We start from the raw sequence: 113,455 nt of genomic DNA, 5'->3' as shown, positions 1-113,455 counted from the left end.
ATTCGCGCGGGACGCGCATGCACCCTTTACAGGACCTTCACCGTCGGCCGTACAACCTTCCACGACTTGCCTTGTCCCTCTGGCGCCGCCCCGACCTGCGGACTTTCAATGGTCGGCACCATGGCTCTGCTGCCCTCGTTCATCCGCCCCCACCGCCGGATGCCCCGACGACCCGCGCGCCCGGCCCACCGGCCACCGGCCGGGGACGAGGCCGTGCTCGACGCGCCCGACGACCGCCTCTCGCCCGCGCTCGTCGCGGCCGGCCGGGGCGAATACGGCACCGCGGCCGGCCTGCTCGCCGACACCCGCGCCACGGCCGACTGGGAGCACCGGGACCGCTACGCCCGGCGCCTGGCCGCCTTCGCCCGCTCCCGCCCGGAGTGGTACGAGGAGTGGCGCGCCGCCGACCCCCACGACGCCGGAGCGCTGCTGGTCGGGGCCCAGCTGGCGGTGGACCGCGCCTGGCCCTCGCCGGCCCGGGCCGAGCTGCTGCGCGAGGTGAGTCCGCTGATCACCGCCGCCGCCCGCGCCGACGACCGAGACCCGGTGCCCTGGCGCATCGCGCTCGACCACGCGCGCGGCACCCGGGCCGGGCACCGCTATTTCGAGGAGCTGTGGGAGGCGGCCGTCCGGCGCGCCCCGCACCACTACGGCTGCCATGTGGCCGCCCTGCGCTATCTGGCAGCCTCCTGGCACGGCTCCCACCGCGAGTGCTTCGACTTCGCCGACCGGGCCGCGCAGGACGCCCCGGCCGACTCGCTGGTCCAGGCGCTGCCCGCCCGGGCGGCCTTCGGCTATCTGACCGACGGCTGCGGCGCGGCGGTGCCCCGGGGCCGGCTGGAGGCGGCGGCGGACCGGGCGATCGCCCTGTCCGCGCGGCTGCCGGCGGCCGACCCGTACCCGGCCGAGGTCCGCAACAAGCTGCTGTACCTGCTGCTGCGGCTGGAGCGCTGGCGGGACGCCCGGGCCCAGTTGCGGCTGATCGGCCCGTACGCCACGTCGTTCCCCTGGGACCGGTTCTCCGAGGACCCGCTCGGCCACTTCCTGAAGCTGCGCGAGCACCTTCAGACGGCGCTCCCCGGGGCCGCCCTGGCCGGGCTGCTCTCGGCGCCGCCGGAGCCCGGAGACGGACACGGCGGCCACGCCCGCCCCGCAGGCCACTAGGCTGGGGCGCCGTGACCACCGTCCGCCTGCCGCTCTTTCCGCTGAACTCGGTGCTGTTCCCGGGTCTCGTGCTGCCGCTGAACGTCTTCGAGGAGCGGTATCGCGCCATGCTGCGCGACCTGCTGAAGACCCCCGAGGACGAGCCGCGCCGGTTCGCCGTCGTCGCCATCCGGGACGGCCACGAGGTCGCGCCGAGCGCCCCCGGCATGCCCGATCCCACCGCGCGGCCCGAGCGGGGGCCGGCCGCCGGCTTCGGTCCGGACCCGCTCCGCGCCTTCCACGGGGTGGGCTGTGTGGCCGACGCGGCGACCATCCGGGAACGGTCCGACGGCACGTTCGAGGTGCTGGCGACCGGGACGACCCGGGTGCGGCTGCTGTCCGTGGACGCGTCGGGCCCGTACCTGACCGCGGAGCTGGAGGAGCTGACGGAGGAGCCCGGGGACGACGCCGGCGCGCTGGCCGAGGACGTCCTGCGCTCCTTCCGCCGCTACCAGAAGCGGCTGGCGGGCGCCAGGGAGCGCTCCCTGTCGTCGGGCGCGGAGCTGCCGGACGACCCGGGCGTGGTGTCGTACCTGGTGGCCGCGGCGGTGGTGCACGACACGCCGACCAAGCAGCGGCTGCTCCAGGCGCCGGACACCGCCTCGCGGCTGCGGGACGAGCTGAGACTGCTGCGCGCGGAGACGTCGATCATCCGCAGCCTGCCGTCGCTGCCCGCGTTCGAGCTGACGCGGACGCCGACGAGCCTGAACTGAGGGACCACGAGGAAACCGAGGATGGCGAAGAAGCAGAAGAAGACCCAGTCCGGGGGCACGCCCGCGACGGTGGCCCTGACGGCGGCGGGCGTGGACTTCACCGTCCACGCCTACGACCACGACCCGTCCCACCCCTCCTACGGCGAGGAGGCGGCCGAGGCGATGGGCGTCTCCCCCGACCGGGTCTTCAAGACCCTGGTGGCCGAGGTGGACGGCTCCCTGGTGGTCGGCGTGGTCCCGGTGGCCGGCTCGCTGGACCTGAAGGCCCTGGCGGCGGCGGTGGGCGGCAAGCGGGCGGCGATGGCCGACCCGGCGCTCGCCGAGCGCACCACGGGCTATGTCCGCGGCGGCATCTCCCCGCTCGGCCAGCGCAAGAAGCTCCCCACGGTCCTCGACGCCTCGGCCGGGGCCCAACCCACGATCTGCGTCTCGGCCGGCCGCCGCGGCCTGGAGGTCGAACTGTCCCCGAAGGACCTGACCGACCTGACGGACGCGGTCCTGGCCCCCATCGGGAAGAGCTGACCGGCTACGGCGTGCCGGGCCCCGTAGGTGAGGGCGTCCCCGGCCCCAGGAAGGGCGATCGGGCGGATCACGGCAGCCCGGCCCGCGCCTCCCGGACTACGGCGTCTCCGGGTCCCGGGGGCCGAACAGGGCCGTCAGACCGAGGTGGGCCAGGAGCGCGGCGAGCGGCCAGGCCAGCAGCGCGCCCTTGGCCGAGAGCTTCAGCGGCGCGGAGAAGACGACGCCCTTGCCCGCGGCCTGGGCGTGCGCGAGCACGTCGGAGTCGGGGCCCAGCCAGATCCCGAGGCGCCAGGCCAGCAGGGACGCGAGCAGGCCGCCGAGCCCGAGCGCGACCACCAGGGGCGCCCCGCCGTGCCGGCGCAGCAGGAAGACGGCGAGCGCGCTGACGGCTCCGAAGCCGAGCCCCAGCAGAGTGAACGTTCCGTCGACCCCGACGGCCTGCTCCCCCTCGCTGTCCTTCAGGTACACGACCCAGCTCTTGTCCAGCACGTCGCCGACCAGCGGCACGCGCGGCGCCAGCCACCACCACAGCAGCCCCAGCAGCACCCCGCCGAGCACCAGCACCACCGTGACCACGGCGGCCTCCCGCAGCTCCGTCCGCAGCCCGGGACCGTCCTGTTCCGGCCCGTGCCCGGCGAGCGCCCCGGCGGGCGGCGCCCCCTGCCAGACCTGGTGCGCGGAGTCGTCGTGCGGTGGTGGAGTCAACGGTGCGGTCACCCTGCCATCGTGCCAGGTCGCGCTGTGCGCCGCGTCACCGGACGGCGGCCCTGCGGTAGGCCCGGGTCGCCACGGCCAGCGAGACGACGCCGACGCCCGCGCACACACCCAGGTCAACGAGGACGAGCGCCCAGTCCGGGTCCGGTCCGAAGGTCCGGGCGTACGCCTCCACGCCGTAGGTGGAGGGCAGCAGATCGCGGGCCAGCCGGATCACCTCCGGCATCCGGCCGGCCGGCAGCACGCCCAGCAGCAGCGCCGCCGACATGCCCAGCTGGCCGAGCAGCGTGGCCAGCTCGGGCCGGGGCGCGAGCAGACCGCACGCGGCGCCGAGCCCGGCGAGCGCGGCCCCGGCGAGCGGGATGACGGCGAGCAGGACCCACAGGTTGGTCAGCGGCAGCCCGAAGAGCACACAGCCGAAGACGGCGGTGACCAGGGTGCCCGGCACGGTGAAGGAGGCGTAGGCCGCCGCCGCGCCCAGCACCACGGCGGCCGGCGGCACCGGCAGGGTGGCGTAGTGGTCGAGCCCGCCGCTGGCCCGCAGCTGCCCGAAGTACTGCGAGAGCAGGTTCAGCGCCACGTAGGCGACGACCAGCACCGAGGAGCCTGCGACCACGGACTGCGCCTCGTCGCCGCCCTCGACCACCCCGCGCATCATCACGGCGATGCCGATGGACTGGAAGGTCGCCACGAACAGCAGCGGGATCCGTGCCACCCGGGCCCGGGACAGCTGCGCCCGGTAGACGGCCACCAGTGACGGCCACAGCCGCGCACGCGGCCCGAGTTCGGCCGGGCCGGACACCGTCTCCGGCACGGCCCGGGAGCCGCCGGGCAGGACCTCGGCGGGTACGACACTCACGACGAGCTGCTCCTCTTCGCTTCGGCGGCGGCACAGACCCTCACGTGCCGCGGGGTCCGCCCGCTCATGCCCTCACCAGTCCCTGCCGGGCCTCGCCGCCCAGCGCCAGATAGACGTCCTCCAGGCTGGGCGTGGCGAGCGTGAAGTCGTCCAGGGCGGCGAAGGCGGCCCCGCCGGTCACCGTGGCGACGACGGCGCGGGCCTCCTCGGGCGCGAGCCGCAGCGTCCAGCGCCGGCCGGAGCGCGCCGCCCGCTCGCGCAGCACCGCCACCTCGGGCACCTCCAGCGGCGCCCGCTCCCGCCACACCAGCTCCACCCGCACCTCGCCGGCCACCCGCGCCTTGAGCCCGGCGGGGGTGTCGCAGGCGATGACCCGGCCCTGGTCGAGCACGGCGACCCGGTCCAGCACCGTCTCGGCCTCGATCACGTTGTGGGTGACCAGCACCACGGTCGTGCCGTGCTCGGCCCGCCGCCGGTCCACGGCCGCCCACACCGCGCGCCGGGCCACCGGGTCCATGCCGGTGGTCGGCTCGTCCAGCACGAGCAGCGGGCGCCGGCCCACCAGCGCGGTGGCGAAGCAGGCGAGCCGCCGCTGCCCGCCGGACAGCTTCTTCAGCGCCCGGCCGGCGATCGGGGTCAGCGCCAGTTCCTCCAGCACCGCGTCCCGTTCGGCCCGGGCCCGCCGTACGTCCAGGCCGCGCAGGCGTCCGGTGGTCTCGACGGCGAGGGAGACGGTCAGCTCGTCCAGGGCGCTGGACTCCTGGCCGAGGTAGGCGAGGATCCGGGCCGCCCGCTCGGGGTGCCGGACGATGTCGTGGCCGAGGATCTCGACGCTGCCCGTGTCCGGCCGCAGCAGCCCGGTGAGCTGGCGCACGAGGGTGGACTTGCCGGCGCCGTTCGGGCCGAGCAGCCCGAACACCTCGCCGCGCCGCACGTCCAGTTCCACTCCGTCGGTGGCCCGCACCTCAGGGGTGCCCGGCGTGCCCCGCCGGCCCCGGATCGCCGGGTAGGTCTTGTTGAGTCCGCGCACGCGTACGACCTCGTCGTAGCCGAGTGCCTGTCCCGCGCGCGTCATCACAAGGGACGAGCCTACGGGGTCGGGGCGCTTTACTCGCCTTTGGGGGCGGCTACGGGGATTCAGTCGGCGGCGGGCGCGTGCGGTTCGGCCGCCGCCGGGATGTCGAACTCCCGCCAGAACCCCGCCCGGATGGCGTAACGGTCGTGCTCGTCGATCTGGTCGTCCTTGTGCGCGAGCAGCCCGAAGCGGGCCGCGTAGCGCAGCAGCTCGCCGTCGATGCGGTGCGGGATGCGCGGGTACATCTGCGACAGCCGCTGCAAGTGGCCCTGGTCGCCGAGCCGGGAGATCCAGCGGCGGGCGAAGACCTGCCCCACCTCGTACGGGTCGCCGCCGACGGTGGTGATGTCCTCCTCCCGGTCGGCCCAGCGCTGTTCGGCGGTGGTCAGCTGGGCCAGCGTCGGCAGGGAGGCGGCCTCGGGGGGCTCGGCGGCCACGCCCGGCCGGTCGACCCAGCCCTTGTCGGAGGACCAGCGCAGGGTCGCGGTGGTGGGGTGCTGCACGGTCTGGGTGCCGGGTGCGCGCAGCGCGGCCAGGTCCTTGGGGGTGGGGACGCCCTTGGCGGCGGGGACCCGCTCGGGCGCGCCGTTCTGCGCCGCCGTGGCGGCCGGGGGGTGCGCGGGCTGTTCGGCGGGCCGTTCGGCCGTGCCGAGCGCGGACTCGGGCAGGGGGGCGGAGAGGATCGCGGCGATCTCGGGGCGGGGCGCGGGCGACGGGGGACAGACGCCGGTCAGCTCCTTGGCGCGGACGGCCTGGGTGATCCAGGCGCGGTCCAGCACCCGCCGCTCGTCGGCCTCGGCGACCAGGTCCTCGGACTGGTTGTAGTCGCCGTCGGCGGCCTGCACGGCCCACAGGTGGACGGCGACGCCGTGCTCCTTGGCGGCCATCATGCCGGGCAGCAGATCGCCGTCGCCGGTGACCAGGACGACGTCGGAACAGGCGCGGTTGCGGGCCAGTTCGGTCAGTTCGGCGTGCATGGCGGCGTCCACGCCCTTCTGGGCCCAGCGTCCGTCGCTGCGGGTCAGGGCGCCCAGCCGGACGGTGACCCGGGGCATCACGCGCAGCCGGCGGTGCTCGGGCTGCGGGACCCGGTCGGGGGCGCCGTCGAACCAGTAGATGCGCAGCAGCGGGCGCTCGGTGTCAGACTCCGCGCGTTCGCGCAGGGCCTGGATCAGCGCGGCGTGGTCGACGGTGATCCGGGACCGCGAGGGCTCACCCGCGAGGAGGCTGGCGGCGGCGCCCAGCAGGTACCCGGCGTCCACCAGGACGATGCACCGGTCCACGCGACTCACCCTCTTCCCGGGAGGCTTTGCTTCGGACTTGCTTCGAGTCTGCCCGACCGCGCGGAGCTTAACGGCCCGAACTCGATCTTCGGCGTGGCGTTTCCGGTTCTGGTCCGCTCAGCTGCCCTGTCACACACGGTAATTATCCGACATGCGCCTGATGTCAGCGTATGTGAATCTGGTCCCGGCCCTGGCCCCTAGATCCCCCACAGGAGGCATCACCATGGCCAAGAACAAGAACCGCAAGCAGGCCGGCCCGAAGAACCGCGCGCAGCAGGGTGAGCACGCGCAACGGCCCCCGGCGGAGGAACACGAGTCGCCGGTGTCCCGCATACAGGGCGGCCCGGCGGAGGGCGCGCCCAAGAAGCAGAAGAGCTTCGGCCACAACTAAAAGGGCAGTTGAAGCCCGGGCACATATGAGGGGCGCACCCGTGCCGGGTGCGCCCCTTTTCCTGCCTCTTCTTCCGCCGCTCGCCCGCCCCTCGTGCGGCGCCGGTCTCAGCCGGCCAGGCAGGACGGGCCGAGCAGCACCTTCAGGTCGCCGAACAGGGCCGGGTCGGGCTTGACCCGGTGCCGGTCCAGGCGCAGCACGGTGGTCTTGCGCGGGCCCTGGAGCTTGATGCGCACCTCGCTGTCGCCCTTGTGGTGGCTGAGGATCTCGCCGAGGCGGCTGACCATGGGCGGGGTGACCCGGGTGGCCGGGATGGTGAGGATCACGGGCGCGTTGGTGCCCGCGTTGGACAGGTCCGGGACCTGGAGCTCCATCGCGACCAGCCGCGGCACGTCCTCCCGCTTGTCGAGCCGGCCCTTGACGAACACCACGGCGTCCTCGACCAGTTGGGTCGACACGAGCTGGTAGGTGGCCGGGAAGAACATGCACTCGATGGAGCCCGCGAGGTCCTCCACGGTGGCGATGGCCCAGGCGTTGCCCTGCTTGGTCATCTTGCGCTGGAGGCCCGAGATGATGCCGCCGATGGTGACCACCGCGCCGTCGGCGTGCTCGCCGCCGGTGAGCTGGGAGATGCCCGCGTCGGCCTTGTCGGCGAGGACGTGCTCCAGGCCGAAGAGGGGGTGGTCGGAGACGTAGAGACCGAGCATCTCCCGCTCCTGGGCGAGGAGATAGGTCTTGTCCCACTCGTCGGTGGAGAACTCCACGTCGAGTCCGAAGCCGGGCTCGCTGCTGGTCTCCTCGCCCATGCCGCCGAAGAGGTCGAACTGGCCCTCGGCCTCCTTGCGCTTGACCGCGACCACGTTGTCGATCATCGGCTCGTACTGGGCCGTGAGCCCCTTGCGGGTGTGGCCCATGGAGTCGAAGGCGCCGGCCTTGATCAGCGATTCGGTGGTGCGCTTGTTGCAGACCACCGCCTCGACCTTGTCCAGGTAGTCGGGGAAGGAGGTGTACTTCCCCTTCGCCTTGCGGCACTTGATGATCGACTCGACCACGTTGGTGCCGACGTTGCGGACGGCGGACAGGCCAAAGAGGATCACGTCGTCGCCCTGGGCCGCGAAGTTCGCCTCCGACTCGTTGACGTTCGGCGGGAGCACCCGGATGCCCATGCGGCGGCACTCGTTCAGATAGACCGCCGACTTGTCCTTGTCGTCCTTGACGGAGGTGAGCAGGGCGGCCATGTACTCGGCGGGGTGGTTCGCCTTCAGGTACGCCGTCCAGTACGACACCAGGCCGTACGCGGCCGAGTGGGCCTTGTTGAACGCGTAGCCGGCGAACGGGACCAGCACGTCCCACAGCGCCTGGATGGCCTCGTCGCTGTAGCCGTTCTTGCGGGCGCCGGCCTGGAAGATGACGAAGTTCTTCTCCAGCTCCTCCGGCTTCTTCTTGCCCATCACACGGCGGAGGATGTCGGCCTCGCCGAGCGAGTAGCCGGCGATGATCTGGGCGGCCTTCTGCACCTGCTCCTGGTAGACGATCAGGCCGTAGGTGACGTCCAGGACCTCCTTGAGCGGCTCCTCCAGCTCCGGGTGGATCGGCGTGATCTCCTGCTGCCCGTTCTTGCGCAGCGCGTAGTTCGTGTGCGAGTTCATGCCCATCGGGCCCGGCCGGTACAGGGCCGAGACGGCGGAGATGTCCTCGAAGTTGTCCGGCTTCATCAGCCGGAGCAGGGACCTCATGGGGCCGCCGTCGAACTGGAAGACGCCGAGGGTGTCGCCGCGCTGGAGCAGCTCGAAGGTCGTGGGGTCGTCCAGCGGCAGGGAGAGCAGGTCGATGTCGAGGCCCTTGTTGGCCTTCACCATCTTGACCGCGTCGTCCATGATCGTGAGGTTGCGCAGGCCCAGGAAGTCCATCTTCAGCAGGCCGAGCGACTCACAGCTCGGGTAGTCCCACTGGGTGATGGTCACGCCGTCGGTGTGCCTCACCCACACCGGGACGTGCTCGGTGATGGTCTCGCTGGACATGATCACGCCGGCGGCGTGCACGCCCATCTGCCGCACCAGGCCCTCCACACCGCGCGCGGTGTCGATGACCTTCTTCACGTCCGGCTCGTTCTCGTACATCGAGCGGACCTCGCCGGCCTCGCTGTAGCGCGGGTGGCTGGGGTCGGTGATGCCGGACAGCGGGATGCCCTTGCCGAGGACGTCGGCGGGCATGGCCTTGGTGATGCGGTCGCCCATCGCGTACGGGTAGCCCAGCACGCGCGCGGAGTCCTTGATCGCGTTCTTGGCCTTGATGGTGCCGTAGGTGCCGATCATGGCGACCTTGTCGGCGCCGTACTTCTCGGTCACGTACCGGATCACCTCGACGCGCCGGCGCTCGTCGAAGTCGATGTCGACATCGGGCATCGAGATGCGCTCGGGGTTGAGGAACCGCTCGAAGATCAGGCCGTGCGGGATCGGGTCGAGGTCGGTGATGCCGAGGGCGTAGGCGACGATCGAGCCCGCCGCGGAGCCTCGGCCGGGGCCGACCGCGATGCCCTGCTTCTTGGCCCACATGATGAAGTCGGCGACCACGAGGAAGTAGCCCGGGAAGCCCATCGAGATGATCGTGTCCATCTCGTACTCGGCCTGCTTCTGGCGGTCCTCGGGGATGCCGCCCGGGAAGCGGCGCTCCATGCCGCGGCGGACCTCCTCCTTGAACCAGGTGACCTCGGTGTAGCCCTCGGGGATGTCGAACTTGGGCATGAGGTCGCGCTTCTCGAACATGCCGGCGGTGTCCACCATCTCGGCGACGAGGAGCGTGTTGGCGCAGCCCTCCTGCCAGGCGTCCGAGGAGTCGATGGCATACATCTCGTCCGTGGACTTCAGGTAGTAGCCGGTGCCGTCGAACTTGAAGCGGTCGGGGTCGGAGAGGTTCTTGCCGGTCTGGATGCACAGCAGGGCGTCGTGGGCCCCGGCCTCGTGCGCGTAGGTGTAGTGCGAGTCGTTGGTGACCAGCGGGGGGATGCCGAGCTTCTTGCCGATCTCCAGCAGGCCGTCGCGGACCCGGCGCTCGATCTCGATGCCGTGGTCCATCAGCTCCAGGAAGTACTTGTCCTTGCCGAAGATGTCCTGGTACTCGGCGGCGGCCTTCAGGGCCTCGTCGAAGTGGCCGAGGCGCAGCCGGGTCTGCACCTCGCCGGAGGGGCAGCCGGTGGAGGCGACGATGCCCTCGGACCACTGGGCGATGGTCTCCTTGTCCATCCGGGGCCACTTCTGCAGCCAGCCCTCGGCGTAGGCGTCGGAGGAGAGCCGGAAGAGGTTGTGCAGGCCGGTCTTGTTCACCGCCCACATCGTCTTGTGGGTGTAACCGCCGGAACCGGAGATGTCGTCCCGCTTCTGGTGCGGCTGGCCCCAGAGGATCTTGCGCTTGTTGCGCCGGGACTCGGGGGCGACATAGGCCTCGATCCCGATGATCGGGGTGATTCCGGCCTTTTTCGCGGAGTGGAAGAAGTCGTACGCGCCGTGCAGGTTGCCGTGGTCGGACATGGCGATGTGCGTCATGCCCATCTCATTGCAGGCGTTGAACATGTCCTTCAGCCGCGCGGCACCGTCCAGCAGCGAGTACTGGGTGTGGACGTGCAGGTGCGTGAAGGGCGGCTTCGACACGGTTGAGCCTCCGGGGAAACACTCGGCGACGGTCTGGCGGACGGTTCTGGGGTCAGCGTCGAAGTCTATGCCTCGCCACCGACAGCGGGTGGCGGGAAGCTGCTCCGTAAGGGGTGACGGTTGTGACATGGGCCGGTGGCGCGAAGTGGCTCCATGGGGGGGTGGCGGTCGGGTGACGGATATGACAAGCACAGTGGCGCGAAGCGCCTCCATGAGGGGTGGCGGTCGGGTGACGGATATGGCAAACACTGTGGCGCGAAGCGCCTCCATGAGGGGTGGCGGTCGGGTGACGGGCGGGCACCTGGGCGTACCTTCGTGCGTTGGAGACGGCAGAAACGCTGTCGCACGCATGCACCAGGAGGCACCCCGCGATGTCGGTCCCCCAGCTCGACGAGGAGCAGCGCGGCGAGGAGATCCTCGCCGTCTTCGACACCGCCTTCGGCCGGCTCCTGGCCGCCGACCCGGCCGCGTTCCGGGTGAAGTTCCGGAAGATGGCGGCCTCGGCCTTCGCGTTCTACCGGGGCACTGCGTGCCTCTTCTACCACGACCTGGACACCGACAGGCGCGGCGGTCCGTACCTGGACGAGCGCACCTCGCGCGTGTGGATCCACGGCGACCTGCACGCGGAGAACTTCGGCACGTACATGGATTCGAACGGCCGGCTGGTCTTCAACGTCAACGACTTCGACGAGGCGTACGTCGGCCCCTTCACCTGGGACCTCAAGCGCTTCGCGGCGTCCGTCGCGCTGATCGGGTACGCGAAGGCGCTCAGCGACGCGCAGATCACCGAGCTGGTGACGGTCTACGCGCACGCGTACCGGGAGCGGATCCACGCCCTGGCCACGGGCGCCAAGCGGGACGAGGTGCCGCCGTTCACGCTGGAGACCGCGCAGGGTCCGCTGCTGGACGCGCTGCGTGACGCCCGTGCGATGACCCGGTTCGGGCTGCTGGAGTCGATGACGGAGATCCGCGACTTCGAGCGCCGCTTCGCCCCGGGCGGCGGCTCCGTCGAGCTGGACGCGGCCACCCGCTACAAGGTCCTGGCGGCCTTCGACGGCTATCTGGAGACCCTGCCGGACTCCTCCCTGGCCCGCCCGGACTCCTACCGGGTGAAGGACGTCGTGGGGCGGCGGGGCATCGGCATCGGCTCGGCGGGCCTGCCGTCGTACAACATCCTGCTGGAGGGCCACAGCGACGCCCTGGAGAACGATGTGGTGATCTACATCAAGCAGGCGCAGACCCCGGCCGTCTCCCGGCACATCACGGATCCGGCCATCGCGGAGTACTTCCTGCACGAGGGCCACCGCACGGTGATCTCCCAGCGTGCCCTCCAGGCGCATGCCGACCCGTGGCTGGGCTGGACCGAGCTGGACGGCGCGGGCCAGCTGGTCGCCGAGATCTCGCCGTACGCGGTGGACCTGGACTGGGGCGACATCGACGACCCGGAGGAGATCGCGGCCGTGGTCGCCGACCTGGGCCGGGCCACCGCGACCATGCACGCGGCGGCGGACGACACCTCCGGCGAGTCCCTGGTGCCGTTCTCCACCGAGCGGGCCATCGACGCGGCGATCGCGGCCGACGAGGAGGGCTTCGCGCCCGTGCTGGTGGACTTCGCGCACGGCTACGGCGCACGCGCGCGTGCCGATCACCAGATCTTCGTGGACCTGTTCCGCAACGGCCGGATTCCGGGGCTGTAACCTTCGCGGATTCACAGGCACCCTTTAGGGGTCCCTTACCCGCGGACGTGACACACTCTCCAATCGCTATGGACATATCCGGGACCCAGCTCAGAGCCGTGCGCGCGGCGCTGTTCACGGCCTTCGTCGTGACCCTCGGCACCGCGTCGCACGTGCTGCTGTCCCGTGCCCCGCTGCCGGGGACGACCGTGGCCGCGGTCGCCGCCGGGGTGTTCGTCACCGCGTACGCGCTGGCGGGCCGCGAGCGCGGCTTCGGTCGGATCGCGGCCCTGCTGGTCCCGCTGGAGCTGGCCGCCGACACGGTGTTCACCACCGGCCAGCACGCCTGCTACGGCCGGGCGGGCGGCCCGGTCGCGGGCCCGCTGCGCGCGGTCGGCCTGGACGTGCTGTGCGAGGGCCGGGTGGGCTCTCCGCTGGCCCGGATGGCCGGCGGCTCCGACCGGGCGGGAGAGCTGTTCGCGCACGCCGGCCCGGCCGCCGCCTGGCTGCTGCTGGCCGCGCACGTCGGGGTGGGCCTGCTGGCCGCGGCCTGGCTGCGCCGGGGCGAGCGGGCGCTGACCCGGCTGGTGCGCGCGGTCGCCGCCACCACCTTCCGGCCGCTGCTGCTGGCGGTCGCCGCGGTCGTCGTACGGCCGCTTCCGGTCCGCGGGCCGCACCGCCCGGCCCCGCGCCGCGCCACCGCCCGGGACCGGCTCCTCGCGCACTCCCTGGGACGGCGGGGACCGCCGTGCTCCCGCACCGGCCGGACCGCCCTCGCCTGAGCCCCGGCTCCCGCGCGGCGGACGGCACCCGAGCACGTCAGTCCCCCCATACCAACCGCGTACGACATGTGCGCGTCCCCCAGGGAGATCACCACCATGAGCAAGCGGAACAGCCAGGCCGCGAAGACGGCGGCCCGGGAGCGGCTGCGCCAGGAGCGCGAGCGGCAGGCCAAGCGCGACAAGGCCAGGCGGCAGCTGATCGTGGCCGGCTCGGTCGTCGCCGTGCTGGCCGCGGCCGGCGGCATCGGCTACGCCGTCGTCCAGGCCAACAAGCCCGCCTACTGGGAGACCGCGAAGGACGCCAAGCTGGTCAAGCCGGCCAACGCCACGGGCACGGACGGCACGACGGTCCTGGTCGGCAAGAGCACCGCCAAGAAGACGCTGGTGATGTACGAGGACCCGCGCTGCCCGGTCTGCGCCTCCTTCGAGCAGGTGGTCGGCCCGACCATCAAGAAGGACCTCGACGCCGGCAAGTACAAGGTCCAGTTCGTCGGCGCCACCTTCCTCGACAACGGCTTCGGCGGCGAGGGCTCGAAGAACGCGCTGAGCGCGCTGGGCGCCGCGCTGAACGTCAGCCCGGAGGCGTTCCTGGAGTACAAGTCCGCGCTCTACGCCAAGAAGTGGCACCCGGAGGAGCGGGACGACAAGTTCAAGGACGACTCCTACCTGATCGAGATCGCCGACACGGTTCCCGCCCTGAAGGGCAACGCCAAGTTCCAGAAGGCCGTCAAGGACGGCACCTTCGACCGGTGGGCGCTGGAGGAGTCCAAGGTCTTCGACAAGGACGGCATCGAGGGCACCCCGACCCTGAAGATGGACGGCAAGGCCCTGACGGACGCCGGCGGCAAGAACGCGCCGATGACCGTCGAGGAGTTCAACACCGCGCTGGAGGCGGCCCTCAAGGGCTGACCCGACGACACGCCGAACTGCGGGCGAACTTTCGGGAGTTCGCCCGCCTTCGCGCATACCGATCAGTAACCTGATCGGTCGTGACCAGTCGATACAGATCAGCCGGGGCCGCACAGGACCCCGGCTCGCTTCCGCCCCGCCGCCGTACGGTCGTCAAGGCCGCGGCGGCGTCCGCCGTGCTGGCCGGCCCGCTGGCCGCCGCGCCGCCGGCCCGCGCCGCCACCGGCGCCCCCGCCTTCCTGCACGGCGTCGCCTCCGGCGACCCGCTGCCCGACGGCGTGCTGCTGTGGACCCGGGTGACCCCCGTCCCCGAGGCCATACCCGGCTCCGGGCTCGGCCCGGACACCGAGGTCGGCTGGGTCGTCGCCCGCGACCGGGCGCTGACGGACGTCGTCGCCCGGGGCTCCGTCACCGCCACGGCCGCCTCCGACCACACCGTCAAGGCCGACGTACGGGGCCTCGCCCCGGCAACGGACTACTGGTTCCGCTTCTCCGCCGGCGGCACCGACTCCCCGGTGGCGCGCACCCGCACCGCGCCGGCGGCGGACGCGGACGTCTCCTCCCTGCGCTTCGGCGTGGTCTCCTGCGCCAACTGGGAGGCCGGGTACTTCGCCGCCTACCGCCATCTCGCGGCCCGGGGCGACCTGGACGCCTGGCTGCACCTCGGCGACTACATCTACGAGTACCAGTCCGGCGAGTACGGCACCCGGGGCAAGGTCGTCCGCCCGCACGCGCCGGCGCACGAGATCCTCACCCTCGCCGACTACCGGACCCGGCACGCGAAGTACAAGACCGACCCCGACCTACAGGCCCTGCACCTGGCGGCACCGGTCGTCGCGATCTGGGACGACCACGAGTTCGCCGACAACGCCTGGCCCGGCGGCGCGACCAACCACACCGAGGGCGCCGAGGGCGGCTGGGCGGCCCGCCAGGCCGCCGCCAAGCAGGCCTACTTCGAGTGGATGCCGGTCCGCCCGGCCCTCGCCGGCACCACCTACCGGCGGCTGCGCTTCGGCAGGCTCGCCGACCTGTCCCTGCTGGACCTGCGTTCCTTCCGCTCGCAGCAGGCGGCCACGGCGAGCGGCTCGGTGGACGACCCGGACCGCACACTCACCGGCCGAGCCCAGCTCGACTGGCTCAAGGCCGGTCTGCGCGCCTCCGACACGAAGTGGCGGCTGGTCGGCAACTCGGTGATGATCTCGCCGTTCGCCGTCGGCTCGCTCTCCGCCGACCTGCTGAAGCCGCTCGCCAAGCTGCTCGGCCTGCCGCAGGAGGGCATCGCCCTCAACACCGACCAGTGGGACGGCTACACCGACGACCGCCGCGAACTCCTGGCCCACCTGCGGTCCAACGCCATCCGGAACACCGTCTTCCTCACCGGTGACATCCACATGGCGTGGGCCAACGACGTGCCGGTGGACGCGGGCACCTACCCGCTCTCGCCGTCGGCGGCCACCGAGTTCGTGGTGACCTCGGTGACCTCCGACAACCTCGACGACATCGTCAAGGTGCCCGAGGGCACGGTCTCCGCGGTCGCCGCCCCGGTCATCAGGGCCGCCAACCGGCACGTCCACTGGGTCGACACGGACCGGCACGGCTACGGCGTGCTGGACATCACCGCCGAGCGGGCGCAGATGGACTACTACGTCCTGTCCGACCGCACCGACCCGGACGCCCGCACCACCTGGGCGCGCTCCTACCGCACCCTGAGCGGCACCCAGAAGGTCGAGCGGACCTACGACCCGGTGTGATCCCTCACCCGAGCGTTCCGAGGAAGCCGAGCGCCACCCGCCAGGTGGCCTCGGCGGCCTCCGCGTCGTAGTCCGGCAGCCCGGGGTCGGTGTAGAGGTGGCCGGCCCCGGCGTACCGGTAGACCTCCACGTCGGCGCCGATGCGGCCCATCCGCAGATACCAGGCGCTCAGCCAGTCGTCCGACTCGAACGGGTCGGGCTCGGCCACGTGCAGCTGCACCGGCAGATCGTCCACCTGCGCGTTCGGCGCGATGTCCGAGGTGCCGTGCAGGAGCAGCAGCCCGCGCGCCTTGTCGTCGCCGAGGGCGAGGGTCTGGGCGACGGAGGCGCCGAGCGAGAACCCGGCGTACACCAGCCCGCGGTCGGAGTACGGCGCCGCCGCCAGCACGGCCCGCTTCAGCAGCTCCTCCTTGCCGATCCCCTCGTTGAACTCCATGCCCGCCTCGACGGTGTCGAACGTGCGGCCCTCGAAGAGGTCCGGCGTCCACACCTCGTGGCCCGCCGCGCGCAGCCGGTCCGCGGCCTCGCGCACCGCGGGCCTGAGCCCGTAGGTCGAGTGAAAGAGCATGATGTTCATGAGGCCATGGTGCCAGCCGGGCATGCCGGGGGCGCAGCGCGGCCCTACCCAGGCGTGTGACGAAGACACATGTTCATGACCTGCCCGAGCCGGTTACGTTCGGAGGCATGGAGACCGTACTCCGCCCCCTGATCGTCGCCGGCGGTGCCGTGCTGCTGACCGTGCTGGTCGGCTGGGCCACGGACCTGCTGCTGCGCAAGGCCGACGAGAGCCGTGGCGACACCCCGCTGTGGGACCTGCTGCGGCGCGCCCGCGTGCCCTATCAACTCGTGTTGTGCGCGGCCCTGCTCAGAGGCTCCTACGACGAGGCCCGGCTGTTCCCGGAGCACCGCACCGGCGTCGGCCGGACGCTGACCCTGGTGCTGATCGGCGCGGCGGCCTGGCTGGTGATCCGGATCGCGGCGGCCATAGTCGAGTCGACGTACACCCGTTACGCGCGCGCCCACCACGACCCGGCCCGGGTCCGCCGGGTGCGCACCCAGGTGACGCTGATCATGCGGGTGGTGTCGGCGATCGTCGGGGTGGTCGCCGTGGCGGCGATGCTGCTGACGTTCCCGGCGATGCGCGCGGCCGGCGCCTCCCTGCTGGCCTCGGCCGGTGTCCTCGGCATCGTGGCCGGTGTCGCCGCCCAGTCCACGCTGTCCAACATGTTCGCCGGGCTGCAGATCGCCTTCGGCGACATGGTCCGGATCGGCGACACGGTCGTGGTGGACGGCGAGTGGGGCACGGTCGAGGAGATCACCCTGACCTTCCTGACGGTCCGGACCTGGGACGAGCGCCGGATCACCATGCCGGTGTCGTACTTCACCTCCCGGCCGTTCGAGAACTGGTCGCGGGGCACCCCGCAGATGACCGGGATCGTCTACTGGCACCTCGACCACAACGCGCCGGTGGAGGCGATGCGCGAGAAGCTGCGGGACATCCTGCGCGCCTGCCCGGCCTGGGACGGCCGCGCCTACGGCCTCCAGGTGACGGACAGCACGCCCAGCACCATCCAGGTGCGGGCCCTGGTGACGGCCAAGGACGCGGACGACATCTGGACGGTCCGGGTCACGGTCCGCGAGCAGATGATCACCTGGCTGGCCGCGGAGCACCCCTACGCGCTGCCCCGGGTGAACACCGCCGACGCGTTCCTCCCGCCGCACCAGGCCCCCTCCCCCGACGGCACGTCCTTCCGCAGGGCCTACGAGTTCCCGCGCTCCGGCCGCGGCTGACCGGGCGTCACCGCAGGCTCCGCACGTCGAGATGGCGCAGCACCCGGTCCACGATCTCCGGGTCCGCGCCGGGCTCGCTCCGCGCGGCCAGCACCTCGTGCCGCGCGGCGCTGAGCATCTCGTTCTGGATGCGCCGCACCCGTTTGATCCGCTTGACCCGCTGGACCTGGGCCTCGCGCCGCTCGTCCTCCCCCATGTCCGGGCTGATCCGGATCCCGATCTCGAAGGCGCGCCGCAGCATCTGCTCGGACAGCTCCTCGGGCAGCTCCTCGACCTGCTCGATCTCCCGCAGCCGGCGCTTGGCGGCCTTCGCCGCCCGCACCGCCAGCTCCTTCTCGAACTCCTTCTCCCGCGCGGCGTCGGCCCGTACCCCGAGCCGCCGCACCAGCCAGGGCAGCGTGAGCCCCTGCACCACCAGCGTGGCGACGATCACCCCGAACGCGATGAAGATGATCTCGTCCCGGTCGGGGAAGGGGGAGCCGTCCTCGGTCCGCAGCGGCACGGCCAGCGCCAGCGCCACCGAGGCCACCCCGCGCATCCCGGCCCACCACATCACGACGGTCTCCCGCCAGCTGACCGGGATCTCCTCGTCGTAGTCCCGGCGGGCGTGCAGCCGTTTGGTCAGCCAGGTCGCCGGCAGCAGCCACAGCAGCCGTACGACGACCACCACGCCCACGACGGCCGCCGCCCAGCCGAGCATCTCGCCCCACCGGCCCTGGGCCGTGTGGATGGCGTTGTGCAGCTCCAGTCCGATGAGCCCGAAGGCGACCCCGGTGACGAGGGTGTCGATGATGTCCCAGAAGGTGTGCCCGGCGAGCCGGGTCAGCACGTCGTCGGCGTCGGTGGCGTACTCGGCGAGGAAGAGGGCGGTGGTGAGCACGGCGAGCACCCCGGAGCCGTGCAGCCTCTCCGCGAGCACGTAGGAGGCGTAGGGCACCAGCAGGGTCATGCCGATCTGGAGCGTCGGGTCGCCCAGCAGGCCCATCAGCTTGTTCGCGCCCCAGCCCAGCGCCAGTCCCACGAGGACCGCGACGACGGCGGACAGCACCAGGTCCAGCCCGGCCTGCCAGGCCGAGAAGGTGCCGCTGACGGCGGCGGCGATCGCCACGTGGTACAGGACGATGGCCGTGACGTCGTTGAACAGCCCCTCGCCCTCCAGGATCGACACCAGCCGGCGCGGCAGCCCGAGCTGTCCGGCGACGCTGGTCGCGGCGACCGGGTCGGGCGGGGCGATCAGGGCGCCGAGCGCGAAGGCGGCGGCGAACGGCAGTCCGGGCACGATCCGGTGGGCGACGAACGCCACGCAGACCATCGTCACGAACACCAGGGCGACGGCCAGCAGAAAGATCGGCCGGACGTTGGCCGCGAACTGCCGCCAGGAGGTGCGGCGGACGGCTGCGTAGAGCAGGGGCGGCAGCAGCCCCGGCAGGATCAGCTCGGGCGGGATGTCCACGTTGGGTACGAAGTCCACCACTGCCAGGACCCCGCCGAACAGGGTCATCAGCACCGGCGCCGGCACCCCCAGCCGGTCCCCGACCGGGACGCTCACCAGGGCCCCGAGCAGCAGTACGAACAACAGAGCCAGCTGGTCCACGGACGGCGCTCCGGGGGTCGACGATCACACGGCCGCGTTCCAGTCTGCCATCGCGACCTGCGGATTCCGCACGACAGTCCGACCGGGCGCGATCCCGTCCCGTTCTCCGGCCGGGTGGGGCCCCGTCACGGCGTCCGGCGCCGGTGCGGTCCCGTCGGCGCCCGGCCGGCCGGGAACCGCCGGCTCCTAGAGAGCCCGGCGCATCGCCCGGTGCGGTATGCCGGCGTCCTGGAACTCCGGGCCGTACGCCGTGTAGCCCAGGCGTTCGTAGAAGCCGAGGGCCTGGGTCTGCGCGTGCAGGTCCACCGCCGTGAGGCCACGCGCGCGTGCCGCCTCCTCGATGGCGCGCACCAGGGCCGCGCCGACGCCGAGCCCGCGCGCCGCCCGCAGGACGGCGAGCCGGCCCAGCGCGCCGACCGAGGCGTCCCCGCCGGTCCGCTCCGCCGCCGCCGCGCCGTACAGCAGCCGCCCGGTGCCCAGCGGCCGGCCGTCCTCGTGGACCGCCAGCACGTGCACCGCCACGGCGTCGTAGGCGTCGTACTCGATGTCCTCCGGGACGCCCTGTTCGGCCACGAAGACCTCCTTGCGGACCGCGAAGCATGCCTCGCGGTCGGCGGGGTCCTCGGCGACCCGGACGGTGGGGCGCGGGCTCACGCCCACGTCTCCTCCCGGACCTGGTCGAGGGCCTGCTGGAGGTCTTCGGGGTAGTCGCTCCCGAACTCGACCCAGCGGCCGTCGCCGGGGTGCTCGAAGCCGAGGCGGACGGCGTGCAGCCACTGGCGGGTCAGGCGCAGCCGCTTGGCGAGGGTGGGGTCGGCGCCGTAGGTGAGGTCGCCGACGCACGGGTGGCGGTGGGCGGCCATGTGGACGCGGATCTGGTGGGTGCGGCCCGTCTCCAGCTTCACGTCCAGCAGGGAGGCGGCGCGGAATGCCTCGATGAGGTCGTAGTGGGTCACCGACGGCTTGCCGTCGGCGGTGACCGCCCACTTGTAGTCGTGGTTCGGGTGGCGGCCGATGGGGGCGTCGATGGTGCCGCTCGTCGGGTCCGGGTGGCCCTGGACCAGCGTGTGGTAGCGCTTGTCGACCGTGCGCTCCTTGAACTGGCGCTTGAGCGACGTGTACGCGTACTCGGACTTGGCGACCACCATCAGGCCCGAGGTGCCCACGTCCAGGCGGTGCACGATGCCCTGGCGCTCGGCGGCGCCGGAGGTGGAGATCCGGTACCCGGCGGCGGCGAGACCGCCGATGACGGTCGGGCCGGACCAGCCCGGCGACGGGTGCGCGGCCACGCCGACCGGCTTGACGATCACCACCACGTCGTCGTCGTCGTGCACGATCTCCATGCCCTCGACCGGCTCCGCGACCACCTGGACCGGCGCGGGCGCCTGCGGCATCTCGACCTCCAGCCAGGCGCCGCCGCGCACCCGCTCGGACTTGCCGACCACCGCGCCGTCGACCTGGACCTTGCCGGCCGCGGCCAGCTCCGCCGCCTTCGTGCGGGAGAAGCCGAACATGCGGGAGATGGCGGCGTCGACGCGCTCGCCCTCCAGGCCGTCGGGCACGGGCAGGGTACGGATCTCGGGAATCGTGCTCACCCGTCGAGTATGCCGGACGGGCCGCGAGCCACCGAACGAGCCTGTGGACAACGCCCCGGCTCCGGCCCCGGCCTCAGTCCTTGTGGACCTTGCCGTCCGGGTCCAGGCCGTAGAAGGACAGCACCACGATCAGGATGCCGCCGCACACGATCGCCGAGTCGGCGAGGTTGAACACCGCGAACCCCTTGGGCGCGATGAAGTCCACCACCGCGCCCTCGAAGACGCCCGGCGACCGGAAGATCCGGTCGGTGAGGTTGCCGAGCGCGCCGCCGAGCAGCAGGCCGAGCGCGACCGCCCAGGGGAAGCTGTACAGCTTGCGGGCCAGCCGGATGATCACCACGATCACGATCGCGGCGATCAGCGAGAAGATCACCGTGAAGGCCGCGCCGAAGCTGAAGGCGGCGCCGGGGTTGCGGATGACGTGCAGTTCCAGCAGGTCCCCGACGACCCGGATCGGCGCGCGGCCCTCCAGCCGGGCGACGACGAGCATCTTGCTGATCAGATCGAGGGCGTACGCGAAGGCGGCCACCGAGAACAGCACGGCGATCCGGCGCCCGCGGCCGGGCTTGTGCGCCCTCTGCCGCCCGGTCGCGCCGTCCGCGCCCGGCTCCCCGGACGCACCGGCGGCCCGGGCGCCGGCGGCCGTACCGGCCGCCGCCGGCTGCTGGTGATCGTCGTCCGGGGTGTCCGGCGTACCGATGATGCGCTCCGCCTCTGCCACGTGAGTCCCTCAGCCTAGGTACCTGACTGGGCACGAGACTACGGCACGGCGGGGCGCCCTCAGGAGCGGCGTTCCTGCTTCTGTTTGCACTCCACGCACAGCGTCGCCCTCGGGAACGCCTGCATCCGGGCCTTGCCGATGGGATTGCCGCAGTTCTCGCACAGGCCGTAGGTGCCCGCGTCCAGCCGCTCCAGGGCGCGCTCGGTCTGGGTGAGCATCTCGCGCGCGTTGGCGGCCAGCGCCAGCTCGTGCTCGCGCGTGATGTTCTTGGTGCCGGTGTCCGCCTGGTCGTCGCCGGCGCCGTCCCCGGAGTCCCGCATGAGGCCGACCAGGGACGCTTCCGAGGAGCTGATCTCCGCCCGCAGCCGTTCCAGCTCGGACTGCAGCTCCGCGCGCGCCTCGTCGGCCTCCTCCGGGCTCCAGGGGTCCTCGCCGGGGCGCACCGCCAGCTCGCCGGGCTCCGCCGCGCCCGCCCGCGCCTTGGGAACGGCGGTCTGTTCCGCCGTGGCCGTGCCAGGAGTCTTCTTCGCAACCACCGTCGTGGCTCCCGTCTGCTTGGCGGCCCGCGCCGCGCCCGCTTTCTTGGCCGTGCTCTCGTGCGCCGCCGCCCGCGCCGCGGCCTCCCCTGCGGCGGCCTCCTCGGGGACGGCGGCCTTCTCCGCGGCGGTCTTCTCCGCGGCGCTCTTCCCGGTGGCGTTCTTCCCGGTGGGGGGCTTCTCCACGACGCTCTTCCCGGTGACGCTCTTCCGGGCGGCCGCCACCGAGACGACCGCCTTCTTCGTGGCCCCCTTCTTCGTCGCCGCGGACTTCTTCCCGACCGCGTCCGCGCCCGCTGTCTTCTTCCCCACCGCCTTCTTCCCAGCCGCCGCCTTCTTGCCAACCGCCGTCTTCTTGGCGATCGCCGTCTTCTTGCCGCCGGGCTTCTCCTTGCCGTTCGGCGTCTCCTCGGTGATCGCCGCCTTCTTGCCGATGGTCGTCTTCTTGGCGACCGCCGCCTTCTTGGTGACGGCCGCCTTCTTGGTGACGGCCGCCTTCTTGGTGACGGCCGCCTTCTTGGTGACGGCCGTCCTCTTGGCGACGGCCGCCTTCGCCCCGGCGGCCGGCTCCTTCGCGTCCTTCGCGGCCTTCCCGGCCGTCTTCGTGGCGGCCGTCCGGTCCGGGGCGGTCCTGTCGGGGGCCGCCTTCCTGGCGGCAGGCCGCGCGCCGGTCCGCCCGGTCGCCGGCTGCTCTACGGCGGTCTTCTTCGCCACCATGGCCGCGACCCCTTCACATATTGTGATCTTGCTCGCGAATCGTGCTGGGACGATAAATCGACTTGAGTCCCGCGGCAACGGGGCACACCGCCCGATTCGCCCGCCCGCACCCCCCGCGCCACGGGCCTGAATCCGTTGTGCCCAGCTCCCCGCCGGGTAATCCGCCCGCCCGGCCGGCCCCGGACCGGCACCGGCACCCCCTCGCCATTCGGGTCACCCGGCCCGTTCACCGGCCCTCCGCCCCGCCCCGGGGAAAACCGGTCCGCCGCTGTCCGCGCGGCGCCGTACACTGGGCGGAGCGAGAAGCGTGGATGGGGACGAGTAGCGGCGTACGCAGCCCAGAGCGACCCGGGGACGGTGGGAGCCCGGGGGCGAGCGCGACGTGAAGATCACCCCGGAGCCGCCGGAAGAAAGCCGCAGCCGCAGGGCCACGGCGAGTAGAACCGGCTTCGCGAGCCCAATGAGGGGGCTCACCGGCGCGTACGGCGTGCCGGGGGCCAAGGAGGGTGGTACCGCGGGAGCGCGCCGCACACGGCGTCCACAGGATCGAAGGCTCTCGTCCCTCCGACGGAAGGCAGCAAGTCCGTTGGAGGATGCTCGCAGATGACAGCGCCGACGTACCGCCAGGTGCCCGCACAGGTCGACCTGCCCGCTCTTGAGCACACCGTGCTCGACTTCTGGCGCGAGCAGAAGATCTTCGCCAAGAGCCTGGAGCAGTCCGAGGGCCGCCCGGAGTGGGTGTTCTTCGAGGGCCCGCCCACCGCCAACGGCATGCCCGGTGCCCATCACATCGAGGCGCGCGTCTTCAAGGACGTCTTCCCCCGCTTCCGCACCATGCGCGGCTACCACGTGGGCCGCAAGGCCGGCTGGGACTGCCACGGCCTGCCCGTGGAGCTGGCCGTCGAGAAGGAGCTGGGCTTCTCCGGCAAGCAGGACATCGAGGCGTACGGCATCGCCGAGTTCAACGCCAAGTGCCGCGAGTCCGTGACCCGGCACACCGACGCGTTCGCCGAGCTGACCACCCGCATGGGCTACTGGGTCGACCTGGACGACGCCTACCGCACGATGGACCCCGAGTACGTGGAGTCCGTGTGGTGGTCGCTGAAGCGGATCTTCGGCAAGGGCCTGCTGGTCCAGGACCACCGCGTCGCCCCCTGGTGCCCGCGCTGCGGCACCGGCCTGTCCGACCACGAGCTGGCGCAGGGCTACGAGACGGTCGTCGACCCGTCCGTGTACGTCCGCTTCCCGCTCACCTCCGGTCCGCTCGCCGGCCAGGCCGCGCTCCTGGTGTGGACGACGACCCCCTGGACGCTGGTGTCCAACACGGCGGTCGCCGCGCACCCGGAGGTCACCTACGTCGTCGCGACCGACGGCGAGGAGAAGCTCGTCGTCGCCGAGCCGCTGCTCGCCAAGGCGCTCGGCGAGGGCTGGGAGAGCACGGGCCAGACCTTCACCGGCGCCGAGATGGAGCGCTGGACGTACCAGCGTCCCTTCGAGCTGGTGGAGTTCCCCGAGCCGGCGCACTTCGTGGTGAACGCCGACTACGTCACCACCGAGGACGGCACGGGTCTGGTCCACCAGTCCCCGGCCTTCGGTGAGGACGACCTCAAGGTCTGCCGCTCCTACGGCCTGCCGGTCGTGAACCCGGTCCGCCCCGACGGCACCTTCGCCGAGGACGTCCCGCTGGTCGGCGGCGTCTTCTTCAAGAAGGCGGACGAAAAGCTCACCGAGGACCTCTCGCAGCGCGGCCTCCTCTTCAAGCACCTGCCGTACGAACACAGCTACCCGCACTGCTGGCGCTGCCACACCGCGCTGCTCTACTACGCGCAGCCCTCCTGGTACATCCGCACGACGGCCATCAAGGACCGGCTCATCCAGGAGAACGAGAAGACCAACTGGTTCCCGGAGACGGTCAAGCACGGCCGGTACGGGGACTGGCTGAACAACAACATCGACTGGGCGCTGTCCCGCAACCGCTACTGGGGCACCCCGCTGCCGATCTGGCGCTGCGCGGAGGACCACCTCACCTGCGTCGGCTCCCGCGCGGAGCTGACCGAGCTGACCGGCACCGACCAGTCGGACCTGGACCCGCACCGCCCGTACATCGACGAGGTCACCTTCACCTGCCCGCATGAGGGCTGCTCCCTCGAAGCGGTGCGCGTGCCCGAGGTGATCGACGCCTGGTACGACTCGGGCTCGATGCCGTTCGCGCAGTGGGGCTACCCGTACAAGAACAAGGAGCTGTTCGAGAGCCGGTACCCGGCGCAGTTCATCTCCGAGGCCATCGACCAGACCCGCGGCTGGTTCTACACGATGATGGCCGTCGGCACCCTCGTCTTCGACAAGTCGTCGTTCGAGAACGTGGTCTGCCTCGGCCACATCCTGGCCGAGGACGGCCGGAAGATGTCCAAGCACCTGGGCAACATCCTCCAGCCGATCCCGCTGATGGAACAGCACGGCGCGGACGCGGTGCGCTGGTTCATGGCGGCCGGCGGCTCCCCGTGGGCCGCGCGCCGGGTCGGCCACGGCACCATCCAGGAGGTCGTCCGCAAGACGCTGCTGACCTACTGGAACACGGTCGCCTTCCAGGCCCTGTACGCGCGCACGTCGGAATGGGCGCCGTCCGCGGCCGACCCGGCGCCGGCCGACCGCCCGGTGCTGGACCGCTGGCTGCTGTCCGAACTGCACGCGCTGACCGACCAGGTGACCCAGGCACTGGAGGCGTACGACACCCAGCGCGCCGGCAAGCTGCTGTCCGCGTTCGTCGACGACCTGTCCAACTGGTACGTCCGCCGCTCCCGCCGCCGCTTCTGGCAGGGCGACAAGGCCGCGCTGCGCACGCTGCACGAGGTGCTGGAGACGGTCACCAAGCTGATGGCGCCGATCACCCCGTTCATCACCGAGCGGGTGTGGCAGGACCTGGTCGTCCCGGTCACCCCGGGCGCGCCGGAGTCCGTGCACCTGGCCGCCTGGCCGGAGGCCGACCTGTCGGCGATCGACCCGGAGCTGTCCCAGCGGATGGCGCTGGTGCGCCGGCTGGTGGAGCTGGGCCGCGCCACCCGCGCGGAGTCGGGCGTCAAGACCCGTCAGCCGCTGTCCCGCGCGCTGATCGCGGCCACCGGGTTCGAGTCCCTGGACCCGGAGCTGCACGCGCAGATCACCGAGGAGCTGAACGTCTCCTCCCTGGCGTCCCTGTCGGAGGTCGGCGGCAGCCTGGTCGACACGACCGCCAAGGCCAACTTCCGGGCGCTGGGCAAGCGGTTCGGCAAGCGGGTGCAGGACGTGGCGAAGGCCATCGCGGCCGCCGACGCCGCCGCGCTGTCCCTCGCGCTGCGGCAGGGCACGGCGTCCGTGGAGGTCGACGGTGAGACCGTCACCCTCGCCCCGGACGAGGTGATCGTCACGGAGACCCCGCGCGAGGGCTGGTCGGTGGCCTCCGACTCCGGTGCCACGGTGGCGCTGGACCTGGAGATCACCGAGGAGCTGCGGCAGGCGGGCCTGGCCCGGGACGCGATCCGGCTGATCCAGGAGGCCCGCAAGAACAGCGGCCTGGACGTCGCCGACCGGATCGCGCTGCGCTGGACCTCCACGGACCCGGCGGTCGTCGCGGCCCTCTCCGAGCACGCCGGCCTGATCGCCGACGAAGTCCTCGCGACCGACTTCGCCCAGGGCGAGGCCGACGGCGGCTACGGTGAGCCGTTCACCGACGAGGGTCTGTCGCTGACGTTCCGCCTGCGCAAGGCGTAGGCACCGGACAGCCCGAAGGCCCGGTCCCCCTCCGGGGGCCGGGCCTTCGGTGTCACGCACGAGCGACCGAGTGCGCCGGGGCGGGCCGGATTCGAACCGGCGTCCTCCTAGATGCCATCGAGGCGCGACGACCAACTGCGCTACGCACCCCGGCGCACGGGCCAGGCTACCCGAAACGATCATCACGGCGTCCACGGCTCGGGGAAGCCCGGTCGGTGCGGCGCGTGCGCCGGGAGCCGGTCGCCGGCTCCCGTCCGCCCGCGCACCCCGAACGGCACCGCGCGCCGGAAGAGCTCCCACGCGCCCCGCGCACGGGATCACGGCCGCGCGGAGAGAGCGCGATCACAGCCGCGGGCACCTCGATCGGCGCCGGGGCGGGTTCCGCGCGAAAGGGCGCGGCCCCGGATCGTAACCCGGGGCCGCGCCCTGAATGCCGCCGACGCTCAAGGCGTCCTACGCACCGTGTCCGGTGCTCAGTTGTCGTCCTCGTCGATCAGGAACCCGCGCATCGGCGAGGGAGCCTGGCCCATCGGGGACGGGCCCTGCGGACGGACCGGGGCCATGGGCTGCGTCATGGCCGGGGTCATCTGCTGCTGGCCGCCGTAGGACGGACCCGACGGGGCCTGCGAACCGCCCATCGACTGGTTGCCGCCGTAGGACGGGGCACCGGCGCCGGCCGGCGCCATGGAGGGCGTCGGGGACGGCGGCAGCGAGGCGGCGGCCGGGGTGCGCGGCGGGGCCAGCGAGTCGTCGGCCTGGGTCTCCAGCTGACGCAGCTGCGACTCCAGGTACGACTTCAGCCGCGTGCGGTACTCGCGCTCGAAGCCGCGCAGGTCCTCGACCTTGCGCTCCAGCGTGGCGCGCGCGGACTCCAGGGAGCCCATGGCGACGCGGTGCTTCTCCTGCGCGTCCCGCTCCAGGGCGTCGGCCTTGGCACGGGCGTCACGCTCCAGACCCTCGGCGCGGCTGCGGGCCTCGCCGACGATCTTGTTGGCCTCGGAGCGGGCCTCGGCGATCGCCTGGTCGGCGGTCTGCTGGGCCAGCGAGAGGACACGGGCGGCGCTGTCGCCGCCGGGGCCCTGACCGGGGCCACCCATCGGACCGCCCATGGGACCACCCATGGGACCGCCCATCGGGCCGCCCATCTGCTGCTGCATGGGCGGCTGGCCGCCCATCGGGCCCTGACCCATCGGACCCTGGCCCATCGGGCCGGGACCCTGCGGGCCGCCCTGACCGCCGGGGCCGGCGGGCAGCTGCGGGGCACCGCTCGGCAGCTGGGGCGGACCACCCATGGGGCCGCCCATCTGCTGCTGCGGCGGACCCGATATCCCGGCGGGCACCGGCTGGCCGGGACCTCGCATGCCCTGCTGCTGCTGGGGATGTTGCTGCTGCGGGTGTTGCTGCTGCTGGTCCTGCTCCGGAGGCTTGCGCGCGTTCTGCTGGTTCTGCGCGGCGGCACGCGTCGCGGCGGCCAGCTTGGCGCGCAGGTCCTCGTTCTCCCGGAGCAGACGGGTCAGTTCGGCTTCGACCTCGTCGAGGAAGGCATCGACCTCGTCCTCGTCATAGCCTTCTCGGAGGCGGACGGTCGTGAACTGCTTGTTCCGCACGTCCTCGGGGGTCAACGGCATCTCTTCACCTCAACGTTGTCATCGGCAGTCGGCAAGACCGGATCGTCCACCCTCATCTCACGAAACCCTGCACGATGGAGATGAGAATGTAGACGATGATCATCAGTACGAAGAAGGACAGGTCGAGCGCCACGCCCCCGAGACGCAGCGGCGGGATGAACCGCCGCAGAAGCTTCAGCGGTGGATCGGTGACAGTGTAGGTGGCCTCCAGAACGACCACCATCGCCTTGCCGGGTTGCCACGAGCGGGCGAACTGGAAGACGTAGTCCATGACCAGCCGGAAGATGAGGATGACGAGGAACACCATCAGCGCGATGTAGATCACCTGCGCGAACACGCTCATGGCCTGTGGTTCCCTCTCCCCTGTCCATGCTTTTCCGTGCTTCGGTCCTGCGTTGCGTCTCAGCTCTGGTTGAAGAACCCGCCCTCTGCGATGCGGGCCTTGTCCTCCGCCGTGACATCGACGTTAGCAGGAGACAACAGGAACACCTTCTGCGTCACCCGTTCGATGCTGCCGTGAAGACCAAACACCAAACCGGCCGCAAAGTCGACAAGTCGCTTCGCGTCTGTGTCATCCATCTCAGTCAGATTCATGATCACCGGGGTGCCCTCACGGAAGTGTTCCCCGATGGTACGGGCCTCGTTGTAGGTCCGCGGGTGAAGCGTGGTGATTCGGTAAGGCTCTCGTTCCGACACAACCTTGGGCATGATCACCGGCGCGTTCTTCTCCAGGGACTGACGTTCTTGTGTGATGGATGCCACGGGCGCGATGCGCGCCGGACGTCCGGATTCCGCGGCGAGCGAAGTCGGACGGGCAACCGGTTCGCGAGGCGCGGGAGGCTGCACGATCCGCACCTCTTCGTCCCTTTGGGGCGAATGCGCACCATGCGGCTGATGTGACGGTTCGTGCCGCCGGTGGTCCCGCTCGGGCTCCGGGTCCAGCTCCGGCTCGAAGTCGTCGTCGGGGTCGAATCCACGGCCGTCGTACCCATCGTCCTCCACGAGGCCGAGGTAGACCGCCATCTTGCGCATCGCGCCGGCCATGCTCTGAGTCCTCCGCTCTGTGGTGGATCGGCTGACGACTGCCAAGTGCCCGCGATCCACGTGGTCGTTGTGCCCAACTTCACGGGCATTGACCATATTTTCTGCTGTGGTCCGACTTCTTGGCGACGTTACCCGAGCCTGGGTCGGACTCCGAGTACCGCGCTGCCAATGCGCACATGTGTCGCCCCGGCGGCCACGGCCTGTTCGAGGTCCGCGCTCATCCCTGCCGAGACCATGGTCGCAGCCGGATGAGCCCGGCGCAGGTCGGTCGACAAATCCATGAGCCGCTCGAACGCCGCCTGTTCGCGTCCCGCGTACTCCCCGGTGAGCGGGGCGACGGTCATCAGTCCGTCGAGCCGCAGCCCGGGCGCGTCGGCGACGAGGTCGGCCAACTCTTCGATTCCGCCGGGGCCCACGCCACCGCGCTCGCCCCGGCCGCTCGCCCCGGCGTCGAGCGCGACCTGGAGCAGACAGCCCACCTCGCGCTCCGCCCGCACCGCCTCCTTCGACAGCGCGGTGACGAGCCGTGAACGGTCGACCGACTGCACGACATCGGCGTAACCGACCACGGAACGCACCTTGTTGGTCTGCAACTGTCCGACAAAGTGCCACTTCAGTGGCAGATCCGCACAGGCGGCGGCCTTCGGGGCCGCCTCCTGGTCGCGGTTCTCGGCGACATGGCGCACACCGAGCTCCGACAGGATCCGCACATCGCTCGCCGGGTGGGTCTTGGTGACCACGATCAGGGTCACCTCCTCCCGCTTGCGCCCCGCCGCCGCACACGCGGCGGTGATGCGCTCCTCCACCTTCGCCAGATTCGCGGCGAGTTCGGTCTTACGGTCCGTCATGCCCCATCAGTCCAGCCAGACATAGCCGGCGAGCCGCCCGGTGGTGCGGTCGCGCCGGTACGAGAAATGATCCTGTGACTCCAGCGTGCACACCGGCGTTCGCGCCCGGTCGCACACCCCGAGCCGGTCGAGCTGCGCGTGCACCCCGGCGTTCACGTCCACCGCCGGCGTGCCCCAGCTCGTCTCGGCGTGCGCCGCCGGCTCGACGGCGGCCACCTCGGCGCGCATCGCCTCCGGCACCTCGTAGCACCGGCCGCACACGGCCGGTCCGGTGCGGGCGATGATCCGGTCCGGCTCGGCGCCGAGCCGGACCATGGTCCGTACGGCGGCGGGGACGACGCCCTTGACCATGCCGGGCCGGCCGGCGTGCGCCGCGGCGACGACCCCGGCGACGGGGTCGACCAGCAGCACCGGCACGCAGTCGGCGGTCAGGACGGCGAGGGCCAGTCCGCGCCGCGTGGTGACGACCGCGTCGGCCTCCGGCACCGGGCCCTCCCCCCACGGCTCGTCCACCACGGCGACGTCGGCGCCGTGCACCTGGTTCATCCACACCACCAGGTCCGGGTCCAGGCCGAGCGACTTCGCCGCCAGTTCGCGGTTGCTCCGCACCGCCTCGGGCGCGTCGCCGACCGCGCCGCCGAGGTTCAGCTCCTCATACGGAGCGGCGCTCACCCCGCCCCACCGGTCGGTGAAGGCGAAGTGCGCGCCGCTCACGCTCTCGCGCTGTCCTATCACTTGAGGAAGTCCGGGACGTCCAGCTCCTCGGCCGCGCTGTCCGAGTAGGTCCGGGGCGCCGGCGGGACCGGCGGGGCGACCGGGATGTCCGGCACCGGCTCGGGCGCCGGCTCCGGCTCCTCCTTGGGCTTGACGCTGCCCAGCGAGCCGAAGGACGGGCGGCTGGGCTCGCTCGGCCGGGCCGCCGGGGCGGGCTCCTCGCGGCGGGCGGGGGCCGAACCGGAGGCCGAGCCCAGGACGTTGTCCCGGCGGGCCGGCGGCTGGCCGCCGTCGAAGCCGGCCGCGATCACGGTGACCCGCACCTCGTCGCCGAGGGCGTCGTCGATGACCGCGCCGAAGATGATGTTGGCCTCGGGGTGGGCGGCCTCGCTGACCAGCTGGGCGGCCTCGTTGATCTCGAACAGGCCGAGGTCGGAGCCGCCGGAGATGGAGAGCAGGACGCCCCGGGCGCCGTCGATGGACGCTTCCAGCAGCGGCGAGGAGATCGCCATCTCGGCCGCGGCCACCGCACGGTCGTCGCCGCGGGCCGAGCCGATGCCCATGAGGGCCGAACCGGCCTCGGACATGACCGACTTCACGTCGGCGAAGTCCAGGTTGATCAGGCCGGGGGTGGTGATGAGGTCGGTGATGCCCTGCACACCGGAGAGCAGGACCTGGTCCGCGGACTTGAAGGCGTCCAGGACCGAGACCTGGCGGTCCGAGATGGACAGCAGCCGGTCGTTCGGGATGACGATGAGGGTGTCGACCTCTTCGCGGAGTTCGGCGATGCCGTCCTCGGCCTGGTTCGCGCGGCGCCGTCCCTCGAAGGTGAACGGGCGCGTGACCACGCCGATGGTCAGGGCGCCGAGCGAGCGCGCGATGTTGGCCACGACGGGCGCCCCGCCGGTGCCGGTGCCGCCGCCTTCACCGGCCGTCACGAAGACCATGTCGGCCCCCTTGAGGACCTCCTCGATCTCCTCGCGGTGGTCCTCGGCGGCCTTGCGGCCGACGGCCGGGTTGGCTCCGGCGCCGAGTCCGCGGGTGAGTTCGCGGCCGACGTCGAGCTTGACGTCGGCGTCGCTCATCAACAGCGCCTGTGCGTCGGTGTTGATGGCGATGAACTCGACGCCCTTGAGACCGACCTCGATCATCCGGTTGATGGCATTGACACCACCGCCGCCGACACCGATGACCTTGATGACTGCGAGGTAGTTCTGCGGTGCTGCCACGTCGAAGGCCTCTCGCCTCGAATTACGTTGTCGCCGCCGTGCGGTGCCCCGCGCCGGGACGACGGATGCCGAATGGGACGGTCCGTAGCGCCGACCCGAACCCTAACCCTGAAGTTTAGGGTTACCAGTGTGTCTGTTCCCTGGAGTCTTCCGAACAGGACACTAAGTCGACAAGTGGCGCCCGTTCAACGAACACGCCGAACCTCCCGTTTTTCTTTTCACCCTATGTGATCAGCCGTAGCCCTGCCCAACCAGGGGGCTGGCCTGCGCTGATGTGCGTCAACTCACCGATGACGCAGGGGCGGTGGGGACGGTGACGTCGAAGTGCCGTGCGCCGGGGGATGCTTTCATGAGAGCCGTGAGGGCCCGTGCCTTGGCGGGGCCCTGCTCGTCACTGCCCCACACCACCGTGCGCCCGTCGCCCAACTCGACCGAGATGGCGTCGTAGGAGCGCACCCGGACGGTCCGGGCGGCGCGCGCCACGGGGGCGGGCAGGTCGCCGGCGACCCCGACGGCCGCGCGCACCAGCCGGCCGGCGCCGAAGCGCCGCAGGCTCGCGGCGCCGGGCCCCTTGCGGGAGGCGGTCAATTCCAGACTCGGAACGCCTTTCGGCGCCTGCGAAACCGTGGCGAAACGGACACCTTCGTCATCGACTTCGACGAAGCCGCCGCCTTTTCGGATCAGCAGAACCGGAGTGCGTTCCCTCACATTCAGGGCGATTCCCCGGGGCCAGGAACGCACCACGTCCACGGTGTCGATCCGGGGCAGTTTCCGGCGGAGCCGGGTCTCGATCGCCGCCGTCTCGACGGACGCCATGGGCGCCCCGACGGGCACGTCCGCCGCCTCGCGGACCTCCGCGGTGGTCAGCACGAGCGTGCCCGACACCGAGACGTGCCGCACCCGCAGCCACTGCGAGCCGTACAACACCCAGGCGCCACCGCCTCCAAGCAGGGCGAGGGCCACGGCCAGGATGACGATCGTACGAAGGCGCCGTCCGGCGCCGGGGGCGGGCGGCGGACCGGACGACCCCTGCTGGCGTTCCCCGCGCTCGGCGGTTGTCGGTCCGGCCACCGTCACTGCCCTTTCGTCATACGGTCCTAACGGCGCGAGGCGATCGCCTCGTACACCATGCCGACGAGCAGTTCGTCGGCGTCCCGGCGGCCGAACTCGCTTGCCGAGCGGGACATCTCGTACAGCCGGTGCGGGTCGGCCAGCACGGGGAGCACGTTCTGCTGCACCCACTCCGGCGTCAGTTCCGCGTCGTCGACGAGGAGTCCGCCGCCGGCCTTGACCACCGGCTGGGCGTTCAGCCGCTGTTCGCCGTTGCCGATGGGCAGCGGGACGTACGCGGCCGGCAGGCCCACGGCGGAGAGTTCGGCGACGGTCATCGCGCCCGCGCGGCAGAGCATCATGTCGGCCGCGGCGTACGCGAGGTCCATCCGGTCCAGGTAACTTACCGGGATATAGGGGGGCATTCCCGGCATCTGCTGTACCTGCGGCAGTTCGTTCTTCGGGCCGACCGCGTGCAGGATCTGGATGCCGGCCTGCTGGAGCCAGGGGGCGACGGTCTGCGTCACCTCGTTCAGCCGCCGGGCGCCCTGCGAGCCGCCGGAGACGAGCAGCGTGGGCAGGTTCGGGTCGAGGCCGAAGCGGTGGCGGGCCTCGGGACGGACGGCGGCGCGGTCCAGCGTGGCGATGGAGCGGCGCAGCGGGATACCGATGTAACGGGCGTCACGCAGCTTGCTGTCCGGGGTGGAGACGGCGACCCGGGCCGCGTAGCGCGAGCCGATCTTGTTGGCCAGGCCGGGGCGGGCGTTGGCCTCGTGGATCACGATGGGCACCCCGAGGCGCTTGGCGGCCAGGTAGCCGGGCAGCGCGACATAGCCGCCGAAGCCGACCACGACGTCCGCCTTGGTGCGCTCCAGGATCTGCTCCGCGGCCTTGATCGTGCCGCGCAGCCGGCCCGGGACGGTGATCAGCTCGGGGGTGGGCTTGCGGGGCAGCGGCACCGCGGGGATCAGCGCCAGCTCATAGCCGCGCTCCGGGACGAGCCGGGTCTCCAGGCCGCGCTCCGTGCCCAGGGCCGTGATCCCCACGGTCGGGTCCTGCCTGCGCAGGGCGTCCGCGAGGGCGAGCGCGGGCTCGATGTGGCCGGCGGTCCCCCCACCGGCGAGTACGACATGCACCGAAATTCACCGCTCTCCGGACGAACGCGCCGCCGAGGCACGCCGTCGCATCGTGTTCCATCTCCGAGGCCCCCGCTCGGCACCGGAGCCTCCCGCCCGCTTTTTACCAAAGCGGGGTTGCCGCATCGCAAGCGCTGCCCGCGCAGCGGGCTCGTCGCGCGCGAAGGCGATCAGCAGCCCGATGGCGAACATGGTCGGCAGCAGGGCGGACCCTCCGTAGGAGAACAGCGGGAGCGGGACACCGGCGATCGGCAGCAGGCCGAGCACCGCACCGATGTTGATCACCGCCTGGGCGGTGATCCAGGTGGTCACGCCTCCCGCGGCGTACCTCACGAAGGGGTCCTCCGTGCGTCCGGCCACGCGGATACCCGCATAGCCTAGAGCCGCGAACAGGGCGAGCACCGACAGCGTCCCCGCCAGGCCCAGTTCCTCACCGGTGACGGCGAAGATGAAGTCGGTGTGGGCTTCGGGGAGTTGGCCCCATTTTTCCACACTCGCACCGAGTCCGGAGCCGAAGAATCCGCCGGAGGCGAGGGCGTAGATGCCGTGCACGGCCTGCCAGCAGTCGGCGACCCCGCTTTTGGGCTCGGTGGCGCCGATGCAGGCGAGCCGGGCCATCCGGTTGTCGCTGGTCTTGATCAGGAGCACCCCGATCAGACCGGCCACCGACAGTACCCCGGCGAACAGCCGGGTCGGCGCGCCCGCGAGCCACAGCAGGCCGAAGAGGATCGCCGTGAGAATGATCGCGGTGCCCATGTCGCCGCCCAGCATGATCAGTCCGAGCAGCAGGAAGGTGACCGGGACCAGCGGCACCAGCATGTGCTTCCACTGGGCCAGCAGCCTTCTCTCCTGCTTGCGGGCGATCAGGTCGGCGCCCCACAGCACCAGGGCGAGCTTGCCGAACTCGCTGGGCTGGATCTGGAAGGAGCCGCCGAGGGAGATCCAGTTCTGGTTGCCGTTGACCGACATCCCTATCCCCGGCACCTGCACCAGGGCCATCAGGAAGACGGCGGCGGCGAGGATCGGGTAGGCCAGCGCCCGGTGCAGTTTCACCGGCATGCGGGAGGCGGCGAACAGCAGTGCGCCGCCGATGAGCGCGGCGAGGAACTGCTTGCGGAAGAAGTACGACCCGGGCAGCGACAGTTGGAGCGCGGTGATCTGGGAGGCCGAGTAGACCATCACCAGGCCCAGCACGGTGATCAGCACGCTGCCGCCGAGGATCAGGTAATAGGCGGTCAGCGGCCGGTCCCAGGCCTTGCGGGCGCGGGTGTAGAACCGCTGTACGGGGTTCTCGCGCGCGATGCGGGGGACGGCGGGACGGCGGGACGCCCGCTGTACGGGCGGCCGGCCGGTACGGCTACCGGGCATCGGTGCCTCCGCTGAACGTCGACCGTCCCACGCGTCCCTCCCAAGATCCGCCCGGCAGGCGGCCGGGTTCAGGCGCCGAGTTCGCGGACCGCCGCCGCGAACGCGTCGCCGCGCTGGTTGTAGTTGGTGAACATGTCCATGGAGGCGCAGGCCGGGGCCAGCAGCACCGTGTCGCCGGGCCGGGCCAGCCGCTTGGCCTCCGTCACCGCCTGGAGCATCGCCCCAGTGTCGGTCCGGTCGAGGTCGACCACGGGTACTTCCGGGGCGTGTCGCGCGAGGGCGTCGCGGATCAGGGCCCGATCGGCACCGATCAGGACCGCGCCGCGCAGCCGCTTCGCCGACTTGGCGACCAGTTCGTCGAAGGTGGCGCCCTTCGCCAGTCCGCCCGCGATCCACACGATCGGCTCGTATGCCGCCAACGACGCTTCGGCGGCATGGGTGTTGGTGGCCTTGGAGTCGTCCACGTACGCGACCCCGTCGAGGTCGGCGACGTGCGCGATGCGGTGGGCGTCCGGGCGGAAGGCCCGCAGGCCGTCGCGTACGGCGGCGGCGGGCACCCCGAAGGCGCGCGCGAGGGCCGCCGCCGCGAGGGCGTTGGCGATGTTGTGCGGGGCCGGCGGGTGGATGTCGGAGACCTCGGCCAGCTCCTGCGCGTTCTTCTGCCGGTTCTCGACGAAGGCGCGGTCGACCAGGATGCCGTCCACGACGCCGAGTTGGGACGGCCCCGGGGCGCCGAGGGTGAACCCGATCGCCCGGCAGCCCTCCTCGACGTCGGCCTCGCGCACCAGGTCCTCGGTGGCCCGGTCGGCGACGTTGTACACGCAGGCGACCTTGTTGCCCTCGTAGATACGGCCCTTGTCGCGCGCGTACGCCTCCATGGAGCCGTGCCAGTCCAGGTGGTCCGGCGCGAGGTTGAGGACGGCGGCCGAGTGGGCGCGCAGCGAGGGCGCCCAGTGCAGCTGGTAGCTGGACAGCTCCACGGCGAGCACGTCGTACTCCTGCTCGCCGAGGACCGCGTCCAGCAGGGAGACGCCGATGTTGCCGACCGCGGCCGTGCGCAGGCCCGCCGCCTTGAGGATGGAGGCGAGCATCTGCACGGTGGTGGTCTTGCCGTTGGTGCCCGTGACGGCCAGCCAGGGGGCCGCGTCCGGGCCGCGCAGCCGCCAGGCCAGTTCCACGTCGCCCCAGACCGGCACGCCGGCCTGCTCGGCGGCGCGGAACAGCGGCTTGTCGGGCTGCCAGCCGGGCGCGGTGACGACCAGCTCGGTGCCCTCCGGCAGGGAGGAGCCGTCACCGAGGCGCACGGTGATGCCGAGCGCCTCCAGTTCCGCGGCCTGTTCCCGCGCGCGTGCGTCGTCGCCGTCGTTGACGACCGTGACGACCGCGCCGCGCGCGTGCAGCGCCTTGGCCGCCGGGACGCCGGAGACACCGAGCCCGGCGACGGTGACGTGCTTGCCCTGGAAGTCGAAGGGCCCCGAGGTGGAGGTCACTTGTCCGCTGCCCATCCCGCGTAGAAGAGGCCCAGTCCGACGATCACGCAGATGCCCTGGATGATCCAGAAGCGGACCACCACCAGGACCTCGGACCAGCCCTTGAGTTCGAAGTGGTGCTGGAGTGGCGCCATCCGGAAGACGCGCTTGCCGGTGAGCCGGAAGGAGCCGACCTGGATGACGACCGACATGGTGATGAGGACGAACAGGCCGCCCATGATGGCCACCAGCAGCTCCGTGCGGGAGAGGATGGCCAGGCCGGTGAGGACACCGCCGAGGGCGAGCGAGCCGGTGTCGCCCATGAAGATCTTCGCCGGCGAGGTGTTCCACCACAGGAAGCCGAGGCAGGCGCCCATCAGCGCGGAGGCGACCACCGCGAGGTCGAGCGGGTCACGCACCTCGTAGCAGGCGCCGGGGTTGGTCAGGGTCTGCGCGTTGGCGCAGGACTCCTGGAACTGCCAGACGCCGATGAACGTGTAGGCGCCGAAGACGAGCACGGAGGCGCCGGTGGCCAGACCGTCCAGACCGTCGGTGAGGTTCACGCCGTTCGACATCGCGAGGATCATGAACAGCGCCCAGACGACGAACAGCACCGGGCCGATCGACCAGCCGAAGTCGGTGATGAACGACAGCTTCGTGGAGGCCGGGGTGTTGCCGCGGGAGTCGGAGAACTGCAGCGACAGCACGGCGAAGGCGATGCCGACGATCAGCTGGCCGGCCATCTTCGCCTTGGCCCGCAGACCCAGCGAACGCCGCTTGACGATCTTGATGTAGTCGTCGAGGAAGCCGACCAGGCCCATGCCGAACATCAGGCCGAGGACCAGCAGACCGGAGTAGGTCGGCGCGTAGCCGGTGATGAGCTTGCTCAGGAAGTACGCGGCGATGGTCGCCAGGATGAAGGCGATACCGCCCATGGTCGGCGTACCGCGCTTGCTGGCGTGCTCGCGCGGACCGTCGTCGCGGATGTACTGGCCGTAGCCCTTGCGGGCCAGCAGCTTGATCAGCAACGGGGTGCCGACCAGCGTCAGGAAGAGGCCAATGACTCCCGAGAACAGGATCTGCTTCATCATCGGGCGGCGACCTCACCCTCGGCACCGGCCTCGACGAGCGCCTGGGCGACGCTCTCCAGCCCCACCGACCGGGACGCCTTCACGAGCACGACGTCCCCCGGGCGCAACTCGCTGCGCAACAGGTCGACCGCCGCCTGTGCGTCGGACACGTGCACCGACTCCTCACCCCACGAACCCTCGTTATATGCGCCCAATTGCAGCCAGGAGGCCTCAATCCCCCCGACGGCGACGAGCTTGCTGACGTTGAGCCGGACGGCGAGCCGTCCGACGGCGTCGTGCTCGGCGAGCGCCTCGTCCCCCAGCTCGGCCATCTTGCCGAGCACGGCCCACGTGCGGCGCCCCTTGCCCATGGCCGCGAGCGCCCTGAGGGCGGCCCGCATGGACTCGGGGTTGGCGTTGTAGGCGTCGTTGACGATGGTCACGCCGTCCGGGCGCTCGGTGACCTCCATGCGCCACCGGGAGAGGGAGCCCGCCTCGGAGAGCGCGAGGGCGATCTCTTCCGCGGACATGCCCAGCTCATGGGCGACGGCGGCCGCGGCGAGCGCGTTCGACACGTGGTGCTCACCGTACAGGCGCATCGTCACATCGCTTGCACCGGAGGGTGTGTGAAGCCTGAAGGAGGGCTGTCCGCTGTCCGTGAGTCGTACGTTCTCGGCGCGTACGTCCGCTTCGGCCGACTCTCCGAAAAGGACCACCTTCGCCGTGGTACGGGAGGCCATGGCCTTCACCAGCGGGTCGTCGGCGTTGAGGATCGCCGCGCCGCCCTCGCTCGCCGGGGGCAGCGCCTCCACCAGCTCGCCCTTGGCCTGGGCGATCTGCTCGCGCCCGCCGAACTCGCCGATGTGCGCGGAGCCGACGTTGAGCACCAGGCCGATCCTCGGCGGGGTGAGCCCGGCGAGGTAGCGGATGTGCCCGATGCCGCGGGCGCCCATCTCCAGCACGAGGAATCGCGTCTCCTCGGTGGCGGACAGGGCGGTCAGCGGCAGCCCGATCTCGTTGTTGAGCGAGCCGGGCGTGAACACGGTCGGCGCCTTGCGCCCGAGCACCTGGGCGATCAGGTCCTTGGTGCTGGTCTTGCCGGCCGAGCCGGTCAGCGCCACGAGGGTCGTGCCGAGCCGGCCCACGACGTGCCGGGCGAGGGCGCCGAGGGCGGTCTGGACGTCGTCCACCACGATGGCGGGGACGCCGACCGGCCGGGCGGCCAGCACGGCGACCGCGCCGGCCTCGACGACCTGCCGGGCGTAGTCGTGGCCGTCCACCCGCTCGCCGACGAAGGCGGCGAACAGGCTGCCGGGCACCACCTCCCGGGAGTCCCGGACGACCGGTCCCGTGACCTGCACGGACGGATCCGGTATGTCGTGCGTCTGCCCGCCGACGACTGCTGCGATCTCGGCGAGGGAGAGGGCGATCACAAGTTCATCCCTGGGTCTTCTGGATAGCTTCGCGAAGCACCTGGCGGTCGTCGAAGGGACGGATCACGCCGGCGATGTCCTGGCCCTGCTCGTGACCCTTGCCCGCGACCAGCACCGTGTCGCCGGCCTGGGCGCGGCCCACGGCGGCGGCGACGGCGGCGGCCCGGTCCTCGAAGAGGAGCACCTCGCCGCGCTCGTGCGCGGGCACCGAGGCGGCGCCCTGGAGCATGGTCGCGAGGATCGCGAGGGGGTCCTCGGAACGGGGGTTGTCGGAGGTCAGTACCGCCGTGTCGGCGAGCCGGGCGGCGGCGGCGCCCATCGGGGCGCGCTTGGTCCGGTCACGGTCGCCGCCGCAGCCGAGGACGACGTGCAGCCGGCCCTTGGTGACCTTGCGCAGCGCCCTGAGCACCGACTCGACCGCGTCCGTCTTGTGGGCGTAGTCGACGACCGCGAGGTAGGGCTGCCCGGCGTCGACGCGCTCCAGGCGGCCCGGCACACCCGGTACGGCGGCGATGCCGTCGGCGGCGGCCTGCGGGTCGAGGCCGGCGGCGGCGAGGGCGACGATGGCGGCGAGGGTGTTCGCCACGTTGAAGGGACCGGCGATCGGCGACCTGGCGTGCACCCGCTCGCCGTCCGGGCCGAGCACGGTGAACGTCGAGTCCATCGGGCCGATCTGCACGTCCTCGGCGCGCCAGTCGGCGTCGGGGTGGCCCTCGGCGGAGTAGGTGACGACCGGGACGGTCGCCTCCTTGGCGAGCCGGCGGCCGTACTCGTCGTCGGCGTTGACCACGCCGAGCCTGCTGCGCTCGGGGGTGAACAGCTGCGCCTTGGCCCGGAAGTAGTCCTCCATGTCGGAGTGGAACTCCATGTGTTCCGGGCTGAGGTTGGTGAAGACGGCGATGTCGAAGACGCAGCCGTCGACCCGGCCGAGGACCAGGGCGTGGCTGGAGACCTCCATGGCGACCGCCTCGACGCCGCGTTCGCGCATGACGGCGAACAGGGCCTGGAGGTCGGTGGCCTCGGGGGTGGTGCGCTCGGACTTGATCCGCTCGTCGCCGATGCGCGTCTCGACGGTGCCGACCAGCCCGGTGGCGCGGGCGGTCCGCAGGCCGCCCTCCACCAGGTAGGCGGTGGTGGTCTTGCCGGAGGTGCCGGTGATGCCGATCTGGAGCAGATCGCGGCCGGGGTGGCCGTAGATCCGGGCCGCCAGCTCGCCCATCCGGCCGCGCGGGTCGGCCACGACCAGGACGGGCAGGCCGGTGGCGGCGGCGCGCTCGGCGCCGTCGGCGTCGGTGAGCACGGCGGCCGCGCCGAGGCCGGCGGCCTGGGTGACGAAGTCGGCGCCGTGCAGGCGGGCGCCCGGCAGGGCGGCGTACAGGTCGCCGGGGCGGACGGCGCGCGAGTCGTGGGTGATGCCCGTGACCTCGGCGGCGGTGTCCGGAGCGGCGGTACCCAGCTGATCGGCCAGTTCCGCGAGGGGGGTGGCGGAGACCTGGACCGGTCGCGGCGGCCCCGGACAGGTCACGGGAGCGCCTTTCTGGGTGGTTTGGGACTGATCAGCGTGTGGCACGGCGGTGAGCGTACCGGGCGTACCGGCTCCGGAGCTAAGTGAGGGGCCGTGGGGCCCTTGGTTCCCGGGATCGGGGGTGATCGTTGTCACGGGTTCGTTCCTGGTGTTTCCGTGCTGACCAGTGGGGGTGCTGATCAGGGCTTGTACTCGACGGGCAGGCTGGCGGGCTTCGCGCCGGTGGGGGGGACCTGGAGGGTCTTCAGGGCGAACTCCATCACCTGCTTGTAAATGGGACCGCAGATCTGGCCGCCGAAATAGCTGCCGGAAGTGGCGTTCTGGATGGCGCAGTAGACGGTGATCCTCGGGTTGTCGGCGGGGGCGAAACCGGCGAACGAAGAGGTGTAGCCGCGATAGCGGCCGGTGGCCGGATCCACTCGGTTGGCCGTACCGGTCTTGCCCGCCACCCGGTACCCGGGGATGCGGGCCTTGATGCCGGTGCCCTGCTCGTCGTCGACCACGGACTCCAGCATCCGGGCGAGGCTCTTGGCGGTCTTGGCGCTGACCACCCTTGTCTTCTCGGGCTGCGGCGCCGGGGTGAACCGTCCGTCGGCGCCCTTGGTGCCGCGCACCAGGGTGGGCTCGACGCGGACGCCGCCGTTGGCGATCGTCGAGTACACGGAGGCGGCCTGCATGGCGTTGATGGAGAAGCCCTGGCCGAAAGGGATCGTGTACTGCTGCGAGGTGGACCACTTCTGCGGCGGCGCGAGGATGCCGGGGGTCTCGCCGGGGAAGCCGAGTCCGGTGTAGCCGCCGATGCCGAACTTGCGCAGATAGGAGTGGAGGACCCTGTTGGCCTCGGACTGGCTCCGGGCGAGTTCGCCGGTGGCCAGGATGGTGCCGATGTTGCTGGACTTGGCGAGCACGCCGTTGAGCGTGAGGTACCAGGTGGGGTGGTCGATGTCGTCCTGGAACAGCCGGTCGCCGCGGTGCAGCCGGTTGGGTACGACGACGTGGGTGAGCGGGGTGGCCGCGTTCCGCTCCAGCACGGCCGCCATCGACATCACCTTGGCGGTGGAGCCGGGCTCGTAGGCGTCCTGGAGGGCCGCGTTGCCCATGGCGTCGCCGTCGGCCTTCGACAGGTCGTTGGGGTCGAAGCCGGGCGAGTTGGCCATGGCCAGGATCTGGCCGGTGCGGGTGTCCTGGACGATGACGTAGCCGCGGTCCGCCTTGGACTTCGCCACCTGCTCGCTGATGGCGTTCTGCGCGGCCCACTGGATGTCCCGGTCGATGGTCAGCTCGACGTCGGCGCCGGGCACGGCGGGCGTCTGCGTCGACCCGACCGTGGGCACCTCGCGGCCGCCGGCCTGGGCGTAGCGGACCTTGCCGTCCTTGCCGGTGAGCTGCTTGTCGAGCTGCTGCTCGATGCCGCCGCCGCCCTTGCCGTCGGCGTTGACCCAGCCCAGTATCCCGGCGGCCAGGTCGCCGTTGGGGTACACGCGCTGGCTGCTGGGGTCCGCGAAGACGCCGGCCAGCACGTTGACGGTGGTGCGGTCGGTGCCGGACTTGTGGGCGAGCGCGGTCTTCAGGTCCTTGATCTGCTTCCAGACCTGCGGGGTCTGCCGGGCGGCGAGGCGGGTGTAGCGGGAGTTCTTGTTCGCGGGCCGCAGCTTCTTGACGAGGGCGGACTGGTCCTGGCCGAGGATCGGGGCGAGCAGCGCGGCGGCCCGCTCCGGCCCGTCGGTGATCTTCAGCTGCTCGACGCCGAACATGGTCGGGTCGGCCGTGATGTCGTACGCGTCCTCGCTGACGGCGAGGGCGACGCCGTTGCGGTCGGTGATCTCGCCGCGCTCGGCGGCCAGGGTGTGCACCACGTACCGGTTCTGCTCGGCCCGCGCCGCGTAGGCGCTCGCGTCGACGGCCTGCACCTGGAGCAGCCGAACGACGAAGACGAGCAGCACCAGCGTCAGGGCGAGGCCGACCAGGCGCAGCCGGGGCCGGGGGCTGCCGAGCCGGAGCGGGGCGGGCGGCATGGGCCGGGCCCCGCCGGGCCGGCGCGCCGGCCGCGCCCCGGGCCCGGGCTGCCGCCGGACGGCCTCCCGGGGCCGCGGCGGCTTGGCGGGCCCGGGCACACGACGACGCGGCGCTTGCCTGTCGGACACTTCCGTCACCTGCCGGGGGTCGGGGTGGACACGGACGGGGGGACGGCGGCCGGGGCCGCGGGGTCGGCCGGCGGGGCGGTGGGGGCCGTCGTGGCGACCGGGGCGGTGGCCGGGGGGCCGGGCGGGAGCGGTGCGCCGGGGGCGGTCTGGCCGGAGAGGACCGTGGTGCCGGGGGCGGTGGCCTGGGCCGGGACCGTCGTGGTGCCGGGGGCGGCTGCCGGGGCGGAGAGGGCCGCCGGTCCGGGGGCGGCGCTGGGGACGCCCTTGACGGTGCCGTCGGGGGCGAGGAAGGCCGGGTCGCCGCCGGGGACCATGCCGAGTTCGCGGGCGCGCCGCTGGAGGGCGTCGGGGGCCGAGTAGGCGTCGATGTCCCGCTGGAGGGCCTGCTCCTCGTCGGTGAGCGTCTTGGTCCGCTTCCGCAGGTCGGCCAGTTCGAACGAGCCTTCGCTGAGCGCGGAGTTCAGCACCAGCAGCCCGATGAGTCCGCCGCCGAGCAGCAGGACGACGAGGAGCACGAACGGGGTGCGGGCCGCCCGCGCGCGGCCGGCCGGGAAGAGCCGGGCCAGCCGCGCGGCCCTCCCCCTCAGCTCGGGTTTCCTGCTCACCGCTCCCCCGGTACGGGGATGCCGCTCCCCCGGTGCGCGAAGGAGACCCTCCGACCCGTCTCGCTCACTCCACGTCCTCCCTGATGCGCTCGGCGCCCCGCAGCCTGGCCGGTGCCGCCCGGCGGTTCTCCGCGATCTCCTCCTCGGTGGGAAGTTCGGCACCACGGGTGAGCAGCTTGAGCCGCGGCTGGTACCGCTCGGGCACGACCGGCAGCCCGGCCGGCGCGGTGGAGGCCGCCCCGGCCGCGAACACCTGCTTGACGAGCCGGTCTTCGAGCGACTGGTACGACAGCACGGCGATGCGCCCGCCGACGTCCAGGGCCTTCACGGCCGCCGGGATCGCCCGCTCCAGCACGGACAGCTCGCCGTTGACCTCGATCCGCAGCGCCTGGAAGGTGCGCTTGGCGGGGTTGCCGCCGGTCCGCTTGGCGGCCTGCGGCAGGGCGTCCCGGATGAGTTCCACGAGCCGCGCGCTGCTGCTGAACGGCTCCTTCTCCCGCTCCCGCACGATCGCGGCGACGATCCGCTTGGCCTGCTTCTCCTCGCCGTACGCGCGCAGGATGCGCACGAGTTCGCCGGCCGGGTAGGTGTTGAGGACCTCGGCGGCGCTGATGCCGGTCGTCTGGTCCATGCGCATGTCCAGCGGCGCGTCCTGCGCGTAGGCGAAGCCGCGGTCGGCCTCGTCGAGCTGCATGGAGGAGACCCCGAGGTCGAACAGCACGCCCTGCGCGCGGGGGATGCCGAGCCGGGCGAGGACGTCGGGCAGCTCGTCGTACACGGCGTGCACCAGGGTGGCGCGCTCGCCGAAGGGTGCCAGCCGTTCGCCGGACAGCCGCAGCGCCTCCTTGTCCCGGTCCAGGCCGATCAGCCGTGCGTCGGGGAACCGGGTCAGCAGCGCCTCGCTGTGCCCGCCGAGGCCGAGGGTGCAGTCGACGACCACGGCTCCGGGGCGCTCCAGGGCGGGCGCCAGCAGGTCCAGGCACCGCTGGAGCATCACCGGGACGTGTCGACTCTGGCTCAAGGGGGCCTCTCAGTTCCGGCGGGCCGTACGCACCGTCGGTCCCCCGAGCCGTACGTACGCGCCGCGCGTGCGGGGAGACGGGTCCGGGCGGCGCCGGGGTCTCCGGGGGTTTCACCAGCGGGGAGAGACTCGTCTCCCGCTTTCGCGTCACTTTAGTCCACGCCGTCCCCGGGTCAATCAACCGGCCTGCGCGTCGCGCACGGCGGCGCCGCGAGCACCCGGACCGGCACCGGTCCACCCGAACGGGGCATCTCCCCCGCCGTGTGGATTCGCTCACACCAAGCCGCGAGGGCGATCTTCGTCCTCTCTCACAGCGGGCCGGACCGCCACGTGACCAGTAACGTCGGGGTATGACGACTTCCGCATCAGCACACACTGGGTCCGAAGGCGCCATAGAGCCCGGCGACAACGTGACCGACCGCCTCCTGGCGGCCAACCGGCGCTACGCCGAGGCCTTCGAGGACCCGGGCATGGACGCCCGCCCCGTCCTGCGTGTCGCCGTCGTCGCCTGCATGGACGCGCGGCTCGACCTGCACGAGGCCCTCGGCCTGGAACTCGGCGACTGTCACACCATCCGCAACGCGGGCGGTGTGGTCACCGACGACGTGATCCGGTCGCTGACCATCAGCCAGCGCAAGCTCGGCACCCGCAGCGTCGTGCTGATCCACCACACCAACTGCGGCCTGGAGTCCCTGACCGAGGACTTCCGTTCCGAGCTGGAGATGGAGGTCGGGCAGCGGCCGGCCTGGGCGGTGGAGTCCTTCCGGGACGTGGACCAGGACGTGCGCCAGTCCATGCAGCGGGTGCGCACCTCGCCCTTCCTCCAGCACACCGACGACGTCCGCGGCTTCGTCTTCGACGTGCGCACCGGTCTGCTGCGCGAGGTCGACCCGGCCTGACCCGGAACGTACCGGCCGACCGCCCCGGGACGTGCCCCGTCCTCCGTGCCGACGACGCCGAGAGCGCCGACAGCACCGACAACGCGGTCGGACAAGTCGTATGAGCGGCATGGCCGGGGGCAGTTGTCCACAGGCGGTGACACGAATCGGTAACGGCAGGGAGAATGCGGGGGTGGCACCATGCGGAACCTTTTCCGCGTGGTGTCCGTGTTTCGGGGTGGGCCGGTCGCGCGATGACAGCGTCGGCCCGGCGAAGAACGGGCCGAGGAGGGCCGGGTGACGACCTATGACGATCGAGCGAGCCTCACTGATGTGACCGCCACGGTGGAACGGGTGCGCGGTTCGGTGGAGGGCGTGATCGAGGGCAAGCCCGAGGTCGTACGGCTCGCGCTGACCGTGCTGCTCGCCGAGGGCCATCTGCTGATCGAGGACGTCCCCGGAGTGGGCAAGACGATGCTCGCCAAGGCGCTGGCGCGGTCCATCGACTGCTCGGTGCGGCGCATCCAGTTCACTCCCGACCTGCTGCCCTCGGACATCACGGGTGTGTCGATCTGGGACCAGCAGCGCCGGGACTTCGAGTTCAAGCCGGGCGCCATCTTCGCCCAGATCGTGATCGGCGACGAGATCAACCGCGCCTCGCCCAAGACCCAGTCCGCGCTGCTGGAGTCCATGGAGGAGCGGCAGGTCACCATCGACGGGCAGACGTACGAACTGCCCAGCCCCTTCATGGTGGTGGCCACCCAGAACCCGGTGGAGATGGAGGGCACCTATCCGCTGCCCGAGGCCCAGCGCGACCGCTTCATGGCCCGCGTCTCCGTCGGCTATCCGAGCGTGGAGGCCGAGCTGCGGATGCTCGACGTGCACGGCGGGGTCAGCCCCCTGGAGGACCTCCAGCCGGTGGCGCACGCGCACGAGATCGTGAAGCTGGTCGAGGCGGTGCGCGACGTGCACGTCGCCGAGCCGGTCCGGCGGTACGCGGTCGAACTGGTCGCCGCCACCCGTACCCACCCCGACCTCAGACTCGGCGCGTCCCCGCGCGCGACGCTGCACCTGCTGCGCGCGGCCAAGGCCACCGCGGCCCTGGCCGGCCGGGAGTACGCGCTGCCGGACGACGTGCAGTCGCTCGCCGTCGCCGTCCTCGCCCACCGCCTGCTGCCCACCGCGCAGGCCCAGCTCAACCGCCGCACGGCCGAACAGGTGGTGCTGGAGATCCTCCAGCACACCCCGGTGCCCGCGGCCCCCGGCCGGCCGGGCGGGCCCGGTGCTCTGGGCCGGACCGTCCCGGCCTATCCGCAGCAGCCTCCGCGGAGTCTGTGATGGGCCCCGGGGGGACCGGACCGGCCGAGCCCGGACACGGGCGGGCGGGCGGGGTCCGCACGGCCCTGTCGGGTCTGACCACCCGCGGCCGTTCCTTCCTCGCGGCCGGGATCGCCGCCGCGATCTGCGCGTTCGTGCTGGGCCACAGCGATCTGCTGCGGGTCGGCCTGCTGCTCGCCGTGCTGCCCCTGATCTGCGCCACCGTGCTGTACCGCACCCGCTACCGGGTGGCCGCGAGCCGCCTGCTCGCCCCCGCGCGGGTGCCGGCCGGCGGCGAGGCCCGGGTGCACCTGCGCATGGACAACGTCTCCCGGCTGCCCACCGGCCTGCTGATGCTCCAGGACCGGGTGCCCTACGTCCTCGGGCCGCGCCCCCGGTTCGTGCTGGACCGGATGGAGCCGGGCGGCCACCGCGAGGTGTCCTACCGGGTCCGCTCCGATCTGCGCGGCCGCTACCCGCTGGGCCCGCTCCAGCTGCGGCTGACGGACCCCTTCGGGATGTGCGAGCTGACCCGCTCCTTCGCGACGCAGGACATGCTCACGGTCATCCCGCGCGTGACCCCGCTGCCCCCGGTCCGCTTCGCCGGCGAGGCCAAGGGCTACGGCGAGGGCCGGCAGCGCTCGCCGGCCCTCGCGGGCGACGACGACGTCATCCCGCGCGGCTACCGCTACGGCGACGACCTGCGCCGGGTGCACTGGCGCTCCACCGCGCGCTACGGCGAGCTGATGGTGCGCCGCGAGGAGCAGCCCCGGCGCTCCCGGTGCACCGTCCTGCTGGACACCCGCGGCGGTGCCTACGAGGGCGCGGGACCGGACTCGGCCTTCGAGTGGGCCGTCTCGGCCGCCGCCTCGGTGCTGGCGCACATGCTGGAGCGCGGCTTCTCGGTGCGGCTGCTGACCGACGGCGGCAGCACGGTGCCCGGCGAGGGCGGCGACGGCTTCGGGGGCACCGGCCAGGAGACGGCGGAGACGGCCGGGCTGCTGCTGGACACCCTCGCGGTGATCGACTACTCCGACGGCCCCGGCCTGTCCCGCGCCTACGACGTGCTGCGCGCCGGGAACGAGGGGCTGCTGGTCGCCTTCCTCGGCGACCTGGACGAGGAGCAGGCCACCACGGTCGCCGGGATGAGCCGGCGCGGCGGCGGCGCCGTCGCCTTCGTACTGGACCCCGACGTGTGGACGCGGGAGGCGACCGACGTGCCCCGGGCCGGCGACCGGCACGAGGAGCGGCTGCGGCTGCTGCGCGAGGCGGGCTGGACGGCGCTGAGCGTGCCGCGCGGCGCCTCGGTGGAGGAGCTGTGGCGGCAGGCGGACCGGGAGCGCTCGGGACTGGCGTCGCTGAGCGGGGAGGCCCGGGGATGAGCGGACGGGCACGACTGGCGCTGTGCGCGGCGGCGGCCACACTGATGGCCTCCTGCGCGCTGCTGCCGCTGGTCGCCAAGCCGACCTGGCTGCTGCAACTGGTGCCGCTGGTGGCCGTGCAGACCGGGGTGGGCGCGGCGGCCCGGCGGATCCCGCTGGGCCGGTCGCTGACGCTGGCGGCCCAGCTCCTGGTCACCCTGGTGCTGCTGACCCTGGTGTGCGCCCGGCAGCACGCGATCGCCGGGCTGATCCCGGGCCCGGACGCCGTCCGGTACCTCGCCGAGCTGCTCGGTCAGGGCGCGGACGACATCAGCCGGTACGCGATACCGGCACCGGTCACCGACGGCATCAGGCTGATGCTGATCGGCGGTGTGCTGCTGGTCGGGCTGCTGGTGGACACGCTCGCGGTGACCTTCCGCAGCGCGGCCCCGGCCGGGCTGCCGCTGCTCGCGCTGTACTCGGTGGCCGCGGGGCTGTCCGACGGCGGCGCGGACTGGCTGTGGTTCCTGGTGGCGGCGGCCGGTTACCTGATGCTGCTGCTCGCCGAGGGCCGGGACCGGGTCGCCCAGTGGGGCCGGGTCTTCGGCGGCGCGCCGCGGATTCCGGGCGCCCCGGTGGCGGGGCCCCAGGCGCCGGTCGGCACCGGCCGCCGCATCGGCGTGGCAGCGCTCGGCGTGGCCCTCGTCCTGCCGCTGGCGCTGCCCTCGCTGCCCGGCGGCCTGCTGGAGCGGGCCCGCGAGGGCGTGGGGGCGGGCGGCATGGGCACGGTCTCGGCGGTCGACCCGCTGGTGTCGCTGCACGACTACCTGAACACGAACGACGACCGCACGGTGCTGTCCCTGAAGACCAGCACCAACGACCTCTCCGACCTGTATCTGCGGATCGTCTCCCTGGACGACTTCGACGGCACCACCTGGAAGGCGTCCCGGCGCGGTTACGCCGACGTGCCGGACCCGCTGCCCACTCCGGCCGGTCTGGACGAGGACGTCCGGCGCGACGAGATACGGACGACGATCACCGCGGCGGACACCTACGCCCAGGACTCGCTGCCGATGCCCTACCCGCCGAGCCGGGTGCGGGTCGACGGCCGGTGGCGGTACGAGCCGGTCGGGATGACCTTGGCCGGCGACCGCGGCCAGACCACGCGGGGCGAGCGCTACGAGGTCACGAGCCTGGACGTGGAGCCGACCGCGGAGCAGCTGGCCGCGGCGCCGCCACCGCCGGCCGCCCTGTGGGAGCAGTACACGAAGGTGCCGTCCTCGCTGCCGAAGGTGGTGGCCCGCACCGCCAAGGAGGTCACCGAGGGCGCGAGCAGCCACTACGAGGAGGCCGTCAAGCTCCAGGACTACTTCGCCGTCACGGGGGGCTTCCAGTACGACACCCAGGTGGAGGCCGGCCGGGGTCCGCACGCCATCGCGAACTTCCTGGAGGACAAGCAGGGCTTCTGCGTCCACTTCTCCTTCTCGATGGCGGCGATGGCCCGCACCCTCGGCATCCCGGCCCGGGTCGCGGTCGGCTTCGCGCCGGGCACCCCGCAGACCGACGGCACGGTGGCGGTGAGCCAGCGGGACGCGCACGCCTGGCCGGAACTGTACTTCGAGGGCGTGGGCTGGACCCGCTTCGAGCCCACCCCGACCCGGGGCACCACGCCGTCGTACACCTTCTCGGACACCCCCGGCAGCTCGCTGCCGGACGAGACGCTGCCGTCCCACCGCGCGTCCTCGGCGCCCTCGGCCCCGGCCTCGCCGAGCGAGAGCTGCGCCGAGGGGGCGCGCCGGCTCCCGTCCTGCGACAGCCCGTCCGCGGCGGCTGTCCCGCACCACGACCCCGGCGACACGGACCGGTGGGTGTGGCCGTTGATCGTGGCGGGCGCGCTGCTGGTCCTGGTGGTGCCGTTGGCGCCGCTGCTGTGGCGGCGGCGGACGCGCGCGCTGCGGCTGGGCGGGCACGACCGGACCCCGCAGGGTGCGGCGGCGCACACCCTGGCCGCGTGGCAGGAGCTGACGGACAGCGCCTGGGACCACGGCGTCCCCCCGGACGAGTCGCTGACCCCGCGCAAGGCCGCCGACCGGATCGTGCGGCTGGGGCGGCTGGACGCGGCGGCCGGGGCCGCGGTGCACCGGGTGGCGGACGCGGTGGAGCAGGTGCTGTACGCGCCCCGGCCGCGCCCGGCGGCGGGAACGGCGCGGGACGTGCGCGAGGCGATCGAGGGCCTGCGGGCCGTGGGGAGCGCCGGGACCCGGCTGCGGGCGCTGTTCCTGCCCCGCTCGTCGGTCCGGGCGTGGTGGGCGGTGTCGGCCCGCTGGTCGGCGCTGCGGGCCCGGGCCGCGGCGGCCCGGCCGGCCCTGCGCCGCCCGTCCCGCCAGAACGGCTGAGCGGCGCCACAGGCACGGCCCACGCAGGCACGGCTGAGGGGCGGCCACCTTCCGGTGGCCGCCCCTCACGTGTGTCTCGGGGTCAGCGGCCCTGTTCGTCCCGGCGGCGCTGCCAGCGCTCCTCGATCCGGTCCATCATGGAGCGTTTGGGCCGCGCCTGCCGACGGGCCACGCCTGGTGGCTGCTCGCCCGGTTTGGGGGCCTTGCGCCAGCCGGTGACGGCCAGCACGGCACAGCCCAGCATGACGAGGAAGCCCACCACGCTGACCCAGATGAGCTGCATGACCATTCCGGTCATGAGGAGCGCGATACCGATGAGGAAACCCGCGACCGCCTGGTAGACCCGTCGGCGGGTGTACGTCCGCAGCCCGTTTCCCTCAAGCGCCGACGCGAACTTGGGATCTTCGGCGTACAGCGCTCGCTCCATCTGCTCGAGCATGCGCTGCTCGTGCTCCGAGAGCGGCACGGAGTCCTCCTCATCGTGCAGTCGCCGGGGCGACCCGGGGGGTCCCTTCAGGATAGGCAGGGAATCGCCCCCGTGAAACCCGCCCCTCTACGCCAATTGGCCAACCGGATTCCGTCATGGCCGTCCGGCTCGCTGAGGCTTCCATTCCCCGGCGGCCGTCTCGTCATGCCGAGCGGTGTACCTCGATCATACGGCGCAAACCGCTCGTTCGGGGGGCCTGTGGCGTACTCCATCCGCGGCCGAGGCGCTGATCAGCGCCTGTTCCCGATGGTGCACTCAGGGCACACGGCGCCCCCATGGCGCTCAGCCCCCGGCGGCACCGGTCGTCTCGCCGAGTACGTGGAGCTGGGTGGCGACGGAGTGGAAGGCGGGCAGTTCGGCCGCCGCGGCCTCCAGCCTCAGCAGCGCGTCCACGGCACCGGGCTCGGTGTCCACCAGGACGCCGGGCACCAGGTCGGCGAAGACCCGCACGCCGTGCACCGCGCCGACCCGCAGGCCGGCGCCCTCGACCAGCGCGGTGAGCTGCTCGGCGGTGAACCGGTGGGGCATCGGGTCGCCGCTGCCCCAGCGGCCGTCCGGGTCCTGGAGCGCCTGGTGGGCCTCGGTGAAGTGGCCGGCCAGGGCGCGGGCGAGCACGGCGCCGCCGAGGCCGGCGGCGAGCAGGCTGAGGACGCCCTCGGGGCGCAGCGCGGCGACCGCGTTGCGGACGCCCTCGGCCGGGTCGTCCACGTACTCCAGGACGCCGTGGCACAGGACGGCGTCGTAGCCGCCCGGCTCGACCACGTCGAACAGGCCGTGCGCGTCGCCCTGCACGCCCCGCACCCGGTCGGCGACGCCGGCCTCGGCGGCGCGGCGCTCCAGGGCGAACAGGGCGTTGGGGCTGGGGTCGACCACGGTGACGCGGTGGCCGAGGCGGGCGACGGGCACGGCGAAGTTCCCGCTGCCGCCCCCGGTGTCGAGGACGTCCAGCGAGTCCCGGCCCGTGGCCTTGACCCGGCGGTCGAGGGCGTCCTGCAGGACGTCCCAGACCACGGCGGTACGCAGGGAGGCGCGGGGGCGCGACGGGTCCGACACGGCAGTTGACTCCTCGGCGGGGCTGAAGGACTTCAGGCGCCTCCACCCTATTGCCTCCGGTGCCGCGGCAGGTCATCACGTCGGCGTCCGCCCCCGTGCGTCGCGCGCGGGCCGCGGCCTCGGTGCGCGTGGTGGCCGACGGGCGGAAGGTGTCCGCTGCCGACGGATGGCTACGGAGTGCCCGTCGGGCGGGCCGGTGCCGGGGTGGCGGGGCAGGGTCAGCCCGCGTCCGGGAGCGGGCCGTGCGGGCGCGGGGCGCCGGGTGCCGGGCCGTCCGGCGGCTGCGGCGCGTCGGTGTCCCGGCGGGGCTGGGGCAGGACCGGCTGGAGGGCGAGCATCCGCTCCACTATGCGCAGGAACATCCCCACGTCGCGTATCAGGTCGTCGGCGTCCCGGCGGCCGGCCGCGCCCCGGATGCCGGCCTCGGCGCGGGCGCGGCGGGCGGCGCCGGAGGCGAACAGCGCGCTCCACTCGGTCAGCTCCGGGGCGATCTCCGGCAGCACCTCCCAGGCGCTGCGGATGCGGGCCCGGCGGCGCGCGGAGGTCTCGGGCCGGCCGCGGGCGGCGAGCACGGCGGCGGCGGTGCGCAGGGCGGCGAGGTGGGCCGTGGCGTAGCGCTCGTTCGGGGTCTGAAGGAGCGCGGCCTCCTCCAGTCCGGCACGGGCCTTGGCGAGCAGGTCGAGCGCGGCGGGCGGGGCCGTGGCCCGGCGGAGCACGGGGTGGACGTCGCTCGCGGGGCCGGTCAGTGAGGGGGCAGGGCCGGTGGCGCGGCGCCGGCGGGCGGCGGCTGCGGACGAGTGGGCCATGACGAACCTCCTGTCGTCTGGGTGACGGCACACGTGCCGTATGTGCCCATCGTGAGGTATGCCACTGACAATCCGTTCTGAGCTGGGCTTTCACCGCGGCCGAGGAGACGGGCGCGGCCGTCGGGGCCGGGGCCGCCCGGCCGGGGCCACCTGTGAGAATCGGGGCCATGGAAAGCACCAGCGCCAGGGCCGGCGGCAGCACGCGCCGCGAGGCCACCCGGCAGAAGCTCTACGAGGCTGCCGTCACGCTCATCGCCGAGCAGGGCTTCTCCGCGACCACGGTGGACGAGATCGCCGAGCGGGCCGGGGTCGCCAAGGGCACGGTCTACTACAACTTCGCGAGCAAGTCCGTCCTCTTCGAGGAGCTGCTGCGGCACGGCGTCGGCCTGCTCACCGCGTCCCTGAAGGAGGCGGCCGAGGGCACGGCACGCGCCGGGGGCGGCAAGGTGGACGCGCTGGACGCGATGATCCGCGCGGGCCTGGTCTTCATCGACCGCTACCCGGCCTTCACCCAGCTGTACGTCGCCGAGCTGTGGCGCACCAACCGGGCCTGGCAGTCCACCTTGATGGTGGTGCGGCAGGAGGCCGTGGCGGTGGTGGAGGGGGTGCTGCGCGAGGGGGTCGCGGCCGGCGAGTTCAGCGACGAGATCGACGTGCAACTGACGGCGGCGGCGCTGGTCGGCATGGTGCTGGTGGCCGCGCTCGACTGGAAGTCCTTCCAGCCGGAGCGCTCCCTGGACGACGTCCACGCGGCCCTGTCCCGGCTGCTCCAGGGACGGGTCAGCGGCCGGATCTGAGACGGCCGACCCGAGACGGTCCCGAGACGGCCGACCCGAGACGGTCCCGAGACGGCCGACCCGAGACGGTTCCGAGACGGCCGACCCGAGACGGTTCCGAGACGGCCGGGCCGAGGCGGCCCCGATGCGACGGGATCCGCCCGGTGCCGCGCCCCCGGGTGCGCGGACGTGCGGGCACGCGGGCACGCGGGAGCAGGCGCCGGACCGATCGTTCCGGTCCGGCGCCTGCCCGTTTCCCCCGTGATCCCCCGTACTTCCTCCCGTACTCCCCCGTACGGGTTCCCCCTGTGCGGACCCCCGTGGCGGTCGTCCCCCGAGGCCCCCCGTCTCGCTTCCGCCGACGGGTCGGCGGAAGGAGCGGCCGGTGACCGGTCGCCGTTCCGCCGCCCCGTGTCGGCGGTGCGGGCCGGTCCCCCTGCCGTGGCTCCACTCTCCCGTCCCGGCGGCCGGTGCCCCATCCGCGCGGGTACTCATCTGGCGGTCTGAGTACGTGTACTCAGTCCTCCGCGCACGTGCCCAGGCCGCTCGCCCGCGGGCTGGCTACGATCGTCTCCGTGTCCGTGCTTCCCCTGGTCTTCACCAGCGGCTGGGCCAGCGGTGTCAACGCCTACGCGGTGGTGCTGCTGCTCGGCCTGTTCGGCGTGACGGGGATCAGCGACGACGTGCCGGGGACCTTGCAGCGCCCGGAGGTGCTGATCGTCGCCGGTGTGCTGTTCCTGTGCGAGGCCGTCGCCGACAAGATCCCGTACGTGGACTCGCTGTGGGACTCCGCGCACACGGTGGTCCGTCCGCTCGCCGGCGCCTGGGTGGGCGCGCTGCTCGCCGGGCAGAGCGGCTCGGTGCCGGACGTGGCGGCCGGGCTGCTGGGCGGTTCCACGGCGCTGGCCAGCCATGCCGTCAAGGCCGGGACACGGATGGCGGTCAACGCCTCGCCCGAGCCGTTCAGCAACATCGTGCTGAGCGTGGCCGAGGACCTCGGGGTCGGAGGCGTGGTCGCGTTCGCGATGTTCCATCCCGTGGCGGCGGCGGTCGTCGCGGGCGTCCTGCTGGCCGGCGGGCTGCTGGCGCTGGTGCTGCTGTTCTCGCGCATCCGGCGCTTCCTGCGCCGCCGGGCCCGTCGGCGCGAGGCGCGGCGGCTCGCCTCACGACCCCGCTGACCTGCGCCGGGGCCGCCCGGCGGCCGGATTGTCGGTGGCGGTCGATAAAGTCGCGGACATGGCACGGATTGCGGTGATCGGCGCCGGGATGGGCGCGATGGCGGCTGCCGCCCGGCTGGCCGTCGCGGGCCACCGGGTGGTGGTGTACGAGCGTACTCAGACGTACGGCGGCGCGGTGCGCCGGTTCGAGCGGGACGGCTTCGGCTTCGACACGGGCCCGGGACTGCTCACGCTGCCCGCGGTGTACCGCGATCTGTTCGTCAAGACCGGCAAGGCGCCGCTGGAGGACCGCGTCGAGCTGGTCCAGGTCGACCCGTCGTCCCGGCACGTCTTCGCGGACGGCGGCGAGGTGTCGCTGCCCAACGCCACGCGCGCGGGCGTCGTGGCGGCCCTGGACGAGGCGCTGGGCGCGGGGGCGGGCGAGCGCTGGGGTGACTTCCTGGTGCGGGCCCGCGAGGCCTGGGACCGTACCCGCCGGCCGCTGCTGGAAGAGCCGCTGTGGCCGAACTGGCGGGTGCTGGCCGAGAAGGAGCCGTATCCGGCGGTGCCGCACAAGCGGCTGCTGCGCACGCGCCGGGCCGCGACGCCGGCCGAGATCGGCGCCTGGGAGCTGCGGGACGAGCGCTTGGCGGCCCTGCTGGCCGGCCACGCGCTCGCCCACGGCCTGGACCCCCGGACCGCCCCGGCGAGCGCGGCGGTGCTGCCGTACATGGAGCACGCCTTCGGCACCTGGTATGTGCGCGGCGGCATCCGGGAGTTGGCGCGCGCGGTGTACGAACGGTGCCTGGAGCGGCGGGTGGAGTTCGTCTTCGGCGCCGAGATCACCCGGATCGTGGAGAAGGACGGCCGGGCGGCGGGGGTGGAGCCGGCCGGGGGCCCGGTCGTGGCGGCGGACCACGTCGTGGCGGACCTCCACCCGGCGCGGCTGCGGGCGCTGACGGAGCGTCCGCTGGACGGCGAGGAGGACGTGCGGGCCGACCCGGGAGCCGCGGCGGCCGCCCGGTTCACCGTGCTGCTCGCCCTACGCGGCGCCCCGGAGCCCGGTGCCGCGCACCGCACGGTCGTGCATCCGGCGGACCCGGAGCGGGAGTGGGACTTCCTGGCCTCGCCGGGCGGTGACGTGCCGCCCACGCCGACGGTGACCGTGCTGCGCCCCGACGACCCGGCGCTCCGGCCCGACGACGGGCACGAGTCGACGGTGCTGTCCGCCGTGGTGCCCGCGCGGGCCGCCTGGGACGACGAACGCACGGTCGCCCGGTACACGGACCTGCTCCTGGCGGCCGCCGGGCGGGCGATACCGGACCTGCGCGACCGGCTGCTGTGGCACGAGGTGCGGGCGCCGGGCGCCGCCGAGGAGGAGACGGGCGCCCCGGCGGGGGCCGTGCCCGCGCCCGCGCTGGCGGCCGGCCAGGGCCGCTTCCTGCACCCGGCGAACACCACGCGGCTGCCCGGGCTGTACCGGGTCGGCGGCTGGTCCCACCCGGGCGGCGGCCTGCCGCACGCCGGGATGTCGGGCGCGCTGGTGGCCGGGCTGATCGTGGAGGGCCCGGAGTTCCGCGGCTCGCAGTGAGCGCGGGCCGGGCGGCTCAGAAGCGGTACTGCTCGTCGTAGCCGGCCCCGCCCGGCTGCCGCGGGTAGGGCTGCTCCGGCGGGAGTTCGCCGCCGGGGCTGTCGTCGGTGCGCTGCTGCGGCACCCACACCCCGCCCGGCGGCGTCTCGGGGTATCCGGCGGGGGCGTACGGGTCCTGCGGGTGGCCCGGCTGCTGTCCGTACTGCCCTGCGGGGTCATGGTCGTAGGCGGCGTAGGGCCGGCTGCCGATGTAGGGGTCCGAGTAGTTGGCGTATCCCTGCCGGCCGTCGGCGGTGTCGTAGCCGTAGTCCTGGGTGCCGTAGCCGGTGTAGCCGTAGGCGGGGGCCTGCGGGTCGGGGGCCGGGTAGCCGGGGGCGCCGTAGCCGCCGTAGCCGCCGGTGTCCCCGGAGGGCTGGGGTGCGTGGACGGCGGTGGTCTCGGCGGCGGCCGGTTCGGCCGGACGGGCCGCGGCGGGCGTGAAGACGTCGTCGTGGTCGTCGTCGAAGTCGCCGGGGGCCTGAGCGGGACCGTAGCTCACCTGGTCGGGCGTGTAGCCCTCCAGGTCGAGGGCGTAGGGCTCCGCACCGGTTCCGGGGAACGCGGGGGCGGATTCCGGGGCTGCGGGGGCGGGGTCCTGCGCGGCCGGGTCCTTCCGGCCCCCGCGCCCCCGGCGCCGCTTGCTGCCGCCGCCACCGGCCTGCGGGCCGGGACGGCGGACCGCCCAGCCGGAGGCGAAGCCCCGGCGGAACGACAGCGTGACGTAGGTCTGACCGACCGCGAAGGCGATCGCGCCCAGCGCGATGACGATCACGGAGGGCAACAGCACGCCGATCACGACGCCGAGGAATCCGGCGAAGGCCAGGAGCCGCCAGCGCAGCCGCGCCTTGTATTGCAGCAGCACTTCGCCCAGCAACCACAGCGCGACGCCGCCGAACGCGATGTAGAGGACCGCCCAGCCCATGTACGCCCCTCTCCCAATGACCGCTACTGCCAGTGACCGCTACGCAGTGTGGCCTATCGCGGTGCGGCCGGTCTAGGCCCGCGGGGGGTGGTGCAGGCCCAGGTTCTCGTAGATCTCCAGGGTCGCCGTGGAGTTGTTCAGCGTGATGAAGTGCAGTCCGGGCACTCCCTCGGCCAGCAGCCGGGCGCAGAACTCCGTGGCGAACTCGATACCGATGGAGCGTACCGCCGCCGGATCGTCCTTCGCCGCCAGGATCCGTTCTTTCAGCGCGTCCGGGAAACTGGCGTTGCTGAGCTTCGGCAACCGTTCCAGCATCTTCACGCTCGTGACCGGCAGGATCTCCGGGATCACCGGGGTGTCACAGCCGGCGGCCACCACGCGGTCGCGCAGCCGCAGATACGACTCGGGCTGGAAGAACATCTGTGTGATGGCGTAGTCGGCGCCCGCGCGGCACTTGTCCACGAAGTGCGCGACGTCGGTGTCCCAGTCCGCGGAGCGCGGGTGCATCTCGGGGAAGGCCGCGACGCCCACGCAGAAGTCGCCCGACTCCTTGATGAGCCGGACGAGTTCGGCGGCGTAGGTCAGGCCCCGGGGGTGCGGCACCCATTCGCCCATGGGATCGCCGGGCGGGTCGCCGCGCACGGCGAGCATGTTGCGGATCCCGGCGTCGGCGTACTGGCCGATGATGTTGCGCAGCTCGGCGATGGAGTGGTCGACCGCGGTGAGGTGGGCGACCGGGGTCAGCGTCGTGTCGGCGACGATCTGCTGGGTCTCCTTGACCGTGCCCGCGCGGGTGGAACCGCCGGCGCCGTAGGTCACGGAGACGAAGTCGGGGGCGACCGCCTCGACCCGCCGGAGCGCGCTCCACAAGTTCCGCTCGCCCTTGGGGGTCTTCGGCGCGGAGAACTCGAACGAGTACGTCGTCTTGCCGCTGGCGAGCATGTCGCGCACGGTGCGTGCGCGATCAGTCCTGGTGGACGGGGTTCCGAGGGCCATACGGGCAGGTTAGCCAGGGGCGGACGGTCCCCCAACCATGCCTCGGAAATATGCCCGAATTGTCGGGCCGTTGTCCATCCCTTGGACAGTTTCCGGCCCCGGCGGGCCGAACGGCCGCGTCGTGGCCAGAGCCGAACGGCCGCGTCGTGGCCAGAGCCGAACGGCCGCGTCGTGGCTAGACCTGCCGCAGCCGCTTGGCGAACTCCGCCGCCGCCGCGCCGGGGTCGTCCGCCTCGGTGATCGCGCGCACCACGACCACCCGGCGGGCCCCCGCGTCCAGCACCTGGTCGAGGTTGCCCAGGTCGATGCCGCCGATGGCGAACCAGGGGCGGTCGGTGCCGAGGCCCGCGGTGTGGCGGACCAGGCCGAGGCCGGGGGCGTGACGGCCGGGTTTGGTGGGGGTGGGCCAGCAGGGGCCGGTGCAGAAGTAGTCCACGCCGTCCTGGACGGCCGCGGCGGCGGCCTCCTCCTCGGCGTGCGTGGAGCGGCCGATCAGCACCTCGTCGCCGAGGATCGCGCGGGCGGCGGGCACCGGCAGGTCGCCCTGGCCGAGGTGCAGCACGCCGGCACGGGCGGCGTGGGCGACGTCGGCCCGGTCGTTGACCGCGAGCAGCTTGCCGTGCCGGGCGCAGGCGTCGGCGAAGACCTCCAGGTGCTCCAGTTCCTCGGCGGCCTCCATGCCCTTGTCGCGCAGCTGCACGATGTCGACGCCGCCGGCCAGCACGGCGTCCAGGAACTCGGGCAGGTCGCCCTGGCGCTTGCGGGCGTCCGTGCAGAGGTAGAGGCGGGCGCCGGCGAGCGCGGCGCGGGCGGTGTCGGACATGCGTGGGTCCCCCCGTGGTCGGTGTCCCTGGTGGTTTCTAGCGGTGGTGTCCGGTCGCGGGCCCCGGCGGCGGGTGTGCGGGCGGACGGCCCGCACACCCTCTCGTACCGCGAGGCCGCTCGTACAGCGACCTCGTACCGCGACTCGGCCCGGACGGCGAGCCCCGTACCGCGACTCGGCCCGGACGGCGAGCCCCGTACCGCGTCTCGGCTCGTACGGCGAGCCTCGTACCGGGTCGGCTCAGACGGCGAGCGCCTGGGCGCGGCGCTTCACCTCCGTGCCGCGGTTCTCGCTCAGGGCCTGCGCGGGGGTGCCGGGCAGGCTGGGGTCGGGGGTGAAGAGCCACTCGATCATCTCTTCGACCGTGAAGCCGTCGTCCCGCAGCAGCGTCAGGGTCCCGGACAGGCCCTTGACCACCTTGTCCCCGTCGATGAAGGCGGCGGGCACGTGCAGCGCCCTGTTCTCCCCCCGGCGTACGGCGATGAGCTGGCCCTCCTTGACCAGCTGCCGGACTCGCGTCACCTCGACGCCGAGCATCTCGGCGATGTCGGGAAGGGTGAGCCACTCGGGGACGAGAGCATCGATCTTTGCGTCAATCTCGGTCACAGCACCCAGGGTAGGCGCTCCGCCGGTCCCGCCGCGATGTGTCGTCGGCCGTCCGCGGGTGCGTTGTGGCTGGTCGGGCCCCGGAGCCGGGCGCCGCGAGGGGGGCGCGGTCAGTCGGCCGTGGCGTTCTTCAGCGGCCTGGCCGGGTCCTCCAGGGCCCCGGCGTCCATGGTCCGGCCCGCCTCGATCAGGCGGCGGCCCTGGGCCAGGTCGCGGGGGCGGCCGACGGCCAGCAGGGCCACCAGGCGGTCCTCGCACAGCCAGCACACCGTCCAGGAGGGGCCCGCCGGGTCGCCGCGCCAGACCATGCGCTCGCCCGCCGCGTGGTGGCCGGCGTACTGCACGAACCGGCCGAACTGCTCCGACCAGAAGTAGGGCACCGGGTCGTAGGCCGCCGGGGTCTCGCCGAGGATGTCCGCGGCGACCGTGCGCGGGCCCTGGAGGGCGTTGTCCCAGTGGTGGACGAGGAGCCGTTCGCCGTAGCGGGCCGAGGGGAAGGACGCGCAGTCGCCGACGGCGTACACGTCCGGTACCGAGGTGCGCAGCCGGTCGTCGGCGAGGACCTCGCCGTGCGCGCCCAGCTCGACGCCGGAGCCGGCCAGCCAGGCGGTGGCGGGGCGGGCGCCGATGCCGACGACGACGGCGCCCGCGGGCAGCCGGGTGCCGTCGGCGAGCAGCACCGCGCCGGGCTCGACGCGGTCCACGCGCGCGTGGGTGCGCAGGGTGATGCCCGCGTCGGCGTACCAGGCGGCCATCGGGGCGGCGACCTCGGCGGGCAGGGCGCCGGCCAGCGGCTGGCCGGCGGCCTCCACGACGGTGACCGCGCAGCCGGCCTCGCGGGCGGCGGTGGCGAACTCGGCGCCGATCCAGCCGGCGCCCACCACCACGATGTCGTGCTGCCGGGCGAGGACGGGGCGCAGCCGCGCGGCGTCGTCCAGGGTGCGCAGCAGATGCGTGCCGGGCACGCCCTCGGCGCCGGGCAGGGTGACCGGTTCGGCGCCGGTGGCGAGGACGAGGACGTCGTAGGGCAGCACGCCGTGCTCGGTGTCCAGCTCGCGCTCGGCGGGTCTGAGGCCGTGCACCTCGCAGCCGAGCCGCAGTTCGACGCCGAGGGACTCGAAGTCCACGTCGAAGGCGGAGCCCTCGGCGGTGCCCAGCAGCACCGCCTTCGACAGCGGCGGCCGGTCGTACGGCTGGTGCGGTTCGGCGCCGATGACGGTCACCGGGCCCTTGAAGCCCTGTTCCCGCAGGGCGACCGCGGTCTGCACCCCGGCCATGCCCGCGCCGACGACGACCACGCGCCGTCGCTGTGCCGTGCCTTCGTGCGGTGTCTGCTCGCTCACGCGATCACCATAGACACATGACGGAACGTCAGTCAGCGGGCGTGCTCGGTGACCTGCTCCACAACGCTGGTGCCGGAGCCCGGCGCGGACTCCCACTCCCAGGTCTCCGCCAGCCGCAGCCGCCCGTCCGCCAGCTCCTCGACCGTGGACACGCAGTGCCCCGAGGCGGTGGTCCCGTCGGTCCTGAGCTGCACGTACCGGAAGTCGAGCCGGTCCCCCTCGCGGGTGCCGACCAGATGGCCGCGTACCACGTCACCGCCCGCGTACTCGGCCCAGACCGTGCCGCCCCGCTCGTGGTAGGCGAACCGGGTGCGGGTGCCCACCTGCCCCGGGGCCTGGTCCGACACGGGGGCGAAGAAGAGTCCGTCGAGCGAACGGGCCATGGACCGGGGCTCCCTTACGGGTGAGGAGGGCGGCGGGCTAGGGTGGCCACCGTACAAGCACTCGCGGGAGCCCGGACGACCGGGCTGAGAGGGAGGCTCGCGGCCTCCGACCGTACGAACCTGATCCGGGTCATGCCGGCGAAGGGAGGGGCTCACCGCCCATGTCCTCACGTACGTCCGACGTCCTCGTCATCGGGGGCGGAATCATCGGCCTGGTCACGGCCTGGCGCGCGGCGCGGCGCGGGCTCGCCGCGGCCGTCGTGGACCCCGCGCCCGGGGGCGGGGCCGCGCGGGTGGCGGCCGGGATGCTGGCCGCGGTCACCGAGCTGCACTACGGCGAGGAGACCCTGCTCGGCCTGAACCTGGCGTCCGCGCGCCGCTATCCGGCGTTCGCGGCCGAGCTGACCGAGCTGACCGGTCACGACCTCGGCTACCGCCGCTGCGGCACCCTCGCCGTCGCGCTGGACTCCGACGACCGCGCCCACCTGCGCGAACTGCACGCCCTCCAGCAGCGCCACGGCCTGGAGTCGGAGTGGCTGTCCGGGCGGGAGTGCCGCCGCCTGGAGCCGATGCTGGCGCCGGGGGTGCGCGGCGGGCTGCGGGTCGACGGTGACCACCAGATCGATCCGCGCCGGCTGGCGGCGGCCCTGGTCGTGGCCTGCGAGCGGTCCGGTGTGGTGTTCCACCGCGTCCGGGCCGGGCGCCTGGACGTGGCCGGGGACCGGGCCGTCGGTGTCACCACGGCCGACGGCACCGGGCTGCGCGCGGACCGGGTGGTGCTCGCCGCGGGCAGCCTGAGCGGGCGCCTCGCGGGCGTGCCGCCGCACGTGCTGCCTCCGGTGCGGCCGGTCAAGGGCCAGGTGCTGCGGCTGACCGTGCCGCCCCGGTACGCGCCGTTCCTGAGCCGGACCGTACGGGCCGTGGTGCGCGGCGGCCCGCTGTACCTGGTGCCCCGGGAGAACGGGGAACTGGTCGTCGGCGCCACCAGCGAGGAGCAGGGCTGGGACACCACGGTCACCGCCGGGGGCGTGTACGAGCTGCTGCGCGACGCCCACGAGCTGGTGCCCGGCATCACCGAGCTGCCGCTCACCGAGACCCTGGCCGGACTGCGCCCCGGCTCCCCCGACAACGCCCCGCTGCTCGGCCCGACCCACCTGGCCGGGCTGCTGCTGGCGACCGGGCACTACCGCAACGGGGTGCTGCTGACGCCGGTCACCGGGGACGTGCTGGCGCACGCCCTGGTCACCGGCGAGCTTCCCGAAGAGGCGCGTCCGTTCACCCCCCGGCGCTTCGGCGCCGCCCGCACGGAACAGCTGGAGCAGCCCGTATGAGCATCCCCGTCACCATCTCGGTCAACGGCGAGCCCCGCCGTGTCGCCCCGGGCACCGCGCTGGACGCGCTGGTGCGGACCCTCACGGCGGCACCGCGCGGGGTGGCCGCCGCCGTCAACGAGACCGTCGTCCCGCGCGCCCAGTGGGCGACGACCGCGCTCGCCGAGGGCGACCGCGTAGAAGTCCTCACCGCCGTACAGGGAGGCTGAACCATGGCCGACGATCCTCTGGTCCTCGGAGACCTCGCCTTCTCCTCCCGGCTGATCATGGGCACGGGCGGAGCGCCCAGTCTGGAGGTGCTCCAGCGGGCCCTGGTCGCCTCCGGCACGGAGCTGACGACGGTGGCGATGCGCCGGGTGGACCCCTCGGTGCACGGCTCGGTGCTGTCGGTGCTGGAGGGGCTCGGCATCCGGGTGCTGCCGAACACGGCGGGCTGCTACACCGCGGGCGAGGCCGTGCTGACCGCCCGGCTGGCCCGGGAGGCGCTGGGCACGGACCTGGTCAAGCTGGAGGTCATCGCCGACGAGCGGACGCTGCTGCCGGACCCGGTGGAGACGCTGGAGGCGGCGGAGACGCTGGTCGACGAGGGGTTCACGGTGCTGCCGTACTGCAACGACGACCCGGTGCTGGCGCGCCGGCTGGAGGACGTGGGGTGCGCCGCCGTCATGCCGCTGGGCTCGCCGATCGGGTCGGGGCTCGGGATCCGCAACCCGCACAACTTCCAGCTGATCGTGGAGCAGGCGCGCGTGCCGGTGATCCTGGACGCGGGGGCCGGTACGGCGTCCGACGCGGCGCTGGCGATGGAGCTGGGCTGCGCGGGGGTGATGCTGGCCTCCGCGGTGACGCGGGCGCAGGACCCGGAGCTGATGGCGTCCGCCATGCGGCTCGCGGTGGAGGGGGGCCGGCAGGCCCGGCTGGCGGGGCGGATCCCGCGCAGGTACCTCGCCGAGGCGTCGTCTCCGGCGGAGGGGCTGGCCCGGCTGGATCCGGAGCGGCCGGCGTTCTAGGCCCTGTCGTCAAACTCCCGCCTGCCGCGCGACGCCATGCACGCTCCCCCGAGCTCTTCGAGCAGGGGGTGCCCCCACTCGCCGCACCGGGCCCGGACCCAAGTACGCCCAGTACGAGGGTCAGGGCCCGGCACTCCCCCAGCCTCCGGCCGGGGGCCCCCAGAGCACGCACCTGACGCCGCGCGGCCCGCCCTCCGGGCGGACGGCGGGAGTTTGACGACAGGACCTGGCCGGGCCCGGGCGTCGCGTCACAGGTCGGCTTCAGTACCGGTGCCCTGCCCGGCGGGCGGGCGGGCCATCGGGCCGGTCCTCGTAGACTCGCCTGCGTGGATACGACCCTTCAGGACCCCCTCGTCGGGCAGGTGCTCGACGGCCGGTACCGCGTCGACGCGCGGATCGCGGCGGGCGGGATGGCCACGGTCTACCGGGCCATGGACACCCGTCTGGACCGTGTGCTCGCGCTGAAGGTGATGCACCCGGCGCTCGCCGCCGACGGGGCCTTCGTCGAGCGGTTCATCCGGGAGGCCAAGTCGGTCGCCCGGCTGGACCACCCCAACGTGGTGCAGGTCTTCGACCAGGGCACCGACGGGTCGTACGTCTATCTGGCGATGGAGTACATCGCCGGCTGCACCCTGCGGGACGTGCTGCGCGAGCGCGGCGCCGTGCAGCCGCGGGCCGCGCTGGACGTCCTGGAGCCGGTGCTGGCCGCGCTGGGCGCCGCGCACCGGGCCGGGTTCGTGCACCGGGACATGAAGCCCGAGAACGTGCTGATCGGCGACGACGGCCGGGTCAAGGTGGCCGACTTCGGGCTGGTGCGCTCGGTGGACACGGTGACCAGCACGACGGGCGCCGTGCTCGGCACCGTCTCCTACCTCGCGCCCGAGCAGATCGAGAACGGCACCACGGACCCGCGCGTCGACGTGTACGCGTGCGGGGTGCTGCTGTACGAGATGCTGACGGGCGCGAAGCCGTACTCCGGGGAATCCCCGGCCCAGGTGCTCTACCAGCACCTGCACGCCGACGTGCCGCCGCCCTCGGCGCTGGTGCCGGGGCTGCCGGGGGCGCTGGACGAGCTGGTGGCGTCGGCCACCGCGCGCGCCCCCGAGGACCGGCCCGAGGACGCGGTGGCGCTGCTCGCCCGGGCGCGCCGGGCCCGGCTGACGCTGACCGAGGAGCAGCTGGACGCGCTGCCGCCGCAGGCGCTGACCGCGGAGCACGACAACGCCGAGGACCGTACGAGCGTGATCCCGCGCGCGCTGACCGTGCCCCGGCCCCGGCCGGTCGACGAGGACGCCCTCGACGACCCCGCCGTCGACCGCACCGCCCGGCTCCAGACCCCGCCCGTGCCGCCGCGCCGGCGCTCCGTCCGGCCGCCGCGCTCGGTGCTGGCGCTGGTCGTGGCCGTGCTCGTGGTGCTCGGCGTGGGCGCCGGGGTCTGGTACATCAACTCCGGCCAGTTCACCAAGGTGCCGCCGCTGCTGGCGAAGACCGAGGCGCAGGCGCGGGACCGGCTGGAGTCGGCCGGGCTGGACGTCGGCCAGGTCGAGCGGGCCTACAGCGACACGGTCGAACGGGGCACGGTGATCGGCTCCGAACCGGCGCCCGGCGCGCGGATACGGGACCACGGCGAGGTCACGCTGACCGTGTCGCTGGGCCCGGAGACGGTGAACGTGCCGAACGTGGAGGGGCAGACTCTGGCGAAGGCGCGGGCGCGGCTGAAGGCGGACGGTCTGGAGCCGGGCATGGTGACCCGCGAGTTCAGCGAGGACGTGCCGGCGGGCTCGGTGGTCCGTACGACGCCGGACGCGGGCACGAAGCGGCACGCGGGCTCGGCGATCGCGCTGACCGTCAGCAAGGGCAGCCCCGTCGAGGTGCCGGACGTCACCGGCGAGGACCTGGACAGCGCCCGGGAGGAGCTGACCGGGGCCGGGTTGAAGGTGAAGGTCGCGGCCGGGCGGATCCACTCGTCCGAGTACGACAAGGGCACCGTCGCCGCGCAGAGCCCGGAGGACGGCAGCGAGGCCGCCGAGGGCGACACGGTGACGCTGACGGTGTCCGACGGCCCCAGGATGGTGGAGGTCCCGGACGTGGTCGGCGACAGCGTGGGCGACGCCCGCGACGCCCTGGAGGAGGCGGGCTTCGAGGTGAAGGAGGACCGCGGGCTGCTCGGGCTGTTCGGCGACACCGTCGAGAAGCAGTCGGTGGAGGGCGGCGACGAGGCACCCGAGGGCTCCACGATCAAGATCACCATCCGGTGACCGGACTCGCCGCCGATCACCGTCCGATGGCCGGTCGCACCGCCGCTCACGTCCGGTGACCGGTCTCACCGCCGGACCCGGTCCGGGCGCGGGGGCGGACATGACACCCTGAACGGGTGAGTCCCGTTCAGTCCTCCCTCCCCCGCAACCCCGTCGGCAGCCATGTCCCGGTGGCCGGCGGTCTGCACTCCGTCGGGCTGTCCTACGCCCGCGATCTGAAGGCGGAGACCGTGCAGGTCTTCGTCGCCAACCCGCGCGGCTGGGCCACGCCCGCCGGGAACCCCCGGCAGGACGAGGCGTTCCGCGCGGCCTGCGCCGAGGAGTCGATCCCGGCGTACGTGCACGCGCCCTACCTGATCAATTTCGGCTCGCACACCGAGGCGACCGTGGAGCGGTCGGTGGAGTCGCTGCGGCACTCGCTGCGGCGCGGGCGGGAGATCGGCGCGCTCGGCGTGGTGGTGCACACCGGGAGCGCGACCGGCGGCCGGGCCCGGGAGGTGGCGCTGAAGCAGGTGCGCGAGCACATGCTGCCGCTGCTGGACGAGCTGACCCACGACGACGACCCGTTCCTGCTGCTGGAGTCGACGGCCGGGCAGGGCGCCTCGCTGTGCTCGCGCACCTGGGACCTGGGGCCGTACTTCGAGGCGCTGGACGCCCACCCGAAGCTGGGCGTGTGCCTGGACACCTGCCATGTGTTCGCCGCCGGGCACGACCTGACCGGGCCGAGCGGCATGCACCAGACGCTGGACCTGCTGGTACAGACCGTCGGCGCGGGCCGGCTGAAGCTGATCCACGCCAACGACTCCAAGGACGTGGTGGGCGCGCACAAGGACCGGCACGCGAACATCGGCGCCGGCCACATCGGCGAGGACCCGTTCCGCGCCCTGATGACCCACCCCGCGACCGAGGGCGTGCCGCTGGTGATCGAGACGCCCGGCGGCAAGGAGGGGCACGCGGCGGACGTGGAGCGGCTGAAGAAACTCCGCGACGCCTGACTGGGAATACCCCCAAGGGGTATACGGTTCCTGCTCGGTGCGGGAACCACTACCTGACATGGGGGCAGTCATGCGGCACGAAGCGCACGCGGATCACGGACACCACCACGCCCACCAGCACACGGACCAGGCGCGGCACGGCCACCAGGGACACCACCACGCCCCCGCCGCCACCTGGTCCATGGCCGCCCAGGCCACGCTGCACTGCCTGACCGGCTGCGCCATCGGCGAGGTGCTGGGCATGGTCGTGGGCACGGCGCTCGGCTGGGGCAACCTGCCGACCATGCTGCTCGCGATCGCACTGGCCTTCTTCTTCGGCTACTCGCTCACCCTGCGCGGGGTGCTGCGGGCCGGCGTCGACTTCCGTACGGCCTTCCGGGTGGCGCTGGCGGCGGACACCCTGTCCATCGCGGTGATGGAGCTGATCGACAACGGCGTGATCCTGATCTGGCCGTCGGCGATGGACACCATGCTGAGCGACGCGCTGTTCTGGGTCTCGCTCGCCGTCTCGCTGGTGATCGCCTTCCTGGTGACCACCCCGGTCAACAAGTGGACGATCGGCCGGGGCAAGGGGCACGCCGTGGTGCACCAGTACCACCACTGAGCACCGCGGCGCCGGGAGTTCAGAGCTCGGGGCCGTCCCCGGGCTCCTCCTGGTAGGAGTAGCGCTGTTCCTTCCAGGGGTCGCCGATGTTGTGGTAGCCGCGCTCCTCCCAGAAGCCGCGGCGGTCGGCGGTCATGTACTCCACGCCCCGGACCCACTTCGGGCCCTTCCAGGCGTACAGGTGGGGCACGATCAGGCGGACCGGGAAGCCGTGCTCGGCGGTGAGCAGCTCGCCGTCCTTGTGGGTGGCGAAGATGGCCCGCTCGGAGCGGAAGTCCGACAGGCGCAGATTCGAGCTGAAGCCGTACTCCGCCCAGACCATCACATGGGTGACGTCCGGCGCCGGCGGCGCGAGGTCCAGGACGGCGCTCGCCGGGACGCCGCCCCACTCCGCGCCGAGCATGCTGTACTTCGTCACGCAGTGCAGATCGGCCACCACCGTGGTGTACGGCAGGGCCGTGAACTCCTCGTGGGTCCAGGTGTGCTTGCCGCCGTCGGCGGTGGCGCCGAAGACCCGGAACTCCCAGCGCTCGGGCCGGAACTTCGGCACGGGCCCGTAGTGCGTGACCGGCCAGCCCCGCTGGAGCCGCTGGCCCGGCGGAAGCTCGGACCCCGCCGCCGTCCCAGACTCGCGCTCCACCGGATGACCCATGTATCCATCCTGACAGACCCCGGGCAGTGCCCCTGACCACCCACCCCCGAATGGGACAATTGCCCGCAAGTCAGTGCGTACTTACTAAGTACGCACTTACTGGACGATCTTCTCCACCGGTGCAATCATGCGGCGCTATCGGCCCGGTCCACCTGGAAGGAGTCCACAGCCATGCAAGGCGACCCCGAGGTCATCGAACTGCTGAACGAACAGCTGACCGCCGAGCTGACCGCGATCAACCAGTACTTCCTGCACGCCAAGCTCCAGGACCACAAGGGATGGACCAAGCTCGCCCGGTACACCCGGGCGGAGTCGTTCGACGAGATGCGGCACGCCGAGATCCTCACCGACCGCATCCTGCTGCTGGACGGCCTGCCCAACTACCAGCGGCTGTTCCATGTGCGGGTCGGGCAGACGGTGACCGAGATGTTCCAGGCGGACCGGCAGGTCGAGGTCGAGGCCATCGACCGGCTGCGCCGGGGCGTGCAGCTGATGCGAGAGAAGGACGACATCACGTCGGCCAACGTCTTCGAGGCCATCCTGGCCGACGAGGAACACCACATCGACTACCTGGACACCCAGCTGGAACTGGTGGACAAGCTGGGCGAGGCGCTCTATCTGTCGACCGTGGTCGAGCAGAGCCAGCCGGACTCCTCCGGTCCGGGCACGGGCGGCTTCTCCGCCCACTGAGCCGCCGCGCGGGCAGCCCCGGACGCGAACGGCCGGGACGGAACGGCTAGGCCGCGTCGTCCAGCCGTACCAGGGCCGGGGCCCGCTGGTCGATCAGTTCCCGGCGCGGGCAGGCGCCGCGGCCGAGCAGGGCCTGGATGCGCCGGACACAGCCGCCGCAGTCGGTGCCGGCCTTGCAGGCGGAGGCGATCTGGCGCGGGGTGCAGGCGCCGTTCTCCGCGTGCTGCTTCACCTGGTCCTCGGTGATGCCGAAGCAACTGCAGACGTACACGCGGGTTCACCTCCCCGAGGGGTTCGCTGGTCCATGCCCTCCCCGTTCCGGTGAGGCAAACCTAACCTTACCCACGCGGTGGCACCCGGGAAAGCGGCTGGGGCGCGGATCGGGTGTGATCCGCGCCCCAGGGTGGCTCATCGGCCGCCGGTCACTGGTCCCGGTACATCTCGGCCACGAGGAACGCCAGGTCCAGCGACTGGCTGCGGTTCAGCCGGGGGTCGCAGGCCGTCTCGTAGCGCTGGTGCAGGTCGTCCACGAAGATCTCGTCGCCGCCGCCCACGCACTCGGTGACGTCGTCGCCGGTCAGCTCCACGTGGATGCCGCCCGGGTGGGTGCCGAGCGCCTTGTGGACCTCGAAGAAGCCCTTGACCTCGTCGAGCACGTCGTCGAAGCGGCGCGTCTTGTGCCCGGAGGCCGCCTCGAAGGTGTTGCCGTGCATCGGGTCGGTCACCCAGGCCACCGTCGCCCCGGACGCCGTGACCTTCTCGACCAGCTCGGGGAGCTTGTCGCGGATCTTGTCGGCGCCCATCCGGACGATGAAGGTCAGCCGGCCCGGCTCCCGCTCGGGGTCGAGGCGCTCGATGTACTGCAGCGCCTCCTCGGCCGTGGTGGTCGGGCCGAGCTTGATGCCGATCGGGTTGCGGATCCGCGAGGCGAACTCGATGTGCGCGTGGTCCAGCTGCCGGGTGCGCTCACCGATCCACACCATGTGCGCGGAGACGTCGTACAGCTGCCCGGTGCGCGAGTCCACCCGGGTCAGGGCCGACTCGTAGTCCAGCAGCAGTGCCTCGTGCGAGGAGTAGAACTCGACGGTCTTGAACTCCTCCGGGTCCGCCCCGCAGGCGTGCATGAAGTTCAGCGCGTTGTCGATCTCCCGCGCGAGCTGCTCGTAGCGCTGGCCGGAGGGCGAGGTGCGCACGAAGTCCTGGTTCCAGGCGTGCACCTGGCGCAGGTCGGCGTAGCCGCCCGTGGTGAAGGCGCGCACCAGGTTCAGCGTGGACGCCGACGCGTGGTACATGCGCTTGAGCCGCTCCGGGTCCGGGATGCGGCTGGCCTCGGTGAAGTCGAAGCCGTTGACGGAGTCGCCCCGGTACACCGGCAGCGTCACGCCGTCACGGGTCTCGGTCGGCTTGGAGCGCGGCTTGGAGTACTGCCCCGCGATGCGGCCGACCTTCACCACGGGCACGGAGGCCGCGTAGGTCAGGACGGCGCCCATCTGGAGCAGCGTCTTCAGCTTGTTGCGGATCTGGTCGGCGGACACGCCGTCGAAGGCCTCCGCGCAGTCGCCGCCCTGGAGGAGGAACGCCTCTCCCTTGGCGACGGCCGCCATCCGGGCGCGCAGCTGGTCGCACTCGCCCGCGAAGACGAGCGGCGGATACGACTCGAGGTCCGCGATCACTGCGCGCAGAGCCTCGGGGTCGGGGTACTCGGGCTGCTGCGCCGCGGGCAGGTCTCGCCAGGTGTTGCCAGCGCTCGGGCTGGTCTTAGCGTTCACGGTCACCCCGTAAACATTACGGGGTCGCGCCAAGCGTTTTCTGCCCCGGTTCGAAAGGTGAGACGAGCGGTCCGCCGCGCGAGCGAAGCCCGGCGGACCGCCCGGAGGCCCCTCCGGCCGTCAGTGCAGGTTCTGCACCGCGGGGTCGTCGAAGCCCACGGAGAAGACCGCGCGCAGGGAGAGGGTCTCCTCGCCCGCGTAGCCCGTGCACGCGTTGCCCGGCTCGGTGACGACCGGGAAGTCCTCGCCGTGCGCGGACCGCAGGGCGCTGCCCGCGCAGATGCCCTCGGTCTGCCCCCACAGCTCCTCCACCTGCGTGGTGCCGAGCCGGGGCCAGTAGCTCAGGGCCTGCGGCGGGCCCACCGCCCAGTTGCCGCCGGCCGCGCAGCTCGTCGCGGCCCGGGTGTCGCCCGCCCAGGTGTGCGAGTACACCCCGGGCTTGGTGCCGCAGCCCTTGTGGAAGGCGAAGTTCAGCACGCCCTGGCTGTCGGTCCAGGTCATGCCGCCCTGGAGCCCCCGGTAGCGGGCGGCCGCGTAGGCGTCCTGGATCACTGTCTTGCCGCCGGACATGTTGAGCAGCCCCGGATAGGAGGCCGACCCGGACGGGTTCAGCTGGTAGCGCACCACGCGCCCGCCGTCGGCGCCGCCGTACCACTCGCCGGTGACGAGCTTGTACGGGCCGTCCCCGGTCTTGTCCAGCGAGAGCCACGAGAAGCACAGGTGCTGGGGGTCGATGGTCTCGCCCTGGCAGGAGGTGGGCGTGCCCGCCTGCTTGTAGTAGTGCACCTGCGGCACGACGTACGGGTAGCCGCAGGCGCTGGAGCGGCCGCCGCTGTCGACGCCGTAGGTGTGCACGTCGGAGCCGTAGCGGTCGACCTTCGCCATGCGGTCGATGTCGAAGACCCGGATGCCGTGGGCGGTGTCCGTCACGTAGATGTGATTCCCGTACCAGACGATGCCGCCGCCGTGGCCGGTCACCGGCCGGAAGCTCGTGCCCGAGCCGGTGGGCTCGGCGAGGAAGACGTGGCGGTACTTGCCGGTGTCCCGGTCCAGGAACGTCAGCTTCAGCATGTTGTGCGTCGTGCAGCCCTGCGACGTCTCGCCTTCGAGGACCTCGTAGTGCCAGGAGACGGCCGTGACCCGCCGGCCCTGGATCGCGCCGTCCCCGCCGTCGGCGGTGCCGGTGGTGCTCAGCCCCTGCGGCCACCAGTGCGGGGTGGTGTCGTCGGAGTGGGCGTGCGACCAGCACCAGGCCGTCTTGGTGGTGACCGGCGGCAGCGCCTTGGTCTCGGCGCCGGTGCAGGCGCGCATCGAGCGCAGGTTCAGCCAGGGGTCGGTCGCGCCCGCGGAGTTCTTCGTGTAGTCCGTGGTGACGACGTCGGTGAGCGTGGCGTGGCCGGCGAGGACGTTGTCGTGGAGGTTGTCCGCGGCGGAGACGGTGCTGGTGTCGGTCAGCCTGAACTGGTCGGCGCCGAGCGAGAGCCTCGTCATCGTCGGCGTGTCCGCCGCCGCGGCGGGCTGGGCCGTGAGGCCGGTCAGGAGTGCCGCCGTGGCCGCCACCGAGGCCAGCAGCCTGGATCTGAGTCCCATTGCACACCTTCCGTGCAGTAGGAGTGGTACATGACAAATGAAGCCAAGATCGTAACGCGGTGCGGTAGGGTTCCCCGCATGTTCGCGCCTTCGATCCAGAACTGGTGGTGGACCGCTTCTCCGGCGGCCCACTGATCGCGCGTACGACGACTTCGCGAAGGCCGCCCGAGGGGCGGCCTTCGGTGTTTCCGGGGCCGTTCCTCACCGACACCGACGGAACGAGGAACCCATGGACCTGGCCCGGCTCGCACACGACGACCGCCCCTTCGCCCTGCTCCGCCGCCGCACCCCGGGCCGCGACGAGCAACTGGTGGAGGTGCTGGTCGGCCCGGTGACCCGGCGGGAGAAGCTGGCCGGCCTGCCCGACGAGGGGCTAGCCCTGGTGCCGTTCCGGCAACTGGCCGAGCGCGGCTTCGACGTCCGCGACGACGGCACCCCGCTGCTGGTGCTCACCCCCGAGGAGCGGTACGAACTCCCGCTCGCCGAGGCGCTGGACCGGCTGCCCGCGCACGAGGTGCGGGTCGAGGACGGCGGCTTCGACGTGGACGACGACGAGTACGGCGAGATCGTCGGCCGGGTGCTGCGCGAGGAGATCGGCCGGGGCGAGGGCGCGAACTTCGTGATCCGGCGCACGTACGAGGGCCTGATCCCCGGCTTCGGCCGCGCCGACGCGCTCGCGCTGTTCCGGCGGCTGCTGGAGGCCGAGCGGGGCGCGTACTGGACGTTCGTGGTGCACACCGGGGAGCGGACGCTGGTGGGCGCGAGCCCCGAGGTGCACGTGCGGATGAACGGCGGCACGGTCGTCATGAACCCGATCAGCGGCACGTACCGCTATCCGGCCGGCGGGCCCACCCCGGAGGACCTGCTGACGTTCCTCTCCGACGCCAAGGAGACCGAGGAGCTGTCGATGGTCGTCGACGAGGAGCTGAAGATGATGTGCACCGTCGGCGACATGGGCGGGGTCGTCGTCGGCCCCCGGCTGAAGGAGATGGCGCACCTCGCGCACACCGAGTACGAGCTGCGCGGGAAGTCCTCGCTGGACGCGCGGGAGGTGCTGCGGGAGACCATGTTCGCGGCGACGGTGACCGGGTCGCCGGTGCAGAACGCCTGCCGGGTCATCAAGCGGTACGAGAGCGCCGGGCGCGGGTACTACGCGGGGGCGCTGGCCCTGCTCGGGCGGGACACCGGGGGCGCGCAGACCCTCGACTCGCCCATCCTGATCCGCACCGCCGACATCGGCCGCGACGGCCGGCTGCGGGTGCCGGTCGGGGCGACGCTGGTACGCGGCTCCGACCCGGCCGGCGAGGTCGCCGAGACCCGCGCCAAGGCGGCGGGCGTGCTGGCCGCCCTCGGGGTGCGGCCCGCCCGGCCGCGGGCGAAGCGGGAGCGGCCCCGGCTGGCCGACGACCCCCGGGTGCGGGCCGCGCTGGACGCCCGGCGGGCCGGGCTCGCGCCGTTCTGGCTGCGGATGCGGGAGCGGTCCACCGACCTCGCGGGCCACGCCCTGGTGGTGGACGGCGAGGACACCTTCACCGCGATGCTGGCGCACGTCCTGCGCTCGGGCGGGCTCGAGGTGACCGTGCGGCGCTACGACGAGCCCGGGCTGCGCGCGGCGGTGCTCGGCCACGACGGGCCGGTCGTCCTCGGACCCGGCCCCGGCGACCCCCGCGACCTCGCCGATCCCAAGATGCGGGTCCTGCGGGAGCTGGCCGCCGAGGTGACCGGGACGCACCGGCACGGGGTGCTCGGCGTCTGCCTCGGGCACGAGCTGATCGCGGCCGGGCTGGGCCTGGACATCGTCCGCAAGCGGGTGCCGTACCAGGGGGCGCAGACCGTGATCGACCTGTTCGGGCGGAGCGAGACCGTCGGCTTCTACAACAGCTTCGTCGCCCGCTGCGACGACGAGACGGCCCGCGAACTGGCCGCGCGGGGCGTGGAGGTGAGCCGCTCGCCCGACGACGAGCTGCACGCCCTGCGCGGCCCCGGCTTCGCCGGCGTCCAGTTCCACCCGGAGTCGGTGCTGACGCTGAACGGGGCGACGATCGTGCGGGAACTGGTGACCGGGCTGCGCCGCACGACCGTGTAGCCGTCCCGGGGGGTCAGCCGAAGAAGACCCCGGCCTCCGCGTACAGCTCCGGGTCGACGGTCTTCAGGCGGGCCGTGGCCTCGGTGAGGGGGACGCGGACGATGTCGGTGCCGCGCAGGGCGACCATCCGGCCGAAGTCCCCCTCGTGCACGCAGTCGATGGCGTGCAGGCCGAAGCGGGTGGCGAGCCAGCGGTCGAAGGCGCTGGGGGTGCCGCCGCGCTGGACGTGTCCGAGGACCGTGGTGCGCGCCTCCTTGCCGGTGCGCTTCTCGATCTGCTTGGCCAGCCACTCCCCCACCCCGGACAGCCGGACGTGCCCGAAGGAGTCCCGCGAGTCGTCCTTGAGCACCATCTCGCCGTCCTTCGGCATGGCGCCCTCGGCGACGACCACGATCGGCGCGTAGGAGGACCGGAACCGGGAGGTCACCCACTCGCAGACCCGCTCGACGTCGAAGCGCTGCTCGGGGATGAGGATGACGTTGGCGCCGCCGGCCAGTCCGGAGTGCAGGGCGATCCAGCCGGCGTGCCGGCCCATCACCTCCACCACCAGCACCCGCATGTGGGACTCGGCGGTGGTGTGCAGCCGGTCGATGGCCTCGGTGGCGATGTTGACGGCGGTGTCGAAGCCGAAGGTGTAGTCGGTGGCGGACAGGTCGTTGTCGATGGTCTTCGGCACGCCGACGCAGGGCATGCCGTACTCGTCGGACAGCCGTGCCGCGACCCCCAGGGTGTCCTCGCCGCCGATCGCGACGAGCGCCCGGATCTCCTGCTTGGCCAGGTTGTCCTTGATCCGGCGGATGCCGTCGGACACCTTGAGCGGGTTGGTCCGGGAGGAGCCGAGGATGGTGCCGCCGCGGGGCAGGATGCCGCGCACGGCGGGGATGTCGAGACGGACGGTGTCGTTCTCCAGAAGGCCGCGCCAGCCGTCCCGGAAGCCGACGAAGTCATAGCCGTACTCCTGCACGCCCTTGCGGACGACGCCCCGGATGACGGCGTTGAGCCCGGGGCAGTCGCCGCCTCCGGTCAGTACTCCGACCCGCATGGAAATGTCCCTTCGCCGCGGTTACCTGACGCTTGATCACGCTAATGGTGATTCAGGTCACACCGGGATAGGCGAGAAGGGTGATTCGGGGGCGTACGGCGGATGCGCCCTGTGCGCGCCCTACTCCTCGTCGAGTCCGCGCTCTATGGCGTACCGGACCAGCTCCACCCGGTTGTGCAGCTGGAGCTTGCCGAGGGTGTTCTGGACGTGGTTCTGCACGGTGCGGTGGGAGATGACGAGGCGTTCGGCGATCTGCTTGTAGCTCAGCCCCTTCGCCACCAGCCGCAGCACCTCCGTCTCCCGGTCGGTCAGCCGGGGGGCGCCCGGCTCGTCGGCGTCCGCGGCGGGCGCGGGTTCCGCGGCCAGCCGCCGGTACTCGCCGAGGACCAGCCCGGCCAGGCCCGGGGTGAACACCGGGTCGCCGACGGCGGTGCGGCGCACCGCGTCCAGCAGCTCCTCGGTGGAGGCCGACTTCAGCAGATAGCCGGTCGCGCCGGACTTCACGGCCTCCAGCACGTCCGCGTGCTCGCCGCTCGCCGACAGCACCAGGACCCGCAACGCCGGGTTGTGGCCCACCAGTTCCTTGCACACCTGGACACCCGGCTTGGCCGGCAGGTTCAGGTCCAGCACCAGCACGTCGGGGGCGGCGGCCCTGGCGCGGCGGACCGCCTGCTCGCCGTCGCCGGCGGTGGCGACGACCTCGAACCCGGACTCGGCCAGGTCCCGGGCGACCGCGTCCCGCCACATGGGGTGGTCGTCGACCACCATGACCTTGATCGGGTCCTGCCGCTCAGTCATCACCGTTCCGCCTTCTTCCCCCGCGCCCGCACGGCGCCCTTGGGTACCTTCAGTTCGACCTCCGTGCCCTGCCCGGGCACGGAGAGGATCTCGGCGCCGCCGCCGAGGTCGCGCAGTCTGCCCCGGATCGACAGGGCCACCCCGAGCCGGCCCTCGCCCTCGGCCTGCGCGAGCCGGCCCTCGGGGATGCCGGGGCCGTCGTCCCGGACGGTGACGACGATCTCGTCCGGCTCGTCCTCCACCAGGATCCAGGCCCGGGCCCCCTCCCCGGCGTGCGCCCGTACGTTGTCCAGCGCGGCCCCGACCGCGGCGGCCACCTCGCGGGCCGCGTCCGGCGGCAGCGGCACCGGGGCGCCGGGCTCGGCCAGGCTCACCCGGGCGCCCGCGTACGGCGCGAGCAGGGCGCGCAGATCGAGCGGACCGTCGTCGTCCGGTTCCTCCACCGCGCGGACGACGGCACCCTCCGCCAGATCCTCCGAGACCCGGGAGACGGGGACCAGACCGCCCGAGACCAGCGTGCGCAGGGCCACCTCCTGCTCCCCGGCCAGCCGGCCCAGCTCGGCCGCCTCGCCGCCCAGGGCCGCGCCCCGGCGCTTCACCATCGCCAGCACCTGGAGCACGCTGTCGTGGATGTCCCGGGCCAGCCGCTCCCGCTCCCGGGTCGCGGCCTCGATCTCCAGCGCGCGGGCGAGGGTGCGCTCGGAGGCGCGGGCCACCTCCACGACGTAGCCGATGGCGATGGAGGCCACCCAGACCAGGATCACGTTGTGCACGGTGTCCCGGGCGGGGTGGCCGCGCTCGATCAGGTTGGCCGCGGCCACGGCCGTGGAGGCGACGGCCGCCCAGCGCCAGCCGCCCTTGACCGCGAAGGCCAGCACCGCGCCGGCGGTCCAGATCGACGGCAGGGTGGGGCCGCCGCTCGCGATCCGCTGGTGATTGTCGGCGAGGGGGGTGAGCAGGATGCCGACGACGGCGACGGCCAGGTCGGCGGCCAGGAAGCGCCGGGTGCAGCTCGCCGCGCCGGACACCTTGGGCAGGGTGGCCAGGGTCCACACGGCCAGGACGGCGTAGTAGGCGACGGCGACCCAGGGCCGGGTGAACCGGTCGTACGCGGTGGCGCACAGGCCGATGGCGTACAGCATGGTCAGGACGCGGTAGCCGGCCAGCGCGCGCCACAGCGGCAGCTCGACCGACATCCGCATGACGCGTTCGCGCCTGGGCATGCCCCGTCTCCCCCGATTCCCCCGGCTACTGCCCGGCCTGCTTCTTCCCCGCCTTCTCGGCCTTCTCCGCTTCCCTCGCCGCCTTCGCCGCCTTGGCGGCCTCGGCTATCTGCCGTTTGGCGGCGGTGGCGTACATGTCGACGTACTCCTGGCCGGACAGCTTCATGATCTCGTACATGACCTCGTCGGTCAGCGCGCGCAGCACGAACCGGTCGTGCTCCATGCCCTGGTAGCGGCTGAAGTCCAGGGGCTCGCCGATCCGGATGCCGGGCCGCATCAGCTTCGGCACGACCTGGCCGGGCGGCTGGATCTTCTCCGTGTCGATCATGGCGACCGGGATGACGGGCGCGCCGGTGGCGAGCGCCACCCGGGCCAGGCCGCCGGGCTTGCCCCGGTACAGCCGGCCGTCGGGCGAGCGGGTGCCCTCCGGGTAGATGCCGAACAGCTCGCCGCGCTCCAGCACCTCGATGCCGCTGCGGACGGCCGCCTCGCCGGCGCCGCGCGCCCCGGAGCGGTCCACCGGGAGCTGGCCGACGCCCTTGAAGAAGGCCGCGGTGAGCCGGCCCTTCACGCCCGGGGTGGTGAAGTACTCGGCCTTGGCGATGAACGTGACCTTGCGGTCCAGCACGGCCGGCAGGAAGAAGGAGTCCGAGAAGGACAGATGGTTGCTGGCCAGGATGGCCGGGCCGGTGTCCGGGATGTTCTCCAGGCCCTCCACCCAGGGCCTGAAGGCGACCTTCAGCGGCCCGCCGATGGCGACCTTCATCGTGCCGTACAACACCCGTGTGCCTCCCGTTTCCGTCGGCAAGACCTTAACCCCAAGGACCGGCAATGAGCCCGACGACCCTGGTCGGTGTCGGTGCGGTCGCGTACGGTGAAGCACATGCCAGTTCTCCCCGGAGCAGAGCCGTACCGCCACGAGGGCGGCGAGGTGGGTGTCCTCCTCTGCCATGGCTTCACCGGCTCACCCCAGTCGCTGCGCCCCTGGGCGGAGCACCACGCGGCCCACGGGCTGACCGTGTCCCTGCCGCTGCTGCCCGGTCACGGCACCCGCTGGACGGACATGCAGCTCACCACCTGGCAGGACTGGTACGCGGAGGTGGACCGCGAACTGCGCGCGCTCACCGACCGCTGCTCCCGGGTGTTCGTGGCGGGCCTGTCGATGGGCGGGGCGCTGGCCCTGCGGCTCGCGGCCCGGCACGGCGGCCGGGTGGCGGGCGCGGTGGTGGTCAACCCGGCGAACAAGGTGCACGGCCTGTCGGCGTACGCCCTGCCGGTGGCCCGGCACCTGGTCCGCTCGACGAAGGGCATCGCGAGCGACATCGCCAAGCCGGGCGCGGCGGAGCTGGGCTACGACCGGGTGCCGCTGCACGCGGCGCACTCGCTGCGGCGGTTCCTGCGCCGGGTGGACGGCGAGCTGCCCCAGGTCACCCAGCCGTTGCTGGTGCTGCGCAGCGCCGAGGACCATGTCGTCCCGGCGGCCGACCCGGCGCGGGTGCTGAGCCGGGTGTCGTCCCGGGACGTCACGGAGATCGTGCTGGAACACAGCTACCACGTGGCGACGTTGGACGTGGACGCGGACCGGGTCTTCGAGGAGAGCCTCGCTTTCATCGGCCGGCTCGCGACCGGTGTCGGCAAGGAAGGGACGGCCGCAGTTGGCTGAGCACGACTCCGACCGTGAAGGCCGCGAGGACCGCGAGGACCGCGAGGGCCGGGACGAACGCGAGGGCCGGGAGTCCCACGACGGCCCGCAGGCCCGCGAGCCGCACCGGCAGGAGGTGCCCTTCGACGAGGACGCCGCCTGGCGGGCCATCGTGGCCGGGTACGGCGAGGAACCGCCCGACCCGCCGGGCGCCCGGCCGTTCAAGACCGTGGAGGACCTGGCGCTGCTGGAGAAGAACGCCGCGCCGGACACCGGCAAGGATGCCGGGGGCGAGGAGCCGCCCCCGCGCCCGCTGGGCGGCTCGGTGTCCTTCGCGCCCGGTGTCGGCCCGCGCGACTTCTCGCCGGCCGAGCCCTCCGACGACGACTTCGACGAGCAGGACGAGGGCCACTTCGTGCCGCCGGAGCCGCCACCGCTGCCGACCGCGGACACCACCGCCCGGTTCGCCTGGCTCGGTGTGGTCGGCGGGCCCCTCCTGCTGCTGGTGGCGGTGCTGCTGCGCTGGGACATGACCTGGTGGCTGGCGACCCTCGGGATCGGCGGCTTCCTCGGCGGCTTCGTGACGCTGGTGGCCCGGATGCGGACCGACGACGAGGAGGACGACGACCCCGGACGCGGCGCGGTCGTCTGAGCCGGCCGTCCCGGGGCCCCGCGGCACCGGGACAGTCCGGAGTCCCCAGGACGCCGGAACCCGGAGTCCCTACGATGCCGGGACGCGGAGGGCGGCCAGCACCGGGAGGTGGTCCGAGGCCGCCCGCAGGTCCGCCTCGCGCACGCCCGGCTGGTCCAGGGGCACGCCGCAGCCGAGCACCTCGATGCCCTTGGTCGCGAAGATCGCGTCGATGCGCTGGTGCGGGTCGGCGGGGGTGGAGGTGAACTCGCCGCCCCAGGGCGCGGCCGTACGGCAGTCCCGCAGGCCGGCGGCCAGGCGGCGGAAGGCCGGGCCGTCGGGGCGTTCGTTGAGGTCGCCGCCCGCCACCGCGTGCTCCGTCCCGAGCCCGGCGAGCCGGTCGAGGAGCATCCCGCCCTGCTCGTAGCGCTCCTCCTGCTGGAGGGACAGGTGGCAGCTGAGCACGCCGAGGCGGGCGCCGCCGAAGCGGACCACCGCCGTGGCGAAGCCGCGCCGGTGCAGGCCCGGGGTGAGGGGCAGCAGGACGTCCTCGGTGCGCTCGACGGTGGCGCGCAGGCCGCACAGGATCGCCGGGCCCGCCGCCGTGCCGCCCCCGGTGAGGATGACCTGGCCGGAGGCCGCCGCGAGCCGCGCCAGCTTCTTGCGCCAGCGGAAGAAGCGGGGGGCCTCCTGGAGCAGGACCAGGTCGGGGGCGCAGGCGCTGATCACCCGGGCGAGGGCCGCGGTGTCGTCGCGCATCGAGCGGATGTTGTAGCTCAGGACGCGGACCGTGGCCGAACCGTCGGGCTCTGTCGCGGAGTCGGGGAGCAACGCCATGTGGATCAATGTACGCCCCACGGCTCGGGGCGCGGGGTCAGGGGCGACCACCCGGTCGCGCCGTCCCCCGCGCCCCGCGGGTGCTACATGACCGGGTCGGGCTCCCGGGCCAGGTCCGCGGCGCCCACCATGCCCGCCTTGTTGCCGAGCTGGGCGGCGATCACGTCGGCCACCGGGCGCCAGTTGCCGCCCACCAGCCAGCGCTTGTACGACTTGCGGATCGGGTCGAGGACCAGGTCCCCCTCGTCGGAGAGGCCGCCGCCGACGATGAACGCGGACGGGTCGAAGAGGGAGGCCAGGTCGGCGAGGCCGGCGCCGGCCCAGCGGGCCAGCTCGCGGTAGGAGTCGACGGCCACCGGGTCGCCCTGGCGGGCGGCCATGGAGATGTGCTTGCCCTCGATGCCGTCGGGGGTGCCGTCGCCGAGCGCGAGGAGGACCTCGGCGCGCTCGGGGGTGGCGTTGGCGCGCTGCTTGGCGTAGCGGACCAGGGCGCGGCCGGAGGCGTACTGCTCCCAGCAGCCCTGCGAGCCGCAGCCGCACAGCAGGCCGTCCGGGACCATCCGGATGTGGCCGAATTCGGCCGCCACGCCGAAGTGCCCGCGGCGCAGCTTGTTGCCGATGATGATGCCGCCGCCGAGGCCGGTGCCGAGCGTGATGCAGATGACGTTGCGGTGGCCCTTGCCCGCGCCGAACCTGTACTCGCCCCAGGCGGCGGCGTTGGCGTCGTTCTCGACCACGACCGGGAGGCCCGTGCGGGCCTCGACCTTCTCCTTGAGCGGCTCGTTGCGCCAGTCGATGTTGGGCGCGAAGTACACCGTGGAGCGCTGGCGGTTGACGTAACCGGCAGCGCCGATGCCCACGCCGACGATCTCGTGCCCGGCCCGCGCGCCCTCCACCGCCGAGGCGATGGCGTCCACGATGGCCTCGGGCGTGGTGGGGGTCGGCACCTTGAAGGTCGAGAGGATGTTGCCTTCCTCGTCGACCACGCCGGCCGCGATCTTCGTGCCGCCGATGTCGACGCCGATGGTGAGTCCCATGAATCCCTCAGTTTCGGTCGAGCCCCGCTACGGCCAACCGTACCCGAGGCCCCGCCCCCGCAGAGCGTCAGTCCAGGTCGATGCGCTCCCCCGGACCCGCGCCCGCGCCCCCCTCGCCCCGGTCCGGCCGGTCGCCCGCCGGGTCGGAGGTGCGCTCGGTCCAGCGCCGCTCCTGGCCCTGGACGGCGGAGCGGTAGGCGGCGAGCAGTTCGCCACCGGCCGCGGCGAGATGGTCGAAGACGTCCGGGTTGCGCTCTATGACGGGTTCCACGGCGGCCTTGGCCTGCTGAACGGCCTGGCGCATCATCTGCTGGGCGGCCGGTCCGGCGAGGCCCCCGAGCAGGGGCGAGCGCAGGTCGGACAGCTTGTCGGCGACCGCGTCCACCAGCTTCCTCAGCTCCTCGGCGGCCGAGCCCGGCGGCGGACCGTGCTCGGCGCGGCGGCGGGCCTGCTCGGCGGCGAGGTCCTCGGCGCAGGCCGCGGCCCAGGCGTCGGCGTCGGTCGCCCGCTCCGGCGGCGGCTCGTGTGCGGGGCGCTCTTCGCTCATGGCGGACTCCTGACTACGGTTCGCCCTTCCGACGTTACCCGAACGGGCGTGCCCGGTTCACCGCCCGCCGGCGGGCCACAGGTCCGGGTCCGGGGCGAACCGGATGCGCAGTTCGCCGTCGCGCAGTCCGGCGCCGGCGACGGTGCAGCGGCGCAGCGCGGAGGGCAGCGGAACGATCCGGCGGAAGGGGCCCGCGGTGATCACGAGTTCGTCGCCGCGCCGGACGAGGTCCAGTTCGTCCCGTATCGCCCCGGGCAGCGGGAGGTGCCAGACCAGCACGCCGTCCTCGGCGATCCGGTCGGCGACGGGCCACTCGACCGGGGCGGACGCCGGATTGACGGCGGGCACGGCGAGCGCGGTGAGGTCGTCGCCGCCCTGCGGGTCGCGGCCGAGGTGCGGGACGGGGTGGACGTCGTACGCCTCCCGCCACTCGCCGAGCGTCTTGCGCTGCTGGGCGGTCAGCCCGGAGAGCCAGGCGTCACCGGCGGTCTCGGGCAGGGTGCGGTTGGCGATCAGGGCCTCGGTGCGCAGGCCGCGCAGGGCGAGGCCGAGGGTGGCGGTGCGCAGGGCGTCGGCGCCGGCCGGGCCGGGCTCGGCGACCAGGCGCACGGCGGTCGCCCGGTCGGTGAGGACGGCCTCCACGGCGGCCAGTTCGACGTCCCAGCGGGCCGCCGTCTCGTACAGCCACTCGGCGGGCATGGGGACGCCGGCCAGCCGGCCGAGGACCGGGCGCAGGGCACGGGCGGCCTGCCGCTCGGGCGGCAGCAGGCGGCGCAGATAGCGGCGCAGTTCCTCGGGCAGGGCGAGCAGGGCGAGGGCCCGCGGGAGCGGCGGGAGGTCGACGACGACCAGGTCGTGGCGCTCGGAGAGGGCCGCGTCGCGCAGGGCGCGCAGGAAGGACAGTTCCTCGGCGCCGGGCAGCGGGGTGACCTCCTCGGCGTCCAGGCGGGCGGCGCCGAGCAGGTCGAGGACGTTCTCGGCGCGGGTCTGGAAGGCGGTGAGGTCCCGGCGGAAGCCCTCGGCGGCGTCCGGGCGCCAGACGGTCAGGCGCGGCGCGGCCTCGGCGGGGGCCGGTCCTGTCGGGCTGCCCAGGGCCGCGCCCGGGGTGTCGGTGCGGTCGGCGCTCAGCAGGAGGGTGCGGTGGCCCGCACGGGCGGAGGCGAGCGCGGTGGCCGCGGCGACGGTCGTACGGCCACTGCCGCCCGGGCCCATGATCAGGAGGGTGCGCATGAGGCTGAACCGTACCGTCGGGGGCGGTCGGGAGGGCCCGGCAGGCCCCGCTCCGGGGGCGTCGGGAAGGTGCGGGAGGCGTCGGGGAGTTACTTCCCCAGGGATCGGGGAGTTACTTCCCCAGGGACTCGACCCGCTCCTTCAGGCCCGCCAGCGCCCGGTCGATGACGACCTTCTCCGCCTTGCGCTTGATCATGCCCAGCATGGGGATCTTGACGTCGACGGTGAGCTGGTAGGTGACCTCGGTGGCGTCCCGGCCGGCCGGCTTCAGCAGGTAGGAGCCGTCCAGGGAGCGCAGCATCTGGGACTTGACCAGGGTCCAGGAGACCTCGTGTTCGCCGTGCCAGGTGTAGGCGAGGGTCTGGTCGTCCTTGATGGCGCCGGCGTCCATGACGAGGCGCACCCGCTCGGCCCGGCCGTGCTCGTCGCTGGAGAGGACCTCGGCCTCCTTCACCTCGCCGGTCCAGTCCGGGTAGCGCGCGAAGTCGGCGATCACCGCCATGACGTCGGCGGGGGCCGCCCCGATCGTGATGCTCGAACTGGTGTGTTCCGCCATCGCCGTGGCTCCTCCGGATGCGCGCCGTGTGGGAGAGGTCGTGTGTGCGCCGGGCCGCGCACGTGTGTGCAGCGTGAAGGCTACCGCGCCGCCGACCTGCCGCCTTCACCCCACCTGCGGTGCCTCACCACTCCAGTGCCCAGGGGGTGCCGGTGCCCGCGAAGTGGCCGACGTTCACGCACTCGGTGACGCCGATCCGCATGCGGCGCGCGAGCGGCTGGTGCACATGGCCGAAAAGGGCGTACCGGGGCCGGGTGCGGCGGATGGCGTCCAGCAGGGCCCGGCTGCCCCTCTCGAAGCGGCGGGCCACGGTGTCGTAGACGAGTTCGGGCACCTCGGGCGGGATGTGGGTGCACAGCACGTCGACCTCGCCGACGGCCTCGATCTTCGCCGCGTACTCCTCGTCGCCGATCTCGTACGGCGTGCGCATCGGGGTGCGCAGGCCGCCGCCGACGAAGCCGAAGGTCCACCCGCCGATCTCCGCCCGCTGCCCGTCGAGGACCGTGGTGCCGGGCCGGGCGTACTCCTGCCAGAGCTGCGGCATGTCGACATTGCCGTAGGTGGCGTACGTCGGATCGGGGAACGCGGCGAACAGCTCTTCGTACTGCCGGCGCACCGCCTTCTCGATGGCGGCGGCCCGGTCGGTGCCGATGCCGCTCCACAGCCGGGCGCCGAACTCGCGGGCCTCGGCGAACCGGCGGGCGGTGCGCAGCTCGACGATGCGGTCCGCGTTCTCCTTGCCGAACAGGTCGGGGAAGATGCCGCGCGAGTGGTCGGCGTAGTCGAGGAAGAGGACGAGGTCGCCCAGGCAGATCAGGGCGTCGGCACCGTCGCCCGCCCGGGCCAGGTCGCGGGCGTTGCCGTGCACGTCGCTGACCACATGGACCCGGGTCCGCCGCTTGCCGGTGCGTGTGGATGCCATGGTGATCAAGGGTAGGCGTGTGGGGTGTAGGTGAACAGTGCCGGTCCGGCCTGCGGTTACTCGCCGGTCGGTTGGGCCGTGGACTACTGTGCGCGAAGGAAAGCCCGCGTGTGTGACGCACCGAACATCTCGCCGGGACCCCCTGTCGTAGACGCCATACCGGCGGGTAACGTCCGGGCAGTCCAGTCGTGCTCGGATTTCAGCCACCGAAGACCCGAGCACCTGCCCGAGCCTTGGACCGCACCGTCGCATCGCACAACGTCGTGGCGCCGGCGCCCTATGAGGAGCAGCAGTCTTGCGCGAGTTCAGCCTTCCGGCTTTGTACGAGGTCCCTGCGGACGGAAATCTGACCGATATCGTCCGCAGAAACGCCGCGCAGCACCCCGACGTCGCCGTCATCGCCCGCAAGTCGGAGGGCGGCTGGCAGGACGTCACCGCCCGGGAGTTCCTGGCCGAGGTGCGCGCCGCGGCCAAGGGCCTGATCGCCGCCGGGGTGCAGCCGGGCGACCGGGTGGGCCTGATGTCCCGGACCCGCTACGAGTGGACACTGCTGGACTTCGCGATCTGGAGCGCGGGCGCCGTCACCGTGCCGGTGTACGAGACGAGTTCGCCGGAGCAGGTGCGCTGGATCCTGTCCGACTCGGGCGCTACGGCCTGCGTGGTGGAGCTGGACCATCACGCGGCGGCCGTGGAGTCGGTGCGCGAGTCGCTGCCCGCGCTGAAGCACGTCTGGCAGATCGAGTCCGGAGCCGTCGCCGAGCTGGGCCGGCTCGGCCAGGGCGTGTCGGACGAGACGGTGGAGGAGCGCGGTTCGCTCGCCCGCGCCGACGACCCGGCGACCATCGTGTACACCAGCGGCACCACCGGGCGCCCCAAGGGCTGTGTGCTCACCCACCGCAGCTTCTTCGCCGAGTGCGGGAACGTGGTGGAGCGGCTGCGCCCGCTGTTCCGCACCGGCGAGTGCTCCGTGCTGCTCTTCCTGCCCCTCGCCCATGTCTTCGGGCGGCTGGTGCAGGTGGCGCCGATGATGGCGCCGATCAAGCTGGGCTGCGTCCCGGACATCAAGAACCTCACCGACGAACTCGCCGCGTTCCGGCCGACGCTGATCCTCGGTGTGCCCCGGGTCTTCGAGAAGGTGTACAACGGGGCGCGCGCCAAGGCGCAGGCCGAGGGCAAGGGGAAGATCTTCGACAAGGCGGCGGACACCGCGATCGCCTACAGCAGGGCGCTGGACACCCCGTCCGGCCCGTCGTTGGGGCTGAAGCTGAAGCACAAGCTCTTCGACAAGCTGGTCTACGGCAAGCTGCGCGCGGTCCTCGGCGGCCGGGGCGAGTACGCCATCTCCGGCGGCGCCCCGCTCGGCGAGCGGCTCGGCCACTTCTTCCGGGGCATCGGCTTCACGGTGCTGGAGGGATACGGCCTGACCGAGTCCTGCGCGGCGACCGCGTTCAACCCGTGGGACCGGCAGAAGATCGGCACGGTCGGGCAGCCGCTGCCCGGTTCGGTGGTGCGCATCGCGGACGACGGCGAGGTGCTGCTGCACGGCGAGCACCTGTTCAAGGAGTACTGGAACAATCCGGGTGCGACGGCGGAGGCGCTGGCCGACGGCTGGTTCCACACCGGTGACATCGGCACCCTGGACGAGGACGGCTATCTGCGCATCACCGGCCGGAAGAAGGAGATCATCGTCACGGCGGGCGGCAAGAACGTGGCCCCTGCGGTGATCGAGGACCGCATCCGGGCGCACGCGCTGGTCGCGGAGTGCATGGTGGTGGGCGACGGGCGGCCGTTCGTGGGCGCGCTGGTCACCATCGACGAGGAGTTCCTGGGCCGTTGGGCCGCCGAGCACGGCAAGCCGGCCCACTCCACGGCGGCGTCGCTGAAGGACGACCCGGATCTGCTCGCCGCGGTCCAGGCGGCGGTGGACGACGGCAACGCGGCGGTGTCGAAGGCCGAGTCGGTGCGCAAGTTCCGTGTGCTGTCCGCCCAGTTCACGGAGGAGTCGGGGCATCTGACGCCGTCGCTGAAGCTGAAGCGGAGCGTGGTGGCGAAGGACTACGCGGACGAGATCGAGGCGATCTACGCCAAGTAGCCGACGGCGCCGTCCGGGGTGCCGGGTGCGGTGCGTCGGCGGCTTTCCGTGTCGCGTGGTCGCTCGCGCCGTTCCTCGCGCCCCTTTCGGGGCGCCGCACTACAGCAAAGCCTTCAAGTTCTCCGCCAGCAGGTCCCAGCGCCACTTCTCCTCCACCCAGCGGCGGCCCCGCTCGCCCATCCGGCGGCGCAGTCCGGCGTCCTTCAGGAGGGTCACGATGCGGTCGGCGGCCTCGGCGGGCTCGCCGCCCCTGACCACCCAGCCGGTCTCGCCGTCCAGGACCGCGTCGGGGGCGCCGCCCGAGTCGCCCGCGACGACGGGCAGGCCGGTCGCGGACGCCTCCAGGTAGACGATGCCGAGGCCCTCCACGTCCAGGCCGCCGCGCCGGGTGCGGCAGGGCATGGCGAACACGTCCCCGGCGCCGTAGTGCGCGGGCAGCTCCGGCCAGGGCACGGCGCCGGTGAAGCGCACCGAGCCGGCGACGCCGGTCTCCCGGGCCAGGCGCCGCAGGTCGCGTTCGTAGGGGCCGCCGCCGACGATCAGCAGGACGGTGTCCGGTTCGGCGGTCAGGATCCGGGGCATGGCCCGGATCAGGGTGTCCTGGCCCTTGCGCGGCACCAGCCGGGAGACGCAGACGACGACCGGCCGGTCGGTGAGGCCGAGCCGCGCGCGGACCGCGTCGCCGCCGGAGCCGGGATGGAAGGTCTTCTCGTCGACCCCCGGCGGCAGGTGCGCCATCCGCGAGGCCGCCGCCGGGGTCAGGGCGGTGGCGATCCGGGAGCGGGTGTACTCGCCGAGGTAGGTGAGCGTGTCCGTGGACTCCCCGATGCGGCGCAGCAGCCGCCGGGCGGCGGGCAACTGGGCCCAGCCGGCCTCGTGCCCGTGGGTGGTGGCCACCAGCCGCTCGGCGCCCGCCTCGCGCAGCGCGGGGGCCATGAGCCCGAGCGGGGCCGCCGCGCCGAACCACACCGCGGTGCAGCCGTGCTCGCGCAGCAGCCCGGCCGCGCGCCGGGCGGCCGCCGGGGTGGGCAGCAGCATGGTGGTGCGGTCGCGGACGACGGTGAAGGGCTGCTCGGCGTCGAACGCGGCGGTGGCCTCGGCGCCCTCCCGGCCGCGCTTCCAGGTGGAGGCGTAGACGACCAGCCGGCCGGGGTCCATACGGAGGGCCATGTTGTGCAGGAAGGCCTGGATGCCGCCCGGCCGGGGCGGGAAGTCGTTGGTGACGATCAGGGTCTTTCGCATCGCCGCCGACCCTACCGAACGGGCCGTCCCCGGCCGGGCGCGGCCGGGTCCCCGTGGCACGCGCACAGGATCGGGGGACATCATGGTCGCTCGCGACGGATTCGAGCGGATTCGAACGGCAGGGGAGCACGTGGAGACCAAGGGCGCCGGACGGTCCCCGCTGTGGCTGCTCGCGGTCTGGGCGGTGACCCGCGCGGCGCTGCTGCTGTGCGTGTTCCGGGTGTACGTCTTCCCGGGTCCGGACGTCACCACGGACGTGTCGGTGATCTACCGCGGCTGGTACGAGGTGCTGCGCCAGGGCACGTTCCCGCTGGACGACGTCACCTGGCAGTACCCGCCCGCCGCGGCCCTCGCGATCCTCTCCCCCGCCGCCCTGCCCTTCCTGTCGTACGCGCACGCCTTCTTCGTCCTGGCGTGCCTGTCCGACGCCGTGGTGCTGGCGCTGCTGGCGTACGCGGGCGGCCGGCCCGGCCGGTCCCGGCGCGGGGCCTGGGTGTGGGTGGCGGGCGTGCCGCTGCTCGGGCCGACGGTGTACGCCCGCTACGACCTGATGGTGACGGCGGTGGCCGTGGCGGCGCTGCTGGCCGGGGCCCGGCATCCGCGGGTGCTGGGGGCGCTGGCCGCGCTCGGGGCGCTGGTGAAGGTGTGGCCGGCGCTGCTGCTGGCCGGGGCCGTCCGGCGGCGGGCGTGGGTGTCGGCGGCGGTGACCGGGGCGGGCGTCGCGCTGCTGTTCGCGGTGTCCATGCCGGGGGCGTTCGCGTTCCTGACCTTCCAGCGGGAGAGGGGCACCGAGGTGGAGTCGCTGGGCGGCCTGGTCTTCCACGTGGCCCGGCACTTCGGCTGGCGCGGCGAGGTGCTGCTGAACTACGGCTCGATCGAGTTCCTGGGCCCGTGGGTGAGCGTGGTGAGCACGGCCGCGCTGGCGCTGACCGGGGCCGCGTTCGGCTGGCTGCTGCTGTGGCGGCTGCGGGCGGGGGAACTGACGGGCGCCGTCCTCGCCGACGCGGCCCTGACGGCGGTGCTGCTGTTCACGGTGACCAGCCGGGTGATCAGCCCGCAGTACCTGGTGTGGCTGGTCGGCCTGGCCGCGGTGTGCCTGACGCACCGGGCGAGCCGGATGGGAGGGCCCGCGCTGATGATCACGGGGGCGTCCTTCCTGACGGTCCTGGAGTTCCCGCTCGGCTTCTCGCACGTGGTGCTGAGCGACGGCTACGGCATCACGCTGCTGGTGCTGCGCAACGGCCTGCTGGTCGCGGCCACCCTCACCGCGGCCCGCCGCCTGTGGCGCGCCACCGTCCCACCCCGCCCGGCCGCCCCGCCGCCCCCTCGGTGCACCCGCCCCACCCGGGCCCCGCTGTCCTCCTGACCCGGGGGCGGCCCCGGGCAGCCGTGCTTTCCTTGGGGCGGGGGCCCGCTCAGCGCAACCGGGCCGTGACGTAGGACCGCCAGCGGGCGGTGAACGCCCGCGGGGTGGTGCCGAGGACCTCGCGCAGGGCCTCCTCGATCGCGCCGGGACGTTCGGCGTGGGCCCCGACCGCGCGGTAGAAGGCGCCGAGCCGGGCCGCGCCCCACTGCTCGGCGATCATCCGGCAGGCCAGCCAGCCGCTCTCGTAGGCCCGCGCCAGCTTCACGGGGTCGCTGGTGAAGCCGAAGTCCTTGTCGTCGGGCAGGGCCCGGGGCACCTCGCCCTCCCGGACGGCGCGGGCCAGTTCGGGGGCGGCCTCGGCCGGGGTGCGGCCGGTGTCGAGGTAGCCGATCCAGTCGGCGTAGCCCTCGGACAGCCACAGCGGGGTGGCGGCGGTGGTGTCCGCCCGGGTGGCCACGTGGGTCGTCTCGTGGGTGAGGACGATCTGCCTGCCGGCGTCGCCGAGCATCGCGTACGCCTCCGGGTTGACCACCACCCGGTCCGCGGGCGCCCGCCCCGCGCCGCCCGCCTCGCCCGTGGTGACCGCCGCGATGCCCTTGTAGTCGGCGGCCGGCGCGCCGAGGAGGGCCGCCATGTCCGCCAGCGACTCGGGGACGAGGACGACCACCCGGCGGCTCCAGCCCGTGCCCCACACCCCGGAGACGGCCGGGACGGCCCGGTCGGCCAGCCGCGCGAACCCGGAGAGGCCGTCCGGGCCGCCGGTGCCGAGCACCAGGCTGTGCGTGCCCCGGACGGCACTCACCGTTCCCTGGTCCCACAGTTGCTGCCCGGCCTCCCGGGCGGGCCGGTCGGTGGCGACGTACCAGTGGCCGTCGGCGGTGCGGGCCAGGGTGAGGGTGCGGCGGGCGTCGACCGGGGCCTTGTCGTAGCCGGCGACGCGGTAGCTCAGCTCGGCGTCGGCGGTGGCCCCGGAGGCGGTGCGGCGCACGGCGGTGACCCGGTAGGCGAAGGAGGCCAGCGGCAGGGCGCGCAGCCGGGTGTACTGGGCGCGGGTGCCCGTCTCGGCGTACGCCTGCTCGTCGTGGCCGAGCAGCGCGGCGGAGCGCCGGTCCAGCATCCGCTGCACCTCGGTGCGCACCGGATCGGCCGTCGGCCGCCCCTCGCACCCGGTGAGCGGCAGCACCAGTGCGAGCCCTACGGCTCCGATCCTCAACGCCCGCCCGCGACCAGCCACTTCCCGATGGTACGGCGTGCGGCCCGGTCAGGGCCGGGTGACCGAGGAGACCGGCATCATGCCGACCGGGTCGTAGCGCACCGGGGCGCCGGGGTACGGCGCGTGGATGACCTGGCCGTGGCCCGCGTACAGCGCCACATGGCTGGCGTCGGAGCGGTAGACGACCAGGTCACCGGGGCGGGCCTGGGAGAGCGGGACCCGCCGGCCGGCGGACCGCTGCTCCTGCGAGGTGCGCGGCAGCCGGATGCCGGCCTGCGCGTACGCCCACTGCGTCAGGCCCGAACAGTCGAAGCCCGCCGGGCCGTTGGCGCCCCACACATAGGGGCGGCCGAGGGCGGCGCGGGCGGCGGCCAGGGCGGCGGCGGCCCGGCCGTCGGGGGCGTCGGCCCCGGCCGGGCCGGGCAGGTCCGGGCGGCTGCCGCGGGAGGCCCGGGCCAGGGCGGCGCGTTCACCGGCGGACATGGCGTCGATCAGCTGCCGGGCCCGGGCGAGCTTGCGCTCCACGGCCCGCTTGTGGGCGGCCACGGCCCGGCGGCCGCGCTCCAGTTCGGCGAGGGTGTCGGCGGCCTCGGCGCGCTCCTGGGCGAGTTGGCGCAGCGCGGACCGCAACTCCCCCAGCCGGCCGGCCTGCCGGGCGCCGAGGCGGTCGAGCAGGGCCGCCTTGTCCAGGTAGTCCTCGGGCCCGGCGGAGAAGAACAGGGCCACGGCCGGGTCGAGGCCGCCGGACCGGTACTGCGCGCCGGCCAGCGAACCGAGCTGTTGCCGCAGGTCGTTGACGCGCTGCTGCTGCCGGGCCAGGTGGTCCCGGGTGACGCGCAGCCGACGGCGCAGTTCACCGGCGCGCTCGTCGGCCTTGTCGTAGTCCTGAGTGGCCTTCTCGGCCTCCGCGTACAGCCGGTCCAGTTCGGCGCGGGCGCCGGCGCCCGGCGCCGCGTGTGCCGGTACGGCGCCGAGTGCCGCCGCGGCCGACAGCACGCACAGGGCGGCGGCGCCCCGGTCGAATCCGGACGGTGCAAGGCGGCGATGGGACCCCACGGCAGTCCTTCTGCTGGCGGACGTCTGACCCGTTGCCCCGGCGCCGGGGACGGGGAGGCCCCGGCGCCGGGAAACGCGGCAGACAGTAGCCGCGCGCGGGGGCCCGGACCAAAGACCTCGGCGTCAACACATGCTGACGCCCCGCCGCTGACGCAGGTCACCGGCGGGGCGAGGGGTCAGTTCCGGTTCCGGTGATTCGCCCGTTCGGGCGCCACCGGGTCCGTGTGTCGCGGGGGTCTCAGACGCGCACGCCCCACATGAACGGACCGCCGATGGTGTTCATGGACTCGTACCGGACGACCGTGCCGGTGCGCGGGGCGTGCAGGACCTGGCCGTTGCCCGCGTACAGGCCGACGTGGTGCAGGTCGTTGAAGAAGAAGACCAGGTCGCCGACCTTCAGATCGCCGACCGAGGTGATCCGCGTGCCGATCTGGGACTGCGCCTCGGAGGTGCGCGGGATGGAGACGCCGGCCTGGGCGTAGGCCCAGGAGGTCAGGCCCGAGCAGTCGAAGGAGGAGGGGCCGGTGGCGCCGTAGACGTACGGCGAGCCGATCCTGGTCTGGGCGGCGGAGAAGGCCCCCTGGGCCCGGCCGGAGCCGGGCAGGGACCCGCCGAGGTCGGGGCGCTCGCCGGTGCCGGTGGAGCGGCTGGCGCGCTCCTGGCTCTCCTGGGCGCGCTTCTGCTCCTGTTCGGCGAGCTGCTGCTTCTCCTTGGCGGTCAGGGTGTTCAGCAGCCGCTGGGCCTCGCCGAGCTTGGCCTGGACTTCCTTCTTCTTGTTGCCCAGTTCGGTGCGGGTGGCGGAGAGGTCCTTGAGCTTCTCGGTGGCCTCGGCCCGCTCCTGGGCGAGTTCGCGCTGCTTGTCCTGGATCTTCTTCAGCGCGTCGACCTGCTGGCTGCTCAACTGGTCGAGCGTGGACGCCTTGTCGAGGTAGTCGTCCGGGTTCGAGGACAGGAACAGCTGGACCGAGGCGTCGATGCCACCGGAGCGGTACTGGGCGGTGGCCAGCGAACCCAGGCCGTCGCGCAGCTTGTTGAGCTCCTCCTGGCCGCGGGCGACGTTGTCCTGGATGGTGGAGATGTCCTTCTGCAGCTTCTGCTGCTTCTCCTTGGCGCCGTTGTACTTCTCGGTCGCCTGCTCGGCCTGCTCGTAGAGCTTGTCGACCTTCGCCTTCACCTCGTCCTTGCTCAGCTTCTCGCTGGGGGCGGCGTTGGCGGCGTTCGCGCTGAGCGCGACGGCAGCGGCGGCTGCGGTGGTCAGCACGGTCACGCGGGTGCGACTCGGCTGCTTGGGTCGACGATGGGACGCCACGGAGGGGGAACTCCTTCTTGAGAGTGATCACCCGTTCGGAGGTTCGAGCCAGACCCTAGTGACCTAGTTGTGATCAGTTCAAATCCTCACGGCAAAAAAACCCGTCACGCCATGCATTCTTTGCACACAACTCACGTGCAGTGAGGCACGACTGACCCTACGTCGCGCGATGACAAGGTCAATTCGGACGTTATCGGCGCCTATTGGACCTTAGGGACACCTTCAGGCCAACCGCTTCAGAAGCACCGCGGAGGCCACCGGCCGGGCTCCCGCCTTGGCGACCCCGTCGGCCACCTCCCGGTCGGTGGAGGCGACGATGACCGGGCGTCCCGGCGGCTCGGCGCGCACCAGCTGCCGGATCAGCTCGTCGGCGGTCACGCCCGGCTTCGAGAACAGGACCCGCACTCCGCGCGGCGGAGCGAGCAGTACCGGCGCGGCCAGTTCGGCACCGTCGAAGACACAGGTGACCTCGGCCCCGGTCTGCGCGGCGAGCGCCGAGAGCTGGCCGAGCAGCCTCAGCCGCTGCTTCTCCAGCGGCATCTGCGGATAGCCGGTCTTGGTCACGTTGTAGCCGTCGACGACCAGGTGCGCCTGCGGCAGCGCCAGCAACTGGTCGAGAATCGCCGGGTCGTTCTCCGACAGGGCGCGCGCCGCGATGTCCTTCGGGGTCATCCGGCCCGGCTCCACCGCGTCGACCGTCTCGGCCGGCCGCACCGACACCGGTGGCAGGGCGAGTTCGCGCCTGAGTCCCTGGGTGGCGTCCAGCAGGGTGTCGAGCAGCAGCCGTACCCGCATGTCCTCCACGCTGCGGCCCTCCCGGGCCGCCCGGCGGGTCGCCTCCAGCGCGGCCTCGGCCTCGCCGAGGCGGGCCTTGAGCCGCCGGGACTCGCTCTCCGCGGCCGACACCCGCGCGTGCGTCTCGGCGCGTACGGCGTCGATCTCGCCGTGCGCCTTGCGCAGCGCCGCCTCGCCCCGCTTGACGTCGCTGAGCGCGGCGCGCAGCTTGCGGTGCAGCGACTCCGCTTCCTTCCGCGCCGACTCCAGCTCCGTACGCAGCCGTTCGGTCTCGGTCCGGGTGTGCTCGCGGGCCTGCGCCAGCTCCGCGCGCAGCCGCTCCAGCTCGGCCCGGCTCTCCTCGCCGGCCCGCTCGGCGTCCGCGCGCTGGGCCTCCTCGCCGGCCGCGGTGACCAGCTTGACCCAGCCCGCCGGGCGCAGCACATAGGCGGCGGCCGCCACGTCGAGCGGGTCGGCGGCCGGGGGCGGGGAGCCCGCGTCGAGGGCGCCGGCGAGCTCCGGCTGCGCCTCCCGGAACCGCTCGCCGATCCGCTGCCGGAACAGCGCGTCGGTCTCCAGCGCCGCCGCCATCGCGTTCCCGGCGAACTTCGCCCGGCGATTCGGGGCGAACCGCGCGTACTGCCGCAGCTGGGCGGGCAGTTCCGCCAGGGTCAGCCCGCCGAAGCCGTCCGACACGATCTGTACGACCCGCCGGCGCACGCCGTCGGGCAGCGGACGGTCAAGCACCTCAGCGGTGCCGTCGCCCGGCCCCCCGCCTGCGGTCTCCACCATCCGTCACACACCCCAATACCGAAAATGTCCCTTTGGGGGCCGCTCCGCTCAGGAGCCGGCGCCCGGCCTGTCCACGAGTTCCACCTGGTCCACCGCGTTGCACCAGCGGCAGCGCACCGATTCGATGGTCTCACTGACCACCTCGCGCTCCTCCACCGTCGGCTCACCGGCCAGATCCAGGTGCGTGAACTCGACGACCTTCGACGAGCGGGTCACGTCGAAACGGGTGAGGTTGCCGCAGAGGGTGCAGCGCCACCGGGTCGTGGCGGTCGGCAGGGGAACCGTCATCGCGCTGGTTCGCTTCCTTCTCGTGTCGGTCCGCGCCGCTCCCCGACGCGTGTGGCTCGTAACCCTACGGCCTGGCGGCCGCTCGCCGCCCGTCCCTTCCGAGCGGCGAGGCGGTCTGTCAGCTTGCGTCCCGTTACGTCATGCTCTGTAGTCATGATCAGCCCCAGGAGCACGGCGGCCGGCAGGACCCTCGGAGCGGTCCGGGACACCCCGGCGCCGGTGACATACGGCCTCATCGCCCTGTGCTGTGTGCTCTTCGCCCTCGGCCCGGCCTCCGGGCTGGTGCCGGGGTACGGCACCGGGGACGCGCTGCTCGCCGCGCAGCGGGCGTACTTCCGGCGCTGGGGGGTGGTCCCGGCCGAGCTGTTCGACGGGCCCGCCGGGGCCGCGCTCACCCCGGCCACCGCGCTGTTCGTGCACGGCAGCTGGGTGCACCTGCTCGGCAACATGCTCTTCCTCTTCGTCTTCGGAGCGATGACCGAGGAGCGGATGGGCCGGGTGGAGTTCACCCTCTTCTACGTCGGCTGCGGCTGTGGCGCCCTGCTCGGCTACGCGGTGGCCAACGCCGCTTCCGGAGAGTCGCTGGTCGGCGCCTCCGGTGCGGTCTCGGCGGTCCTCGGAGCCTTCCTGTACCTGTTCCCCCGCGCGCGGGTGACCAGTCTGCTGCCGTTCCTGTTCTTCCTGCCGCTGCGCTTCCCGGCCTGGGTCGTGCTGCCCTGCTGGGCGGCCCTGCAGTGGCTGGCGGCCGAGCGCGCCCCCGACGGGCCCGGGGTGGCCTACCTCGCCCACCTGGTGGGTTTCGGCCTGGGCTTCGGTTACGCGTGGGTGCGCTACGGACGGCGCAAGGGCCCGAAGGACGACGCCGGCGGGGCGGTGGGCGACGGGCGGGCGACTAGAGTGAAGGGCGCACCGGCTCCGGTCACCGAGGGAGAGAGACAACCGTGATCACCGCGATCGTCCTGATCAAGACCAGCGTGGACCGGATCCCCGAGATCGCCGAACGGATCGCCGCGCTGGAGAACGTGAGCGAGGTCTTCTCGGTCACCGGTACGTACGACCTGATCGCCATGGTCCGGGTGGCCCGGCACGAGGACCTCGCCGAGGTCATCCCCGGCCGCATCAGCAAGATCCCCGGCGTGCGGGGCACGGACACGCACGTCGCGTTCCGCACCTACTCCCAGCACGACCTGGAAGCCGCGTTCGCGATCGGCCTGGACAGCTAGACCGGCTCCACACCGCCGCACCGCCACTGCCGGTGCCGCCGCGGCGGGCCGCAGGCCCGGGAGCCGTCGGCGGCCCGGGCCGCGAACAGGGTGGTGCCTACGAGGGCGACGGCCCGCGTGTCCGCGCCCGGGGGCATCCGCCACGTCCTACGCGCCCGCCCGGCCGCCGGGCGCCGCTCACACCGCCGGTACGCAGCGGCCCTCCTCCGTGCGGTACTGCCACTTCGCGCCGTCCCGGACCAGTTCCCGGACGGCGTTCACGAAGCGGTCCACGTGCTCGTCGGGGGTGCCCGCGCCGAAGCTGACGCGGATGGCGTTCAGGGACTTCTCGCCCGGGGCCGCCTCGGGGGCGCCGCACTCGCCCTGGGTCTGCGGGTCGGTGCCGAGCAGGGTGCGCACCAGCGGGTGGGCGCAGAAGAGGCCGTCGCGGACGCCGATGCCGTACTCGGCGGAGAGCGCGGCGGCGAAGTGGGAGCTGTTCCAGCCGTCGACGACGAAGGAGAGGACGCCGACGCGCGGGGCGTCGTCGCCGAACAGGGACAGCACGCGCACCTCGGGAACCTCGGCCAGGCCCGCGCGGACCTTGGCGATCAGGTGCTGCTCGCGGGCGACCAGGGTGTCCCAGCCGGCCTCGGTGAGGGCCTTGCAGGCGGCGGCGATGGCGTAGGCGCCGATGACGTTCGGGGAGCCGGCCTCGTGGCGGGCCGCGGTCTCGTGCCACTCGACGTCCACCCCGCCGTCCTCGCGCCGGGTCACCCGGCGGCTGGCGCCGCCGCCCGCGAGGTAGGGTTCGGCCGCCTGGAGCCAGTCGGCGCGGCCGGCCAGGACGCCGGAGCCGAAGGGGGCGTACAGCTTGTGGCCGGAGAAGGCGATCCAGTCGACGTCGAGGTCGGTGACGGACACCGGGTGGTGCGGGGCGAGCTGGGCGGCGTCCAGGACGATCCGGGCGCCGTGGGCGTGCGCGGCGGCGGCCAGTTCACGCACCGGCCACAGCTCGCCGGTGACGTTGGAGGCGCCGGTGACACAGACCAGGGCGGGGCCGTACGGGTCGCGGCCGGCCAGGGCCCGCTCCAGGATCTGGACGGCCTGGCCGGGGGTGCGCGGGGCGTCGAGGTAGGTGACGTCCGCGTGCTGCCAGGGCAGCAGGGAGGCGTGGTGCTCGGTCTCGAACACGAAGACCTGGCAGCCGGCCGGGATCGCCCGGGCCAGCAGGTTCAGGGAGTCGGTGGTCGAGCGGGTGAAGACCACCTGGTCGTCGCTTCGGCAGCCGAGGAACTCCGCGACCGTCCTGCGGGCGTTCTCGAACAGGTCGGTGGAGAGCTGGGAGAGGTAGCCGGCCCCGCGGTGGACGCTGCCGTAGTACGGGGCGTAGGCGGCGACGTCGTCCCAGACCCGCTGGAGGGCGGGGGCGCTGGCCGCGTAGTCGAGGGCCGCGTAGGCGACCTCCCCGCCGGTGACCAGCGGGACGGTGACATCCCGCCCCAGAACGGGCAGAGGGGTGCAAAGCGACTGGTCGGTGGCAGCGGTGGAGACAGACATGGCGAACTCCCGTGACGGAATACGAGAAAGCTGAAGGAAAGCGAGGGAAAAGGGAAAGGGTGTGCGGAGGCGGGGCTCTGCGGCCCTAACGCATTCGCTTGCTCACGGAAGACTCCTCGACGACCAGGATCCCTGGTGGCACGAGGGATCCGCGCTTGCCGCAGACCTTGCTGTCCACGGCCTGGTCTTCACCCGGGGCACCCCGCCACGGACGGAGGGTTGCCGGACAGTCGGCCGGGGCCTCATGACTGTCACTCATGACCTGGTACAGGAACGTACGTGAAGTGATCGCCGCCCCGCAACCCGGTGTCCGGATCGCGGGACGGCCTGCCTGCCGGGCCGGTCAGGCGTTGCTGGCGGCCACCCAGCGCTCCAGCGCCCGCCGGGCCGCCCCGGAGTCGATGGACTCGGCGGCCTTTGCGAGGCCCGCGCGGATCTGGTCGGCGAGCGGCTCGTCCGTCGGGTCCAGGGCCACCAGCGCCGCCGCCGCGTTCAGCTCCACGGCGTCCCGTACGGCACCCCGCTCGCCGTCCAGCAGCCTGCGGGCCACCTCCGCGTTGTGGGCCGGGTCGCCGCCGCGCAGGGCCTCCACCGGGACCAGGTCGATGCCGACGTCCCGGGGGTCGAAGGACTCCTCGGTGACCTTGCCGTGGCGCACCACCCACACCCGGGAGGTGGCGGTCGTGGTCAGTTCGTCCAGCCCGTCGTCACCGCGGAAGACCAGCGAGGAGTTGCCGCGTTCGGCGAGCACGCCCGCGACGATCGGCGCCTCGCGGGCGACGGCCACGCCGATCGCCTGGGCCCTCACCTGCGCCGGGTTGGTCAGCGGGCCGAGCAGGTTGAACACCGTCCGGATGCCCAACTGGCCGCGCGCGGCGCCGACGTGGCGCAGCGCGGGGTGGAACTTCACGGCGAAGCAGAAGGTGATGCCGGCCTCCTCCGCGACCTCGGCCACCCGGCGGGGCGTCAGGTCGAGGTTGACCCCGAGCTTCTCCAGCACGTCGGAGGAGCCGGACGCCGAGGACGCCGCCCGGTTGCCGTGCTTGACGACCTTCGCGCCCGTGCCGGCGACGACGAGCGAGGCCATCGTGGAGATGTTCACCGTCTTGGCCCCGTCGCCGCCGGTGCCGACGATGTCGACGGTGCGGCCGGGGACCTCGATCACGTTCGCGTGCCGGTACATGGTGCGGACCAGGCCGGTGATCTCCTCGACCGTCTGCCCCTTCGCCCGCAGGGCCACCGCGAACCCGGCGATCTGCGCGTCGGTCGCCTCGCCGCGCATGATCTTGTCCATCGCCCAGGCGGTGTCGTCGGCGGCGAGGTCCCGGCCCTCCAGCAGACCGTTCAGCAGGACGGGCCAGGAGCGGCCCGCCGCGGTGTCGCCTCCAGCGGGGGTCACAGCGCTCATCAGCCGCTCCTTGTCCAGATGCCTGCTCGTCGTACACCACCCTATCCAGCCGGAGGCGTGCCGAGGGGCCCCGTCCGGGTCGCGGACGGGGCCCCTCGGCACGCCGGGGACCGGCCGGGGATCAGTGGTGGCCGTGGCCGCTCGCGATCTCCTTGTACTCGTCGACGGTCGGCTTGGGGATCTGGCTGTCCTCGCCGTAGTAGGCGTGGGACAGCTTCACGCGCAGCTTCTCCGAGGCCGGGACCTTGCGCTCGACGCCGTTCTCGTCGACGGTCGGGCCGATCTCGGCCGGTGTGTACTGCTTGTGCGAGGTGAGGGTGTGCAGCTGCTCCTGGCTGAGCGGCTCGTGCACCTCGATGTACTCGCCGTGCGGGAGCCGCTTGACGATGCCGGTCTCGCGGCCGTGCAGCACCTTGTCGCGGTCCCGGCGCTGCAGGCCCAGGCAGATCCGCTTGGTGACGATGAAGGCGATGACCGGGCCGACGAAGTAGGCGATCCGGACGAACCAGGTCACGGCGTTGATCGACAGGTGGAAGTGGGTGGCGACGATGTCGTTGCCGCCGCCGATCAGCATCACGAAGTACACGGTCAGCCAGGCGACGCCGAACGCGGTGCGGGTGGCGGCGTTGCGCGGGCGGTCCAGGATGTGGTGCTCGCGCTTGTCGCCGGTGATCCACGCCTCGATGAACGGGTAGACCGCGATGGCCACGAGGATCAGGCCGAACACGACCAGCGGGATGAACACGCCCAGGACGAGGGTGTGGCCCCAGAAGTCGATCTCCCAGCCCGGCATGGCGCGGATGAGGCCCTCGGCCATGCCCATGTACCAGTCGGGCTGGGCGCCGGTGGAGACGTGGTCGGGGCGGTAGGGGCCCATGGCCCAGATCGGGTTGATCTGGGCGACGGCGGACAGGGCCGCGAGGACGCCGAAGACCAGGAAGAAGAAGCCTCCGGCCTTGGCCATGTAGACGGGCAGCAGCGGCATGCCGACGACGTTCTGCTCCGTCTTGCCGGGGCCCGCGAACTGGGTGTGCTTGTGGTAGAAGACCAGGATCAGGTGGGCCACCACGAGGCCCAGCATGATGCCCGGCAGCAGCAGGATGTGGATGGTGTAGAACCGGGCCACGAAGTCGTGGCCGGGGAACTCCCCGCCGAAGAGGAAGAACGACAGGTACGTGCCGACGATCGGCACGGACAGGATCGCGCCCTCCATGAAGCGGACACCGGTGCCGGAGAGCAGGTCGTCCGGGAGCGAGTAGCCGGTGAAGCCGGTGAACATGCCGAGGACGAACAGCAGGAAGCCGAACAGCCAGTTCAGCTCGCGCGGCTTGCGGAACGCGCCGGAGAAGAACACGCGCATCATGTGCACGAACATCCCGGCGATGAACACGACCGCGCCCCAGTGGTGGATCTGCCGCATGAGCAGGCCGCCGCGCACGTCGAAGGAGATGTGCAGGGTCGAGTTGAACGCCTCGGACATCAGCTGTCCCTGGAGCGGGACGTAGCTTCCGTGGTACTCCACCTCGTTCATCGACGGGTGGAAGAACAGCGTCAGATAGACACCCGTCAGGATGATGATCAGAAACGAGTAGAGGCAGATCTCGCCCAGCATGAACGACCAGTGGTCGGGGAAGATCTTGCGCAAGTTGGCCTTGGCCAGGGCGTAGAGCCCCAGCCGTCCGTCGGCCCAGTCGGCGAGGCGCTCGCCGGCCGGCGCCTTCCCGCGAGAGCGGCCGGCCGCGCCGGGTCGAGGGGTTTCGTTCGCTGCAGTGGTCATCCGCGCTCCCAGAAAGCAGGACCGACGGGCTCCTCGAAGTCGCCGAGCGCCTGGAGGTAACCCTCGCTGTCCACGCCGATGCGCAGCTGCGGCAGGGCGTGGCCGGCGGGGCCGAAGATCACTCGGGCGCCGTCGGTGAGGTCGAAGGTGGACTGGTGGCAGGGGCACAGCACGTGGTGCGTCTGCTGTTCGTACAGCGAGATCGGGCAGCCCACGTGGGTGCAGATCTTCGAGTAGGCGACGACGCCCTGGTGCGACCAGTCGAGCTCGCGCTTGTCCTTGATGTCGTCGGGCTGGAGCCGGACGATCATCAGGGCGGCCTTGGCGATCTCGTCCTGGAAGTCCTCGTCGTGTTCCGCGAGGCCGTCGGGCTTGGCGAAGGTCAGCGAGCCGACGGCCACGTCCTCGGGACGCAGCGGCTGGCCGGTGTTCATGTTGACCAGGCGCTTGCCCCTGGCCCACAGGGTGTGGCGCAGCTTGGTGCCGGGTGCCGGTCCGAGGCCGCCGAGCAGCATCAGGCCGGTCAGCGGCACGAGCGCCATCGCGCCGAGCAGGGTGTTGCGGATCAGCTTGCGGCGGCCGAACCCGGACTCCGCGGCACCCTGGCGGAAGTCCGCGTGGACCTTGTCCCGCACCTCGGGTGACGCCTCGATCGGGTGCCGGTCGTCGGCGACCTCCACGTCCGACATCAGGGTGCGCGCCCAGTGGACCGCGCCCGCGCCGATGCAGAACAGCGCCACACCCAGCGTCAGGCCCAGCGCGAGGTTCATCGCGCTCACGTGACCGAGGGGGAAGACGAAGACCGACTTGTCGTTGGGAATCAGCAGGTAGGCGACGATGAAGCCGATCGTGGCCAGCATCGACACCGTGAACAGCAGTGCCACCGCGCGCTCGGACCGCTTGGCGGCCCGCTCGTCGATGTCCTGGATCCGGTGCTCGTGCGGCGGCACTCCGGGGTCCGCGAACGGATTCTCCTCATCGGCCACGGAGACGGCACCGTGTACACCGTCGCCGGCGGGCCGCTCGGCACGTGGGCGCCCTTCCGGCATGTCCCGGTTTCCCATAGTGCTCCAGACCGCCGTGATTTGGTGTATTCACACCGTACTACGCAGATTGTCCGGATAGCCGGGCCATTACTCCGGCCGGGGGTGTTTCGAACACAGGGGCCGGAACCGCCCGTCGGCCCCCGGCCGGAAGGGGCCGCGCACAGCCGGACGATCGGACTCCGGCGCCGTCCGGCCGGGCACCGTCCGGCACCGCGTAATCCGGCCAACGGTGAATCGGCGTTAGAAAGCTCACGTTTAGCGGCCCGCTGCGGTAAATCGGCCGTACGGCGGTACCCGACGGATCATCAACTCGCTGCGGTATGGCGGGATTCGGTCAAACAGCCGACCGAACGTTATCATCTGGTTACCTCGCCGGTATCGATCCGTTATCGCCGTGATCATAAGGTGATTTTCGTTCTCACCGCGCAAGGGAATTCCCCTCCGTCGCCGGCGCACACGACGGGGGAAGCGGGGCCGGTCAACGATCTTTCTCATTGTTCTCACGGGGCCCCGAGGTATGTCCGATCGGCATTTTCCGCGGGCAGCATCAGCACAAAGACGGGGAAAAATTCGTGTCACAAACTCGCATTGTCGACGTGGTTAATTTCATGCCGGAGCGGGTGGTCAGGAACAGCGAGCTGCCGAGCGAGGGCGGCGACCTCAGCGACCACGCGTTCTTCGCGGGCGTGCACGAGCGGCGCTTCGCCTGGCCCGACTACACGTCAGCCCAGCTGGGCGCGAAGGCACTCGAGAAGCTCCTGGAGCGCAACGGCGTACCGGCGGCCGACGTCGACCTCATCATCTGCGCCTCCCAGTTGAACGACGCCTTCTCACCCGGCACGGGCACGGCCATCCAGTACGCGGTCGGTGCCACCAAGGCCGCCGTGCTCCAGGTGGACAACGGCTGCTGCTCCTGGATCTCCTCCATCAACACGGCCCGGGCCTTCATCGACTCGGGCCAGTACCGTACGGTCGCGGTGGTCACGGTCACCAACTTCGTCTCCCGTCTCGACGAGTTCCAGAAGGCGCCCGAGTCCCGGGTGCTCGGTGACGGCGCGTCCGCCACCCTCGTCACGGCCGGCGGCGAACCGACCATCCTCTCCGTCCACGAGCAGGCCTTCGGGGAGAACTGGGGCGCGCTCAAGGTCGAGCCGTACGCCGTCGAGGGCATGGAGATCCCCTACTGGTCGGCCGGCTCCGGCGCGCTCACCGTGAAGTTCGACCAGTCCATGCTGGCGCGTCTGTACACCGTGACCATGGAACAGCTTCCCCAGGCGGTCGACATCGCGCTGGAGAAGGCCGGTGTGAAGAACGAGGACATCGCTTTCCTGATCACCCACCAGCCGAACGAGAAATACGTCGCGGAGTGGCGCAAGCGCTGCGGATTCGACGATTCCCGGGCGCACGACACGCTCGGCACCTACGGCAACATGTTCCAGGGCACTCTTCCGGTGACGTTCGCCGACGCCCTCGACAAGAAGATGATCTCGCCCGGCGATCTCATCGCGTTCGCGACCTTCTCGCACGGCGGAGAACTCGTCGGTTCCATGGTCTGGCGCTGGAACTGACTTTCCGGGGCAACCCGCCTGCCCGTTCCCTTCCCCTGCATTTAGTTCATTCTTTTACCACTGCATGAGGAGAAGTATGTCCCAGCGCGTTCCCGACGAGTCGGGTCTGGCCCAGAACTACGTCCTGGACCGGTCCGACCTGGAGGGCCTGGACCTGGTGTGGAACGAGAACACCGGCATGGACGACATGATGAAGCTCATGGAGAGCCGGACGAAGGAGACGTACGACCACGGGGAGATCTTCGGTCAGTACTGTTCCCTCGCCGAGCACATCAACGTCCCCTACGACATCGTCTTCGAGTACGCGGCCAACGCCCGCTCCCTGGAGGAGTGGACGTACAGCATCCGCAACATGAAGCACCTCGGCGGCGGTCTGTACCGCGCGGACGAGATGATCCAGCCGAACACGGACATCTACATCCGCGCCGAGGCGCAGAAGGGTCCCGAGCACGGTCTCGTGGTCTACCCGTGCGCCTGGGACCAGGGCCACGAGCTGTGGATGCGCTACTACATGACGATCATCGACTCGTCGAAGGTGCTGAACAAGCCGGGCACCGTGGTGCTGTGGACCAACTGCAAGCACCCGTACTACGACCGTACGACGGAGAACGTCCCGGACTACATCGCCGAGGGCCGGGCGCGCACCGACCGCGTCTGGGTCGGTGACATCTGGCCCGTCTTCCACGCCGGCCACAGCATCGAGATGGGCAACCTGAAGCGGATCCTGGAGCACCGCTTCGGCGCCGGCAAGGCCTGAGCCCGCCGCGGGGCGGCCCCGGCCACCCCGCACCGCACCACGACGAAGCACACGCCACACATGGGGGATTTATGCGGCTGGCCGACGCCTTGGTCACGGTACTGCGCGATCTGGACACCAGATACGTATTCGGCGTCAGTGGCGCGAACATCGAGCACGTCCACGACGCGATCGACAGGCTCGGTCAGGGCCGTCTGACGTCCGTGCTGGCCAAGCGGGAGGACGGGGCGGCGAACATGGCGGACGCCCGCGCCCGGGTGCACCGCACACTGGGGGTGTGCTGTTCCACCTCCGGCGGCGGGATGATGAACCTGATCGCCGGACTGGCCGAGTCCCACGCGGAGTCGGTGCCGGTCCTCGCGCTGGTCGGGCAGCCGCCGGCCGCCCTGGACGGCCGGGGCTCCTTCCAGGACTCGTCCGGCATCGGCCGGACCGTGGACGGCCCGGCCCTGCTGCGGGCCATCACCAAGAAGACCGTCCGGGTCACCGGGGCGGAGGGCTTCTGGGACCTGCTGCGCGACGCCGTCTCCACCTGTCTGAGCGGCCGCAAGGGCCCGGTGGCCCTGCTGCTGCCCCGGGACGTCTACGAGCTGGAGGTCGGTGACGTCCCGGCCCACTGGCCGGCCCACCTCGGCGCCTTCATCGAGCCCGAACCGCTGCCCGAGCCGGAGGTGTCCGCCCTCTTCGACCGGCTGCGCGAGGCCGTCGCCCCGGTGCTGCTGCTCGGACACGGCAACCGCCGCTCCTGCGATCCCGAGGCGGTGCGCGTCTTCGCCGAGCGGACCGGGATCCCCGTGGTGACCACCATGGGCGCGCGCGGCGAGTTCCCCAACGACAGCGACCTGTACCTGGGCGTCGTCGGCGAGGGCGGCCACCCCTCGGCCGCCGAGTACGTGGCCAAGTCGGACTTCGTGGTCCTGGTCGGCACCGGACTGGCCATGATGACCCGGCGGGCGCTGGGCGACTGGGACCCCGCTCGGGCCGGCGCGGTCAACATCGACCTCGGTGAGATCGAGCGCTCGGGCCTGGCGGACACCACCGTCCGCGGGGACATCGGCGAGGTGTTCCGGCTGCTGGAACGGCTGCGCGCGGAGCGCCCCTTCACGGCCCCGCCGGTCACCGGCTACGAGCTGACCCGCTTCGTGGCCCGGCCCGCCGTACCCGTCCCGGGGCGCACCGGCGGGCGGGACGGGGACGCGCTGCTGCAGAGTGAGGCCGTCCGGCTGCTCCAGGAACACCTGCCGCAGGGCGGCCACCTGCTCTACGACGCCGGGAACTGCGCCGTCGCCGCCATGCACTACGGGTCCGTGCCGGCCGGCTCCTCCTCCACCATCGCGCTGGGCATGGGCAGCATGGGCTACAGCGTCGGGGCGGCCGTCGGCGCCCAGCTCGGCTCGCCGGAGGGCACCCGGACCGTGGTGTTCTGCGGTGACGGGGCGTTCCTGATGAGCGGCCTGGAGGCGCACACCGCCGTGGAGCTGGGCCTGCCCATCCTGTACGTCGTCTTCAACAACGGCATGCACGGCATGTGCGCCACGCGCCAGCAGCGGTTCTTCGACTCCCGGATCACCGCCGTGGACTACACGCCCGTCGACGTGCGCACGGTGGCGCGGGGCCTGGGCTCGCCCGACCGGCTGTGGGTCGGCAGTGCCGGGACCGCCGCCGAACTGGCCGCGCGACTGGCGGAGTACCGGCGCCACGCGCACCTGCCCGGGGTCCTCGAACTGAAGCTCACCGTGGAGGAGGAGCCGCCCTTCGCCTCCTTCCTGCCCGCCGACGCCCCCACCGTGCCGGTGCCCGGGCCACGACAGGCCGCCGTCTCGTACGAGATGACCGGCAGCGCTCTCTGACGCGTCGCCCTCCGTACGCCTTCGTCCGCGCCCTCCTTGGGGCACCCCGCCGCCGCATCCGGCCGGGCGGGGCCGCGGGGACGCGCGGACCCCACCGGAAAGAACTCACATGACAGTGCAAGAGCTGGACCTCGCAGGCATCACGGACTCCGGGCTGCGCGCCGACTACATCGCGAGCTCCCAGCTGTTCCGCAAGATCGGGCGGGGCCGCTTCCTCGGCCGCTACATGATGCACCCGGCCAAGCGGCCCTACTTCGACACCTTCTTCTCCTTCGTCTGCTACATCGACGACCTGGCCGACGACATCAACCTCAGCGTCGACGTCCGGGCCCGCCGGCTGGACGAGTGGCAGCGCACCTACCTGGCCGTCGCCAAGGGCGAGGACCTGGCCGGCGAGCACCCGCTGTCGCTGTCGGAGCAGACGGACGCCGCCCTCGCCCGCGCCCTGGTCCACACCCTGCGCACCTGGGACCTGCCCTACCTGCGCGTGCCCGAGTTCGTCGACGGCCACCGCAAGGCCCTGACGACGTACGAGTACGCCAACCAGGAGGAGCTGGACGACTTCCTGGAGACGGTCACGCTGCTGCCCGCGATCTGGATCAACCAGATCTTCGAGCCGCTGAGCGAGGACGCCGAGGAGCTGTGCCGGCACACCATCACGGCCTTCCAGCTGCTGGACTTCATCTGGGACCTGCGCGAGGACCTGGACCTGGGCCGGCTGTACCTCCCGCTGGACCACCTCGCCCGCTTCGGCCTGACCCGGGCGGACCTGGACCGCCAGATCGGCAGCGGCTACATCAGCGACTCGCTGCGCGAGCTGATCCAGTCCGAGATCGACATCGCTCGGGGGCACCTGGACGCCGGCCGCTCGTGGCCGCAGACGCTGCACCCGACGGCGCGGATCTTCATGGAGACCGACATCCAGACGCACGACGCCATGTTCCCGGAGATGATCAAGGACGACTACGCGTTCTTCAAGAACCCCCGGCGCGGCATCGACTTCGTCTCCGGCCGGATGATCCCGCGCACGGCCAAGGCCATCGCCCGCGCCCGCAAGGCCAACCAGCAGGCCACCCGCGCCGGTTACCGCATCCGGCCGCCGTTCCGGGGCACCGGGGCATGACCCGCGGGGCGATCCTGAGCGGCCTGGGCACCTGGCTCCCGCCGCACGTGGTCACCAACGACATGCTCTCGTCCGAGCTGGACACCTCCGACGAGTGGATCCGCACCCGCACCGGCATCGCCCAGCGGCACATCGCGTCGCCGGGCATGAGCACCGGGCACCTCGCCACCGAGGCGGCGCGCCGGGCGCTGAAGTCGGCCGGCACCGACCGCGTCGACGTCGTCATCGTCGCCACGAGCACCCCGGACCGCCCCTGCCCCGCGACCGCCCCGGTGGTCGCCTCCTCGCTCGGGCTGACCGGGACCGGCGCCTTCGACGTGGCCGCCGTGTGCACGGGCTTCGTGTACGCGCTGGCCACCGCGGCCGGGCTGATCACCGGTCAGGTCGCGGACAGCGCCCTGGTGATCGGGGCGGACACCTTCTCCACCATCCTCGACCCGCGGGACCGCACCACCCGGGTCATCTTCGGCGACGGCGCCGGCGCGGTCGTCCTGCGCGCCGGCGACCCGGCCGAGGAGGGCGCTCTGCGCGGCTTCGACCTGGGCAGCGACGGCACCGGAGTGGACCTCATCACGGTGCCCGGCGGGGGCTCCGAGCAGCGGCTGAGCGGGGCTGAGGCGGCCCCGGGCGACGGCTATTTCCACATGGACGGCCCGCAGGTCTTCACCCGTGCCGTCCGGTACATGACCGGGTCGGTGCGCAAGGTCCTGGACGCCGCCGCGCTGGCCCCCGAGGACGTCGCCCACGTGGTCCCGCACCAGGCGAACGTCAGGATCCTCGACACCTGCGCCCGGGAACTCGGGCTGCCCGCCGAGCGCGTCGTGAAGAACATCGACCGGGTCGGCAACACGGTGGCCGCCTCCATCCCGCTCGCGCTCGCCGCGGGTGCGGCCGACGGGCGGCTGCGGGCGGGCGATCCGGTGGTCCTCACCGGCTTCGGCGGCGGCCTGACCTGGGGCTCGGCGCTGCTCACCTGGCCCGGCGGCCTCACGGTGATCGCCGACTGACGGCACCCTCCACCAAGACCACAGAGAAGAGAGTCATGAACACCATCGACCAGAACCTGAAGGCGCTCCTCGACGAGCGGTTCCCCCAGTCCACCGACCGCCTCTTCGAGGGCGCGTCGTTCAAGGACGCCGGCATGGACTCGATGGGGGTCGTCGAGTTCATCGTGGCCCTGGAGCGGCAGTTCGGCACCCCGACGCTGAACGGCAACGAGCTCGGCGCCGACTCCACGCTCCAGGACGCGCGCGACCTGCTGACCTCGGTGGGCGTCGGCTGATGCCCCAGCCGCATCGGCTCACCCTCAACGAGCACCCGCTGCCGCCGCTCGACTCCGTCGCCGCCGAGATCGCCCGGCACGCCGCCGCGGTCAACCGGTACCCGGAGTTCTATCCCGAGCGGCTGCGCGGGATCGTCGCCGACTGGCTGGGGCTGCCCGGTGAGCAGGTCGTGCTCGGCGCGGGGTCGGTGGGCGTCGCGCTCCAGGCGCTCCAGGCCAGTGTGTCCGCCGGCGGGGGGCTGGCATACGGCTGGCGCAACTTCGACGCCTATCCCCTGCTCGCCGACATGGTGGGGGCGCGCCGCGTCGAGGTGCCCCTGCTCCCGGGCGGGCACCAGGACCTCGACGCGCTGGCGAAGGCGGTCCAGGACGCGGACGCGGTCATCGTGTGCAACCCGCACAACCCGACCGGCCAATTGGTCCCCGGCGACGAGCTGAAGGAGTTCGTCGCCCGGGTCCCGGGGCACGTCCTGGTGGTCCTGGACGAGGCGTACATCGAGTTCGTCGCCCCGTCCGGCCGCACGGACTCGCTGGGCTGGATCCGGGAGTTCCCGAACCTGCTGGTGCTGCGCACCTTCTCCAAGGCCTGGGGGCTGGCCAATATGCGCGTCGGGTACGGCGTGACGTCCCCCGAGTGGGCCGCGAGGATCGGCCGGTACCAGCTGCCGTACGCCCTGAGCACCCTGTCGGCGGTGGCGGTGGAGACGTCGCTGCGGGCCCAGCCGGAGCTGGAGGAGCGGATCGCCGTCATCGTCGGCGAGCGCGAGCGGCTGTCCGGCGGGCTGGCCCGCGGCGGCTGGAAGGTGCTGCCGAGCCACACCAACTTCCTGTGGCTGGACGAACCGGAGCGGGCCGAGGACATCCGCCTGGCCCTGGCGGGCGAGGGCGTCCAGGCCCGCTGCTACGCCGGCGAGGGCGTCCGCGTCACCGTCGGCGACACCGACGCCAACGACAGCGTGCTGCGCGCCCTGGCCTAGCCGCTCGCGCGAAGGAGCGAAAGAGCCGCTGCCCACGGTCTCCCCGTGGGCAGCGGCTCTTTCGGGTGTCAGGGGCCGGTCACCAGCCGCCACCCGGGGCGACGCGCCGTACGCCCGGCAGGGCCGCCTCCAGCACGGTGGGGAACCAGGCCGAGAAGCTCGTCCCGGCCCGCAGCGCGGCCAGTTCATCAGGGGTCACGAACCGGTAGTCGTGGATCTCGGCGGGGTCCGGCTCCGGGGTGTCCTTCACCAGGCCGACGAAGAGGTGGTTGTACTCCTTCTCGACCAGGCCGGAGATCTCGTCCGGGTGCTCGTAGGTGACCGTGCCGGCCGGCTCCAGCGGGATGCCGTGCAGGCCCAGCTCCTCGCCGACACGGCGGGCCGCCGCCTCCTGCGCGGGCTCGTCCGGGTACGGGTGTCCGCAGCAGGTGTTGGACCACACGCCCGGCGAGTGGTACTTCGTCAGCGCCCGCTGCTGGAGCAGCATGCGCCCCTCGGTGTCGAACAGGAACACCGAGAAGGCGCGGTGCAGACGGCCGGGCGCCTGGTGCGCCGAGAGCTTCTCGGCGACACCGATCGTCCGGCCCTCCTCGTCGACGAGTTCGAGCAGGATCGGCTCCGTGGCGGGGCTGCCGGCGGTTTCCGTGGTCATCGGATCAGCCCACCCTCGGAGTCGTGGTGACGGGGAGCCGGGCCGGGCCGCGCAGCCACAGGCCGGGCTTCAGCGCGACCTCGTCGTCGTCCGGCTTGATCGAGGCACAGCGCTTGGCGAGCCCGATCAGCGCCTCCTTGGCCATCAGGCGGGAGAGGTTGTCGCCGAGGCAGTAGTGGATGCCGCGGCCGAACGACAGGTGCCTGCGGCCGTGCTTGCCGAGCGCCAGGGTGTCGGCGTTCTCGAAGGCCCGCTCGTCGCGGTTGGCCGCGGCCAGCATCAGCAGCACCACGGCGCCGGGCTCCATGGTCCGGCCGTGCAGGGTGACCGGCTCGTTGACCACGCGCCAGGAGGCGTGCGTGGGCGGCTCCAGGCGCAGCACCTCGTCCAGCACGTCGTCGGCGAGGGAGGGGTCGGCGGCGAGCCGCTCCAGCACGTCCGGGTGCTCGGCCAGGATGACCGCGGCGTTGCCGATGAGGTTGGCGAAGGTGTCCAGGCCGGGCACGATGAGCAGCACGCACACCGCGGCGACCTGGTGGATCGTCAGGCCCTCGATGGTCTCGCCGGCCCGGGTCAGCTCGGTGATCAGGTCGGTGCCGTCGCCGCCCTCGCGCTCCTGGAGCACCTTGACGAAGTACTCGGTGCACTGCGCCACCGCGCGCTGGCAGGCGATCGCCACGTCCTCCGACGGCGCGGCGCCCAGCTCCAGGATGTGCGCGATCTCCGTCGACCAGGCGGCGAGGAGCTTCTGGTCCTCGCGGTCGATGCCCATCATGTCGCCGAGCACGCGCACGGGCAGCTGGGAGGCCAGCACCTCCATGACGTCGAACCGCTCGGGGAGGTCCGCCAGCAGGTCGTCCACGACCGCGGTGACGGACTTGATCAGCGCCTCCACCGCGGACGGGGTGAACGGCGCGGCGACGAGGTTGCGCAGCTTGGTGTGGTCCGGCGGGTCCAGCAGCCGGAAGAGGTTGGCGTCCCAGCCGTCGAGGCCGAGGCCGAGGAAGGGCGGCGGCTCCTCGTCGGGGCCGGCGCCGGCCACCTGGGCGAAGAACTGGGTGCCCCCGAGGTCCTTGCCGAGCCGGCGGTCACGCAGCAGGGCCTCGACGTCCTCGTAGCGGCTGACCACCCAGGAGTTGAGCGGGCCCGCGAGGAGAGGGTGCTCGTCCCGGAGCTTCGCGTAGACCGGGTAGGGGTTCCGGCGGAAGCCGGGATCGGTCGGATCGAAGAAGAATTCGGGCTCGGCAGGTTCTGCCATCAGTGACTCCCCCATTATCACGCCGTGGGCGGCCCGTACGGGCTTCTGGCCCCGGCTCAAGATCACGACAATGTGATCATAGCCTCGATCCGGCGACAGCCGTATAACGGGTCGATAACCGCCGACACATCCCGTACACAAAAGGGCGGCCCCACGGACCGGGTCCGTGGGGCCGCCTGCGTGGCGATCAGTAACGGCGGATCAGTGGTGGCCGTGGCCGCTCGTGATCTCCTTGTACTCCTCCGCCCTCGGCTTCGGGATCTGGGCCTGCTCGCCGTAGTAGGCGTTGGACAGCTTCGCCCGCAGCTTCTGCGAGGCCGGGACCTTGCGCTCCACACCGTTCTCGTCGACCGTCGGGCCGATCTCGGCCGGCTTGTACTGCTCGTGCGCGGTGAGCGTGTGCAGCTGCTCCTGGCTGAGCGGCTCGTGCACCTCGATGAACTCACCGTGCGGCAGGCGCTTGATGATGCCGGTCTCGCGGCCGTGCAGCACCTTCTCGCGGTCGCGGCGCTGGAGGCCGAGGCAGATCCGCTTGGTGACGATGTACGCGATGACCGGGCCCGCGAACAGGAAGATCCGGACGAAGTACGTGACGGCGTTGACCGACAGGTGGAAGTGCGTCGCCCACAGGTCGTTGCCGCCACCCACCATGGCCATCGCGAAGAACGTCAGCCAGGCGACACCGAGAGCGGTGCGCGTCGGGGCGTTGCGCGGACGGTCCAGGATGTGGTGCTCGCGCTTGTCGCCGGTGATCCAGGACTCGATGAACGGGTAGACCGCGATCGAGACCAGCATCAGACCGAAGACGGCCAGCGGGATGAGCACACCGAGGACCAGCGTGTGGCCCGCGACGTTGATCTCCCAGCCCGGCATCACACGCACGAAGCCCTCGGAGAAGCCCATGTACCAGTCGGGCTGGGCGCCGGTGGACACCTGGTCCGGACGGTAGGGGCCCATCGCCCAGATCGGGTTGATCTGCGCGACCGCGGCCAGCACCGCCAGGACACCGAAGACCAGGAAGAAGAAGCCTCCGGCCTTGGCCATGTAGACCGGCAGCAGCGGCATGCCGACGACGTTCTTCTCGGTCTTGCCGGGGCCCGCGAACTGCGTGTGCTTGTGGTAGAAGACCAGGATCAGGTGGGCCACCATCAGGCCCAGCATGATGCCCGGCAGCAGCAGGATGTGGATCGAGTAGAACCGGGCCACGAAGTCGTGGCCGGGGAACTCCCCGCCGAAGAGGAAGAACGACAGGTACGTACCGACGATCGGCACGGACAGCACCAGACCCTCGGCGATGCGCACACCGGTGCCGGAGAGCAGGTCGTCCGGGAGCGAGTAGCCGGTGAAGCCGGTGAACATGCCGAGGACGAACAGCAGGAAGCCGAACAGCCAGTTGACCTCACGCGGCTTGCGGAACGCGCCGGTGAAGAACACGCGCATCATGTGCACGAACATGCCGGCGAGGAAGACCACCGCGCCCCAGTGGTGGATCTGCCGGATCAGCAGACCACCGCGCACGTCGAAGGAGATGTGCAGGGTCGAGTTGAACGCCTCGGACATCAGCTGTCCCTGCATCGGGACGTAGCTTCCGTGGTACTCCACCTCGTTCATCGACGGGTGGAAGAACAGCGTCAGATACACACCCGTCAGGATGATGATGATGAAGCTGTACATGCACACTTCGCCCAACATGAACGACCAGTGGTCGGGGAAGATCTTGCGCATGTTGGCCTTGGCCAGGGAGTAGATCCCGAGCCGGCCGTCGGCCCAGTCGGCGACGCGCTCGCCGGCCGGTGCCTTCCCGCGAGAGCGGGACTGTTCGTTCGGTGCAGTAGTCATCCGCGCTCCCAGAAAGCAGGACCGACGGGCTCCTCGAAGTCGCCGAGCGCCTGGAGGTAACCCTCACTGTCCACGCCGATGCGCAGCTGCGGCAGGGCGTGGCCGGCGGGGCCGAAGATCACTCGGGCGCCGT

General features: G+C 72.5%; 104 protein-coding genes and 2 riboswitches (1 of these 106 running past the window's edge). Of the genes, 39 read left to right on the top strand and 65 right to left on the bottom strand.

What is annotated here, in order from left to right; translation table 11 throughout:
* Positions 1-108 precede the first annotated feature (108 nt).
* The 3 genes from ACSURM_RS27025 to ybaK are packed head-to-tail and all read left to right on the top strand — an operon-like array spanning position 109 to position 2,438.
* Positions 109-1,164, top strand: a complete 1,056-nt coding sequence (locus tag ACSURM_RS27025; protein ID WP_436958349.1) for a hypothetical protein — start codon at positions 109-111, stop codon at positions 1,162-1,164.
* Between the two features lie 11 nt (positions 1,165-1,175).
* On the top strand, positions 1,176-1,916 hold the full coding sequence (locus ACSURM_RS27020) for an LON peptidase substrate-binding domain-containing protein (protein WP_436958348.1): 741 nt from the start codon (positions 1,176-1,178) through the stop codon (positions 1,914-1,916).
* A gap of 21 nt (positions 1,917-1,937) precedes the next feature.
* Positions 1,938-2,438, top strand: coding sequence for a Cys-tRNA(Pro) deacylase (gene ybaK, locus ACSURM_RS27015; RefSeq protein ID WP_436958347.1), 501 nt, complete (start codon positions 1,938-1,940; stop codon positions 2,436-2,438).
* 96 nt (positions 2,439-2,534) lie between these two features.
* Here ybaK and ACSURM_RS27010 read toward each other — a convergent pair whose 3' ends face one another.
* From ACSURM_RS27010 to ACSURM_RS26995, 4 genes are all read right to left on the bottom strand, one after another.
* Positions 2,535-3,155 carry an AAA family ATPase gene (locus tag ACSURM_RS27010; RefSeq protein ID WP_436958346.1) on the bottom strand — a complete coding sequence of 207 codons (621 nt, stop codon included), beginning with the start codon at positions 3,153-3,155 and terminating at the stop codon, positions 2,535-2,537.
* 34 nt (positions 3,156-3,189) lie between these two features.
* Complete coding sequence (locus ACSURM_RS27005) at positions 3,190-4,011, bottom strand: ABC transporter permease (protein ID WP_436958345.1); 822 nt, start codon at positions 4,009-4,011, stop codon at positions 3,190-3,192.
* 64 nt (positions 4,012-4,075) lie between these two features.
* A complete protein-coding gene (locus ACSURM_RS27000; protein ID WP_436958344.1) occupies positions 4,076-5,089 on the bottom strand; it encodes an ABC transporter ATP-binding protein in 1,014 nt (337 codons plus the stop codon).
* 59 nt (positions 5,090-5,148) lie between these two features.
* Positions 5,149-6,369 (bottom strand): NYN domain-containing protein, encoded by a 1,221-nt coding sequence (locus ACSURM_RS26995; protein ID WP_436958343.1) that lies wholly within the window; start codon positions 6,367-6,369, stop codon positions 5,149-5,151.
* Positions 6,370-6,592: 223 nt separating this feature from the next.
* Between ACSURM_RS26995 and ACSURM_RS26990 the strand changes: the two genes are divergently transcribed.
* Positions 6,593-6,760: a hypothetical protein gene (locus tag ACSURM_RS26990; RefSeq protein WP_436958341.1), complete on the top strand. Its 168-nt coding sequence runs from the start codon at positions 6,593-6,595 to the stop codon at positions 6,758-6,760.
* 107 nt (positions 6,761-6,867) lie between these two features.
* On the opposite strand, the gene dnaE is transcribed toward ACSURM_RS26990, so the two are convergent.
* Complete coding sequence (gene dnaE, locus ACSURM_RS26985; RefSeq protein WP_436958340.1) at positions 6,868-10,407, bottom strand: DNA polymerase III subunit alpha; 3,540 nt, start codon at positions 10,405-10,407, stop codon at positions 6,868-6,870.
* A gap of 371 nt (positions 10,408-10,778) precedes the next feature.
* On the opposite strand from dnaE, the gene ACSURM_RS26980 reads away from it, so the two are divergent.
* The 4 genes from ACSURM_RS26980 (at position 10,779) to ACSURM_RS26965 (ending at position 15,525) form a co-directional block, all read left to right on the top strand.
* Positions 10,779-12,104: a DUF2252 domain-containing protein gene (locus ACSURM_RS26980; RefSeq protein WP_436958339.1), complete on the top strand. Its 1,326-nt coding sequence runs from the start codon at positions 10,779-10,781 to the stop codon at positions 12,102-12,104.
* A gap of 68 nt (positions 12,105-12,172) precedes the next feature.
* The gene (locus tag ACSURM_RS26975; RefSeq protein ID WP_436958338.1) at positions 12,173-12,865 is read left to right on the top strand and encodes a hypothetical protein; all 693 of its coding nucleotides are present in this window, start codon (positions 12,173-12,175) and stop codon (positions 12,863-12,865) included.
* Positions 12,866-12,961: 96 nt separating this feature from the next.
* Positions 12,962-13,774, top strand: coding sequence for a thioredoxin domain-containing protein (locus ACSURM_RS26970; RefSeq protein ID WP_436958337.1), 813 nt, complete (start codon positions 12,962-12,964; stop codon positions 13,772-13,774).
* Positions 13,775-13,854: 80 nt separating this feature from the next.
* Positions 13,855-15,525, top strand: coding sequence for an alkaline phosphatase D family protein (locus ACSURM_RS26965; RefSeq protein ID WP_436958336.1), 1,671 nt, complete (start codon positions 13,855-13,857; stop codon positions 15,523-15,525).
* A 4-nt stretch (positions 15,526-15,529) separates the two neighbouring features.
* Here the strand turns inward: ACSURM_RS26965 and ACSURM_RS26960 are convergent, their stop codons facing one another.
* Complete coding sequence (locus tag ACSURM_RS26960; RefSeq protein WP_436958334.1) at positions 15,530-16,102, bottom strand: dienelactone hydrolase family protein; 573 nt, start codon at positions 16,100-16,102, stop codon at positions 15,530-15,532.
* A 107-nt stretch (positions 16,103-16,209) separates the two neighbouring features.
* On the opposite strand from ACSURM_RS26960, the gene ACSURM_RS26955 reads away from it, so the two are divergent.
* Positions 16,210-17,316 carry a mechanosensitive ion channel family protein gene (locus tag ACSURM_RS26955; RefSeq protein WP_436958332.1) on the top strand — a complete coding sequence of 369 codons (1,107 nt, stop codon included), beginning with the start codon at positions 16,210-16,212 and terminating at the stop codon, positions 17,314-17,316.
* 7 nt (positions 17,317-17,323) lie between these two features.
* Here the strand turns inward: ACSURM_RS26955 and ACSURM_RS26950 are convergent, their stop codons facing one another.
* From ACSURM_RS26950 to ACSURM_RS26930, 5 genes are all read right to left on the bottom strand, one after another.
* Positions 17,324-18,910: a Na+/H+ antiporter gene (locus ACSURM_RS26950; protein ID WP_436958331.1), complete on the bottom strand. Its 1,587-nt coding sequence runs from the start codon at positions 18,908-18,910 to the stop codon at positions 17,324-17,326.
* 186 nt (positions 18,911-19,096) lie between these two features.
* Positions 19,097-19,564: a GNAT family N-acetyltransferase gene (locus ACSURM_RS26945; RefSeq protein WP_436958330.1), complete on the bottom strand. Its 468-nt coding sequence runs from the start codon at positions 19,562-19,564 to the stop codon at positions 19,097-19,099.
* Complete coding sequence (locus ACSURM_RS26940) at positions 19,561-20,505, bottom strand: RluA family pseudouridine synthase (protein WP_436958329.1); 945 nt, start codon at positions 20,503-20,505, stop codon at positions 19,561-19,563. Before ACSURM_RS26940 ends, ACSURM_RS26945 begins: the two co-directional genes overlap by 4 nt.
* 73 nt (positions 20,506-20,578) lie before the next feature.
* Positions 20,579-21,226, bottom strand: a complete 648-nt coding sequence (gene lspA / locus ACSURM_RS26935) for a signal peptidase II (protein WP_436958328.1) — start codon at positions 21,224-21,226, stop codon at positions 20,579-20,581.
* A gap of 59 nt (positions 21,227-21,285) precedes the next feature.
* On the bottom strand, positions 21,286-22,479 hold the full coding sequence (locus tag ACSURM_RS26930) for a TraR/DksA family transcriptional regulator (protein ID WP_436958327.1): 1,194 nt from the start codon (positions 22,477-22,479) through the stop codon (positions 21,286-21,288).
* Between the two features lie 603 nt (positions 22,480-23,082).
* On the opposite strand from ACSURM_RS26930, the gene ileS reads away from it, so the two are divergent.
* Positions 23,083-26,226, top strand: a complete 3,144-nt coding sequence (gene ileS / locus ACSURM_RS26925; RefSeq protein WP_436958326.1) for an isoleucine--tRNA ligase — start codon at positions 23,083-23,085, stop codon at positions 26,224-26,226.
* Between the two features lie 473 nt (positions 26,227-26,699).
* Here ileS and ACSURM_RS26920 read toward each other — a convergent pair whose 3' ends face one another.
* From ACSURM_RS26920 to rsmH, 16 genes are all read right to left on the bottom strand, one after another.
* The gene (locus tag ACSURM_RS26920) at positions 26,700-27,854 is read right to left on the bottom strand and encodes a DivIVA domain-containing protein (RefSeq protein WP_359042525.1); all 1,155 of its coding nucleotides are present in this window, start codon (positions 27,852-27,854) and stop codon (positions 26,700-26,702) included.
* A gap of 52 nt (positions 27,855-27,906) precedes the next feature.
* Positions 27,907-28,197 (bottom strand): YggT family protein, encoded by a 291-nt coding sequence (locus ACSURM_RS26915; protein ID WP_030605475.1) that lies wholly within the window; start codon positions 28,195-28,197, stop codon positions 27,907-27,909.
* A 59-nt stretch (positions 28,198-28,256) separates the two neighbouring features.
* Positions 28,257-28,898, bottom strand: coding sequence for a cell division protein SepF (locus ACSURM_RS26910; RefSeq protein ID WP_436958324.1), 642 nt, complete (start codon positions 28,896-28,898; stop codon positions 28,257-28,259).
* Positions 28,899-29,026: 128 nt separating this feature from the next.
* Positions 29,027-29,746 carry a YggS family pyridoxal phosphate-dependent enzyme gene (locus tag ACSURM_RS26905; RefSeq protein WP_436958322.1) on the bottom strand — a complete coding sequence of 240 codons (720 nt, stop codon included), beginning with the start codon at positions 29,744-29,746 and terminating at the stop codon, positions 29,027-29,029.
* A gap of 6 nt (positions 29,747-29,752) precedes the next feature.
* Positions 29,753-30,481 (bottom strand): peptidoglycan editing factor PgeF, encoded by a 729-nt coding sequence (gene pgeF, locus ACSURM_RS26900; RefSeq protein ID WP_436958321.1) that lies wholly within the window; start codon positions 30,479-30,481, stop codon positions 29,753-29,755.
* Positions 30,478-31,689 carry a cell division protein FtsZ gene (gene ftsZ / locus ACSURM_RS26895; protein ID WP_189996589.1) on the bottom strand — a complete coding sequence of 404 codons (1,212 nt, stop codon included), beginning with the start codon at positions 31,687-31,689 and terminating at the stop codon, positions 30,478-30,480. Before ftsZ ends, pgeF begins: the two co-directional genes overlap by 4 nt.
* A 279-nt stretch (positions 31,690-31,968) precedes the next feature.
* Complete coding sequence (locus ACSURM_RS26890; protein WP_436958320.1) at positions 31,969-32,760, bottom strand: cell division protein FtsQ/DivIB; 792 nt, start codon at positions 32,758-32,760, stop codon at positions 31,969-31,971.
* 26 nt (positions 32,761-32,786) lie between these two features.
* Entirely contained in the window at positions 32,787-33,875 is a 1,089-nt protein-coding gene (gene murG, locus ACSURM_RS26885; RefSeq protein WP_289965574.1) for an undecaprenyldiphospho-muramoylpentapeptide beta-N-acetylglucosaminyltransferase, read from the bottom strand.
* A 6-nt stretch (positions 33,876-33,881) separates the two neighbouring features.
* The gene (gene ftsW, locus ACSURM_RS26880; protein ID WP_436958319.1) at positions 33,882-35,243 is read right to left on the bottom strand and encodes a putative lipid II flippase FtsW; all 1,362 of its coding nucleotides are present in this window, start codon (positions 35,241-35,243) and stop codon (positions 33,882-33,884) included.
* Between the two features lie 68 nt (positions 35,244-35,311).
* Entirely contained in the window at positions 35,312-36,748 is a 1,437-nt protein-coding gene (murD, locus tag ACSURM_RS26875) for a UDP-N-acetylmuramoyl-L-alanine--D-glutamate ligase (protein WP_436958318.1), read from the bottom strand.
* Positions 36,730-37,800 carry a phospho-N-acetylmuramoyl-pentapeptide-transferase gene (mraY, locus tag ACSURM_RS26870; protein ID WP_030605496.1) on the bottom strand — a complete coding sequence of 357 codons (1,071 nt, stop codon included), beginning with the start codon at positions 37,798-37,800 and terminating at the stop codon, positions 36,730-36,732. Before mraY ends, murD begins: the two co-directional genes overlap by 19 nt.
* A complete protein-coding gene (locus ACSURM_RS26865; RefSeq protein ID WP_359042531.1) occupies positions 37,800-39,215 on the bottom strand; it encodes a UDP-N-acetylmuramoyl-tripeptide--D-alanyl-D-alanine ligase in 1,416 nt (471 codons plus the stop codon). The genes mraY and ACSURM_RS26865 overlap by 1 nt, the downstream gene beginning before the upstream one ends.
* Positions 39,216-39,219: 4 nt before the next feature.
* Entirely contained in the window at positions 39,220-40,740 is a 1,521-nt protein-coding gene (locus ACSURM_RS26860) for a UDP-N-acetylmuramoyl-L-alanyl-D-glutamate--2,6-diaminopimelate ligase (protein ID WP_436958317.1), read from the bottom strand.
* A gap of 179 nt (positions 40,741-40,919) precedes the next feature.
* Positions 40,920-42,884 (bottom strand): peptidoglycan D,D-transpeptidase FtsI family protein, encoded by a 1,965-nt coding sequence (locus ACSURM_RS26855; protein WP_436958316.1) that lies wholly within the window; start codon positions 42,882-42,884, stop codon positions 40,920-40,922.
* A gap of 5 nt (positions 42,885-42,889) precedes the next feature.
* The gene (locus ACSURM_RS26850) at positions 42,890-43,489 is read right to left on the bottom strand and encodes a septum formation initiator family protein (RefSeq protein WP_436958315.1); all 600 of its coding nucleotides are present in this window, start codon (positions 43,487-43,489) and stop codon (positions 42,890-42,892) included.
* Between the two features lie 64 nt (positions 43,490-43,553).
* The gene (gene rsmH, locus ACSURM_RS26845; RefSeq protein WP_436958314.1) at positions 43,554-44,510 is read right to left on the bottom strand and encodes a 16S rRNA (cytosine(1402)-N(4))-methyltransferase RsmH; all 957 of its coding nucleotides are present in this window, start codon (positions 44,508-44,510) and stop codon (positions 43,554-43,556) included.
* Between the two features lie 350 nt (positions 44,511-44,860).
* On the opposite strand from rsmH, the gene ACSURM_RS26840 reads away from it, so the two are divergent.
* The 4 genes from ACSURM_RS26840 (at position 44,861) to ACSURM_RS26825 (ending at position 50,462) form a co-directional block, all read left to right on the top strand.
* Positions 44,861-45,409 (top strand): beta-class carbonic anhydrase, encoded by a 549-nt coding sequence (locus tag ACSURM_RS26840; protein WP_436958313.1) that lies wholly within the window; start codon positions 44,861-44,863, stop codon positions 45,407-45,409.
* A 276-nt stretch (positions 45,410-45,685) separates the two neighbouring features.
* Positions 45,686-46,726, top strand: a complete 1,041-nt coding sequence (locus tag ACSURM_RS26835; protein WP_436958312.1) for an AAA family ATPase — start codon at positions 45,686-45,688, stop codon at positions 46,724-46,726.
* The gene (locus ACSURM_RS26830; RefSeq protein WP_436958311.1) at positions 46,726-48,087 is read left to right on the top strand and encodes a DUF58 domain-containing protein; all 1,362 of its coding nucleotides are present in this window, start codon (positions 46,726-46,728) and stop codon (positions 48,085-48,087) included. Before ACSURM_RS26835 ends, ACSURM_RS26830 begins: the two co-directional genes overlap by 1 nt.
* Positions 48,084-50,462: a transglutaminase TgpA family protein gene (locus ACSURM_RS26825; RefSeq protein WP_436958310.1), complete on the top strand. Its 2,379-nt coding sequence runs from the start codon at positions 48,084-48,086 to the stop codon at positions 50,460-50,462. Before ACSURM_RS26830 ends, ACSURM_RS26825 begins: the two co-directional genes overlap by 4 nt.
* Before the next feature lie 82 nt (positions 50,463-50,544).
* Here ACSURM_RS26825 and ACSURM_RS26820 read toward each other — a convergent pair whose 3' ends face one another.
* The 3 genes from ACSURM_RS26820 to ACSURM_RS26810 form a co-directional block, all read right to left on the bottom strand.
* Positions 50,545-50,928, bottom strand: coding sequence for a DUF3040 domain-containing protein (locus tag ACSURM_RS26820; protein WP_189996576.1), 384 nt, complete (start codon positions 50,926-50,928; stop codon positions 50,545-50,547).
* Between the two features lie 303 nt (positions 50,929-51,231).
* A complete protein-coding gene (locus tag ACSURM_RS26815) occupies positions 51,232-52,002 on the bottom strand; it encodes a methyltransferase (RefSeq protein ID WP_436958309.1) in 771 nt (256 codons plus the stop codon).
* A gap of 218 nt (positions 52,003-52,220) precedes the next feature.
* Positions 52,221-52,808 carry an SAV_6107 family HEPN domain-containing protein gene (locus ACSURM_RS26810; RefSeq protein ID WP_436958308.1) on the bottom strand — a complete coding sequence of 196 codons (588 nt, stop codon included), beginning with the start codon at positions 52,806-52,808 and terminating at the stop codon, positions 52,221-52,223.
* 167 nt (positions 52,809-52,975) lie between these two features.
* Between ACSURM_RS26810 and ACSURM_RS26805 the strand changes: the two genes are divergently transcribed.
* The 3 genes from ACSURM_RS26805 (at position 52,976) to ACSURM_RS26795 (ending at position 56,332) form a co-directional block, all read left to right on the top strand.
* The gene (locus tag ACSURM_RS26805) at positions 52,976-53,605 is read left to right on the top strand and encodes a TetR/AcrR family transcriptional regulator (RefSeq protein ID WP_030605529.1); all 630 of its coding nucleotides are present in this window, start codon (positions 52,976-52,978) and stop codon (positions 53,603-53,605) included.
* A 554-nt stretch (positions 53,606-54,159) separates the two neighbouring features.
* A complete protein-coding gene (locus ACSURM_RS26800; protein WP_436958307.1) occupies positions 54,160-54,762 on the top strand; it encodes a DUF4126 domain-containing protein in 603 nt (200 codons plus the stop codon).
* A gap of 58 nt (positions 54,763-54,820) precedes the next feature.
* Complete coding sequence (locus ACSURM_RS26795; RefSeq protein WP_436958306.1) at positions 54,821-56,332, top strand: phytoene desaturase family protein; 1,512 nt, start codon at positions 54,821-54,823, stop codon at positions 56,330-56,332.
* 16 nt (positions 56,333-56,348) lie between these two features.
* On the opposite strand, the gene ACSURM_RS26790 is transcribed toward ACSURM_RS26795, so the two are convergent.
* From ACSURM_RS26790 to ACSURM_RS26765, 6 genes are all read right to left on the bottom strand, one after another.
* Positions 56,349-57,293, bottom strand: a complete 945-nt coding sequence (locus ACSURM_RS26790) for a hypothetical protein (RefSeq protein ID WP_436958305.1) — start codon at positions 57,291-57,293, stop codon at positions 56,349-56,351.
* A gap of 72 nt (positions 57,294-57,365) precedes the next feature.
* A complete protein-coding gene (metF, locus tag ACSURM_RS26785) occupies positions 57,366-58,289 on the bottom strand; it encodes a methylenetetrahydrofolate reductase [NAD(P)H] (RefSeq protein WP_436958304.1) in 924 nt (307 codons plus the stop codon).
* Positions 58,290-58,464: 175 nt separating this feature from the next.
* On the bottom strand, positions 58,465-59,112 hold the full coding sequence (gene thiE, locus ACSURM_RS26780; protein ID WP_436958303.1) for a thiamine phosphate synthase: 648 nt from the start codon (positions 59,110-59,112) through the stop codon (positions 58,465-58,467).
* A gap of 240 nt (positions 59,113-59,352) precedes the next feature.
* Complete coding sequence (locus ACSURM_RS26775) at positions 59,353-59,718, bottom strand: Rv2175c family DNA-binding protein (RefSeq protein WP_189996567.1); 366 nt, start codon at positions 59,716-59,718, stop codon at positions 59,353-59,355.
* Between the two features lie 110 nt (positions 59,719-59,828).
* Positions 59,829-61,061 carry an NAD(P)/FAD-dependent oxidoreductase gene (locus ACSURM_RS26770; protein WP_436958302.1) on the bottom strand — a complete coding sequence of 411 codons (1,233 nt, stop codon included), beginning with the start codon at positions 61,059-61,061 and terminating at the stop codon, positions 59,829-59,831.
* A 32-nt stretch (positions 61,062-61,093) separates the two neighbouring features.
* Positions 61,094-61,444 (bottom strand): hypothetical protein, encoded by a 351-nt coding sequence (locus tag ACSURM_RS26765; protein WP_436958301.1) that lies wholly within the window; start codon positions 61,442-61,444, stop codon positions 61,094-61,096.
* 53 nt (positions 61,445-61,497) lie between these two features.
* Positions 61,498-61,608, top strand: a riboswitch (TPP riboswitch).
* Here ACSURM_RS26765 and thiO point away from each other — a divergent pair.
* From thiO to ACSURM_RS26735, 6 genes are all read left to right on the top strand, one after another.
* The gene (gene thiO / locus ACSURM_RS26760) at positions 61,606-62,775 is read left to right on the top strand and encodes a glycine oxidase ThiO (RefSeq protein WP_436958300.1); all 1,170 of its coding nucleotides are present in this window, start codon (positions 61,606-61,608) and stop codon (positions 62,773-62,775) included. (Overlaps the previous riboswitch by 3 nt.)
* Positions 62,772-62,984: a sulfur carrier protein ThiS gene (thiS, locus tag ACSURM_RS26755; RefSeq protein ID WP_359042551.1), complete on the top strand. Its 213-nt coding sequence runs from the start codon at positions 62,772-62,774 to the stop codon at positions 62,982-62,984. The genes thiO and thiS overlap by 4 nt, the downstream gene beginning before the upstream one ends.
* Positions 62,985-62,987: 3 nt before the next feature.
* Positions 62,988-63,782, top strand: coding sequence for a thiazole synthase (locus ACSURM_RS26750; RefSeq protein WP_436958299.1), 795 nt, complete (start codon positions 62,988-62,990; stop codon positions 63,780-63,782).
* Between the two features lie 326 nt (positions 63,783-64,108).
* On the top strand, positions 64,109-66,040 hold the full coding sequence (gene pknB / locus ACSURM_RS26745; RefSeq protein ID WP_436958298.1) for a Stk1 family PASTA domain-containing Ser/Thr kinase: 1,932 nt from the start codon (positions 64,109-64,111) through the stop codon (positions 66,038-66,040).
* A gap of 116 nt (positions 66,041-66,156) precedes the next feature.
* The gene (locus ACSURM_RS26740; RefSeq protein WP_436958296.1) at positions 66,157-67,035 is read left to right on the top strand and encodes a deoxyribonuclease IV; all 879 of its coding nucleotides are present in this window, start codon (positions 66,157-66,159) and stop codon (positions 67,033-67,035) included.
* Positions 67,036-67,105: 70 nt separating this feature from the next.
* Positions 67,106-67,639, top strand: coding sequence for a DUF4396 domain-containing protein (locus ACSURM_RS26735; protein ID WP_436958295.1), 534 nt, complete (start codon positions 67,106-67,108; stop codon positions 67,637-67,639).
* 19 nt (positions 67,640-67,658) lie between these two features.
* Here the strand turns inward: ACSURM_RS26735 and ACSURM_RS26730 are convergent, their stop codons facing one another.
* Entirely contained in the window at positions 67,659-68,291 is a 633-nt protein-coding gene (locus tag ACSURM_RS26730; RefSeq protein ID WP_359042556.1) for a sulfite oxidase-like oxidoreductase, read from the bottom strand.
* 171 nt (positions 68,292-68,462) lie between these two features.
* On the opposite strand from ACSURM_RS26730, the gene bfr reads away from it, so the two are divergent.
* Positions 68,463-68,981, top strand: a complete 519-nt coding sequence (bfr, locus tag ACSURM_RS26725) for a bacterioferritin (RefSeq protein WP_436958294.1) — start codon at positions 68,463-68,465, stop codon at positions 68,979-68,981.
* A 46-nt stretch (positions 68,982-69,027) separates the two neighbouring features.
* Here bfr and ACSURM_RS26720 read toward each other — a convergent pair whose 3' ends face one another.
* The 3 genes from ACSURM_RS26720 to ACSURM_RS26710 all read right to left on the bottom strand — a co-directional run bounded on the left by ACSURM_RS26720 (position 69,028) and on the right by ACSURM_RS26710 (position 72,340).
* Positions 69,028-69,252: a (2Fe-2S)-binding protein gene (locus tag ACSURM_RS26720; protein ID WP_030783354.1), complete on the bottom strand. Its 225-nt coding sequence runs from the start codon at positions 69,250-69,252 to the stop codon at positions 69,028-69,030.
* 151 nt (positions 69,253-69,403) lie between these two features.
* Positions 69,404-70,756, bottom strand: a complete 1,353-nt coding sequence (locus ACSURM_RS26715; RefSeq protein ID WP_359042559.1) for a class II 3-deoxy-7-phosphoheptulonate synthase — start codon at positions 70,754-70,756, stop codon at positions 69,404-69,406.
* A gap of 114 nt (positions 70,757-70,870) precedes the next feature.
* Positions 70,871-72,340: a hypothetical protein gene (locus tag ACSURM_RS26710; RefSeq protein WP_436958293.1), complete on the bottom strand. Its 1,470-nt coding sequence runs from the start codon at positions 72,338-72,340 to the stop codon at positions 70,871-70,873.
* 30 nt (positions 72,341-72,370) lie between these two features.
* Here ACSURM_RS26710 and ACSURM_RS26705 point away from each other — a divergent pair, with 30 nt between their 5' ends.
* Both ACSURM_RS26705 and ACSURM_RS26700 read left to right on the top strand, forming a co-directional pair.
* Positions 72,371-72,475 (top strand): trp operon leader peptide, encoded by a 105-nt coding sequence (locus ACSURM_RS26705; RefSeq protein WP_436958292.1) that lies wholly within the window; start codon positions 72,371-72,373, stop codon positions 72,473-72,475.
* A gap of 94 nt (positions 72,476-72,569) precedes the next feature.
* Positions 72,570-74,426 (top strand): anthranilate synthase family protein, encoded by a 1,857-nt coding sequence (locus tag ACSURM_RS26700; protein WP_436958291.1) that lies wholly within the window; start codon positions 72,570-72,572, stop codon positions 74,424-74,426.
* 13 nt (positions 74,427-74,439) lie between these two features.
* On the opposite strand, the gene ACSURM_RS26695 is transcribed toward ACSURM_RS26700, so the two are convergent.
* The 4 genes from ACSURM_RS26695 to ACSURM_RS26680 form a co-directional block, all read right to left on the bottom strand.
* Positions 74,440-75,468 carry a 6-phosphofructokinase gene (locus ACSURM_RS26695; RefSeq protein WP_436958290.1) on the bottom strand — a complete coding sequence of 343 codons (1,029 nt, stop codon included), beginning with the start codon at positions 75,466-75,468 and terminating at the stop codon, positions 74,440-74,442.
* Positions 75,469-75,588: 120 nt separating this feature from the next.
* A complete protein-coding gene (locus ACSURM_RS26690; RefSeq protein ID WP_344345511.1) occupies positions 75,589-76,266 on the bottom strand; it encodes a response regulator transcription factor in 678 nt (225 codons plus the stop codon).
* Positions 76,266-77,489: a MacS family sensor histidine kinase gene (gene macS / locus ACSURM_RS26685; protein ID WP_436958289.1), complete on the bottom strand. Its 1,224-nt coding sequence runs from the start codon at positions 77,487-77,489 to the stop codon at positions 76,266-76,268. Before macS ends, ACSURM_RS26690 begins: the two co-directional genes overlap by 1 nt.
* Before the next feature lie 25 nt (positions 77,490-77,514).
* On the bottom strand, positions 77,515-78,270 hold the full coding sequence (locus ACSURM_RS26680; protein ID WP_436958288.1) for a lysophospholipid acyltransferase family protein: 756 nt from the start codon (positions 78,268-78,270) through the stop codon (positions 77,515-77,517).
* 102 nt (positions 78,271-78,372) lie between these two features.
* Between ACSURM_RS26680 and ACSURM_RS26675 the strand changes: the two genes are divergently transcribed.
* Both ACSURM_RS26675 and ACSURM_RS26670 read left to right on the top strand, forming a co-directional pair.
* Complete coding sequence (locus ACSURM_RS26675) at positions 78,373-79,152, top strand: alpha/beta hydrolase (protein WP_436958286.1); 780 nt, start codon at positions 78,373-78,375, stop codon at positions 79,150-79,152.
* Positions 79,145-79,783 (top strand): hypothetical protein, encoded by a 639-nt coding sequence (locus ACSURM_RS26670; protein WP_436958285.1) that lies wholly within the window; start codon positions 79,145-79,147, stop codon positions 79,781-79,783. Before ACSURM_RS26675 ends, ACSURM_RS26670 begins: the two co-directional genes overlap by 8 nt.
* A gap of 69 nt (positions 79,784-79,852) precedes the next feature.
* Here ACSURM_RS26670 and ACSURM_RS26665 read toward each other — a convergent pair whose 3' ends face one another.
* The 6 genes from ACSURM_RS26665 to ACSURM_RS26640 all read right to left on the bottom strand — a co-directional run bounded on the left by ACSURM_RS26665 (position 79,853) and on the right by ACSURM_RS26640 (position 84,891).
* On the bottom strand, positions 79,853-80,599 hold the full coding sequence (locus ACSURM_RS26665; protein ID WP_436958284.1) for an endonuclease/exonuclease/phosphatase family protein: 747 nt from the start codon (positions 80,597-80,599) through the stop codon (positions 79,853-79,855).
* A gap of 83 nt (positions 80,600-80,682) precedes the next feature.
* Complete coding sequence (locus tag ACSURM_RS26660) at positions 80,683-81,636, bottom strand: ROK family glucokinase (protein WP_030605596.1); 954 nt, start codon at positions 81,634-81,636, stop codon at positions 80,683-80,685.
* A 67-nt stretch (positions 81,637-81,703) separates the two neighbouring features.
* On the bottom strand, positions 81,704-82,183 hold the full coding sequence (locus ACSURM_RS26655) for a DUF5304 domain-containing protein (protein WP_436958282.1): 480 nt from the start codon (positions 82,181-82,183) through the stop codon (positions 81,704-81,706).
* 57 nt (positions 82,184-82,240) lie between these two features.
* Positions 82,241-83,413: an ArsA family ATPase gene (locus tag ACSURM_RS26650; RefSeq protein WP_436958281.1), complete on the bottom strand. Its 1,173-nt coding sequence runs from the start codon at positions 83,411-83,413 to the stop codon at positions 82,241-82,243.
* Between the two features lie 112 nt (positions 83,414-83,525).
* Positions 83,526-83,969 carry an SRPBCC family protein gene (locus ACSURM_RS26645; RefSeq protein ID WP_436958279.1) on the bottom strand — a complete coding sequence of 148 codons (444 nt, stop codon included), beginning with the start codon at positions 83,967-83,969 and terminating at the stop codon, positions 83,526-83,528.
* A gap of 124 nt (positions 83,970-84,093) precedes the next feature.
* Entirely contained in the window at positions 84,094-84,891 is a 798-nt protein-coding gene (locus ACSURM_RS26640; RefSeq protein WP_436958278.1) for a metallophosphoesterase family protein, read from the bottom strand.
* A 295-nt stretch (positions 84,892-85,186) separates the two neighbouring features.
* Here ACSURM_RS26640 and ACSURM_RS26635 point away from each other — a divergent pair, with 295 nt between their 5' ends.
* Positions 85,187-86,983, top strand: coding sequence for an AMP-dependent synthetase/ligase (locus tag ACSURM_RS26635; protein WP_436958277.1), 1,797 nt, complete (start codon positions 85,187-85,189; stop codon positions 86,981-86,983).
* A gap of 99 nt (positions 86,984-87,082) precedes the next feature.
* Here the strand turns inward: ACSURM_RS26635 and ACSURM_RS26630 are convergent, their stop codons facing one another.
* Positions 87,083-88,225 (bottom strand): glycosyltransferase family 4 protein, encoded by a 1,143-nt coding sequence (locus tag ACSURM_RS26630; RefSeq protein WP_436958276.1) that lies wholly within the window; start codon positions 88,223-88,225, stop codon positions 87,083-87,085.
* A 130-nt stretch (positions 88,226-88,355) separates the two neighbouring features.
* On the opposite strand from ACSURM_RS26630, the gene ACSURM_RS26625 reads away from it, so the two are divergent.
* A complete protein-coding gene (locus ACSURM_RS26625) occupies positions 88,356-89,591 on the top strand; it encodes a glycosyltransferase 87 family protein (protein ID WP_436961190.1) in 1,236 nt (411 codons plus the stop codon).
* A 49-nt stretch (positions 89,592-89,640) separates the two neighbouring features.
* Here the strand turns inward: ACSURM_RS26625 and ACSURM_RS26620 are convergent, their stop codons facing one another.
* The 5 genes from ACSURM_RS26620 to ACSURM_RS26600 all read right to left on the bottom strand — a co-directional run bounded on the left by ACSURM_RS26620 (position 89,641) and on the right by ACSURM_RS26600 (position 95,023).
* Positions 89,641-90,825 carry a hypothetical protein gene (locus ACSURM_RS26620; protein WP_436958275.1) on the bottom strand — a complete coding sequence of 395 codons (1,185 nt, stop codon included), beginning with the start codon at positions 90,823-90,825 and terminating at the stop codon, positions 89,641-89,643.
* 27 nt (positions 90,826-90,852) lie between these two features.
* Positions 90,853-91,860: an NlpC/P60 family protein gene (locus ACSURM_RS26615; RefSeq protein WP_436958273.1), complete on the bottom strand. Its 1,008-nt coding sequence runs from the start codon at positions 91,858-91,860 to the stop codon at positions 90,853-90,855.
* 238 nt (positions 91,861-92,098) lie between these two features.
* Positions 92,099-93,169, bottom strand: a complete 1,071-nt coding sequence (locus ACSURM_RS26610; protein ID WP_436958272.1) for an NlpC/P60 family protein — start codon at positions 93,167-93,169, stop codon at positions 92,099-92,101.
* 222 nt (positions 93,170-93,391) lie between these two features.
* Positions 93,392-94,735 carry an NYN domain-containing protein gene (locus tag ACSURM_RS26605; protein ID WP_436958271.1) on the bottom strand — a complete coding sequence of 448 codons (1,344 nt, stop codon included), beginning with the start codon at positions 94,733-94,735 and terminating at the stop codon, positions 93,392-93,394.
* Positions 94,736-94,783: 48 nt separating this feature from the next.
* Entirely contained in the window at positions 94,784-95,023 is a 240-nt protein-coding gene (locus tag ACSURM_RS26600; RefSeq protein ID WP_189996535.1) for a hypothetical protein, read from the bottom strand.
* Between the two features lie 153 nt (positions 95,024-95,176).
* Between ACSURM_RS26600 and ACSURM_RS26595 the strand changes: the two genes are divergently transcribed.
* Both ACSURM_RS26595 and ACSURM_RS26590 read left to right on the top strand, forming a co-directional pair.
* Entirely contained in the window at positions 95,177-95,968 is a 792-nt protein-coding gene (locus tag ACSURM_RS26595; protein ID WP_436958270.1) for a rhomboid family intramembrane serine protease, read from the top strand.
* On the top strand, positions 95,965-96,246 hold the full coding sequence (locus ACSURM_RS26590) for an Lrp/AsnC family transcriptional regulator (RefSeq protein WP_436958269.1): 282 nt from the start codon (positions 95,965-95,967) through the stop codon (positions 96,244-96,246). The genes ACSURM_RS26595 and ACSURM_RS26590 overlap by 4 nt, the downstream gene beginning before the upstream one ends.
* Here ACSURM_RS26590 and ACSURM_RS26585 read toward each other — a convergent pair.
* The 5 genes from ACSURM_RS26585 to qcrA (ACSURM_RS26565) form a co-directional block, all read right to left on the bottom strand.
* Positions 96,243-96,383, bottom strand: coding sequence for a hypothetical protein (locus ACSURM_RS26585; RefSeq protein WP_436958268.1), 141 nt, complete (start codon positions 96,381-96,383; stop codon positions 96,243-96,245). The genes ACSURM_RS26590 and ACSURM_RS26585 overlap by 4 nt on opposite strands.
* Positions 96,384-96,423: 40 nt before the next feature.
* Positions 96,424-97,785 (bottom strand): aminotransferase class V-fold PLP-dependent enzyme, encoded by a 1,362-nt coding sequence (locus ACSURM_RS26580; protein WP_436958267.1) that lies wholly within the window; start codon positions 97,783-97,785, stop codon positions 96,424-96,426.
* Positions 97,786-97,931: 146 nt separating this feature from the next.
* Positions 97,932-98,048: riboswitch (SAM riboswitch) on the bottom strand.
* 80 nt (positions 98,049-98,128) lie between these two features.
* On the bottom strand, positions 98,129-99,193 hold the full coding sequence (trpD, locus tag ACSURM_RS26575; RefSeq protein WP_436958266.1) for an anthranilate phosphoribosyltransferase: 1,065 nt from the start codon (positions 99,191-99,193) through the stop codon (positions 98,129-98,131).
* A gap of 121 nt (positions 99,194-99,314) precedes the next feature.
* The gene (qcrB, locus tag ACSURM_RS26570) at positions 99,315-100,970 is read right to left on the bottom strand and encodes a cytochrome bc1 complex cytochrome b subunit (RefSeq protein WP_436958265.1); all 1,656 of its coding nucleotides are present in this window, start codon (positions 100,968-100,970) and stop codon (positions 99,315-99,317) included.
* Positions 100,967-102,034, bottom strand: a complete 1,068-nt coding sequence (gene qcrA, locus ACSURM_RS26565) for a cytochrome bc1 complex Rieske iron-sulfur subunit (RefSeq protein ID WP_436958264.1) — start codon at positions 102,032-102,034, stop codon at positions 100,967-100,969. The genes qcrB (ACSURM_RS26570) and qcrA (ACSURM_RS26565) overlap by 4 nt, the downstream gene beginning before the upstream one ends.
* 578 nt (positions 102,035-102,612) lie before the next feature.
* Here qcrA (ACSURM_RS26565) and ACSURM_RS26560 point away from each other — a divergent pair.
* The 7 genes from ACSURM_RS26560 (at position 102,613) to ACSURM_RS26530 (ending at position 109,573) form a co-directional block, all read left to right on the top strand.
* Positions 102,613-103,584: a 3-oxoacyl-ACP synthase III family protein gene (locus ACSURM_RS26560; RefSeq protein WP_436958263.1), complete on the top strand. Its 972-nt coding sequence runs from the start codon at positions 102,613-102,615 to the stop codon at positions 103,582-103,584.
* Between the two features lie 76 nt (positions 103,585-103,660).
* The gene (locus ACSURM_RS26555) at positions 103,661-104,341 is read left to right on the top strand and encodes a hypothetical protein (RefSeq protein WP_436958262.1); all 681 of its coding nucleotides are present in this window, start codon (positions 103,661-103,663) and stop codon (positions 104,339-104,341) included.
* Between the two features lie 71 nt (positions 104,342-104,412).
* Positions 104,413-106,191 (top strand): thiamine pyrophosphate-binding protein, encoded by a 1,779-nt coding sequence (locus tag ACSURM_RS26550; RefSeq protein ID WP_436958261.1) that lies wholly within the window; start codon positions 104,413-104,415, stop codon positions 106,189-106,191.
* Between the two features lie 109 nt (positions 106,192-106,300).
* Positions 106,301-107,314: a phytoene/squalene synthase family protein gene (locus ACSURM_RS26545; protein WP_436958260.1), complete on the top strand. Its 1,014-nt coding sequence runs from the start codon at positions 106,301-106,303 to the stop codon at positions 107,312-107,314.
* Positions 107,311-108,321: a beta-ketoacyl-ACP synthase III gene (locus tag ACSURM_RS26540; protein ID WP_436958259.1), complete on the top strand. Its 1,011-nt coding sequence runs from the start codon at positions 107,311-107,313 to the stop codon at positions 108,319-108,321. The genes ACSURM_RS26545 and ACSURM_RS26540 overlap by 4 nt, the downstream gene beginning before the upstream one ends.
* Positions 108,322-108,356: 35 nt before the next feature.
* Positions 108,357-108,596, top strand: coding sequence for an acyl carrier protein (locus tag ACSURM_RS26535; protein WP_030783257.1), 240 nt, complete (start codon positions 108,357-108,359; stop codon positions 108,594-108,596).
* Positions 108,596-109,573 carry an aminotransferase class I/II-fold pyridoxal phosphate-dependent enzyme gene (locus ACSURM_RS26530; RefSeq protein WP_436958258.1) on the top strand — a complete coding sequence of 326 codons (978 nt, stop codon included), beginning with the start codon at positions 108,596-108,598 and terminating at the stop codon, positions 109,571-109,573. The genes ACSURM_RS26535 and ACSURM_RS26530 overlap by 1 nt, the downstream gene beginning before the upstream one ends.
* 79 nt (positions 109,574-109,652) lie before the next feature.
* Here ACSURM_RS26530 and idi read toward each other — a convergent pair whose 3' ends face one another.
* From idi to qcrA (ACSURM_RS26510), 4 genes are all read right to left on the bottom strand, one after another.
* A complete protein-coding gene (idi, locus tag ACSURM_RS26525) occupies positions 109,653-110,225 on the bottom strand; it encodes an isopentenyl-diphosphate Delta-isomerase (RefSeq protein ID WP_436958257.1) in 573 nt (190 codons plus the stop codon).
* A gap of 4 nt (positions 110,226-110,229) precedes the next feature.
* A complete protein-coding gene (locus ACSURM_RS26520) occupies positions 110,230-111,483 on the bottom strand; it encodes a cytochrome P450 (protein WP_436958256.1) in 1,254 nt (417 codons plus the stop codon).
* 201 nt (positions 111,484-111,684) lie between these two features.
* Positions 111,685-113,322 carry a cytochrome bc1 complex cytochrome b subunit gene (gene qcrB, locus ACSURM_RS26515; RefSeq protein WP_436958255.1) on the bottom strand — a complete coding sequence of 546 codons (1,638 nt, stop codon included), beginning with the start codon at positions 113,320-113,322 and terminating at the stop codon, positions 111,685-111,687.
* Positions 113,319-113,455, bottom strand: partial view of a cytochrome bc1 complex Rieske iron-sulfur subunit gene (gene qcrA / locus ACSURM_RS26510; protein ID WP_359042591.1) — the end only. It continues 922 nt past the right edge of the window; 137 of the gene's 1,059 nt are visible here — the last part of the coding sequence; its start codon lies beyond the right edge, outside the window; the stop codon is at positions 113,319-113,321. The genes qcrB (ACSURM_RS26515) and qcrA (ACSURM_RS26510) overlap by 4 nt, the downstream gene beginning before the upstream one ends.

The sequence above is a fragment of the Streptomyces sp. SudanB182_2057 genome, from assembly GCF_964272715.1.
Taxonomy (GTDB): domain Bacteria; phylum Actinomycetota; class Actinomycetes; order Streptomycetales; family Streptomycetaceae; genus Streptomyces; species Streptomyces rubradiris.
Note: the sequence above shows the minus strand (reverse complement) of the source record. Positions and strands in the feature narration are given on the sequence as shown.

Excerpts from the sequence above, each read along its gene's own strand:
- ACSURM_RS27025 (WP_436958349.1), top strand. The coding sequence starts at position 109 with ATGGTCGGCACCATGGCTCTGCTGCCCTCGTTCATCCGCCCCCACCGC.
- ybaK (WP_436958347.1), top strand. The coding sequence starts at position 1,938 with ATGGCGAAGAAGCAGAAGAAGACCCAGTCCGGGGGCACGCCCGCGACG.
- ACSURM_RS26990 (WP_436958341.1), top strand. The coding sequence starts at position 6,593 with ATGGCCAAGAACAAGAACCGCAAGCAGGCCGGCCCGAAGAACCGCGCG.
- ACSURM_RS26980 (WP_436958339.1), top strand. The coding sequence starts at position 10,779 with ATGTCGGTCCCCCAGCTCGACGAGGAGCAGCGCGGCGAGGAGATCCTC.
- ACSURM_RS26975 (WP_436958338.1), top strand. The coding sequence starts at position 12,173 with ATGGACATATCCGGGACCCAGCTCAGAGCCGTGCGCGCGGCGCTGTTC.
- ACSURM_RS26970 (WP_436958337.1), top strand. The coding sequence starts at position 12,962 with ATGAGCAAGCGGAACAGCCAGGCCGCGAAGACGGCGGCCCGGGAGCGG.
- ACSURM_RS26960 (WP_436958334.1), bottom strand. The coding sequence starts at position 16,102 with ATGAACATCATGCTCTTTCACTCGACCTACGGGCTCAGGCCCGCGGTG.
- ACSURM_RS26955 (WP_436958332.1), top strand. The coding sequence starts at position 16,210 with ATGGAGACCGTACTCCGCCCCCTGATCGTCGCCGGCGGTGCCGTGCTG.
- ACSURM_RS26930 (WP_436958327.1), bottom strand. The coding sequence starts at position 22,479 with ATGGTGGCGAAGAAGACCGCCGTAGAGCAGCCGGCGACCGGGCGGACC.
- ileS (WP_436958326.1), top strand. The coding sequence starts at position 23,083 with ATGACAGCGCCGACGTACCGCCAGGTGCCCGCACAGGTCGACCTGCCC.
- ACSURM_RS26920 (WP_359042525.1), bottom strand. The coding sequence starts at position 27,854 with ATGCCGTTGACCCCCGAGGACGTGCGGAACAAGCAGTTCACGACCGTC.
- ACSURM_RS26915 (WP_030605475.1), bottom strand. The coding sequence starts at position 28,197 with ATGAGCGTGTTCGCGCAGGTGATCTACATCGCGCTGATGGTGTTCCTC.
- ACSURM_RS26910 (WP_436958324.1), bottom strand. The coding sequence starts at position 28,898 with ATGGCCGGCGCGATGCGCAAGATGGCGGTCTACCTCGGCCTCGTGGAG.
- ACSURM_RS26905 (WP_436958322.1), bottom strand. The coding sequence starts at position 29,746 with ATGACGGACCGTAAGACCGAACTCGCCGCGAATCTGGCGAAGGTGGAG.
- ftsW (WP_436958319.1), bottom strand. The coding sequence starts at position 35,243 with ATGCCCGGTAGCCGTACCGGCCGGCCGCCCGTACAGCGGGCGTCCCGC.
- murD (WP_436958318.1), bottom strand. The coding sequence starts at position 36,748 with ATGGGCAGCGGACAAGTGACCTCCACCTCGGGGCCCTTCGACTTCCAG.
- mraY (WP_030605496.1), bottom strand. The coding sequence starts at position 37,800 with ATGAAGCAGATCCTGTTCTCGGGAGTCATTGGCCTCTTCCTGACGCTG.
- ACSURM_RS26840 (WP_436958313.1), top strand. The coding sequence starts at position 44,861 with ATGACGACTTCCGCATCAGCACACACTGGGTCCGAAGGCGCCATAGAG.
- ACSURM_RS26830 (WP_436958311.1), top strand. The coding sequence starts at position 46,726 with ATGGGCCCCGGGGGGACCGGACCGGCCGAGCCCGGACACGGGCGGGCG.
- ACSURM_RS26825 (WP_436958310.1), top strand. The coding sequence starts at position 48,084 with ATGAGCGGACGGGCACGACTGGCGCTGTGCGCGGCGGCGGCCACACTG.
- ACSURM_RS26810 (WP_436958308.1), bottom strand. The coding sequence starts at position 52,808 with ATGGCCCACTCGTCCGCAGCCGCCGCCCGCCGGCGCCGCGCCACCGGC.
- ACSURM_RS26805 (WP_030605529.1), top strand. The coding sequence starts at position 52,976 with ATGGAAAGCACCAGCGCCAGGGCCGGCGGCAGCACGCGCCGCGAGGCC.
- ACSURM_RS26795 (WP_436958306.1), top strand. The coding sequence starts at position 54,821 with ATGGCACGGATTGCGGTGATCGGCGCCGGGATGGGCGCGATGGCGGCT.
- ACSURM_RS26790 (WP_436958305.1), bottom strand. The coding sequence starts at position 57,293 with ATGGGCTGGGCGGTCCTCTACATCGCGTTCGGCGGCGTCGCGCTGTGG.
- metF (WP_436958304.1), bottom strand. The coding sequence starts at position 58,289 with ATGGCCCTCGGAACCCCGTCCACCAGGACTGATCGCGCACGCACCGTG.
- thiE (WP_436958303.1), bottom strand. The coding sequence starts at position 59,112 with ATGTCCGACACCGCCCGCGCCGCGCTCGCCGGCGCCCGCCTCTACCTC.
- ACSURM_RS26765 (WP_436958301.1), bottom strand. The coding sequence starts at position 61,444 with ATGGCCCGTTCGCTCGACGGACTCTTCTTCGCCCCCGTGTCGGACCAG.
- thiO (WP_436958300.1), top strand. The coding sequence starts at position 61,606 with ATGTCCTCACGTACGTCCGACGTCCTCGTCATCGGGGGCGGAATCATC.
- thiS (WP_359042551.1), top strand. The coding sequence starts at position 62,772 with ATGAGCATCCCCGTCACCATCTCGGTCAACGGCGAGCCCCGCCGTGTC.
- ACSURM_RS26750 (WP_436958299.1), top strand. The coding sequence starts at position 62,988 with ATGGCCGACGATCCTCTGGTCCTCGGAGACCTCGCCTTCTCCTCCCGG.
- ACSURM_RS26735 (WP_436958295.1), top strand. The coding sequence starts at position 67,106 with ATGCGGCACGAAGCGCACGCGGATCACGGACACCACCACGCCCACCAG.
- ACSURM_RS26730 (WP_359042556.1), bottom strand. The coding sequence starts at position 68,291 with ATGGGTCATCCGGTGGAGCGCGAGTCTGGGACGGCGGCGGGGTCCGAG.
- bfr (WP_436958294.1), top strand. The coding sequence starts at position 68,463 with ATGCAAGGCGACCCCGAGGTCATCGAACTGCTGAACGAACAGCTGACC.
- ACSURM_RS26710 (WP_436958293.1), bottom strand. The coding sequence starts at position 72,340 with ATGGGACTCAGATCCAGGCTGCTGGCCTCGGTGGCGGCCACGGCGGCA.
- ACSURM_RS26705 (WP_436958292.1), top strand. The coding sequence starts at position 72,371 with ATGACAAATGAAGCCAAGATCGTAACGCGGTGCGGTAGGGTTCCCCGC.
- ACSURM_RS26700 (WP_436958291.1), top strand. The coding sequence starts at position 72,570 with ATGGACCTGGCCCGGCTCGCACACGACGACCGCCCCTTCGCCCTGCTC.
- ACSURM_RS26695 (WP_436958290.1), bottom strand. The coding sequence starts at position 75,468 with ATGCGGGTCGGAGTACTGACCGGAGGCGGCGACTGCCCCGGGCTCAAC.
- ACSURM_RS26690 (WP_344345511.1), bottom strand. The coding sequence starts at position 76,266 with ATGACTGAGCGGCAGGACCCGATCAAGGTCATGGTGGTCGACGACCAC.
- macS (WP_436958289.1), bottom strand. The coding sequence starts at position 77,489 with ATGCCCAGGCGCGAACGCGTCATGCGGATGTCGGTCGAGCTGCCGCTG.
- ACSURM_RS26675 (WP_436958286.1), top strand. The coding sequence starts at position 78,373 with ATGCCAGTTCTCCCCGGAGCAGAGCCGTACCGCCACGAGGGCGGCGAG.
- ACSURM_RS26665 (WP_436958284.1), bottom strand. The coding sequence starts at position 80,599 with ATGGCGTTGCTCCCCGACTCCGCGACAGAGCCCGACGGTTCGGCCACG.
- ACSURM_RS26660 (WP_030605596.1), bottom strand. The coding sequence starts at position 81,636 with ATGGGACTCACCATCGGCGTCGACATCGGCGGCACGAAGATCGCGGCC.
- ACSURM_RS26655 (WP_436958282.1), bottom strand. The coding sequence starts at position 82,183 with ATGAGCGAAGAGCGCCCCGCACACGAGCCGCCGCCGGAGCGGGCGACC.
- ACSURM_RS26650 (WP_436958281.1), bottom strand. The coding sequence starts at position 83,413 with ATGCGCACCCTCCTGATCATGGGCCCGGGCGGCAGTGGCCGTACGACC.
- ACSURM_RS26645 (WP_436958279.1), bottom strand. The coding sequence starts at position 83,969 with ATGGCGGAACACACCAGTTCGAGCATCACGATCGGGGCGGCCCCCGCC.
- ACSURM_RS26640 (WP_436958278.1), bottom strand. The coding sequence starts at position 84,891 with ATGGCATCCACACGCACCGGCAAGCGGCGGACCCGGGTCCATGTGGTC.
- ACSURM_RS26630 (WP_436958276.1), bottom strand. The coding sequence starts at position 88,225 with ATGCGAAAGACCCTGATCGTCACCAACGACTTCCCGCCCCGGCCGGGC.
- ACSURM_RS26605 (WP_436958271.1), bottom strand. The coding sequence starts at position 94,735 with ATGGTGGAGACCGCAGGCGGGGGGCCGGGCGACGGCACCGCTGAGGTG.
- ACSURM_RS26600 (WP_189996535.1), bottom strand. The coding sequence starts at position 95,023 with ATGACGGTTCCCCTGCCGACCGCCACGACCCGGTGGCGCTGCACCCTC.
- ACSURM_RS26595 (WP_436958270.1), top strand. The coding sequence starts at position 95,177 with ATGATCAGCCCCAGGAGCACGGCGGCCGGCAGGACCCTCGGAGCGGTC.
- ACSURM_RS26585 (WP_436958268.1), bottom strand. The coding sequence starts at position 96,383 with ATGCCCCCGGGCGCGGACACGCGGGCCGTCGCCCTCGTAGGCACCACC.
- ACSURM_RS26580 (WP_436958267.1), bottom strand. The coding sequence starts at position 97,785 with ATGTCTGTCTCCACCGCTGCCACCGACCAGTCGCTTTGCACCCCTCTG.
- trpD (WP_436958266.1), bottom strand. The coding sequence starts at position 99,193 with ATGAGCGCTGTGACCCCCGCTGGAGGCGACACCGCGGCGGGCCGCTCC.
- qcrB (WP_436958265.1), bottom strand. The coding sequence starts at position 100,970 with ATGACCACTGCAGCGAACGAAACCCCTCGACCCGGCGCGGCCGGCCGC.
- qcrA (WP_436958264.1), bottom strand. The coding sequence starts at position 102,034 with ATGGGAAACCGGGACATGCCGGAAGGGCGCCCACGTGCCGAGCGGCCC.
- ACSURM_RS26555 (WP_436958262.1), top strand. The coding sequence starts at position 103,661 with ATGTCCCAGCGCGTTCCCGACGAGTCGGGTCTGGCCCAGAACTACGTC.
- ACSURM_RS26550 (WP_436958261.1), top strand. The coding sequence starts at position 104,413 with ATGCGGCTGGCCGACGCCTTGGTCACGGTACTGCGCGATCTGGACACC.
- ACSURM_RS26545 (WP_436958260.1), top strand. The coding sequence starts at position 106,301 with ATGACAGTGCAAGAGCTGGACCTCGCAGGCATCACGGACTCCGGGCTG.
- ACSURM_RS26540 (WP_436958259.1), top strand. The coding sequence starts at position 107,311 with ATGACCCGCGGGGCGATCCTGAGCGGCCTGGGCACCTGGCTCCCGCCG.
- ACSURM_RS26535 (WP_030783257.1), top strand. The coding sequence starts at position 108,357 with ATGAACACCATCGACCAGAACCTGAAGGCGCTCCTCGACGAGCGGTTC.
- ACSURM_RS26530 (WP_436958258.1), top strand. The coding sequence starts at position 108,596 with ATGCCCCAGCCGCATCGGCTCACCCTCAACGAGCACCCGCTGCCGCCG.
- idi (WP_436958257.1), bottom strand. The coding sequence starts at position 110,225 with ATGACCACGGAAACCGCCGGCAGCCCCGCCACGGAGCCGATCCTGCTC.
- ACSURM_RS26520 (WP_436958256.1), bottom strand. The coding sequence starts at position 111,483 with ATGGCAGAACCTGCCGAGCCCGAATTCTTCTTCGATCCGACCGATCCC.
- qcrB (WP_436958255.1), bottom strand. The coding sequence starts at position 113,322 with ATGACTACTGCACCGAACGAACAGTCCCGCTCTCGCGGGAAGGCACCG.